This window comes from Flavisphingopyxis soli (genome assembly GCF_007995095.1).
GTDB lineage: Bacteria > Pseudomonadota > Alphaproteobacteria > Sphingomonadales > Sphingomonadaceae > Flavisphingopyxis > Flavisphingopyxis soli.
The window spans coordinates 359535-471635 of the sequence record NZ_VOPY01000001.1 but is presented as its reverse complement, the minus strand read 5'-3'; the positions used below and the strand labels follow the sequence as shown (position 1 = coordinate 471635).

106 protein-coding genes and 1 tRNA gene (2 of these 107 running past the window's edge) are annotated in these 112101 nt (G+C 65.4%); 53 read left to right on the top strand and 54 right to left on the bottom strand.

Annotated features, from left to right (window positions below):
* The 7 genes in view from FSZ31_RS02340 to FSZ31_RS02310 are tightly spaced (at most 60 nt apart) and all read right to left on the bottom strand, a layout consistent with a single transcriptional unit that may run on beyond the window.
* Nucleotides 1-288, bottom strand: the 5' portion of a protein-coding gene (locus FSZ31_RS02340) for an aminotransferase class V-fold PLP-dependent enzyme (RefSeq protein WP_147121441.1). 1050 nt of this gene lie to the left of the window's left edge; only the first 288 of its 1338 coding nucleotides appear in the window; the start codon lies at nt 286-288; the stop codon falls past the left edge of the window.
* Nucleotides 285-1034 (bottom strand): SufD family Fe-S cluster assembly protein, encoded by a 750-nt coding sequence (locus FSZ31_RS02335; protein ID WP_147121440.1) that lies wholly within the window; start codon nt 1032-1034, stop codon nt 285-287. Before FSZ31_RS02335 ends, FSZ31_RS02340 begins: the two co-directional genes overlap by 4 nt.
* The gene (gene sufC, locus FSZ31_RS02330) at nt 1031-1774 is read right to left on the bottom strand and encodes a Fe-S cluster assembly ATPase SufC (RefSeq protein ID WP_147121439.1); all 744 of its coding nucleotides are present in this window, start codon (nt 1772-1774) and stop codon (nt 1031-1033) included. Before sufC ends, FSZ31_RS02335 begins: the two co-directional genes overlap by 4 nt.
* 6 nt (nt 1775-1780) lie before the next feature.
* Entirely contained in the window at nt 1781-2068 is a 288-nt protein-coding gene (locus FSZ31_RS02325) for a hypothetical protein (protein ID WP_147121438.1), read from the bottom strand.
* Complete coding sequence (sufB, locus tag FSZ31_RS02320) at nt 2065-3549, bottom strand: Fe-S cluster assembly protein SufB (protein ID WP_147121437.1); 1485 nt, start codon at nt 3547-3549, stop codon at nt 2065-2067. The genes FSZ31_RS02325 and sufB overlap by 4 nt, the downstream gene beginning before the upstream one ends.
* Nucleotides 3546-3974: an SUF system Fe-S cluster assembly regulator gene (locus FSZ31_RS02315; protein ID WP_147121436.1), complete on the bottom strand. Its 429-nt coding sequence runs from the start codon at nt 3972-3974 to the stop codon at nt 3546-3548. The genes sufB and FSZ31_RS02315 overlap by 4 nt, the downstream gene beginning before the upstream one ends.
* 60 nt (nt 3975-4034) lie before the next feature.
* Nucleotides 4035-5861: a DUF885 domain-containing protein gene (locus FSZ31_RS02310; RefSeq protein ID WP_147121435.1), complete on the bottom strand. Its 1827-nt coding sequence runs from the start codon at nt 5859-5861 to the stop codon at nt 4035-4037.
* A 69-nt stretch (nt 5862-5930) separates the two neighbouring features.
* Between FSZ31_RS02310 and FSZ31_RS02305 the strand changes: the two genes are divergently transcribed.
* From FSZ31_RS02305 to FSZ31_RS02295, 3 genes are all read left to right on the top strand, one after another.
* Nucleotides 5931-6998 (top strand): quinone-dependent dihydroorotate dehydrogenase, encoded by a 1068-nt coding sequence (locus FSZ31_RS02305; protein WP_147121434.1) that lies wholly within the window; start codon nt 5931-5933, stop codon nt 6996-6998.
* A gap of 48 nt (nt 6999-7046) precedes the next feature.
* Nucleotides 7047-8753: a gamma-glutamyltransferase gene (gene ggt, locus FSZ31_RS02300; RefSeq protein WP_147121433.1), complete on the top strand. Its 1707-nt coding sequence runs from the start codon at nt 7047-7049 to the stop codon at nt 8751-8753.
* Nucleotides 8754-8821: 68 nt separating this feature from the next.
* On the top strand, nt 8822-10603 hold the full coding sequence (locus tag FSZ31_RS02295; protein WP_147121432.1) for an AMP-dependent synthetase/ligase: 1782 nt from the start codon (nt 8822-8824) through the stop codon (nt 10601-10603).
* A 24-nt stretch (nt 10604-10627) separates the two neighbouring features.
* Here the strand turns inward: FSZ31_RS02295 and FSZ31_RS02290 are convergent, their stop codons facing one another.
* The 3 genes from FSZ31_RS02290 to FSZ31_RS02280 form a co-directional block, all read right to left on the bottom strand.
* Nucleotides 10628-11065 carry a hypothetical protein gene (locus FSZ31_RS02290; RefSeq protein WP_147121431.1) on the bottom strand — a complete coding sequence of 146 codons (438 nt, stop codon included), beginning with the start codon at nt 11063-11065 and terminating at the stop codon, nt 10628-10630.
* A 67-nt stretch (nt 11066-11132) separates the two neighbouring features.
* A complete protein-coding gene (gene gloB, locus FSZ31_RS02285; RefSeq protein ID WP_236643623.1) occupies nt 11133-11885 on the bottom strand; it encodes a hydroxyacylglutathione hydrolase in 753 nt (250 codons plus the stop codon).
* On the bottom strand, nt 11879-12313 hold the full coding sequence (locus tag FSZ31_RS02280) for a VOC family protein (protein WP_147121430.1): 435 nt from the start codon (nt 12311-12313) through the stop codon (nt 11879-11881). The genes gloB and FSZ31_RS02280 overlap by 7 nt, the downstream gene beginning before the upstream one ends.
* Nucleotides 12314-12418: 105 nt before the next feature.
* On the opposite strand from FSZ31_RS02280, the gene FSZ31_RS02275 reads away from it, so the two are divergent.
* The gene (locus FSZ31_RS02275; RefSeq protein ID WP_147121429.1) at nt 12419-13168 is read left to right on the top strand and encodes an SIMPL domain-containing protein; all 750 of its coding nucleotides are present in this window, start codon (nt 12419-12421) and stop codon (nt 13166-13168) included.
* Here FSZ31_RS02275 and FSZ31_RS02270 read toward each other — a convergent pair.
* The 5 genes from FSZ31_RS02270 to FSZ31_RS02250 form a co-directional block, all read right to left on the bottom strand.
* Nucleotides 13156-14022, bottom strand: a complete 867-nt coding sequence (locus FSZ31_RS02270; protein ID WP_147121428.1) for a tetratricopeptide repeat protein — start codon at nt 14020-14022, stop codon at nt 13156-13158. The genes FSZ31_RS02275 and FSZ31_RS02270 overlap by 13 nt on opposite strands.
* Nucleotides 14019-14774, bottom strand: a complete 756-nt coding sequence (locus FSZ31_RS02265) for an alpha/beta fold hydrolase (protein ID WP_236643622.1) — start codon at nt 14772-14774, stop codon at nt 14019-14021. The genes FSZ31_RS02270 and FSZ31_RS02265 overlap by 4 nt, the downstream gene beginning before the upstream one ends.
* A 249-nt stretch (nt 14775-15023) precedes the next feature.
* Nucleotides 15024-15215, bottom strand: coding sequence for a helix-turn-helix transcriptional regulator (locus FSZ31_RS02260; RefSeq protein WP_147121426.1), 192 nt, complete (start codon nt 15213-15215; stop codon nt 15024-15026).
* Nucleotides 15212-15808 carry a hypothetical protein gene (locus FSZ31_RS02255; protein ID WP_147121425.1) on the bottom strand — a complete coding sequence of 199 codons (597 nt, stop codon included), beginning with the start codon at nt 15806-15808 and terminating at the stop codon, nt 15212-15214. Before FSZ31_RS02255 ends, FSZ31_RS02260 begins: the two co-directional genes overlap by 4 nt.
* A gap of 3 nt (nt 15809-15811) precedes the next feature.
* Nucleotides 15812-15991 carry a hypothetical protein gene (locus FSZ31_RS02250; protein WP_147121424.1) on the bottom strand — a complete coding sequence of 60 codons (180 nt, stop codon included), beginning with the start codon at nt 15989-15991 and terminating at the stop codon, nt 15812-15814.
* Between the two features lie 146 nt (nt 15992-16137).
* On the opposite strand from FSZ31_RS02250, the gene thrS reads away from it, so the two are divergent.
* Both thrS and infC read left to right on the top strand, forming a co-directional pair.
* Nucleotides 16138-18171: a threonine--tRNA ligase gene (gene thrS, locus FSZ31_RS02245; RefSeq protein ID WP_147121423.1), complete on the top strand. Its 2034-nt coding sequence runs from the start codon at nt 16138-16140 to the stop codon at nt 18169-18171.
* Between the two features lie 117 nt (nt 18172-18288).
* Nucleotides 18289-18798 carry a translation initiation factor IF-3 gene (infC, locus tag FSZ31_RS02240; RefSeq protein ID WP_201739105.1) on the top strand — a complete coding sequence of 170 codons (510 nt, stop codon included), beginning with the start codon at nt 18289-18291 and terminating at the stop codon, nt 18796-18798.
* 45 nt (nt 18799-18843) lie between these two features.
* On the opposite strand, the gene msrA (FSZ31_RS02235) is transcribed toward infC, so the two are convergent.
* The 4 genes from msrA (FSZ31_RS02235) to FSZ31_RS02220 form a co-directional block, all read right to left on the bottom strand.
* On the bottom strand, nt 18844-19545 hold the full coding sequence (gene msrA, locus FSZ31_RS02235) for a peptide-methionine (S)-S-oxide reductase MsrA (protein WP_147121421.1): 702 nt from the start codon (nt 19543-19545) through the stop codon (nt 18844-18846).
* A 129-nt stretch (nt 19546-19674) separates the two neighbouring features.
* A complete protein-coding gene (locus tag FSZ31_RS02230) occupies nt 19675-20883 on the bottom strand; it encodes a pyridoxal phosphate-dependent aminotransferase (RefSeq protein ID WP_147121420.1) in 1209 nt (402 codons plus the stop codon).
* On the bottom strand, nt 20876-22729 hold the full coding sequence (gene pabB, locus FSZ31_RS02225) for an aminodeoxychorismate synthase component I (protein WP_147121419.1): 1854 nt from the start codon (nt 22727-22729) through the stop codon (nt 20876-20878). Before pabB ends, FSZ31_RS02230 begins: the two co-directional genes overlap by 8 nt.
* Nucleotides 22730-22763: 34 nt before the next feature.
* Entirely contained in the window at nt 22764-23300 is a 537-nt protein-coding gene (locus FSZ31_RS02220) for a hypothetical protein (protein WP_147121418.1), read from the bottom strand.
* Between the two features lie 117 nt (nt 23301-23417).
* Here FSZ31_RS02220 and FSZ31_RS02215 point away from each other — a divergent pair, with 117 nt between their 5' ends.
* From FSZ31_RS02215 to FSZ31_RS02195, 5 genes are all read left to right on the top strand, one after another.
* Entirely contained in the window at nt 23418-25118 is a 1701-nt protein-coding gene (locus FSZ31_RS02215; protein ID WP_147121417.1) for a long-chain-fatty-acid--CoA ligase, read from the top strand.
* A 43-nt stretch (nt 25119-25161) separates the two neighbouring features.
* A complete protein-coding gene (locus FSZ31_RS02210) occupies nt 25162-26169 on the top strand; it encodes a M48 family metallopeptidase (RefSeq protein ID WP_161595924.1) in 1008 nt (335 codons plus the stop codon).
* A 62-nt stretch (nt 26170-26231) separates the two neighbouring features.
* Nucleotides 26232-26771, top strand: coding sequence for a peptide-methionine (S)-S-oxide reductase MsrA (msrA, locus tag FSZ31_RS02205; protein ID WP_147121415.1), 540 nt, complete (start codon nt 26232-26234; stop codon nt 26769-26771).
* Between the two features lie 33 nt (nt 26772-26804).
* Nucleotides 26805-27668: a UTP--glucose-1-phosphate uridylyltransferase GalU gene (galU, locus tag FSZ31_RS02200; RefSeq protein WP_147121414.1), complete on the top strand. Its 864-nt coding sequence runs from the start codon at nt 26805-26807 to the stop codon at nt 27666-27668.
* Nucleotides 27669-27703: 35 nt separating this feature from the next.
* Nucleotides 27704-28021, top strand: coding sequence for a hypothetical protein (locus FSZ31_RS02195; RefSeq protein WP_147121413.1), 318 nt, complete (start codon nt 27704-27706; stop codon nt 28019-28021).
* On the opposite strand, the gene FSZ31_RS02190 is transcribed toward FSZ31_RS02195, so the two are convergent.
* A complete protein-coding gene (locus FSZ31_RS02190) occupies nt 28018-28980 on the bottom strand; it encodes an L-threonylcarbamoyladenylate synthase (RefSeq protein WP_147121412.1) in 963 nt (320 codons plus the stop codon). The genes FSZ31_RS02195 and FSZ31_RS02190 overlap by 4 nt on opposite strands.
* A 70-nt stretch (nt 28981-29050) precedes the next feature.
* Here FSZ31_RS02190 and FSZ31_RS02185 point away from each other — a divergent pair, with 70 nt between their 5' ends.
* Together FSZ31_RS02185 and FSZ31_RS02180 are read left to right on the top strand one after the other, a co-directional pair.
* Nucleotides 29051-30826, top strand: coding sequence for an acyl-CoA dehydrogenase (locus FSZ31_RS02185; protein ID WP_147121411.1), 1776 nt, complete (start codon nt 29051-29053; stop codon nt 30824-30826).
* 190 nt (nt 30827-31016) lie between these two features.
* A complete protein-coding gene (locus FSZ31_RS02180) occupies nt 31017-33320 on the top strand; it encodes an EAL domain-containing protein (protein ID WP_147121410.1) in 2304 nt (767 codons plus the stop codon).
* Between the two features lie 373 nt (nt 33321-33693).
* Here FSZ31_RS02180 and FSZ31_RS02175 read toward each other — a convergent pair.
* Nucleotides 33694-33768, bottom strand: a tRNA-Gly gene (locus tag FSZ31_RS02175).
* Nucleotides 33769-33976: 208 nt separating this feature from the next.
* Here FSZ31_RS02175 and FSZ31_RS02170 point away from each other — a divergent pair.
* The 3 genes from FSZ31_RS02170 to FSZ31_RS12770 are packed head-to-tail and all read left to right on the top strand — an operon-like array spanning nt 33977 to nt 35694.
* A complete protein-coding gene (locus tag FSZ31_RS02170) occupies nt 33977-34888 on the top strand; it encodes a tetratricopeptide repeat protein (RefSeq protein ID WP_147121409.1) in 912 nt (303 codons plus the stop codon).
* Complete coding sequence (locus tag FSZ31_RS02165; RefSeq protein ID WP_147121408.1) at nt 34885-35532, top strand: LON peptidase substrate-binding domain-containing protein; 648 nt, start codon at nt 34885-34887, stop codon at nt 35530-35532. Before FSZ31_RS02170 ends, FSZ31_RS02165 begins: the two co-directional genes overlap by 4 nt.
* A gap of 12 nt (nt 35533-35544) precedes the next feature.
* A complete protein-coding gene (locus FSZ31_RS12770) occupies nt 35545-35694 on the top strand; it encodes a hypothetical protein (protein WP_161595923.1) in 150 nt (49 codons plus the stop codon).
* Between the two features lie 18 nt (nt 35695-35712).
* Here the strand turns inward: FSZ31_RS12770 and FSZ31_RS02160 are convergent, their stop codons facing one another.
* Complete coding sequence (locus tag FSZ31_RS02160; protein ID WP_147121407.1) at nt 35713-36942, bottom strand: UbiH/UbiF/VisC/COQ6 family ubiquinone biosynthesis hydroxylase; 1230 nt, start codon at nt 36940-36942, stop codon at nt 35713-35715.
* Nucleotides 36943-37167: 225 nt separating this feature from the next.
* Here FSZ31_RS02160 and FSZ31_RS02155 point away from each other — a divergent pair, with 225 nt between their 5' ends.
* The 5 genes from FSZ31_RS02155 to FSZ31_RS02135 all read left to right on the top strand — a co-directional run bounded on the left by FSZ31_RS02155 (nt 37168) and on the right by FSZ31_RS02135 (nt 43175).
* Nucleotides 37168-39480, top strand: coding sequence for an FtsK/SpoIIIE family DNA translocase (locus FSZ31_RS02155; RefSeq protein WP_147122501.1), 2313 nt, complete (start codon nt 37168-37170; stop codon nt 39478-39480).
* A 110-nt stretch (nt 39481-39590) separates the two neighbouring features.
* Nucleotides 39591-40232, top strand: a complete 642-nt coding sequence (locus tag FSZ31_RS02150) for a LolA family protein (protein ID WP_147121406.1) — start codon at nt 39591-39593, stop codon at nt 40230-40232.
* A gap of 333 nt (nt 40233-40565) precedes the next feature.
* On the top strand, nt 40566-41348 hold the full coding sequence (gene xth, locus FSZ31_RS02145) for an exodeoxyribonuclease III (RefSeq protein WP_147122500.1): 783 nt from the start codon (nt 40566-40568) through the stop codon (nt 41346-41348).
* Nucleotides 41349-41376: 28 nt separating this feature from the next.
* Nucleotides 41377-42444, top strand: coding sequence for a GTP cyclohydrolase II (gene ribA, locus FSZ31_RS02140; RefSeq protein WP_147121405.1), 1068 nt, complete (start codon nt 41377-41379; stop codon nt 42442-42444).
* Between the two features lie 44 nt (nt 42445-42488).
* On the top strand, nt 42489-43175 hold the full coding sequence (locus tag FSZ31_RS02135) for an alpha/beta fold hydrolase (protein WP_236643621.1): 687 nt from the start codon (nt 42489-42491) through the stop codon (nt 43173-43175).
* On the opposite strand, the gene FSZ31_RS02130 is transcribed toward FSZ31_RS02135, so the two are convergent.
* Nucleotides 43172-43570: an acyl-CoA thioesterase gene (locus FSZ31_RS02130; RefSeq protein WP_147121404.1), complete on the bottom strand. Its 399-nt coding sequence runs from the start codon at nt 43568-43570 to the stop codon at nt 43172-43174. The two genes, FSZ31_RS02135 and FSZ31_RS02130, sit on opposite strands and share 4 nt — an antisense overlap.
* A complete protein-coding gene (gene pyk / locus FSZ31_RS02125; protein ID WP_147121403.1) occupies nt 43557-45038 on the bottom strand; it encodes a pyruvate kinase in 1482 nt (493 codons plus the stop codon). Before pyk ends, FSZ31_RS02130 begins: the two co-directional genes overlap by 14 nt.
* A 156-nt stretch (nt 45039-45194) precedes the next feature.
* Here pyk and FSZ31_RS02120 point away from each other — a divergent pair, with 156 nt between their 5' ends.
* The 13 genes from FSZ31_RS02120 (at nt 45195) to pal (ending at nt 54420) form a co-directional block, all read left to right on the top strand.
* Nucleotides 45195-45452 carry a DUF2312 domain-containing protein gene (locus FSZ31_RS02120; RefSeq protein WP_147121402.1) on the top strand — a complete coding sequence of 86 codons (258 nt, stop codon included), beginning with the start codon at nt 45195-45197 and terminating at the stop codon, nt 45450-45452.
* Between the two features lie 258 nt (nt 45453-45710).
* The gene (locus FSZ31_RS02115; RefSeq protein ID WP_147121401.1) at nt 45711-46031 is read left to right on the top strand and encodes a heavy metal-binding domain-containing protein; all 321 of its coding nucleotides are present in this window, start codon (nt 45711-45713) and stop codon (nt 46029-46031) included.
* 66 nt (nt 46032-46097) lie between these two features.
* Complete coding sequence (locus FSZ31_RS02110) at nt 46098-46847, top strand: YebC/PmpR family DNA-binding transcriptional regulator (protein WP_147121400.1); 750 nt, start codon at nt 46098-46100, stop codon at nt 46845-46847.
* Nucleotides 46848-47318 carry a crossover junction endodeoxyribonuclease RuvC gene (ruvC, locus tag FSZ31_RS02105; protein WP_147121399.1) on the top strand — a complete coding sequence of 157 codons (471 nt, stop codon included), beginning with the start codon at nt 46848-46850 and terminating at the stop codon, nt 47316-47318.
* A 252-nt stretch (nt 47319-47570) separates the two neighbouring features.
* Nucleotides 47571-48170 carry a Holliday junction branch migration protein RuvA gene (gene ruvA / locus FSZ31_RS02100; protein ID WP_147121398.1) on the top strand — a complete coding sequence of 200 codons (600 nt, stop codon included), beginning with the start codon at nt 47571-47573 and terminating at the stop codon, nt 48168-48170.
* Complete coding sequence (locus FSZ31_RS02095) at nt 48167-48646, top strand: hypothetical protein (RefSeq protein WP_147121397.1); 480 nt, start codon at nt 48167-48169, stop codon at nt 48644-48646. Before ruvA ends, FSZ31_RS02095 begins: the two co-directional genes overlap by 4 nt.
* Nucleotides 48643-49680, top strand: coding sequence for a Holliday junction branch migration DNA helicase RuvB (gene ruvB, locus FSZ31_RS02090; protein ID WP_147121396.1), 1038 nt, complete (start codon nt 48643-48645; stop codon nt 49678-49680). The genes FSZ31_RS02095 and ruvB overlap by 4 nt, the downstream gene beginning before the upstream one ends.
* A gap of 150 nt (nt 49681-49830) precedes the next feature.
* Complete coding sequence (gene ybgC, locus FSZ31_RS02085; protein WP_147121395.1) at nt 49831-50298, top strand: tol-pal system-associated acyl-CoA thioesterase; 468 nt, start codon at nt 49831-49833, stop codon at nt 50296-50298.
* A 2-nt stretch (nt 50299-50300) separates the two neighbouring features.
* Nucleotides 50301-50996, top strand: a complete 696-nt coding sequence (tolQ, locus tag FSZ31_RS02080) for a protein TolQ (RefSeq protein ID WP_147122498.1) — start codon at nt 50301-50303, stop codon at nt 50994-50996.
* 149 nt (nt 50997-51145) lie between these two features.
* On the top strand, nt 51146-51598 hold the full coding sequence (tolR, locus tag FSZ31_RS02075; protein ID WP_147121394.1) for a protein TolR: 453 nt from the start codon (nt 51146-51148) through the stop codon (nt 51596-51598).
* An 11-nt stretch (nt 51599-51609) separates the two neighbouring features.
* Nucleotides 51610-52416, top strand: a complete 807-nt coding sequence (locus FSZ31_RS02070; protein WP_147121393.1) for a hypothetical protein — start codon at nt 51610-51612, stop codon at nt 52414-52416.
* Nucleotides 52417-52421: 5 nt separating this feature from the next.
* Entirely contained in the window at nt 52422-53798 is a 1377-nt protein-coding gene (gene tolB, locus FSZ31_RS02065) for a Tol-Pal system beta propeller repeat protein TolB (RefSeq protein WP_147121392.1), read from the top strand.
* A gap of 109 nt (nt 53799-53907) precedes the next feature.
* Nucleotides 53908-54420, top strand: coding sequence for a peptidoglycan-associated lipoprotein Pal (gene pal / locus FSZ31_RS02060; protein ID WP_408021635.1), 513 nt, complete (start codon nt 53908-53910; stop codon nt 54418-54420).
* A gap of 90 nt (nt 54421-54510) precedes the next feature.
* Here the strand turns inward: pal and FSZ31_RS02055 are convergent, their stop codons facing one another.
* Nucleotides 54511-54810: a hypothetical protein gene (locus FSZ31_RS02055; protein ID WP_147121391.1), complete on the bottom strand. Its 300-nt coding sequence runs from the start codon at nt 54808-54810 to the stop codon at nt 54511-54513.
* 29 nt (nt 54811-54839) lie between these two features.
* Nucleotides 54840-57776 carry a M16 family metallopeptidase gene (locus FSZ31_RS02050; protein ID WP_147121390.1) on the bottom strand — a complete coding sequence of 979 codons (2937 nt, stop codon included), beginning with the start codon at nt 57774-57776 and terminating at the stop codon, nt 54840-54842.
* Between the two features lie 154 nt (nt 57777-57930).
* Between FSZ31_RS02050 and clpB the strand changes: the two genes are divergently transcribed.
* The 3 genes from clpB (at nt 57931) to FSZ31_RS02035 (ending at nt 61369) form a co-directional block, all read left to right on the top strand.
* Entirely contained in the window at nt 57931-60510 is a 2580-nt protein-coding gene (gene clpB, locus FSZ31_RS02045; RefSeq protein WP_147121389.1) for an ATP-dependent chaperone ClpB, read from the top strand.
* A 95-nt stretch (nt 60511-60605) separates the two neighbouring features.
* A complete protein-coding gene (locus tag FSZ31_RS02040) occupies nt 60606-60965 on the top strand; it encodes a hypothetical protein (protein ID WP_147121388.1) in 360 nt (119 codons plus the stop codon).
* Nucleotides 60966-61045: 80 nt separating this feature from the next.
* Entirely contained in the window at nt 61046-61369 is a 324-nt protein-coding gene (locus tag FSZ31_RS02035; RefSeq protein WP_147121387.1) for a hypothetical protein, read from the top strand.
* A 56-nt stretch (nt 61370-61425) separates the two neighbouring features.
* On the opposite strand, the gene FSZ31_RS02030 is transcribed toward FSZ31_RS02035, so the two are convergent.
* The 6 genes from FSZ31_RS02030 to xseA form a co-directional block, all read right to left on the bottom strand.
* The gene (locus FSZ31_RS02030) at nt 61426-63231 is read right to left on the bottom strand and encodes a tetratricopeptide repeat-containing sulfotransferase family protein (RefSeq protein ID WP_161595922.1); all 1806 of its coding nucleotides are present in this window, start codon (nt 63229-63231) and stop codon (nt 61426-61428) included.
* A gap of 82 nt (nt 63232-63313) precedes the next feature.
* Complete coding sequence (locus tag FSZ31_RS02025) at nt 63314-64834, bottom strand: 2OG-Fe(II) oxygenase family protein (RefSeq protein WP_147121385.1); 1521 nt, start codon at nt 64832-64834, stop codon at nt 63314-63316.
* Between the two features lie 103 nt (nt 64835-64937).
* Entirely contained in the window at nt 64938-68090 is a 3153-nt protein-coding gene (locus FSZ31_RS02020; RefSeq protein ID WP_147121384.1) for a TonB-dependent receptor domain-containing protein, read from the bottom strand.
* Between the two features lie 282 nt (nt 68091-68372).
* Nucleotides 68373-69299, bottom strand: a complete 927-nt coding sequence (locus FSZ31_RS02015; RefSeq protein WP_236643620.1) for a M23 family metallopeptidase — start codon at nt 69297-69299, stop codon at nt 68373-68375.
* On the bottom strand, nt 69296-69505 hold the full coding sequence (locus FSZ31_RS02010) for a DUF2093 domain-containing protein (RefSeq protein WP_147121383.1): 210 nt from the start codon (nt 69503-69505) through the stop codon (nt 69296-69298). Before FSZ31_RS02010 ends, FSZ31_RS02015 begins: the two co-directional genes overlap by 4 nt.
* An 88-nt stretch (nt 69506-69593) precedes the next feature.
* A complete protein-coding gene (gene xseA / locus FSZ31_RS02005; protein ID WP_147121382.1) occupies nt 69594-71027 on the bottom strand; it encodes an exodeoxyribonuclease VII large subunit in 1434 nt (477 codons plus the stop codon).
* On the opposite strand from xseA, the gene purD reads away from it, so the two are divergent.
* On the top strand, nt 71026-72300 hold the full coding sequence (gene purD / locus FSZ31_RS02000; RefSeq protein ID WP_147121381.1) for a phosphoribosylamine--glycine ligase: 1275 nt from the start codon (nt 71026-71028) through the stop codon (nt 72298-72300). The two genes, xseA and purD, sit on opposite strands and share 2 nt — an antisense overlap.
* Nucleotides 72301-72386: 86 nt before the next feature.
* Entirely contained in the window at nt 72387-72935 is a 549-nt protein-coding gene (locus FSZ31_RS01995) for a hypothetical protein (protein WP_147121380.1), read from the top strand.
* Between the two features lie 117 nt (nt 72936-73052).
* Here the strand turns inward: FSZ31_RS01995 and FSZ31_RS01990 are convergent, their stop codons facing one another.
* Nucleotides 73053-74387, bottom strand: coding sequence for a hemolysin family protein (locus FSZ31_RS01990; RefSeq protein ID WP_236643619.1), 1335 nt, complete (start codon nt 74385-74387; stop codon nt 73053-73055).
* Nucleotides 74388-74597: 210 nt separating this feature from the next.
* Between FSZ31_RS01990 and FSZ31_RS01985 the strand changes: the two genes are divergently transcribed.
* Nucleotides 74598-75284, top strand: a complete 687-nt coding sequence (locus tag FSZ31_RS01985; RefSeq protein ID WP_147121379.1) for an OmpA family protein — start codon at nt 74598-74600, stop codon at nt 75282-75284.
* Between the two features lie 71 nt (nt 75285-75355).
* Here the strand turns inward: FSZ31_RS01985 and FSZ31_RS01980 are convergent, their stop codons facing one another.
* The 5 genes from FSZ31_RS01980 to FSZ31_RS01960 all read right to left on the bottom strand — a co-directional run bounded on the left by FSZ31_RS01980 (nt 75356) and on the right by FSZ31_RS01960 (nt 78670).
* The gene (locus tag FSZ31_RS01980; protein ID WP_147121378.1) at nt 75356-75976 is read right to left on the bottom strand and encodes a MarC family protein; all 621 of its coding nucleotides are present in this window, start codon (nt 75974-75976) and stop codon (nt 75356-75358) included.
* 30 nt (nt 75977-76006) lie between these two features.
* Complete coding sequence (locus FSZ31_RS01975; protein WP_147121377.1) at nt 76007-76684, bottom strand: Cif family virulence factor; 678 nt, start codon at nt 76682-76684, stop codon at nt 76007-76009.
* Nucleotides 76681-77574, bottom strand: coding sequence for a bifunctional methylenetetrahydrofolate dehydrogenase/methenyltetrahydrofolate cyclohydrolase FolD (gene folD / locus FSZ31_RS01970; protein ID WP_147121376.1), 894 nt, complete (start codon nt 77572-77574; stop codon nt 76681-76683). Before folD ends, FSZ31_RS01975 begins: the two co-directional genes overlap by 4 nt.
* A gap of 7 nt (nt 77575-77581) precedes the next feature.
* The gene (locus tag FSZ31_RS01965; RefSeq protein WP_147121375.1) at nt 77582-77872 is read right to left on the bottom strand and encodes a YggT family protein; all 291 of its coding nucleotides are present in this window, start codon (nt 77870-77872) and stop codon (nt 77582-77584) included.
* 84 nt (nt 77873-77956) lie between these two features.
* Nucleotides 77957-78670 (bottom strand): queuosine precursor transporter, encoded by a 714-nt coding sequence (locus FSZ31_RS01960; protein ID WP_147121374.1) that lies wholly within the window; start codon nt 78668-78670, stop codon nt 77957-77959.
* Nucleotides 78671-78809: 139 nt separating this feature from the next.
* On the opposite strand from FSZ31_RS01960, the gene FSZ31_RS01955 reads away from it, so the two are divergent.
* On the top strand, nt 78810-80069 hold the full coding sequence (locus tag FSZ31_RS01955) for a NupC/NupG family nucleoside CNT transporter (protein ID WP_147121373.1): 1260 nt from the start codon (nt 78810-78812) through the stop codon (nt 80067-80069).
* Here the strand turns inward: FSZ31_RS01955 and FSZ31_RS01950 are convergent.
* The 7 genes from FSZ31_RS01950 to FSZ31_RS01920 all read right to left on the bottom strand — a co-directional run bounded on the left by FSZ31_RS01950 (nt 80053) and on the right by FSZ31_RS01920 (nt 89332).
* Nucleotides 80053-81009, bottom strand: coding sequence for an ATP-grasp fold amidoligase family protein (locus FSZ31_RS01950; protein WP_236643618.1), 957 nt, complete (start codon nt 81007-81009; stop codon nt 80053-80055). The two genes, FSZ31_RS01955 and FSZ31_RS01950, sit on opposite strands and share 17 nt — an antisense overlap.
* The gene (locus FSZ31_RS01945) at nt 81006-81596 is read right to left on the bottom strand and encodes a DUF1989 domain-containing protein (RefSeq protein WP_147121372.1); all 591 of its coding nucleotides are present in this window, start codon (nt 81594-81596) and stop codon (nt 81006-81008) included. Before FSZ31_RS01945 ends, FSZ31_RS01950 begins: the two co-directional genes overlap by 4 nt.
* Before the next feature lie 13 nt (nt 81597-81609).
* The gene (gene gntA, locus FSZ31_RS01940; RefSeq protein WP_147121371.1) at nt 81610-82290 is read right to left on the bottom strand and encodes a guanitoxin biosynthesis heme-dependent pre-guanitoxin N-hydroxylase GntA; all 681 of its coding nucleotides are present in this window, start codon (nt 82288-82290) and stop codon (nt 81610-81612) included.
* A 117-nt stretch (nt 82291-82407) separates the two neighbouring features.
* Entirely contained in the window at nt 82408-83403 is a 996-nt protein-coding gene (egtD, locus tag FSZ31_RS01935; protein WP_147121370.1) for an L-histidine N(alpha)-methyltransferase, read from the bottom strand.
* Between the two features lie 17 nt (nt 83404-83420).
* The gene (egtB, locus tag FSZ31_RS01930; RefSeq protein WP_147121369.1) at nt 83421-84722 is read right to left on the bottom strand and encodes an ergothioneine biosynthesis protein EgtB; all 1302 of its coding nucleotides are present in this window, start codon (nt 84720-84722) and stop codon (nt 83421-83423) included.
* 151 nt (nt 84723-84873) lie between these two features.
* Entirely contained in the window at nt 84874-86616 is a 1743-nt protein-coding gene (locus tag FSZ31_RS01925) for a serine hydrolase (protein WP_147121368.1), read from the bottom strand.
* A 166-nt stretch (nt 86617-86782) separates the two neighbouring features.
* A complete protein-coding gene (locus FSZ31_RS01920; RefSeq protein WP_236643617.1) occupies nt 86783-89332 on the bottom strand; it encodes a hybrid sensor histidine kinase/response regulator in 2550 nt (849 codons plus the stop codon).
* Nucleotides 89333-89553: 221 nt separating this feature from the next.
* Between FSZ31_RS01920 and FSZ31_RS01915 the strand changes: the two genes are divergently transcribed.
* Nucleotides 89554-90540: an HWE histidine kinase domain-containing protein gene (locus tag FSZ31_RS01915; RefSeq protein ID WP_147121367.1), complete on the top strand. Its 987-nt coding sequence runs from the start codon at nt 89554-89556 to the stop codon at nt 90538-90540.
* Between the two features lie 54 nt (nt 90541-90594).
* A complete protein-coding gene (locus FSZ31_RS01910) occupies nt 90595-92253 on the top strand; it encodes a M20/M25/M40 family metallo-hydrolase (RefSeq protein ID WP_147121366.1) in 1659 nt (552 codons plus the stop codon).
* Nucleotides 92254-92277: 24 nt separating this feature from the next.
* Here FSZ31_RS01910 and FSZ31_RS01905 read toward each other — a convergent pair whose 3' ends face one another.
* The 3 genes from FSZ31_RS01905 to gluQRS are packed head-to-tail and all read right to left on the bottom strand — an operon-like array spanning nt 92278 to nt 94052.
* Nucleotides 92278-92871: a cob(I)yrinic acid a,c-diamide adenosyltransferase gene (locus FSZ31_RS01905; RefSeq protein WP_147121365.1), complete on the bottom strand. Its 594-nt coding sequence runs from the start codon at nt 92869-92871 to the stop codon at nt 92278-92280.
* Between the two features lie 41 nt (nt 92872-92912).
* Nucleotides 92913-93140 carry an HIG1 domain-containing protein gene (locus FSZ31_RS01900; protein ID WP_147121364.1) on the bottom strand — a complete coding sequence of 76 codons (228 nt, stop codon included), beginning with the start codon at nt 93138-93140 and terminating at the stop codon, nt 92913-92915.
* 9 nt (nt 93141-93149) lie between these two features.
* On the bottom strand, nt 93150-94052 hold the full coding sequence (gluQRS, locus tag FSZ31_RS01895) for a tRNA glutamyl-Q(34) synthetase GluQRS (protein ID WP_236643616.1): 903 nt from the start codon (nt 94050-94052) through the stop codon (nt 93150-93152).
* Nucleotides 94053-94214: 162 nt separating this feature from the next.
* Here gluQRS and FSZ31_RS01890 point away from each other — a divergent pair, with 162 nt between their 5' ends.
* Complete coding sequence (locus FSZ31_RS01890) at nt 94215-94781, top strand: HNH endonuclease (protein WP_147121363.1); 567 nt, start codon at nt 94215-94217, stop codon at nt 94779-94781.
* Between the two features lie 121 nt (nt 94782-94902).
* Here the strand turns inward: FSZ31_RS01890 and FSZ31_RS01885 are convergent, their stop codons facing one another.
* From FSZ31_RS01885 to FSZ31_RS01865, 5 genes are all read right to left on the bottom strand, one after another.
* Entirely contained in the window at nt 94903-95460 is a 558-nt protein-coding gene (locus FSZ31_RS01885; RefSeq protein WP_147121362.1) for a hypothetical protein, read from the bottom strand.
* Between the two features lie 67 nt (nt 95461-95527).
* A complete protein-coding gene (locus FSZ31_RS01880) occupies nt 95528-96316 on the bottom strand; it encodes an SDR family oxidoreductase (RefSeq protein ID WP_147121361.1) in 789 nt (262 codons plus the stop codon).
* Nucleotides 96317-96440: 124 nt separating this feature from the next.
* On the bottom strand, nt 96441-97592 hold the full coding sequence (locus tag FSZ31_RS01875) for an acyl-CoA dehydrogenase family protein (protein WP_147121360.1): 1152 nt from the start codon (nt 97590-97592) through the stop codon (nt 96441-96443).
* An 85-nt stretch (nt 97593-97677) separates the two neighbouring features.
* Complete coding sequence (locus FSZ31_RS01870) at nt 97678-98817, bottom strand: acyl-CoA dehydrogenase family protein (RefSeq protein ID WP_147121359.1); 1140 nt, start codon at nt 98815-98817, stop codon at nt 97678-97680.
* A 97-nt stretch (nt 98818-98914) separates the two neighbouring features.
* Nucleotides 98915-100099 carry an acyl-CoA dehydrogenase family protein gene (locus FSZ31_RS01865; RefSeq protein ID WP_147121358.1) on the bottom strand — a complete coding sequence of 395 codons (1185 nt, stop codon included), beginning with the start codon at nt 100097-100099 and terminating at the stop codon, nt 98915-98917.
* Between the two features lie 182 nt (nt 100100-100281).
* Here FSZ31_RS01865 and FSZ31_RS01860 point away from each other — a divergent pair, with 182 nt between their 5' ends.
* The 9 genes from FSZ31_RS01860 (at nt 100282) to gyrB (ending at nt 111564) form a co-directional block, all read left to right on the top strand.
* Nucleotides 100282-101520: an acyl-CoA dehydrogenase family protein gene (locus FSZ31_RS01860; RefSeq protein ID WP_147121357.1), complete on the top strand. Its 1239-nt coding sequence runs from the start codon at nt 100282-100284 to the stop codon at nt 101518-101520.
* A gap of 102 nt (nt 101521-101622) precedes the next feature.
* Nucleotides 101623-102699, top strand: a complete 1077-nt coding sequence (locus FSZ31_RS01855; RefSeq protein WP_147122490.1) for a Zn-dependent alcohol dehydrogenase — start codon at nt 101623-101625, stop codon at nt 102697-102699.
* Nucleotides 102700-102719: 20 nt separating this feature from the next.
* Nucleotides 102720-103763: a phosphotransferase family protein gene (locus FSZ31_RS01850; RefSeq protein ID WP_147122491.1), complete on the top strand. Its 1044-nt coding sequence runs from the start codon at nt 102720-102722 to the stop codon at nt 103761-103763.
* Entirely contained in the window at nt 103760-104581 is an 822-nt protein-coding gene (locus FSZ31_RS01845) for an SDR family NAD(P)-dependent oxidoreductase (protein ID WP_147121356.1), read from the top strand. Before FSZ31_RS01850 ends, FSZ31_RS01845 begins: the two co-directional genes overlap by 4 nt.
* A 26-nt stretch (nt 104582-104607) precedes the next feature.
* Nucleotides 104608-105561, top strand: coding sequence for an aldo/keto reductase family protein (locus FSZ31_RS01840; protein ID WP_147121355.1), 954 nt, complete (start codon nt 104608-104610; stop codon nt 105559-105561).
* 16 nt (nt 105562-105577) lie between these two features.
* Nucleotides 105578-107608 carry a 3-hydroxyacyl-CoA dehydrogenase NAD-binding domain-containing protein gene (locus tag FSZ31_RS01835; protein WP_147121354.1) on the top strand — a complete coding sequence of 677 codons (2031 nt, stop codon included), beginning with the start codon at nt 105578-105580 and terminating at the stop codon, nt 107606-107608.
* Nucleotides 107609-107686: 78 nt separating this feature from the next.
* Nucleotides 107687-108091 carry an endonuclease domain-containing protein gene (locus FSZ31_RS01830; protein WP_147121353.1) on the top strand — a complete coding sequence of 135 codons (405 nt, stop codon included), beginning with the start codon at nt 107687-107689 and terminating at the stop codon, nt 108089-108091.
* A gap of 13 nt (nt 108092-108104) precedes the next feature.
* A complete protein-coding gene (locus FSZ31_RS01825; RefSeq protein ID WP_147121352.1) occupies nt 108105-108767 on the top strand; it encodes an SDR family oxidoreductase in 663 nt (220 codons plus the stop codon).
* Nucleotides 108768-109014: 247 nt separating this feature from the next.
* Nucleotides 109015-111564, top strand: a complete 2550-nt coding sequence (gene gyrB, locus FSZ31_RS01820) for a DNA topoisomerase (ATP-hydrolyzing) subunit B (RefSeq protein WP_147121351.1) — start codon at nt 109015-109017, stop codon at nt 111562-111564.
* 15 nt (nt 111565-111579) lie between these two features.
* On the opposite strand, the gene FSZ31_RS01815 is transcribed toward gyrB, so the two are convergent.
* Nucleotides 111580-112101 carry the 3' portion of a VV20781 family protein gene (locus FSZ31_RS01815; protein ID WP_456236445.1) on the bottom strand. It continues 171 nt past the right edge of the window, so 522 of the gene's 693 nt are visible here — the last part of the coding sequence; its start codon lies off the right edge, out of view; it ends in the stop codon at nt 111580-111582.

Genomic DNA, 112101 nt, shown 5'->3' with positions numbered 1-112101 from the left:
GCGATGGACGGTGGCGTATTCCTCGCCAAAGCCGCGCGTCATCGTGTCGATCACCGATTGCGGCTTCTGCGCGGTCGCCGCGGTGTCGAGATAGTGCCAGGCGCCGCCGTCTTCGGTCCTGAGGCCGGGGAAATCGCTGCGCACGCTGTCGAGAGCGCCATCTCCACCCCTCCCCTTCAGGGGAGGGGCCGGGGGTGGGGGCGTGCCTTCATCGCCGCGATTGGGAGACTGCCCCACCCCAACCCCTCCCCTGAAGGGGAGGGGCTTTTCGGATCGCTCAACGGTCATGCCAGTCCTTCCAATATGCCGAGCGCCTTCGCCTCGATCGCTTCGCGCGCCGCATCGTCGCCCATGCCGACAAAGGCATCGGCGATGAACGCCTGCAGCATCAGCCGCTGCGCGACCTCGGGCGGGAGGCCGCGCGAGGCCATGTAGAACAATGCCGCCTTGTCGAGTTCGCCAACGGTTGCGCCGTGCGCACATTTGACATCGTCGGCGTAGATTTCGAGCTCGGGCTTGGCGTTGGCGGTGGCCCCCGGCGCGAGCAGCATCGCCTTGACCGATTGCGCGGCGTCGGTTTTCTGCGCGTCGCGCGCGACCGCGACCTTGCCCATGTACGTCCCCGTCGCCTTGCCGGCGAGAACCTGGCGGACAACCTGGTTCGACGTGCCGTTCGGCGCGGCGTGGATCGTCTCGGTGACGATCTCGAGCGTCTGGTCGCCGTTGCCGAGGATCGCGCCGCCGAGTTCGAAATGCGCGCCGCGGCCGAGCGTGGCGCGGATCTCGACGCGGCCGTAATCGGCATTGGCAACGAGCGCGTGGAGCGCGAAGGTCGCACTGTCGCCGACGGTCACGTCGAACCGGACGATCCCGCTCGGTGGCAGCGTGTCGATGATCATCGCGCGGCTTTCGCCCGCTGGCACCGCGATCTCTTCGGGCGCGGCAAGGTCGTCCCACACACGCGTCAGCGCGGCGATGTCGGCATAGCGCCACGCCTCCGATTTGCGCGTCGGCAGGGGAGCGAGCGCGGTCATGCCGCCACCGCCTCGTAACCCTCTTCCTCGAGCTGGTGCGCCAGTTCGGGGCCGCCGGTCTTGACGATGCGGCCGTCGGCGAGGACGTGGACGAAATCGGGTTTCACATAATCGAGCAGGCGCTGGTAATGGGTGATCAGCAGCACGGCCTTGTCGGGGCTGCGCATGATCGCGTTGATCCCCGCGCCGACGGTGCGCAGCGCGTCGATGTCGAGGCCGCTGTCGGTCTCGTCGAGGATCGCGAGCTTTGGATCGAGAATGCCCATCTGGACCATCTCGTTGCGCTTTTTCTCGCCGCCCGAAAAGCCGACGTTCACCGGCCGCTTGAGCATGTCCATGTCCATCTTGAGCAGCGCCGCCTTCTCCTTGGCGAGCCGGAGGAAGTCGCCGCCCGACAGCGGCGCCTCTCCGCGCGATCCGCGCTGCGCGTTGAGGCTCTCGCGCAGGAACTGGACGTTCGACACGCCGGGAATCTCGACCGGATACTGGAAGCCCAGAAACAGCCCCGCGGCGGCGCGCGCATGCGGATCGAGATCGAGCAGATCCTGACCGTCGAAGATCGCGCTACCGTCGGTGACCTCGTATCCGGGACGGCCGCCCAGCACGTTGGCGAGCGTCGACTTGCCCGCGCCGTTGGGTCCCATGATCGCATGGATTTCGCCCGCATTGATGGCGAGGTCGAGCCCCTTGAGGATCGGCTTGTCAGCGACCGTGGCGTGAAGGTTGGTGATTTTAAGCATGTAATCTCACAAGTCTGCAGGTTGGCGAAGGCGACGGACGGCTAGGCCCACAAAAAGCGCGACTGGCACGCTCACGACAAATTCAATAATTCCGTCGAACATTCCTAGTCCGCCAATCTCAGTGATCGTCAGCAGGAATGCGGCGGTAACGAACAGGAAGGAGCTTCCAATCACAGCCAGCACCCAAGTTGCCAAAAAGGCTCGTCCGCGTGGCTCATTTCGGAAGAGCATAAGCGACACGATGATCGGCAGACCCAATACAAGTGAGAGGAAGATCAAATCGGAAAGCGTCACCCCACACTCCCCTCGAGACTGATCGCCAGTAGTTTCTGCGCTTCGACCGCGAATTCCATCGGTAGCTGGCGCATCACGTCCTTGGCGAACCCGTTGACGATCAGCGCGACCGCGCTTTCGGGGTCGAGGCCGCGTTGCTGCGCATAGAACATCTGGTCGTCGGAGATCTTGCTCGTCGTCGCTTCGTGCTCGACCTGCGCGGTCGGATTGCGAACCTCGATATAGGGCACGGTGTGTGCGCCGCATGTGTCGCCGAGCAGCAGCGAATCGCACTGGGTGAAATTGCGCACGCCGTCTGCGCCGGGCATGACGCGGACCATGCCGCGATAGGTGTTGTTCGACTTGCCCGCGCTGATCCCCTTCGAGATGATCGTCGATCGCGTGTTCTTGCCGATGTGGAGCATCTTGGTGCCGGTATCGGCCTGCTGGTGGTTGTTGGTCACCGCGACCGAATAGAATTCGCCGACGCTGCCCTCGCCCTGCAGGATGCACGACGGATATTTCCACGTGATCGCGCTGCCGGTTTCGACCTGCGTCCAGCTGATCTTGCTGCGCGCGCCGCGGCAGGCGCCGCGCTTGGTGACGAAATTGTAGATCCCGCCCTTGCCGTCGGCATCGCCGGGATACCAGTTCTGCACGGTCGAGTACTTGATCTCGGCATCGTCCATCGCGACGAGCTCGACAACCGCGGCGTGGAGCTGGTTCTCGTCGCGCATCGGCGCGGTGCAGCCTTCGAGATAGCTGACATAGCTGCCCGCCTCGGCGACGATCAGCGTGCGCTCGAACTGGCCCGTATTCTCGGCATTGATGCGGAAATAGGTGCTCAGCTCCATCGGGCAGCGGACGCCCTTTGGAATGTAGACGAAGGTGCCGTCGGAAAAGACCGCGCTGTTGAGGCAGGCGAAGTAATTGTCGCGCTGCGGCACGACCGAGCCGAGGTACTTTTTGACGAGGTCAGGATATTCGCGGATTGCCTCGCTGATCGAACGGAAGATGACGCCCGCGTCCTCGAGCTCCTTGCGGAACGTCGTCGCGACGCTGACGCTGTCGAACACCGCGTCGACCGCGATCTTGCGCGCGCCCTCGACGCCAGCGAGGACCTTCTGCTCCTCGATCGGAATGCCGAGCTTGGCATAGACGCGCAGGATTTCGGGATCGACCTCGTCGAGGCTGCCGAGCTTGGGCTTGGCCTTGGGCTCGGCGTAATAATAGGCGTCCTGGTAATCGATCTTGGGGATGTCGAGCTTGGCCCAGTCGACCTCTTCCATGTCGAGCCAGGCGCGATACGCCTTCAGCCGCCAGTCGAGCATCCATTGCGGCTCGTTCTTCTTGGCCGAGATGAATCGGACGGTGTCCTCGTTCAAACCCTTGGGCGCGAAATCCTGTTCGATGTCGCTCGACCAGCCATGCTCGTAATCGGCGACCTTGTCGGCGGCGGCGTGGGCTTCCTCGTTGCGGAACTTGGTCGTGTCGTCGGTCATGCCGGCGCTCCCGTCGTAATATGATCGTGGCTGAGGCTGGCGAGGCTGACCTGGCCGAGCGCGGACTTGATCGCGCCGTTGACCGCGCCCCAGTGCGGCTGGACCTTGCACGATCCTTCGAGCGCGCAATCGTGGCGACCCGCATCGACGCACGCGGCCATCGCGATCGGCCCCTCGATCGCCTCGACAATGTCGGCAAGGCTGATCGCGGCAGCTGGGCGGGCGAGCTGGATGCCGCCGCCGGTGCCGCGCGACGAGCGCAGCAGTCCGGCACGCGTCAGCAGGCTGACGATCTTTTGCGCGGTCGGTACCGGCACACCGGTTTCGGCCGCGAGCATTGCCGCCGAAACGCGCACACCGCCGCAATGGCGCGCGGCGGCGCCCATCAACACGACGGCATAATCGGCCAGGCTGGAAAGCTTCACTGCGACTCCAATCAGACCAGATCGGTCTGATTGCCCATGTGGCCGCTCGGCCGCGCTAAATCAACCCTTTTGCGCCGCAATCCATGCATCGACATTCTCTTCGAGGATATCGAGCGGGACCGGACCCGATTTCAGAACGACATCGTGGAAGGCACGGATGTCGAAGCGATCGCCGAGCGCGGCCTGTGCGCGGTCGCGCAGTTCCATGATCTTCAGCTTGCCGATCATGTACGCGGTCGCCTGCCCCGGATAGACGATATAGCGTTCGATCGCCTTTTCGATATCGCCGTCGGGATTGGGCGTGTTGGTCTTGAGCCAGTCGATCGCCTGCTGCCGGCTCCAGCGTTTCGAATGGATGCCGGTATCGACGACGAGCCGCCCGGCGCGCCACAATTCCATGCCGAGTCGACCGAAGTCCGAATAGGGGTCCTGGTAGAAGCCCATGTCCTTGCCGAGCGCCTCGGCATAAAGCCCCCAACCCTCGGAATAGGCGGTCACCCCGCCGAAGCGGCGGAAGGCGGGCAGGTCGCCAAGTCCGGTCTGGATCGACAGCTGGAGATGATGCCCGGGCAGGCCTTCGTGGTAGAACAATGCCTCGAGCTCGTTCTTCGACATGTCCTTGAGGTTATAGAGGTTGACGTAATAGGTCCCGGGGCGCGATCCGTCGGGCGCGGGGCGCGAATAGAACGCCTTGCCCGCAGATTTTTCGCGGAACGCCTCGACCGGTTTGACGACCAGCGGGTCCTTGGGCAGCGTCAAGAAAAAGCGCGGCAGCGCGGCGGCCATCGCGGTGTTTTTCGTCTGCACGTCGGCCAGATACGCCTCACGCGTCGTGTAATAGAATTTGGGGTCGGTCCGCGTGTAGGCAAAGAACGCCTGGAGATCGCCCTTGAAGCCGACCTTTTTCATGATCGTGCGCATCTCGTTGTGGATGCGGTCGACCTCGCGCAGGCCGATATTATGGATCTGGTCGGCGGTCAGGTTGGTCGTCGTGTAATTGGCGAGCAGCGCATTGTAATAGGCCTCGCCACCGGGAAAGCGCCAGACGCCGTCGTCGGTCCCGGCGATGCCCTGCTGGCGCTTCATCTCGGCGAGCAGGCGGCGATAGGCGGGTTGGGCCGAGCCGACCCAGGCGGATTTGGCAGCGACCGCGAGACGCTGTTTTTCGGCGTCGGCAATGTCGAGCTTGGCGACCTTGCCCGCGAAATCCTCGAGCACGGGGTTGGCATTGGCGCCGCTCGCGGCATCCGATTTCAGCATATTCTCGATATCGTCGATGACATAGGCATAGACCCATTTGGGCGGCATCACGCCCGCCTTCGCCCGGTCGGCCGATTCGTCGCGCAACGTGTCGAGCACCGCGCCGAGGCCCGCGATGCGCGAGACATAGGCATCGGCCTGGCCGACATCAGCGATCGAATGAATGTTGATCAGGAAAGCCGGCAGGTCGCTCTGCGCGCCATTCATCTGATCGAAGATGTAGCCGTATTTCTGATAGGGAAAGAGCGAGGCCGAACGCTTCGCCACGCGGTCGAACAGGCGATACGACAGCGCCTGTTGCGACGTCAGATTGGCGGGATCATAGGCCATCCGCATCGCATCGGCGCTCGCCTGGAGCAATTGCTGCTCGGCGGCATCGCCCGCGTCGCTGAGATCGCCCCATCGGCCGTAATCCTCGTCGCGGATGCCGCGATAGGCCTTGCCGAGCGGTGAAAGCGACAGCTGGGCGGCGTCGTATTTGTCGAAAAAGGCGTCGAACTGGGCACCCGCGACCTGTTGCGTCGGTTCGGCTGCAGTCGTCGGCTTAGCATCCTCGATCGTCGCACAGCCGCCGAGCGTCAGCGCCGCCAGTGCAACCCCCGTCGTCAACATGATCCGCTTCGTCATACGCTCTCTCCCTGTTCGCCATCCGGCTTTGGGTTGCATCTAAGCCCAAGCAGCGGCAGTTGACCAGCCATGCTCTTTTCTCCTTCGCTCTATCGACTGGCGCGCCCGCTGATCTTCCGCGCCGATGCCGAGCGCGCCCACCACGCGACGATCGGCCTGCTCGCGCGGATGCCCGACGCCCGTTCGGCGCTGACCGGCGCGCAGCTCGCAACGCGCGTCGCGGGCGTCAATTTTCCCAATCCGGTCGGGCTGGCGGCGGGTTTCGACAAGGATGCACGCGCAGCGCACGCGATGGCACGGCTCGGATTCGGCTTCGCCGAGGTCGGCACGCTGACGCCGCAGCCGCAGCCGGGCAATCCGCGCCCGCGGCTGTTCCGCCTGGCCGAGGATCGCGCGGTGATCAACCGGCTGGGGTTCAACAATAATGGGCAGGCGGCGGCGGCGATACGGCTACGATCGCTGCGCGCGGCGGGCTGCGTCATCCCGGTCGGGATCAACATCGGCGCCAACAAGGCGAATGCGTCGGGCGACGCGGCGATCGCCGATTACGTCGCCGGGGTCGAGGCGATGGCGGGCCTCGCCGACTATCTGACGGTCAACATTTCCTCGCCCAATACGCCCGGCTTGCGCGCACTGCAGGACAAGGGTGCGCTCGACGCGCTGCTCGGCGCGGTGATGGCGGCGCGCGGCGATGCAGGCCCGCCCGTCTTCCTGAAGGTCGCGCCCGACCTGGAGCCCGCCGATATCGACGACATTGTCGGCCTTGCCCATGGCCACCGGCTCGGCGCGTTGATCGTGTCGAACACGACGATATCGCGGCCGCCGCTCGATTCGCAGCTGGCAAGCGAAGCGGGCGGCCTGTCGGGGGCGCCGCTGCGCGACCTCGCCTTGCAGCGCCTCAGGGATTTCCGCAGCGCGGGATCGGGCGACATCGCGTTGATCGGCGTCGGCGGGATCGCCAGCGCCGCCGATGCCTATGCCCGGATCGGCGCGGGGGCGAACCTGGTCCAGCTTTACAGCGCGATGGTTTATGAAGGGCCGGGCCTCGCCGCTCGGATCGCCCGCGGTCTCGCCGCGCTGCTCGATCGCGACGGATTTGGCAGCATCGCCGACGCGGTCGGCAGCGACACGCGCTAGGCGCAGACCCCATTGCCGCACACGCCGCAAAGGTTTAGCCAATCGCCCATGCGATCGATTGTCCTTATTGCCGCCGCACTCCTGTCGCTGACCGGATGCGCCACCCCGACCAGCCAGCCAGCAACCGCCAGCGCCAACCATGCGGGCGTTCCCGGCATGGTCAGCGCCGCCGACCCGCGCGCTGCAGAGGCAGGCGCGGCGATGCTGCGCAAAGGCGGCAGCGCCGCCGACGCCGCGATCGCGACGCTGGTTGCGCTCAATGTCGTCGAACCGCAAAGTTCGGGCATCGGCGGCGGCGGCTTCCTCGTCTATCGCGACGGCAGCGGCACGATCGGCAGCTATGATGGGCGTGAGACCGCACCCGCCGCGGCAACCGGCACATGGTTCTATCGCGACGGCAAGCCGCTACCTTTTTCCGAAATGCAGCCCGGCGGGCGCAGCGTCGGCGTGCCCGGCAACGTCCGGATGATGGCGCTGGCGCATGCCGAACACGGTCGTTTGCCGTGGAAAGACCTGTTCGCGCCCGCGATCGCGCTCGCCCGTGATGGCTTTGTCATGACTGCACGGATGAACAACGCGCTCGATTACGGGCGTGCGACCGGCGCGCTCGATGCCGCCGGCCGGGCGCTCTATTACGGCGCGAACGGCGAGCCGCTGCCCGTCGGAACGCGGATCAAGAACCCCGCGATGGCGGCGTTCCTGACGCGCCTTGCCGAACAGGGGCCCGACAGTTTCTATGTCGGCCCCAATGGCCAGGCGATCGCCGCCAAGGTCAGCGGATCGCCGGTCAGTCCCGCGCCGATGACGCCGGGCGACCTGGCGAGCTATGATGCCAAGGCGCGCGATGCCGTCTGCGGCACGTATCGCGGCTACAAGATCTGCGGCATGGGGCCGCCCTCTTCGGGTGCGACGACGGTGTTCGCGATCCTGAAGCAGCTCGAACGCTTCGACATGAAAAAGCTCGGCCCCGATTCGCCCAAATCATGGCACCTGATCGCCGAATCGATGCGCCTCGCCTATGCCGATCGCGGACGCTACCTCGCCGACAGCGACTATTTGCCGGTCCCCGTTGCGGGGCTGACCGACCCCGCCTATCTCGCCAAGCGCTCGTTGCTGATCGATCCCGACCACGCCATGGCGACCGCACCCGTCGGCACGCCGCCGGGCGCGCAGCCGATGGCCGCGGGGCACGAAGCGGTCGAGCACGGCACTTCGCATTTCGTCGCGGTCGACCGCTGGGGCGAGGTCGCCTCGCTGACCTCGACGATCGAAAGCGCCTTCGGTTCGGGGCTGGTCGTCAATGGCTACTACCTCAACAACGAACTCACCGATTTCAGCAGCGTCCCGCAAGAAAACGGCCTTGCGGTCGCCAACCGCGTCGAGGGCGGGAAGCGGCCGCGCAGTTCGATGTCACCGTCGATCGTGCTCGCGCCCGATGGCAGCGTCCGCCTTGCGGTCGGCGCAGCGGGCGGCGCGACGATCATCGCGCAGGTCGCCAAGGCGATCATCGGCGTGATCGACTGGGATCTGAGCGCGCAGGACGCGATCGCGCTGCCGGTGCTCTATGCCCCGGGCGATACCGTCTATCTCGAACAGGGCAGCACGCAGGTGGCGATGGCCCCCGCGCTGCGCGCGATGGGCCATGTCGTCGACATCCGGTCGCCGGGCTTCAAGGCCAATGCAATCGAATGGCGCGGCGGCGCATGGGTCGGCGCCGCCGATCCACGCAGCGAGGGCGGCTGGGTCAAGGAATAAGCGAGCGTTCCAGGGCGGCACAGACCGTCCGGAACACGAGAGGAGCGACAATGGCGAAACAGCGCGTAATGGAATCATTCCCCAACCTCGTGACGATGTTCTTCACGCGGGCGCAGGAAAATGGCGACACGCCGTTCCTGTGGCACAAGGACGGGCGCGACTGGGCCTCGATCAGCTGGCGCCAGGCCGCGGCGCAGGTCGCCGCCCTTGCCGATGCGCTCACCGAGGCGGGCCTGCTGCCCGGCGAAACGGTCATGCTGGTCAGCGAGAACCGGCCCGAATGGTGTATCGCCGATCTTGCCATCATGGCGGCGGGCTGCGTTACCGTGCCGACCTATACGACCAACACCGAGCGCGATCACCAGCACATCCTCGACAATAGCGGGTCCAAGGCGGTGATCGTCTCGTCCGCCAAGCTGGCGCGCACGCTGATGCCAGCGGTCGTCCAGTCCGAAGCACACACCGTGATATCGATGGAGCCGCTCAAGTCGGGGCAGCGCAGCGCGGTCGCGTTGCTCGACTGGGATGACCTCGTCCATGGCGGCGAAACGCGCGTCGATCGCTATGCCGAACGCGCCGCGAGCGTGCAGCGCAGCGACCTTGCCTGCATCATCTATACCAGCGGCACCGGCGGCGCGCCGCGCGGCGTGATGCAATCGCACGGCGCGATCCTGCACAATGTCGAGGCGTGCGTCGAAGTCATCCAGAGTGATTTCGGCTGGGACGACGAGGTGTTCCTGTCGTTCCTGCCGCTGAGCCACGCCTATGAACATTCGGGCGGGCAGTTTTTCCCGATCGGGCTCGGCGGGCAGATCTATTATTCAGGCGGCCTCGACAAGCTGATGAGCGACATCGAGGAGGTCCGCCCGACGATCATGGTCGTGGTCCCGAGATTGTTCGAGGTGATCCGCCAGCGGATGCTCAAGGCGCTCGAGAAACAGGGCGGCCTCGCCAATTTCCTGCTGTCGCGCGCGCTGGCGATCGGCGGCAAACGCTATCGCGGGCACGTTCCCTTGTGGGACAAGCCGATGGACGCGATCCTCCACCGCACGCTGCTGCCCAAGATATCGGCAAAATTCGGCGGCCGGGTGAAGGCGATGGTGTCGGGCGGTGCGCCGCTCAACCCCGAGATCGGCATCTTCTTCCATTCGCTCGGCATCACGATGCTGCAGGGCTATGGCCAGACCGAAGCGGGACCGGTGATCAGTTGCAACCGGCCGAGCGCGGGCCTGAAAATGGACACCGTCGGTCCGCCGCTGATGAACACCCAAGTGCGCATCGCCGGCGACGGTGAAATCTTGGTGCGCGGTGAGAACGTGATGCTGGGCTATTGGCGCAACGAGGCCGAAACGCGCCGCGTGCTGCGCGACGGCTGGCTCCACACCGGCGACATCGGCCATATCGACGAGAGCGGCCGGATCGTCATTACCGACCGCAAGAAGGACCTGATCGTCAACGACAAGGGCGACAATGTCAGCCCGCAAAAGGTCGAGGGGATGCTGACGCTGCAGCCCGAGATCCTGCAAGCGATGGTCCATGGCGACAAACGCCCCAATATCGTCGGGCTGGTCGTCCCCGATCCCGACTGGGCACGCGAATGGGCCGAAGAGCACGGACTGCCCCACGAATGCGAACTGCTGAAAGAACATGACGCCTTTCGCAGCGCGATCCGCGCCGCGATCGACCGCGTCAATTGCGACCTGTCGGTGACCGAAAAGGTTCGCAAGTTCGCATTTGCCGACGAGGCCTTTACCATCGAGAACGAAGAGATGACGCCGTCGATGAAGATCCGCCGCCACGTCATCACGCAGCGTTACGCCGACCGGCTTGCGGGGCTTTACGTCAAATAACGATGGTGCCAGCGACCCGCGTGGTCAGCGGGCCGGCGTACGATAGGGGACAAACTGGCCGAGCGAGCAGGCGCCCTTGTTGAAGCCGCTATGGCGGTCGACGAGCTGGATGATGTCGCCGTCGCACAACTGCGAGCCATAGGTTTTGACGACGATAATGTCGTCGTCGCGTCCCAGGCCGAAGCAGCTGTTGGGGAGGTCGTTGCGATAGACGAGCCGTTTCGACACCCGATAGAGGATGATGTCGTCGCTTACCCGGATGGTGTTGTCCGCGCTTCGTAGCGGGATGCAGTTGACCGGTTCGCCCGCCACCTTTCCCGCCAATTGCTTTTCGAGCTTTTCGAGCTGGTTCGGCTTGAGCGGTGCGGCCTCGCGGTCGACCCCGGCCATGCTGCAGGCGGCAAGGCCCAGCGCGGCGAAAGTCGCACACGAGAGGCGCAATAGGTTCGATCGAAGGGTCATGGCGATCTCTCTGTCTAGCAAGGCCGTGGCTGGCCCCTGCTGCCATGATACCATGAAATCGCCGGCATCAGAAAGAATCCTTGGCCGCGCGCATTTCTGCGAGGTGCCCGGCGTCGGTTGCACGCATGAAAGGGTTGGTCGCGCGCTCTTCGCCGATCGTCGTCGGCACCGTTGCCTCGCCCGCCGCGCGCGCGGCCTCGACTGCGACCATGCGCGCCGCGATCGCCGCGTTGTCGGGTTCGGCATGACGGGCAAAGCGTCCGTTGGCGAGCGTGTATTCGTGCGCGCAATAGGCGCGTGTCTCAGGTGGCAGCGCGGCAAGGCGCTGCATCGCGGCGAACATTTGCGTCGCGGTGCCTTCGAACAGGCGGCCGCAGCCCATCGCGAACAGCGTGTCGCCGATGAAGATCGCGGGCTCGTCGGACAGGTGATAGGCGATGTGCCCGGCGGTGTGCGCCGGCACTTCCCAGACGGTCGCGACATGGTCGCCGAGCGTGACTGTATCGCCTTCGGCAACGAGCCGGTCGGCGGTCGGGATGCGCGCCGCCTCGGCAGCGGGTGCGGTAATCGTGCAGGCTCGCCCCGCTTGTTCCACCGCGGCCTTGATCGCGGCGTTGCCGCCGGTGTGGTCGGGGTGCCAGTGGGTGTTCCAGATCTGCCCGATCATCCAGCCGCGCGCCGCCGCCTCGGCCAGGACAGGATCGGCAACCGCCGGGTCGATCACCGTCGTGTCGCCCGATGCGGGATCGTGAACCAGCCAGATGTAGTTGTCGCTGAGCGCGGCGATGCGGACGATGTCGAGCGGCATGGTTTCTACCATTCCCCCGTATTTTCCATCGACGCCCAGGGCTCGGCCGGGTCGAGCGCCCCGTCCTGGAGAAGTTCGACCGAGATCCCGTCGGGCGAGCGGACGAACGCCATATGACCGTCGCGCGGCGGGCGGTTGATCGTCACTCCGGCCGCGGCAAGCCGCGCGCAGGTGTCGTAGATATTGTCGACGCGATAGGCGAGATGGCCGAAATTGCGCCCGCCGTCATAGGTCTCGTGCCCGCCGTCTTCACCCGGCCAATTGTAGGTCAGCTCGACCTCGGCGACGCCCTCCTCACCCGGACAGGCGAGGAAGATCAGCGTGAAGCGTCCCTTTTCGCTGTCGACGCGGCGAACCTCTTCGAGCCCGATCAGATTGAAGAAGGCGACCGTCGCCTCGGGGTCGGTGACACGGATCATGGTGTGGAGATAATTGGCCATTTGCTCGCTTCGTCTATGGAAATGCACGGTTCATCGCACGTTCAATCGGTCTAACCCAGATTAGCGCAGCGACGATAACCGCGCTGACGAGGAAAGGACAGACCGATGGACCACGACGAAACCGCTCTACCTCCGCACCGAGGACGTTTTCTCGCGAGCTGGCCGGGCATCGTGCTCGGCTCGGTCGCGATTTTCTCGCTCGGTATCGTCACCAGCGGCTACCTGCTCGGCGATGGCCTGCGCCGTGCCAAGGCGGCCGAACGCGCGGTCACCGTTCGCGGCGTTTCGGAGCGCGACGTCATCGCCAATACCGCGACCTGGTCGATCGGTTTCTCGCAACAGGGGCCGACGCTCGCCGCGACCCAGCCGCAGGTCGCGCGACAGGCGCAGGCGGTCCGCAAATTCTTCCTCGAGGCCGGATTCAAGCCGACCGAGATCAGCGATACGGGAATCAGCGTATCGCGCGAACGCGACTATAATTCGAGTGTCGAACATATCATCATCAACCGCCGGATAGGGGTGAAGAGCAACGATATCGGGCGGATGAAGGCAGCGTTTGCCAAGCAGGCCGAGCTGGTCGCGGCAGGGGTCCCGCTGACCGACAGCAATATCAGCTACACCTTTACCCAGCTCGACAAGGTCAAGCCCGCGATGGTCGCCGAGGCGACGCGCGACGCGCGCGAATCGGCCCAGCAATTCGCCAAGGATTCGGGCGCCAAAGTTGGCGGGATCAAGTCGGCGACGCAGGGCTATTTCTCGATCGAGGCGCGCGACGGCGAAGGCGATTACGGATCGGGCGACACGCCCAACAAGAAGGTCCGCGTCGTCACGACGGTCGAATTCTACCTCGACTGAGGTGTCGGCGGGCTCTCGGACGCGGGCGCTGGTGTCGATCCATCGGCGGCGGTGAGCTGCGACAGGTTGGCGCGCGCACTGTCGGCTTCGGGACTCTGCGGCGCGGCGGCGACGACCGATTGCCAGTTCGCCCGCGCAGCCGATTCCTGGCCCGACAGGACCGCGACATTGCCCGCTTCGAGCATGACCGCCGGATCGGTCGGGGCGAGGCGCGCAGCCTCTGCGATATACGTTGCCGCGGCAGACAGGTCCGCCTGGCGCCGCGCGAGCGTCGCCGACAGCAGCCAGGTCAGCGGGTCGGCGGCGGCATCGGTGCGTGCGCGCTCAAGATCGCTGGCCGCACCGGCAAGATCGCCCGTCGCAACGCGCGCGCGGGCGCGGTCGAGGTGGACCTCGCCGAGCGCGAGACCGATCAGCGTCGCGCGCGCGAGCGCGGCATCGAAATACTGGGTCGCAGTGCGTGCTTCATCGTTCGCCAGCGCAGCATTGCCGGCGAGCGCCCAGACGCTGGCCGCGCCTGGATCGCGGGCAACGTCGGCCTCGCTCGCGGCGCGGGCGAAGACGCCCGTAGCGGCGGCAAAATCGCCCCCTTGCGCATAAGCAAAACCGAGGCACTGGCGCGCGCTCCAGTCGCCGCCGCGACCGATCCAGTCGAGCGCAGTTTTGGTCGCCGCTGCGGGATCGTCATTGGCCTGTTTCAGGCAGGCGTCGAGCACGGCGCTTTTCGTGGGCCCCACCCCCGATGCCTTTTCGGGCACGTCGTCGCGGCCGGGGATCATGATCGGCGCGGGTTCGTAAATGCCCGGCGACGCGCTCTGCATCGCGGTCGCCAGCAACAGGCTTGCGAAGATCATAGTGTCGGTCCTTCGATTGGTGCGACGAGGCGCGCCAGCGTCGCGAGCAGCAGCGCGACATCGCGCTCGCGCGACAGGCGGTGATCGCCGTCCTTGACGAGGACGACCTGCACATCGTCTGAACGCAGCCGGTCGGCGAGCTGGAGCGAGACGTCCCACGGCACGTCGGCGTCGCGCTGGCCATGCAGCAGGCGGACGGGGCAGTCGATCGCAATGGTATCACCGAGGACACGGTTGGCCTCGCCCGAATCGAAGAAGCCGCGCGTCGTTACATAAGGATCGTCCGAATAGGGCGTCGATTCCTCGAGCCGACCGGCCGTGCGGATCGTCGCCTTATCGGCGTCGCTGAAGCCCCAGTCGGTGAAGTCGGGCGCAGCGGCGATGCCGACGAGACCGACGACGCGCGCGCCGAGCCGGAATGCAACGAGCAGCATCAGCCAGCCGCCCATCGACGATCCGACAAGGATCACCGGCCCGTCGACCAATTGCTCGATCAGGAAGGCGACATCGTCGCGCCAGTCGTCGAGCGTCTGGTCGGCGAACTGTCCGCCACTCGACCCGCAACCGGCATAATCGAGCAGCAGGCAGGCGCGGCCCTCGCGCTGCGCCCAGGCGAACACCGCGCCGGCCTTGCCGCCGTCCATGTCGGACATATAGCCGGGCAGGAAGACGAGCGTCGGCGCGGTGCCGTCGAGATGGCGAAAGGCGAGACGCGCGCCGCCGGGACGGTCGAGGAAACTCAGCTCGGTCACGGGCGCGCTCTCACGGTGCCGCACACGGGCGAGACCTTTGCATGCCGAGACACGAAAAGTGTGACCGTAACCCATCGCGCTTCACGCGGGTCACGACAAAAGTGTGACCGTAATTCGACCGCTGCGCATTGCGCGGGAGCGGCACGTCCGGGAAGCTGACAAAAGCGCATTCCCGCACCCTATCAGAGGGCGGTAATTGTAGGAAAGGCGCAAATCCTCCCGGCCGATTGGCGAGCCGCGGCGCACCGATCAATCGCGCAGGAAAATCTCTTCGATCGCCATGTCGAAAACATCGGCGATCCTGAACGCGAGCGGCAGCGAGGGATCGTATCTGCCCGTCTCGATCGCGTTGACGCTCTGGCGGGAAACCTCGAGCCGCTCGGCAAGATCGGCCTGGCTCCAGCTACGCTCGGCGCGCAGCACCTTGAGCCTGTTGTTCATGCGCCGTCTCGGGCGCGGTCGCGATAACTCATCCAGCCTTGCGATAGGCCCATGCCCACCGCCCAGATCGGCACCGCCCACCAGCCTTCGGCATGCGGGACGATGCCGAAGGTTTCAAGAAAGCCCCAGAACGAGGCGACGCCAAGGAGCAACCCGAGCCCGGCGAGCGACGCCATCGCGGCGCGATGACGCAGATACTCGTCCCTTTCCTCGACGAGATAGCGTCCCATCGACCAGATCATCCCGAAGATGGGCAGCACCGGGAGCATGGCGATGGCAAAGGCCAAAGCGGTCGAAAGACCCCTGTTGCGGTCGAGCGTGATCGCGATGCCAAGGCCGAGAACGTACAGCGCAGAGCTGATCCCGATCCGCTTGGTATAGCGGATCGCGGCGGCGCTGTTGCTGCTGCCGGTCGGCCCTGCGGCCTTCATCGACCGGATCATAGGGACGAGCAGCAGCATCGAGATCGCGAACCACAGGAAGGCGGTCGTCGGGTTGATCGCTTCCGTCAGCTTCAGCGCGGCGATCACGCCCGCCGATGCGAGGAAAAGGCCGATCCACAGGCCCGGGCGACTGTATTGAACGGTTGCCATAACTCAGCCCCCCGCCACGCCGCAGGACCCGCGATCGCCCCGGCTGATCGACAGCCATGCGAGGGGCGGCAGAACGATGAGCAACGTCGTGGCGAGATCGCGTTCGATCGCTCCGAACCGTGCCGCGATCGCCATGGCGAGAATTGCGGTTGCCCATAACAGGGCTTGCTGGATCCTGGTCATAGTAAACCTCCCTTTTCAAACTGCATGGCGTCCTTTACATCACGATTCGCCCTCATGTCAAGCGTCATAGACATAATGTCGCGCGCCCTTGCCCTGAAGTACGGTGCCGATTGACCCGAAGCGCGGATGCTCTAGGGAATTCGCGCATGACCAAGATGATAACGATCACCCTTCCCGACGGCTCGGCACGCGAGGTCGAGAGCGGAACGACGCCCGCCGACATCGCCGCGGCGATCGGCCCCGGCCTGGCCAAGGCGGCGCTCGCCGCGCGCGTCGATGGCGAGCTCGTCGATATCGGCCGGCCGATCGAGGCCGACGCCGCGTTCGCGCTGGTGACCAGCCGTGACGAGAAGGACGCGCTCGAGCTCGCCCGCCACGATTACGCACATGTTCTTGCCGAGGCGGTCCAGGCGCTGTGGCCCGATACGCAGATCACCTTCGGTCCCGCGACCGACGACGGATTCTATTACGATTTCGCGCCGAGCGCGCAGCGCGGCCCGTTCACCGAGGACGACCTGCCGGTGATCGAGGACAAGATGCGCGAGATCATCGCCGCCGACCAGCCGCTGGTCCGCGAAGTGTGGAGCCGCGCCGACCTGATCGCGCGCTGGCAGGCCAAGGGCGAGAGCTTCAAGGCCGAATGGGCCGCCGAACTGCCCGACAACGAGACGCTGACGGTCTATCGATCGGGAACCGGCGAAGACGCGTGGCTCGACATGTGCCGCGGGCCGCACCTTGCCTCGACCGGTCGGCTCGACCCCAAGGCATTCAAGCTGACCAAGGTCGCGGGCGCGTACTGGCGCGGCGACCAGAACAACCCGCAACTCAGCCGGATCTACGGCACCGGCTGGCTCGACAAGAAACAGCTCGCGGCGCACCTGATGCGGCTCGAGGAAGCGGCCAAGCGCGACCATCGCAAGATCGGCCAGGAGATGGACCTGTTCCACCTCCAGCACGAGGCGCAAGGCAGCGTCTTCTGGCATCCCAAGGGCTATCTGATCTGGCGCGAGCTCGAGGCCTATATGCGCCGCAAGCTCGACGCGGCGGGCTATGACGAGGTCAAGACGCCGCAACTGATGGATGCCAAGCAGTGGGAGCAATCGGGCCACTGGGGCAAATATCGCGAGAACATGTTCGTCGTCCCCGACGAGATCCCCCATGTTCCCGAAGAGGGCGCCGACGACGATACCCCGGTGATCACCGGCGATGCCGACATGATGGCGTTGAAGCCGATGAACTGCCCCGCGCATATCCTGATCTTCAAACAGGGGATCAAGTCGTATCGCGACCTGCCGGTCCGCATGGCCGAGTTCGGTTGCTGCCACCGCAACGAGCCGCACGGCGCGCTCCACGGCATCCTGCGCGTGCGCCAATTCACCCAGGACGATGCGCATATCTTCGTCACCGAAGACCAGCTGATCGAGGAGGTGCGCGATTTCTGCGACCTGCTCGACGAGGTCTATCACGAGCTTGGTTTCGACAGCTATGCGATCAAATTGGCGCTGCGCCCCGACGCGCGCTACGGTTCCGACGCCGAATGGGACCGGGCCGAACAGCAATTGCGCGACGCGGTCAAACTCGCCGGGCGCGATACCGACGAATATGGCTGGGAAGAGCTGCCCGGCGAAGGCGCCTTCTATGCGCCCAAGCTCGAGTTTCACCTGTCCGATGCGATCGGCCGGACGTGGCAGGTCGGCACGATCCAGGCCGATACCGTGCTGCCCGAGCGGCTCGACGCGAGCTATGTCGGCGAGGATGGCGAGCGCCATCGCCCGGTGATGCTCCACCGCGCGATCCTCGGCACCTTCGAACGTTTCATCGGCATCCTGATCGAGCACCATGCGGGCAGGTTCCCGCTGTGGCTGGCGCCGGTCCAGGCAGTCGTCGCGACGATCGTGTCCGACGCCGACGATTATGCCGACGAGGTCGTCGCGAAACTCAAGGCAGCGGGGATCCGCGCCGAGGCCGACACGCGCAACGAGAAGATCAACTACAAGGTGCGCGAGCACAGCCTTGCCAAGGTCCCCAATTTGCTCGTCGTCGGCAAGCGCGAGGCCGAGCAGGGCACGATCGCGTTGCGCCGCCTGGGCAGCGACGAGCACCAGAAGGTGATGACCCTCGACGAGATGATCGCGACCTTGCGCGACGAGGCAACGCCACCCGATCGCAAGGGCGGCTGAACGCTCTGCTCTTCCTATGCCCCGTCAAATCGGCTAAAGCCCGCCCGCTGCACCGTCGCAGCCGCTAAAGGAGACTCCGCTATACCCCCGCCAGTTCGCCGCCCGATGGGCCAGCAAATGCCCAAGCACGGCCCCCGATTCAATGAATTCATCCAGTCGCCCAAGGTTCGCGTCATCGACGAGAACGGCGAGAATCTGGGTGTCATGCTGACCGAAGAAGCGATGGAGCAGGCGGCTGCGGTCGGCCTCGACCTGGTCGAGGTCTCGCCCAACGCCGATCCGCCGGTCGCCAAATATCTCGACGTCGGCAAGTTCAAATACGAGGCGCAGAAAAAGGCGAACCTCCAGCGCAAGACGCAGAAGACGCAAGAGATCAAAGAGATCAAGATGCGTCCGAACATCGACGATCACGATTACGATACCAAGATGAAGAAGGTCGTCTCGTTCATCGAGGACGGCGACAAGGTGAAGGTCACGCTGCGCTTTCGCGGTCGCGAAATGTCGCACCAGGAACTCGGCATGGCGCTGCTCCAGCGCGTCGCCGAACAGACCAACCCGATCGCCAAGGTCGAAGCCTATCCGCGGCTCGAAGGCCGCCAGATGCTGATGGTGCTGTCGCCTAAATAACCGCTCGCGAGAGTGTCACGCTGCCAAGACCGCGCCCGGTGAAAATCAGGGCGCGGTTTTTGCCGTGTAGAGCGCGGGGAACATCGATTTGAGGTTGGCGAGCTTGGGCGCGTCCCAGCGCACGATATAGCCGTGGCGCGGATTGGCCGCCATGAAGTCCTGGTGATAGGCCTCGGCGCGATAGAAGCCCTTGTTGGATTCGATCCGCGTGACGATCGGGCGCGGATAATAGCCGCCCTTGCCGAGCTGGGCGATATAGCGTTGCGCGACCTTGGCCTGCGCCGCGTTGGTCGGGACGATCGCGCTGCGATATTGCGTTCCGCGATCGGGACCCTGGCGATTGAGCTGGGTGGGATCGGTGACGACCGAGAAATAGACGCGCAGCAAATCGCCATAGCTGACGACGCGCGGGTCGTAGACGATCCGCACCGCCTCAGCCGCGCCGGTGTCGCCGCCGCTGACCGCGTCGTAATTGGCGGTCGCCTTGCTGCCGCCGGCATAGCCCGAGACGACGCTCGTGACGCCCTTCACATGGCTGAACACGCCCTCGACACCCCAGAAGCAGCCGCCCGCCAGGATCGCGGTGGCCGAACTGCGCGTATCGGCGGGGTCGTAGGCGGCGGCGGGAATCCGCACCGCCTGCTCGGCTGCCTCGGCTTTATTCGTCGCTCCGATACCCAGTGCGGCGAGACCGCCGGCAGCGGTTACCAGCAGCGCGGTCGCCCAAATAGCCGACGTTGGTTTCATCTCTCATTCCTTTGCGGTTCAATCGAAACTGGTCGTCGCGGCCCTAGCGGGAGGGCGCTGAGCCGCGACTGAACGAAGCTTCGTGCGAACCGACCGAATGGATGCAGCCGGACCGAAATTGTTCGCACTTTAGCCGAGCTTGGCGCACGCCCGGGCAATGCGCTCGCACGCGGTTTCGAGAATTTCGCGCGACGTCGCGTACGACACGCGAAATGCTGGCGACAGGCCGAAGGCGGCGCCGGGGACGACCGCGACGCGCGCTTCGGCGAGAAGATATTCGGCGAGATCGGCGTCGTTCGACAGCATAACGCCTTCGGGGGTCGCCCGCCCGATCAGGCCGCTCGCATCGGGATAGACGTAGAACGCACCTTCGGGGCTGGGACAGGCGAGGCCGTCGATCGCGTCGAGTCGTTCGACGACGAGATCGCGGCGTGCGCGAAATGCCGCGTTGCGTTCGGCGAGGAAATCCTTGGGGCCGTCGAGCGCGGCGAGCGCGGCCGCCTGCGCGATCGAACAGGCGTTCGAGGTCGATTGCGACTGCAGCTTGGTCATCGCCGCGATCAACCAGCGCGGCCCCCCGGCAAAGCCGATCCGCCAGCCGGTCATCGCATAGGCCTTCGAGCAGCCATTGACCGTCAAAATCCGGTCCTTGAGGTCGGGACAGACCTCGGCAAGCGTGGCGAACGGCGTGTCGGCATACCAGATATGTTCGTACATATCGTCGGTGATCGCCATGACGTGCGGATGGTCGCGCAGCACCGCGCCGAGCGCCGCAAGCTCTTCGCCGCTATAGGCAGCGCCGGTCGGGTTCGACGGCGAATTGAAGATCACCCAGCGCGTCGCCGGGGTGATCGCCGCGGCGATCTGCTCCGGGGTCACCTTGTAGCCCTGCTCGCGTCCGGCGGGCACGGCAACGACGCTGCCGCCGGCAAAGCGGACGATGTCGGGATAGCTGACCCAATAGGGCGCGGGCACGATAACCTCGTCGCCCGGTCCGACGGTGGCGAGGATCGCGTTGAAAAGGACCTGCTTGCCGCCGACCCCGACGATCACCTCGGGCGGGGAATAATCGATCCGGTTTTCGCGCGCGAACTTGGCGACGACCGCCGCCTTGAGCGCCGGCGTACCGCCGACCGCGGTGTATTTGGTCTGCCCCGCCTCGATCGCCGCGATCGCCGCTTGCTTGACGAAATCGGGCGTATCGAAATCGGGTTCGCCGGCCGACAGCGAGATGACGTCGATGCCGTCGGCCTTCATCGCCGCGGCGCGCGCGGTGATCGCCAGCGTCGGCGATGGTTCGATCCGCCCGATGGCGGCCGACAGGCGATGATCATCCATCGAGCGTTCCTTGTTCAACGAGGCGCGCGGGGATGAGGCCGCGCAGCGAATTGCCGAGATAAAAGCCGTCGCCGAGGTCGGCGACGCGCAGCCGCGATTCGACCGCGCGATGCTGTTCGATCAGCTCTTCGCGCAGGACACCGGGCAGCAGGCCGAGTTCGGCCGGCGGGGTCAGCAGCGTGCCGTCGCGATCGACGAAGATGTTGGTGAAGCTGCCTTCGGTGACGAAGCCGGCATCGTCGACCAGAACTGCCTCCCAGCCCGAAGTCGCGGCGCGCGCATCATCGTAGAAACCGCGGTCGGTCGTCTTGTGGCGCAGGCGGACATCGTCGCGCGAGACGCTTCGCGCGACGAGGCCGACCGATACCGGCACGTCGGGCAGCCGCGGCATGTCGCGAATCTCGATCGCCAGCGCGCCGCCGGGCGACGCGAGCAAGCGGACCTTGCTGGCATGGCGCAGGCGGAAGGTCGCAGCCTGCAGCTCGTTGCGCGCGCGGTGACGATCGAACGCGAAGCCGAACGCCGCCGCGCTCGCCTTCATCCGCGCCAGATGCCGGTCGAGCCTGAGCAGTCCCTCAAGCGGATCGAACGCCATCGTCTCGACGAGATCGAAGCCTGCCCCAGTCTCTCCCACGAACGCTCCCTTGGCCAAACATTCGCGCCACTCCGCGTGCGGATCGGAATCCGCCACGATCCCAGCGCCGAGGCCAAGCGTGGCGGTTTTGCGAGTCGGGTGCAAGGGGTTCGCTTCACCGATTTCACCTTGGCCATGGCGAGCGACATGGAGCGTGCGAATCGCGACGTTGAACGCCGCTTCGCCATCGGGCGCGATGAAGCCGATCGAACCGGTATAGACGCCGCGCGGCGCGTCCTCGATCGCGGCGATGATCTCCATCGCGCGGATCTTCGGCGCACCGGTGATCGATCCGCACGGATAGGCGACACGCAGGAGGTCGAGCGCATCCTTGCCCTGCTCCAGCCGCGCGGTGATCGTCGAGACGAGCTGGTGGACGGTCGGATAGGTTTCGACCGCGAACAGGCTCGGCACCTTGACGCTGCCGGGCCGCGCAACGCGCGACAGGTCGTTGCGCATCAGATCGACGATCATCAGGTTCTCGGCGCGCTGCTTGGCATCGCTGGCGAGCGTCGTGCGCTGGTCAAGGTCGGTCGCGGGATCGGCGCCGCGCGTCGCGGTACCCTTCATCGGCCGCGCAGTTACCCGATCGCCGTCGAGCGCGAAGAACAGCTCGGGCGACAGGCTGAGCAGCCAGTCGTCGCCGGTGTGGACGATCCCGCCATAGCCGGCGCGCGCGCGCTGGCGCAGGCGGGCGTAAGCGGCGAGCGGATCGCCGTCGATCGCGACGTCGCAGGTGAAGGTCAGGTTGGCCTGGTAGATGTCGCCGGCGCGAATGTGATCGAGGATTGCCTCGACGCGCGCGACATAGGTGGCAGCGTCGATGCGCGGCTGTGGTGCCCCGATCCATGCGCCTGCCGGATCGCCGAGCAAGGCGGGAACGGCGTCGGGAGCGATCCGTTCGACCTGCTCGAACGCCCCGAACCAGGCGATCGGCGATTGCGGTCTAAGGCGTGCCAGCGGGGCGAGCCGCGCTTCGAGGCCGAGCCCCGCCTCGTAATCGAGATATCCCGCCAGGTAGAGGCCATTGGCGCGCGCGCGCTCCATCTGGGCAAAAAGCGTCTCGAGCTGGTCAATTCCATCGGCGGTGAAGATGGCGACCGGATCGCGATACAGGCGCGCATCGGCGGCACCGTGGGCTCGCGCATCGTCGAGCAGCACGAACGGCGCGTCCGATCCAATCGGGCTGGCCTGGGCCGGCGGCCGGGACATGACGCCAAGTTCCGCCGCAGCGTGCTGCGCGCTATCAGTCGGCGCGCTTCACCCGGATTGCCCGCATGCCGTTGATGTTGGCGAAATAGCTTCCCAATGCGGCGCGCCGGATCTTGATCTCCATCCCAGCCTTGGCGTCGAGCGGCAGGGTGCGGTCATCGGTCTGCACCCAGCGGGCACCGTCATCGAGCAGGATCGACATGTTGCGGCCGATGTAGCGTACCGCTGCAATCTTGGCGGTAATTTCCTCGATCTGTTCATCGTCGCCGTCGCCGCCGCCGCCGAATATCTTGATGCCTGAAAAACCGAACAGGCCTCTGCGAGTCTCTTTGACCTGCTCGCGATCGGCGAACATGATATCGCGACGTTGGTCCGCCGCGGCCATTTCGCCGACACGCGCGTCGAAGCAGGCGAGCCGCGCCTGGTTGTCGACGATATCACGACACTGATAGATTGCATCGACCACAGCGGGGCGGGGCGGAGGGACATCGGTCGCGATCGCCGCCGACGCGCCCAATGCAATGACGGCGGCGCCGCCGACCAGTTTCGCAATCGTCTTGCGTGCGGACATGATCTTAATCCCCTTACTCGATTGATTCGCCAACGGACGTCAGGTGCCTACCAATAAACTGCCGCAGCGCGCGCGGCAATGATTGCCGCCGCTGCGGCCTTCGGATAGGCAGAAGGAATGACGAGCGTAGCGCCCCCGCATCCCGCCTGGATTTCAGCATATCAGCATCCGGGCCAATGGGAACTCGACCTGCCGCCGTTGACGCTGCCCGACATGTTCGTCGCGATGGCCAAGGAGCGCGGCGACGCACCGATGCTCGATTTCCTTGGCCGCAAATACAGCTATTCGGAGACGCTGAGCGGTGTCCGGCGGGTCGCCAAAGGCTTGCAGGACATGGGGCTGAAACGCGGCGATCGCGTCGGCCTGTTCCTGCCCAACGTGCCGCATTACGTCGCCGCCTATTACGGCGCGATGCTCGCCGGGGCCACGGTGGTCAATTTCTCGCCGCTCTATACGGTCGACGAATTGCGCCACCAGGTCGAGGATTCGGGTACGCGCTTCCTGTTCACCTTGTCGGCCAGGGCGCTGCTTCCCAATGCGCTCGCGGTGCTCGAACGCTCGTCGCTCGAGGCGCTGATCGTCGGATCGGTGGCAGGCGCGCTGCCGCGCGCGAAATCGGTGCTCTATCGCCTGTTCAAGCGCGGCGAGGTCAGCGAGAGGCCCGACGATCCGCGCATTTCCGCATTTTCAAAACTGATCGCCAATGACGGGAGATTCGCGGCCGCCGACCCGAGTGCCGACGACGTTGCGCTGATCCAGTATACCGGTGGCACGACCGGCGTGCCCAAGGGCGCGATGCTGACGCACCAGAACCTCAGTGCCAATGCCCGCCAGGTCAACGCGATCGATCCGCGCATCGACGAGGTCGACCGGATCATGGGGGTGCTGCCCTTCTTCCACGTCTTCGCCAATACCTGCGTCTTGAACCGCACTGTCGCCAATGGCGGCGAGATCGTCATGCTGCCGCGTTTCGACGCAGCGCAGTGCCTCGCCGCGATCACGCGCACCCAGCCGCGATCAATGCCCGGCGTGCCGACGATGTACCAGGCGCTGCTCGACCATCCCGCGCTCGCCAAGACCGATTTCTCTTCGCTGCGCGTCTGCATATCGGGCGGCGCGCCGATGCCCGCCGAGCTGCAGCGCAAGTTCGAGGCGGCGACCGGCGCGCGGCTGGTCGAAGGCTATGGCCTGACCGAAAGTTCGGGGGTGGTTTCGACCAACCCCTATGAAGGGCTCAACAAGCCCGGCACGATCGGCCAGCCGCTCCCTGCGACCAACGTCCGCCTCGTCGACAAGGAACATCCCGGCCAGCCGGCACCCGAAGGCGAGCCCGGCGAGATGGTCGTTTCCGGGCCGCAGGTCATGAAGGGCTATTGGCAGCGCCCCGATGCTGACGGCGAAACCTTCATCACCATCGACGGGGAGCGCTATCTGCGCACCGGCGATGTCGGCGAAATCGACGTCGACGGCTATATCAGCGTCGTCGACCGGCTGAAGGACATGATCGCGGTCGGTGGATTCAAGGTCTTCCCGAGCCAGGTCGAGGATATCCTCTATACCAACACGGCCGTCCGCGAAGCGCTCGTGATCGGCGTGCCCGACGCCTATCTGGGCGAACGTCCGCGCGCTTATGTCACGCTCGAACCCGACGCCGATATCGCCGCAGGGCAGCTCATGGCGTGGCTCAACCCGCAGCTCGGCAAGCACGAACGCGTTGAAAGCGTCGTCATCCGCGACACGCTGCCCAAGACGATGATCGGCAAGCTCGACCGCAAGGCGCTGAGAGCGGAAATCGGCGATGCCGGCACCGCGGCCTGATCGGCCAGCGCCGGTTCAGCCGCGCGATGCGACACGATCAACAATGACACGGTCGCTCTCCCTCGCGCTCGCCGCATTCGCGCTGCTCTGCGCGCCCGCCGCACGCGCCGACGAGGCGCACGATCTCGCCGTCTATGGCGCGTTCCGCGCAATGGACGCGCGCGTTGCGACGATCGGCTATCGGCTTGCGACAACCAATGTCGGCCTGTGCGACCAGCGCCAGCCGGCGACCGGGCTCGTGCTGAGCGATGTCGCACTTTATCCTGCAAAACAGCGCGCGGCGGCAGCGCGTGCCTATTCGCTCGGTGACGCCGCGCCACCGGTGTTCGTCGCCGCGGTCGCCGAGGCGAGCCCGGCCTATGCCGCGGGCCTGCGCACCGGCCATGCGATCGCCGCGATCGATGGCGAACCGCTGGCGACGATCGCGCGCCACGGCGACGGCGACTATGCGCGCATGGCGGCGATCGATGGCGCGATGGGGCGCTGGCTCGCCGACGGCGAACTGGTCGTCTCGGTCGCATCGCCGACGAAGACGGTTGCGGTCACGCTCGATGGCACGCCCGCATGCGCGACGATCTTCCAGGTCAAGGCGTCGGCCAGTCTCGGCGCCGCGGCCGACGGGCGCTATGTCCAGGTTACCGCGCCGCTGGTCGATTTCGCGCGCGAGGACGAAGAGCTTGCCGCCGTCCTGGCGCACGAACTGGCGCACAATATCCTGCGCCATCGCGAACGGCTCGACGCCGCCGATATAGATCGGGGCCTGTTGCAGGAATTCGGTCGCAGCGCCCGGCTGACCCGCGCCACCGAAACCGAAGCCGACCGGCTTTCGGTCTGGCTCCTCGCCGGGGCCGGATACGACCCGATGGCGGCGGTGCGTTTCTGGACGCGCTGGGACAAGGAACGCGGCAAGCCGCTGATCGCCAGCGCGACCCATGGCCGCAGTTCGACGCGTATCGCCGCAATCGAGGACGAGATCGCGACGATGACCGCTGCCAAGGCCGCCGATCCCGCCGCCCGCCCTGCCCTCATCGCCGGGCTGCCGCGCAACTGACGCCCTTGTCGGCGTTGGCTGCGACCCTATCTGCTAGACACGTGATTTTGGAGAGTGCGATTATGACAAGTGAAACCGCAACGCTGGCCGGCGGATGTTTCTGGTGCACCGAGGCGGTGTTCCTCCAGATCGACGGCGTCGAATCGGTCGAGAGTGGCTATATCGGCGGCACGACCGAAAACCCCAGCTATCGCGACGTGTGCAGCGGCGACACCGGCCATGCCGAGGCGATCCGCATCACCTACGATCCCGATGCGATCAGCTATGCGACGATGCTCGACATCTTCTTCGCGACGCACGACCCGACGACGCTCAACCGCCAGGGCAACGATATCGGCACCCAGTATCGCAGCGCCATCTTCCCCCACGACGAAGCGCAGGAGCAGGCGGCACGCGCCGCCATCGCGCGCGCGCAGGCCGAACAGTCGGACGAGGTCGTCACCGCGATCGAGCCGCTCGGTCCGTGGTACAAGGCCGAGGTCGAGCACCAGGATTACTGGGCGCGCCAGGGCACGCGCAATCCGTATTGCGTGTCGGTCATCCCGCCCAAACTGCAGAAATTGCGCAAGGGCTTTGCTGACAGGCTGAAAGCTGCCAGCTAGGCTGGCATCGTTTCGCTGGGGGAGCTCGTAGACATGAAACCGATCCGCAAAGCGGTCTTTCCCGTTGCCGGGCTCGGCACGCGCTTCCTGCCCGCGACCAAGGCGATCCCCAAGGAGATGCTGCCCGTCGTCGACCGGCCGCTGATCCAGTATGCGGTCGACGAGGCGCGCGAGGCGGGGATCGAGCAGATGATCTTCGTCACCGGTCGCGGCAAGAGCGCGATCGAGGACCATTTCGACATCGCCTTCGAGCTCGAAAAGACGATGGCCGAGCGCGGCAAGGACATGAGCGTGCTGGAGGCGACGCGGCTCGGCCCGGGCAATTGCGCCTATGTCCGCCAGCAGGAGCCAATGGGCCTCGGCCACGCGATCTGGTGCGCGCGCGGGCTGGTCGGCGACGAGCCATTTGCGATCTTCCTGCCCGACGAGTTCATGGTCGGCTCGCCCGGCTGCATGAAGCAGATGGTCGACGCCTATGATCGCGTCGGCGGCAATCTGATCAGCGTCCTCGAAGTGCCGCACGAGCAGGTGTCGAGTTATGGCGTGATCGATCCGGGCAAGAGCGACGGCGCGATTACCGAGGTGCGCGGCCTGGTCGAGAAACCAAGCATCGATGCGGCACCGTCGAACCTGATCATCTCGGGCCGCTACATCCTCCAGCCCGAAGTCATGCGTGTGCTCGAGGACCAGGAAAAGGGCGCCGGCGGCGAGATCCAGCTGACCGACGCGATGGCGCGGATGATCGGCGATCAGCCGTTCCACGCGGTCACCTTCGACGGACGGCGGTTCGACTGCGGATCAAAGATCGGCTTTGCCCAGGCGAATTTTGCGCTCGCGATGGAACGCGCCGACATGGCCCAGGAGCTGCGCGCCTTTGCGCTCGACCTGCTCGGTTAACTGCCGGTCCAGAATTGCGCGCTATGAATGCGGCGATGTCGAACCGAGATTTCATTATCGTATCGCTGGCGGCGGTCACGCTGTCGCTTGGCGGTTGTGTCAGCACGATCGGATCGGTCGTTACCGCGCCGGTCAAGGCGGTCGGCAAGGTGGCCGACTGGACGACGACGAGCCAGGACGAAGCCGACCGCAATCGCGGGCGCAAACTGCGCGAACGCGAACAACGGCTCGGCAAGCTGGCGCGCCAACGCGACAAATACGAGACGCGGTGCGACCGCGGTGATGCCGATGCCTGCGCAAAGGTCGAGGCGATTGATGCCGAGATTTCCGAAGAGCAGGCGCGGCCGATCTAAACAGCCGCGCGGCGCAACCGGTCGTTGATCGCGCGCCCGACCCCCTTGTCGGGAATCGGCGCGACTGCAATGCGCAGCCTATCGCTCGCATCGGCGGCATGGAGCGCATCGAACAATCGCGCCGCCGCCTCAACAAGATCGCCGCTCGCGCTGAGATTGAAATCGCCCTCGGCAGCGCCGAATCCGATGACATAGGCGTCGGCAGGAGGATCGACTTCGTCGAACGTCAACGGCTTTCGCGGAGCGTAGTGGCTGGCGAGCTGGCCCGGTGCGCTGATCGCCGCAGCCGGACTCTCGTATGCCAGGGCGACATCAAGGCCCGTCGCCTGCGCCAACATTTCGCGCGTGACCGGACCCGGCCGCAGGATCGCGATACCTCGATCGCCCGAGCGCACGATGGTCGATTCGAGACCGGCCTTGCACGCGCCGCCATCGATCACGAGCGCGATGCGCCCGCCGAGGCTGGCGAAGACATGCGCCGCGGTGGTCGGGCTGATCGATCCGCTGGCATTGGCCGACGGCGCGGCGAGCGGACGATTGCAGGCCGCGAGCAGCGCGCGCATTACCGGATGGGCCGGCACCCGGATCGCGATCGTGTCGAGCCCCGCGGTCGCGATACCGGCAACCGGGGCATCGGCGCGCTTTGGCACAACGAGCGTCAGCGGGCCGGGCCAGAATCGCTCGGCGAGGAGCAGCGCGGTCTTGTCGAAATGCGCCAGCCGCTCGGCCGCCGCGAGATCGGCGACATGGACGATCAGCGGATTGAACGCGGGACGGTCCTTGGCCGCATAGATCCGCGCGACGGCTTCGGGGTTGGTGGCATCGGCCGCGAGGCCGTAAACCGTCTCGGTCGGCACCGCGACCGGCTGGCCCTGGGCAATCAGCTCAGCCGCCGCAATCAGCGCAGCGTCCCCTGCGGCGAGGACTTTGGTGGCGGTCGTGTTTGTCGCGTTCGGCATGGCGCGCTATAGGCGCGTTCGCGCGTCGTTTTCTAGCCCATCCCCACGCTTTGCCGAAAGACCCAGACCGATGACCTATGCCCCGCCCGTTGCCGAGCAGCTGTTCGTCCTCAAGCATGTCGCATTGATCGACGAACTGGCGGCGCACGAGCGCTTCACCGAGGCGACCCCCGACATGGTCGAGGCGATCGTCAGCGGCGTCGGCGACTTTGCCAGCGGCGAATATGCCCCGCTCAACCGCGTCGGCGACCAGGTCGGCGCGCGCTGGGACGCGGGCCAGGTGACGATGCCGCCGGGCTTTCGCGAAGCCTATGCCGCGTTCGTCGCGAGCGGCTGGGGAAGCCTCGACGGGCCCGTCGCCTATGGCGGCCAGGGCCTGCCCTTTTCGCTGTTCAGCGTGATGATGGAGGATCTCGGCACCGCGAACATGGGCTTCAGCCTCGTCAACATGCTGACCCCCGCCGCGATCGAGGCGCTCCATGCGCACGGCAGCGAGGCGCAGAAGACGACCTATCTGCCAAAGCTGATCAGCGGCGAATGGACCGGCACGATGAACCTGACCGAGCCGCAGGCGGGATCCGACGTCGGCGCCCTGAAAACGATGGCGACCCCGGTCGAGAGCGGCGACCATGCCGGCCAGTGGCGGGTCAAGGGCACCAAGATCTTCATCACCTTCGGCGAGCACGATCTGACCGACAACATCGTCCACCTGGTCCTCGCCCGGACACCCGATGCGCCGCCGGGAACGCGCGGCATTTCGCTGTTCCTCGTACCCAAATACCGGCTCGACGCCGACGGCGCGATCGACGAGGCCAACGACGTCGCGTGCGTTTCGATCGAGCACAAGCTGGGCATCCACGCCTCGCCGACCTGTGTGATGAGCTTTGGCGACCACGACGCCTGCTATGGCGAGCTGGTCGGCGACCTGCATGGCGGGATGCGCGCGATGTTCACGATGATGAACAATGCGCGGCTCAACGTCGGCAACCAGGGCATGCAGATCGCCGAACGCGCGACCCAAAGCGCGCTCGCTTATGCTGCCGAACGCATCCAGGGGTCGCGCACGCGGCTGGGGCCGATCGCCGACACGCCGAGGGCCGATGTCGGGCCGGTCGCGATCATCGAACATCCCGACGTCCGCCGCATGCTGATCCGGATGAAGGCGCTGACGCAGGCGGCGCGCGCGCTAACCTATTATGCCGCCGGACAGGCCGATCGCGCGTCGCTCGGCCTCGACGGGGCGCAGGCACGCGTCGATATCCTGACACCGCTGGTCAAGGCCTATGGCACCGATATCGGCTGCGAAGTCGCCAGCCTGGGGGTCCAGGTCCACGGCGGCATGGGCTATGTCGAGGAAACCGGCGCCGCACAGCATTATCGCGATGCGCGCATCGCGCCGATCTACGAAGGCACCAACGGCATCCAGGCCGCCGACCTTGTCGGGCGCAAGATGACGATCGACGGCGGCGCGGCGATCAAGCAGTTGATCGACGATATCCGCAGCGGCGCGAAAGGCGCGGCACCGCTCGCCCTGCTGGCCGACGATTGCGCCGAAGTCGCGGCGTGGATGCAGGCCAATGCGAGCAGCGACGACCGGCTCGCGGGCAGCACGCCGTTCCTCACGATGCTCTCGGTCGCGACGTGCGGCTGGTTGATGACGATCGAGGTCGCAGCGCTCGACGGCGACAGCACGGTATCGCCCGATTTCGTCGCCGCGAAACGTCAGGCGGCAAGCTTCTATATCGACCAGATCGTGCCGCAGGCAGCGGGATTGAAGGCCGCGGCGATGGCGGGAGCAGCGCCGCTTTACGCGGTCGATGCAGCGACGCTGATCGGACGCGATTGAGCCGCTGGGGGGGGGGGCTGGTAACCTCTGACATTTGGAGGAATCTGACCGCCGCCCGGAATTGCCAAAGCGGAATTGCCGCCTCGGACAGCAGCTTAGCCGATTAATGGGGCTGCGAGCCCGTGTATTAACACCTCTCTAACCATCGCACGCCTAGGGTGAAGCCTGATCGGACGATGTGGCGAGGCTCATGGCTGAACGTTTGCAACACCCCTATAGCTGGCGCGCATGGCTGATTGCCGTGCTGGCGGGGCTGTTGTGCGGCATCACAGCGCTCAGCCTGCCGATCGACTTTATTGTTCGCGGGGTCGAGTTCAAATTGCATTCGCGGCCCGTATCGGGCGATATCGTCGTGGTTGGCGTCGATGACGCGACGCTCGCGCAATCAGGCGCCGACGGCTTTACGCGGGCCGATGCCGCTCGAACGATCAACGCCATACGCAAAGCAGGTGCCAAGCGGCTTTTCGTCGATTTCGTCTATGATCAGCCTGCACCCGCAAGCATGACCGAAACGCTCGAGAAGGCGATCGCCGGCTGGGGCGATCGCATCACCATGGCGGTTATGTTTTCGAGCGATAATGCTGCGGATAATTCGGAAGTGCGCGCTTCGAAACTCACCGGCATCGAACGAGCCGGGCGGGCGAGCATTGGCATAAATTATCAGCTCTGGGGTGTGTGGCAGATACCCTATGCAGACAGTATCGCGGACGAAATTCTCCCTACGTTTTCGAGCCGTCTCGCCGATCTCGAGCCAACCAAGGCGCAAAAGTTCTGGCCTGATTACGCATTTGATTACAGCACCATACCCACTTATGGCGCGAGCGATTTGACGTCCGGAAAAATTCCCTCCAGCGCCTTGGCGGGAAAGGACGTTGTCTTTGCACCCTTGTCACCATCCTTGCTCGACATGCATTTCATGCCCGGTCACAATCCATTGAAAGTTCCCGGAGTCTTTTTCCATGTCATTGGGGGCGAAACGCTAAGAGCCGGGACGCCATTGGATTTCGGCTGGATTCCCGCCTGGGCCTTGATAACCGTCGCCCTGCTGGTCGGCAGGCAATGGCCGCGCAAAGCCGTCAGCAGCATCTTGATAATGGGAAGCCCGATAGCGGCTATCCTGACGGTGCTGGCGGTGCCAACATATATCGCCGTGATAGCGATCGGCCCAGCGCTCGTGACATCGGTCATCGTCGGCATCGCCGCGGCGCGTCGTCGCCGACAACGGCGGGTGCAGAGCCGTCACCATGCGTCGGGCTTGCCCAACTTCGAGGCGCTACGTGATTCGCGCTTGCCGGCGGACGCCGTGATCGTCGCTGCCAAGCTGGTCGGATTCGATGCCCTGTCGATCTACCTCACGCCTGACCAGGCCGACCAGTTGAGCCGAGAGGTGATCCGCCGCTTGCGCGTCGCCGCGGGCGACATGCCACTCTATCATGACGAGAACGGCTTTTTCGCATGGGTAACACAAGCCAAGCAATCGGTGACGATCGATAGCCAGCTCGCCGGACTGTCGGCGCTGTTCATCAACCCGATCGCAATCGGCAGCGAGCAGATCGATGTCGAACTCGCCTTTGGCGTCGAGCCGAATTCGCAGGGCACAGCGAGCCAACAGCTCGCCGCCGCGATGGTCGCCGCTGAAGATTCGCAGCGCAAGCGCAAGACCTGGAGCGCCTATGAAGCGCCGCAGGTTCAGGAGGCGCGCTGGCAGCACAGTTTCCAGTCGCAACTGAGCGACGCCTTGCTCAACGGCGAAATCTGGGTCGCCTACCAGCCGCAGCTCGATCTCAAGACCAACCGGATCGTCGGCGCCGAAGCTTTGGCGCGCTGGTCGCATCCCAAGCTCGGCAACATCTCTCCCACCGAGTTCATTAGCCAGGCCGAAAAGCATCAGCGCATTGAACGGCTGACCCTCTATGTCCTGAACGAAGCGATTGGCCGGGCAGCCGAGATGCTAAACCACATTCCCGGCTTTACGATGTCGGTCAACATGTCGGCGCTGTTGCTCCATCGGCACGATCTTGCCGGACAAATCCGCGCCCTGCTGACGGCCCACGGTGTCGCCGCGCAGCACCTGACGATCGAGATCACCGAAACCGCCGAAATCGAGGATAGCGACGCGGTCCGCTATACCCTGGCGATGCTGCGCGAGATGGGCTGCCGCCTGTCGATCGACGATTACGGCACGGGCCAGTCCAATCTCGATTACCTCACGCGATTCGAGGCCGACGAGATCAAGATCGACAAGCGCTTTGTCGACAATATCCTCGATTCGAAACGCAACCGCGAAGTGGTGACTTCGACGATCGAAATGGCCCATCGCCTTGGCGCGACGACCGTTGCCGAAGGCGTCGAGGACGAGCGTACTTTGACCATTTTGAGCGATCTGGGCTGCGACGTAATCCAGGGATATCTAATTGGAAAACCAATGCGATTCGACAATTTCATGATCGCCGTAACAAGCGCCCAACCATCGTCCGGCAGGGCCACTGGTTAGCAAATAAGGTTACCCCTTTATTAACCAGTTCGATTAAGCTATAACTGTCTCCAAGACCGCTGTTTTGTCAACGGCATAAAAGGGAGACCGAATATGGCTAAATCAACTAAGCTGGCTGAAACGTCGATCGATTTCTGGTCGTGGCTGCTCGGCGGCTCAGGCAAGGACAATGCTGGCGGCCAAGGCTAACCCAGCTTCCAAACAAACAAAAAAGGCCCCGGAATTCCGGGGCCTTTTTTGTTGTCCTGAGCATATGGTCCGACAATCGCGGCGGCGCGACGCGCCGATGCAAGGCAGCGCACCAATCGCCCCCGAGGGGTCGTGCTCCCATTCACCGGGTTACGGAAATCGTGTTGAAAGCCCGAATGGCAACTGGAGCGGGCGAGGCGATTCGAACGCCCGACCCCAACCTTGGCAAGGTTGTGCTCTACCCCTGAGCTACGCCCGCTCTGGCGCCGTCCCGGACACAAGCGAAAGCCGCGGTCCGGGTGGGTGGAGCGGGCAGCTAGCATCGATTCGTCAGGCCGACAAGCCCCTTCGCCATAGTTCTAGGGCTTGGCATAGTATGGTCTTCACCCCCATATGGCTTTCAAGCAGGCGCCGTCGCGGAAAACACCCGGCGGGCCTTGGATTTTTATCATGAATTGGAGACACGCGTGGCGACGCAGGGACTGAATCTGGAAGAACAAAAGGCCGTCGACGCATTTCGTCGTCAGGTCGTCGAGCCATCGATGACGGGGCTCGTCATCGTCGATTTCTGGGCCGAGTGGTGCGGGCCGTGCAAGGCGCTGACTCCGGTGCTCGAAAAGGTCGCGGCCGATTATGCCGACAAGGGCGTCGTCCTCGCCAAGATCAACGTTGATGAAGACAAGTTCATCGCGGCGCAGTTCCAGGTGCGGTCGATCCCGACGGTCTATGCGATCTTCCAGGGCCAGCCGGTTGCCGATCTCACCCAGGCGCGCAGCGAGAGCCAGCTCAAGGCCATGCTCGACGAAATCCTCGCCAAGCTGCCGATCGAGGCAGGCGATAGTGCGCCGACGCAGGATGTCGCACCCTTGCTCGCGATGGGCGAAGAGGTGCTCACCGGCGGCGACGCCGCGCGCGCGATCGGCATATTCAGCCAGATCATCGAACTCGCCCCCGACACGGTCGCGGCGCAGGCGGGACTGGCGCGGGCGCTGGCGGCCGACGGACAGGTAGATGCCGCCGACGAGGTTCTCGCCGCGTTGGACGAGGAAGCGGCCAAGGATCCCGCGGTCGAGCGCGCACGCGCCGCGATCGCCCTGGTCCGCGATCGGCCCGACGAGGGCGCGCTGGCAGCGCTCAACGCCGCATTCGAGGCCAATCGCGACGACATGCAGGCGCGATTCGACCTCGCCGCAGCGCAGATCGCGGCGGGCGAGCGCGACGCGCCGTCCGAGCATTTGCTCGCGATGATCGAGGCCGACCGCGACTGGAACGACGGTGCGGCCAAGGCCAGGCTGCTCGACCTGTTCCAGGCGATCGGGCTCGAGGATCCGTGGGTTGCGGCGACGCGGCGACGGCTGTCGGCGATCCTGTTCGGATGAGCACGCCCGTCGACAAGACCAAGCGAATCGCGATCTTCCCGCTCGGCGGGGCGATCCTGTTCCCCGGGCTGCAGCTGCCCTTGCACATCTTCGAGCCACGCTATCGCGCGATGGTGTCGAAGGCGCTGGCGAGCGACCGGCTGATCGGGCTGGTCCAGCCGCGCACCGGCGCGACCAACCGCGACCCCGACCGCCCGGCCCTGTTCGACATGGGCTGCATCGGCAAGATCACCGATGTCGAGGCGCTCGACGACGGCTGTTTCAATATCGTCCTTTCGGGCGAGGCGCGCTTTCGCGTCGAACGCGAGGTGACGCGCGACACGCCGTACCGCGTCGTCGAGGCGGCGATCGAGGCAGAGGCGCAAGGCGAAGCGGCGCTGGCATCGAGCGAGCGGGCTGCGCTCGAACACGCCGCGCGGACCTTTGCGATGGCGCAGGGCTATGTCGTCGACTGGGACTCGGTCGCCAATCTCGACGATCGCACTTTGGTCAACGGCATCTCGCAGGTCGCTCCGTTCGACGCGGCGGCGAAACAGGCGCTGCTCGAGGCCGAGACGCTGCGCGATCGCAGCGAGCTGGCGATCCAGCTGATGCAGTTCTTTGGCCGCCACGACGGCGACGATAAGCTGGTGACGCTGCAATAGGGGGAGAGGCCGATGGAGTTTGTGTTTTACGAGGTCCTGGAAGCCGCAATCACATGGGTCGACAGCCGCTTTGGCCGCTTCACAGCTTGGGTGGCAGCCGTGAGCATCATATTCCTCGGAACTGCGATCATGGTCGGCCTGATCTATTGGTTAATTCGATGATTGTCAGAATCGACCCGCCTAGACCGTCATCCCGGTCAGCAATTTGGGCAGGTCGCCCGATTCGCCCCGCGCTTCGGACATGAACAGCGATTTCAATGGCGGCGTCGCCTGGACCGCGCCGAGGCCGAAGCGGCGGACCGCCGAGGCGGCCTTGCCGCGAATCCCGAACAGGCGCGTCAGGACGTCGGTGGCGACCGAGACCGACAGCGAATCGAGCCCGCGCCAGCGTTCGTAGCGGTCCATCAGCTGCGCATCGCCGAGGTCGAGGCCGAGCCGCGCACCGTCGACGAGCACTTCGGTCAAAGCCGCGACATCGCGCAGCCCGAGATTGAGCCCCTGCCCGGCGATCGGGTGGATGCCGTGCGCGGCGTCGCCGACCAGCGCGAGGCGTTCGCCGGTAATCTTCGCGCTGTGATGGAAGCCGAGCGGATAGGCCATGCGCGGCGCGATCATCGTCACATTGCCGAGCAACCCACCCATGCGCTTTTCAAGTTCGCGGGTGAAACCGCGTGTCCCGAGCTTGAGCAGGCCGGCGGCATCGGCGCGCGCGACCGACCAGACGAACGCCGAACGATGGCGGCCATCCGCAAGATCAGGCAGCGGCAGCAGCGCAAACGGGCCGGCCGGATAGAAAATCTCGTAGGCGACCGAATCGTGCGGCAATTCGTGCGCGATGCCGCCGATGATCGCGCTGTGATCGTACGACCAGTTCGCCATGTGAAAGCCCGCCGCGTCGCGCGTCGGCGAACGGCGCCCCTCGGCGGCGATCAGCAGCGGCGCCGCGATCCGCGCGCCGTCGTCGAGCGTGACTTCGACGCCGTGCGGTCCGCGCGTCGTCGTGACGGCACGCGCAGGCATGTGGAGCGCTATTCGATCGCTTTCGGCAACCGCATCGCGCAGCGCGATCCTGAGATCGCGGTTTTCGTACATCGTGCCGAGCGGGCCGTCGTCGTCGGCCGCGGTGAAATCGAGCTCGCCGGGTTTCAGCCCATCGCTGACCCAGATCTTGCGGATGTCGCAGCCCTTGCCCGCCAGCCGCTCGGCCACGCCGATCGCGTCGAGCATCTTGTAACTGGCGCTGGCGATCGCCGAGGCGCGTCCGTCAAAATCGGGCGCAATGACCTTGGCCGGATCGGCCGGATCGATGATGCAGCTCGAAAGGCCGTGCGCGGCGAGCGCGAGCGCGAGCGTCTGCCCGACGAGCCCGCCGCCCGAGATGATCACGTCGCTGGTGTGGATGTCGGTCATGGCAAGGGGTTTAGCGGGTGGCGGCAGCCTATGCCAGTGGCGGCGTGACATGGAGCGCGCGATTGAGCCTGGTCCCATCCGACCCATGATCGCTGACGTCACAAGCAGCCTCGACCCTGCGCCGCCCGCGCGCATCGCTTGACCCCGCGCGCGTGCGGATTCATGGTGAATCGCGAGAGTGTAATCGCGGGCAAGACGCCTGCGCCGGGGAAACAGGACAGCATCATGGCGAGCCGCGTTGGCGCCCGTAAAGACAGCGAATGGCGAGCGATCTTTCGCGAGAGCGTCGCGCGGTCGGGGACGTTGCTCGGCGGGCTGGTGCTCGCCAGCATCACCATCTTCCTCGCCATCGCGCTGGCGACTCATCGCGGCAGCGACCGGTCGCTGTCGACCGCGGCGGGCGACCATGCCAGCAACTGGGCGGGCAGCTGGGGTGCCTATGCGTCGGACGCTGCCTATCTGTTGCTCGGTGCCGGGGCAGGATTGCTCGTGCCCTTGCTCGGCGTGTTCGCGTGGCGGCTGTGGCGCGGCGCGGCGCAACCGCACTGGAAACGCCAGACAATCGTCGCACTGGTCGGGATCGTGCTGGCCGGGACCGCGCTGGCGCTGAGCCAGGGCGCGGGGTCGGGCTGGGACCTGCCCGCCGGGCGCGGCGGCGTCGCGGGCTATGCGCTGGCGAGCGGCATCGAGCGGCTCGCCGCACTTTCAGGCGACGTCGGCAAGTGGGTCGTCGCTGGCGCGATCATCGTCCTGCTGACCGGGGGAATCGTTATCTGGTACCGCAGCCTGCGGCTCGAGCGATTGCCCTTCGCCGGACTGTCGCTGCGCAGCGGACGCGACGAAACCACTGGCAGCGAGCGGATCGTCGTCCCGGCCAGGGACGATGCCGACAACGAGGCACAGCGCACGATCCTGCCGCGCAAGGCGGCGCGACCCGACGGCCGGAAGCCGCCGGCGATTTCCGATCCCGCCGCATCGCCCGCGCGGTCGAAACAGCCCAGGGCGCTGCAATCGGAAATGTTTTCCAATTACACGCTGCCGTCGGTCGACCTGCTGACCCCGGCGGCGGACAGTTCGCACCAGGTGATCGACAAGGCCGCGCTCGAACGCAATGCGCGGCTGCTCGAGGCGGTGCTCGAGGATTTCTCGGTCAAGGGCGAGATCGTCTCGGTCCGGCCCGGCCCGGTCGTGACGATGTACGAGCTCGAACCCGCGCCGGGGACCAAGGCGAGCCGCGTCGCCAACCTCGCCGAGGACATTGCGCGCAACATGTCGGCACTGTCGGCCCGTATCGCGCCGATTCCGGGGCGGACGGTGATCGGCATCGAGCTGCCCAACGCCCACCGCGACCCTGTCGTGCTGCACGAGATGATCGCCTCGGACGCCTATTCGGGTCACGACGGGTCGCTACCGATCGTGCTCGGCAAGAATATCGCGGGCGACGCGGTGATCGCCGATCTCGCGCCGATGCCGCACCTGCTCGTCGCGGGTACGACCGGGTCGGGCAAGTCGGTCGGATTGAACGCGATGCTCGTCTCGCTACTCTATCGCCTGACCCCCGACGATTGCCGGATGATCCTGATCGATCCCAAGATGCTCGAGCTGTCGGCCTACGAGAACATCCCGCACCTCCTCGCCCCCGTCGTCACCGAGCCGCAAAAGGCGGTCCGCGCGCTCAAATGGGCGGTCGAGCAGATGGAAGACCGCTATCGCATGATGTCGGGGATTTCGGTCCGCAACCTCGCCAGTTTCAACGAAAAGGTGCGCGGCGCACTGGCCAAGGGCAAGCCGCTCGGGCGGCGCGTCCAGACGGGCTATGATGCCGATACCGGCCAGCCGGTGTACGAGGAAGAGCAGCTCGATTTCCGCCCGCTGCCCCAGATCGTCGTCATCGTCGACGAGCTCGCCGATTTGATGATGACTGCAGGGAAAGAGGTCGAGTTCCTGATCCAGCGGCTGGCGCAAAAGGCGCGCGCGGCGGGCATCCACCTGATCATGGCGACGCAGCGCCCGTCGGTCGACGTCATCACCGGCGTGATCAAGGCCAACCTGCCGACGCGGATCAGCTTTCACGTTACCTCGAAAATCGATTCGCGCACGATCCTGGGCGAAGGCGGCGCCGAACAGCTGCTCGGCAAGGGCGACATGCTCTACATGCCCGGCGGCAAGAGCGTCGTGCGCGTCCACGGCCCCTTCGTCAGCGACGACGAGGTCCGCGCGGTCGCCGACCACTGGCGCGGCCAGGGGCGGCCCGAATATGTCATGGAGGTCACCGAGGAGCCCGAGGATGGCGGCTTCGCGCTCGACGGGGCGCCCGCCGGCGACGACACGCCCGAGGGACGCCTGTACCGCAAGGCGTGCCAGACCGTGTTCGACAGCCAGAAGGCATCGACCAGCTGGCTGCAGCGCCAATTGCGCGTCGGCTATAACAGCGCGGCACGCCTGATCGAACGGATGGAGGAAGAAGGGTTGGTCAGCGCGCCCAACCATGTCGGTCGGCGCGAGGTGCTGGTCGACCAGAACGGCCAGCCGCTTTAGGCCCCGCTTCGTCGTGCTATACTGAACGGCAGGGAACTTGCGGGTTCACGGGGCATTCAAACCCGGACCGCCATAACGGCGCATAGATTTTACGCACAGGAAGACCAAATATGAACAAGACCCTGGCTCTCGCCCTCCTCACCGCGCCGCTGGTCGGCGCAGGCTTCCTCCCCGCCGCGCCCGCCGTGGCGCAAGGCAATACGTCGGCCGCGCAGCTGGCCATGGTCCAGGCGCATCTCAAGGCGGTCAGCTCGATGACCGCCGACTTCACCCAGACCGACCGCAAGGGCCAGACGGTAAGCGGCAACCTGCTGCTCAAGAAGCCCGGCAAGATCCGCTTTGCCTACGGCAAGGACGTGCCGATGCTGATCGTCGCCGACGGCAAGTCGCTGACGATGATCGATTACGACGTCAAGCAGGTCCAGCGCTGGCCGATCAAGAATTCGCCGTTGTCGGTCCTGCTCGACCCCAATCACGACATGTCGCGCTATGGCAAGATCGTCGAGACGGGTGATCCCAACGTCGTCAGCGTCGAGGTCAAGGATCCCAAGAAACCCGAATATGGCGTGATCAACATGGTCTTCGTCAAGCAGGCCTCGGCGCCCGGCGGGCTGATGCTGCGCGGCTGGGTCGCGCTCGACGCGCAGAACAACCGCACGAGCATCCGGCTGAGCAACCAGCGCTTCAACGTCGCGGTCGCCGATTCGAGCTTCCGCTGGACCGACCCGCGCGCAAAATCGCGTGGCCGCTAAGAAACCACGGTCTGACCGCTAATCGGGCTGTCTGTTCATCTTCGCGACAGGCACGTGGTCGTAAAAGCGAGTCCGAAGCCGCAGAACGGGTCGGTCGCCGGATTTTCCCCCCTGTTACTCCGCGTCGAACCCGCGGTTTCGAATAAAGCGTGACGAACGCTGATACGGACCCCCGCTCCATGCCCCCGGAGCGGGGGTTTTTCGTTGTCGCGCCGCCTGATCCGAACGCGCCGTCATCCGCATGCGCATTTGCGTTGCGCCGAGCGTCTGGTTAGGGCCGGGGCATATCATCCGGCAGAGAAAGTCAGTTCCATTTCCGATACTCCCAAAACGATCAAGGTCGCCTCGTGGAACATCAATTCGGTGCGTTTCCGGATCGAGATCGTCGAACGATTCCTCCGCGAACACCAGCCCGACGTGCTGTGCCTGCAGGAGACCAAGGTCACCGACGACCTGTTCCCGGCGGGCCCGTTTCGCCAGCTCGGCTATAACCACCAGCTGCTCCACGGCCAGCCGATGCACCACGGCGTCGCGATCATCAGCCGCATCCCGATTCGCGAGGACAACCGGCTCGACTGGCAAGCCAACAAGGAGGCGCGCCATATCGGCGTCGCGCTCGACAACGGCGTGCGGATCGAGAACGTCTACGTCCCCGCCGGCGGCGAGGTTGCCGACCGCGTCGCCAATCCCAAGTTCGGGCAGAAGCTCGACTTCCTCGAGCGCATGATCGACTGGTCGAGTGATCTGAAATGCCCGACGATCCTGACCGGCGATTTCAACGTCGCGCCGCTCGATAGCGACGTCTGGAGCCACAAGCAGCTGCGCACGACGGTGAGCCATACCGAGGTCGAGATCGAAACGCTCGACCGGCTGAAGGCGGCGGCCGACTGGGTCGATGTCGGGCGCGAGTTCGTCCCCGCCCCCGACCGCCTGTTCACCTGGTGGAGCTATCGCGCGCGCGACTGGTCCGATTCCGACCGCGGCCGCCGGCTCGACCATATGTGGGTGACCCCCGACCTTGCCGGCAAGGCGGTCAGCCATGTCGTCCACGAGCCGTGCCGCGGCTGGGGCAAGCCATCGGACCATGTCCCGATCGTCACCGAGTTCGCGTTCTGATGGCGGGCTGGCTGATGGACCCGCGGGGATGACCTCGCCGGGCAGGAGCGCGGCGCAGGCGATCGACGCGCTGCGGCGCGGCTGGCCGGTGCGCATCGCGGGCGCGACGAGCGCGATCGACGTGCTTGCGGTCGAGACCGCGAGCGACGCGAGCCTGACGCAGTTCGCGCGCGGCGGCGGCTGCGACCTGATGATCTCGTTCGAACGCGCGATCACGCTCAAGCTGGTCAGCCAGCTCGCCGCAGCCCAACCGGGCCCGGTGGTGATTGCGCTCGGCGAGGCGCCCGACTTATCGAAGGCAATCGCGGTGGCCGACCCGGCGCGCGACCTTGCCACCCCGTTCAAGGGCCCGTTCGACACGCTGGTCGTCAGGGTACCCGACGCCGCCACGGCCGCCGTCGCGCTGGCGCGCCATGCCGGATTGCTGCCGGCGCTGTTCGTGCGGGCGAGCCGCGACGACGACGAGCTGGTCCACACCGATCACGATGCGGTCGCGGCGTTTGCCGATCCGGCGGCGCTGGTCATCGCAGCGCGCGCGCGCCTGCCGGTGTCCGCCAGTGTCGACAGCGAGATCGTTGCGTTTCGCAGCATCGACGATCCGCACGAGCATGTCGCGCTGATCGTCGGCACGCCTGACACCTCGCCGCCGCTCGTCCGGTTGCACAGCGAGTGCCTGACCGGCGATGTATTGGGCAGCCTCAAATGCGATTGCGGACCGCAGCTTCACGGCGCGCTCGACCGGATCGCCGATGCCGGCTGGGGGGTGTTGCTCTATTTGCGCCAGGAAGGACGCGGGATCGGCCTCATAAACAAGCTGCGCGCATACGAGTTGCAGGACCAGGGGTTCGACACGGTCGACGCCAATATCCGCCTCGGCTTTCCCGTCGAGGCGCGCGATTTCGCGATTGCCGCGCGGATGCTCGACCTGCTCGAAATACCGTCGGTGCGGCTGCTGACCAACAATCCCGACAAGGTCGCGCGGCTCGAAGCCGCGGGGATCGCGGTGGTCGAACGGCTGCCGCTGGCGCTGGCGGGCAATGCGCACAACGAACGCTATCTCGCAACCAAGCGCGACCGCACGGGGCACCAGCTCTGACCGCGCGCGACCGCGCAACGATTGAGCGCGGTCCGGCGCTGCCGTTGCTGCTGCGCGAGGTCGGTGTCCTCGCCGACTGGATCCGCGGCGCGCTGCACCTCAAGCGCGGTCCGCGCCACAAGGTCGGCGGCGGCATGCACGTGATGATCGTCCCCGGCTTCATGGTTGCCGACAATCGCCTGCGCCTGCTGCGCATGGCGCTCAACGCCGCCGGGTTTCGCGCGCACCGCTGGAAGCACGGGCGCAACATGGGCGCGACCGCCGACGTCATCGAGCGGATCGATGCGCGGATCGACCATCTGATCGCCAAGTCGGGCGGGCCGATCGCGCTGGTCGGCTGGAGCCTCGGCGGCATCTACGCGCGCGAATATGCCAAGCGCTTTCCTGCCAAGGTCAGTCGCGTGGTAACGATGGGATCGCCCTTTTCGGGCAATCCCCGGGCGAACAACGTTTGGCGCATCTACGAACTGATCGCCCGCCACCCGGTCGATGCGCCGCCGATCGAAATGCATCCCGCGGCCAAGCCGCCGGTGCCGACGATTGCCCTGTGGTCGCCACGGGACGGGCTGATCTCGCCCGAAAGCGCCCGCGGTACCCCCGACGAACGCGACCGCGAAATCGAACTCTCGTGCCCGCACATGGGCTTCATCTGCGCCCCCGAAGCGATCGAGGCGATCAAGCGGGCGCTGGTCGAGAATGTTCCGTTACGCGACGAGTCGCCCTCGCCCTAAGCGCTGAATGCCGCGACGATTTCGGGCGGGACGCGCTGCGGGCGGCCGGTGGTCTTGTCGAGCATCGCCCATTGCGTCTTGGCGCGGACGCGGACTTTGCCGTCGTCGCCGGTCAGTTCCATGTGGCGGTCGAAGCGCGCGCCCTTGGGCGCATCGCCGACCCATGTCCGCGCGGTGACGCTCTCGCCGGGTCCTAGGCTGCGCAGGTAATCGATCTCGTGGCGGATCACGACCCAGACATAGCTATCGACGAGGTCGGGCGGCGCGGCGGCACGCCAGTGCGCGACCGCGACCTGCTGAATCCATTCGACCCAGACGGCGTTGTTGACGTGGCCGAGCTCGTCAATGTGTTCGGGGCCGGCGGTCAATCGGGCGCTGTATTCAGGAAGTCCCATCGGCCTTTCCCTCTTCGCCGAAGCCCTTGAGCTCGTCGCCGGTCAGCGTCGCGACGTGGAGGACGTTGGTCGAACCCGGCGTGCCGAACGGGACCCCCGCCATCATGATCAGTTTCGAGCCCGCGCTGGCGACGCCGTGGCGCAGCGCCATGCGCTTGCCCTTGGCGATCATCTCTTCGAAGCTGCCGATATCGCGCGTCGAGACGGCGTGCGCGCCCCACAACAGGCCCGAGCGGCGCGCGGTCTTGAGCTTTGGAGTCAGAACGAGCAGCGGTACGGATGGCCGTTCGCGTGAAATGCGCCGCGCGGTCGAACCCGACGAGGTGAAGCAGATGATCGCGTCGGCCGAGATCGTCCCGATGATCCCCCCGGCCGCGGCCGACAGGGCGTCGGCGGTGGTCGCATCGGGCAAGGTCTCGGTAAAATGGAGGCGCGCACTATAGCCGGTGTCGGCTTCGACCGCGGTCGCGATCTTGTCCATCATCGCGACCGCCTCGACCGGCCAGTCTCCGGCAGCCGTCTCGGCCGAGAGCATGATCGCGTCGGCACCGTCATAGACCGCGGTGGCAACGTCGCTGACTTCGGCGCGCGTCGGGCTGGGCGAAGTGATCATCGATTCGAGCATCTGCGTCGCGACGACGACGGGGCGACCAAGGCGGCGCGCGGTGGCGACGATCTGTTTCTGGATCGGCGGCACGTTCTGCGGCGGCAGTTCGACGCCGAGATCGCCGCGCGCGACCATGACTCCGTCGGACAGCTCGATGATTTCCTCGAGCCGGCGGATCGCGGCGGGTTTTTCGATCTTGGCGAGCAGCGAGGCGCGGCCGCCGATCAGGCGGCGGCCCTCGGCGACGTCCTCGGGCCGCTGGACGAACGACATCGCGATCCAGTCGACCCCCTGGTCGAGCGCGAAGGCGAGATCCTTGCGGTCCTTTTCGGTCAGCGCGGCGACCGGAATGACGACATCGGGGACGTTGAGGCCCTTGCGGTCGGACAGCTTGCCGCCGACCTCGACGCGCGTTTCGATGCGGTCGGCGGTCAGCGCGACGACGCTGAGGACGAGCTTGCCGTCATCGAGCAGCAGCCGCGAGCCGACTTCGAGCGCTTCGTAGATTTCGCGGTGCGGCAGCTCGACGCGCGTGACGTCGCCCGGCGCGGAATCGCGGTCGAGGACGAAGGTCGCACCCTCTTCGAGCATCACCGGGCCATCGGCGAACTTGCCGACGCGCAATTTGGGTCCCTGGAGATCGACAAGGATCGTCGTCGGGCGGCCGAACTGTTTTTCCAGGCTGCGGATCGCGGCGATGACCTCGGCATGGCGGGCGTGTTCGCCGTGGCTCATGTTGACGCGAAAGGCGTCGGCGCCGGCGCGGTAGAGCGCGGCGATCCTTTCGGGCGTGTCGCTGGCGGGGCCGAGCGTCGCGAGGATGCGGACCTTGCGATTGCGGGGGGAAAATTTCTCTGTCACCGGCGGTTTTCCTCAGTCTGAACGCGGCCAGCCATGACGCAGCCCCAGCGCGATGGCAAGGCCGTTGGCTTGTCGGCGCTGCCCCGCTAGAGCGGCCGCCGACCGATTCTTTCGCGCGCCGCCGGCGCGCGTCCCCACATCATGGAGATTACGATTATGTCCGAAGGCCCGGGTTCATCAGGCAATGTCGCCGCCGACCAGCTGCGCCTGTTCATCGAGCGCGTCGAGCGGCTCGAAGAGGAAAAGAAGGGCATCGCCGACGATATCCGCGATGTCTATGCCGAGGCCAAGGGACAGGGATACGATCCCAAGATCATGCGCCAGATCGTCCGCTTGCGTAAAATGCAGCCGCACGACCGGGCGGAAATGGAAGCGATCCTCGACACGTACAAGTCGGCGCTCGGGCTGGAATAGACCCGAGACGTTGCGCATCGACCCTTCGATACGGCCCTTGGGCCTACTCAGGGCAAACGGGGCTTGGACTAATCAGCGAAACCCTCCTCCGTTTGTCCTGAGTAGCGCCGAAGGCGCGTATCGAAGGGCGGGTGCGGGGCGATAGCGCAGCCCCTTCGATACGGCCCTGCGGGCCTACTCAGGGCGAACGGGTCTGGGGGAGCTTGGTTCGACAAGGGCCGCGCGAGCCGTTAGCCTGACGGGCAAAGGAGAAAGCGTATGATCGTTACCACCACGCCTTCAATCGATGGTCGGACCGTCGCCGATTACCTGGGCATCGTGACCGGCGAAGTGATCGTCGGGGCGAACCTGTTTCGCGACATCTTCGCGTCGATCACCGATCTCGTCGGCGGCCGCGCGGGCAGTTACGAGCGCGTCCTCGAGCGTGCGCGCAAGGAAGCGATCACCGAGATGGTCGACAAGTGCAAGCAGCTCGGCGGCGACGCGCTGGTCGGTTGCGACCTCGATTACGAGGTGCTCGGCAAGACGGGATCGATGCTGATGGTGTCGATCAGCGGGACCGCGGTAAAGCTGGCTTGAGCGAGACGGGGTCTCGCGCTAAGCCGCGCGCCTGTCCCATCCACTCAATGCAGGGGTTCCGCCCGTATGGCCGGCCATAGCAAGTTCAAGAATATCATGCACCGCAAGGGCGCGCAGGACAAAAAGCGCTCGGCGATGTTTTCCAAGCTCAGCCGCGAAATCACCGTCGCGGCGAAAATGGGCATGCCCGACGTCGACATGAACCCGCGGCTGCGGCTCGCGGTCAATGCGGCCAAGGGCCAGTCGATGCCCAAGGACAATATCCAGCGCGCGATCGACAAGGCAACCGCCAACGAAGGCGATGAATATGAAGAGCTGCGCTACGAGGGCTATGGCCCCGCCGGCGTCGCGCTGATCGTCGAGGCGCTGACCGACAACCGCAACCGCACCGCGACCAACGTCCGCACGGCATTCAGCAAGAACGGCGGCAATCTGGGCGCATCGGGATCGGTCGCGCACGGTTTCGACCGATTGGGCCTGATCGTCTATCCGGCCAGCGTCGGCGACGAGGAAAAGGTGCTCGACGCGGCGATGGAAGCCGGCGCCGACGACATCCAGTCGGACGACGACAACCACGAGATCTGGACCGCTCCCGACGATTTGCACGAAGTCGCAGGCGCGCTCGAAAAGGCGCTTGGCGAGGCCGAGACGGTCAAGCTGGCGTGGAAGCCGCAGGTCACCGTCGAAGTCGACGAGGCGCAGGCGGGGACATTGTTCAAGCTGCTCGACGCGCTCGACGACGACGACGATGTCCAGACCGTCTGGGGCAATTACGACGTGTCGGACGAAATTGCCGAGAAGCTTGGCCAGGACTGAATGATCGTCCTCGGCCTCGATCCCGGACTCGGGACGACCGGCTGGGGCGTGATCCGCGTCGAGGGCAGCCGGCTGACGCATGTCGCCAACGGCCAGATCAGGACCGATGCCAAGGCGCCGCTGGCGAGCCGGCTGGTGACGCTCGACAGTGCGCTGGCGGCAGTGATCGCCGAGCATCGCCCCGACGGCGCGGCGGTCGAGGAGGTGTTCGTCAACGCCAACGCGCAATCGACATTGAAGCTGGGCCAGGCACGCGGCGTCGTCCTGCTGTGCGCGGCGCGCAGCGGGGCGGTGGTCGGCGAATATGCCGCGCGGCTGGTCAAGAAGGCGATCGTCGGCACCGGCGCGGCCGACAAGAAACAGGTCCAGGCGATGCTCGGCATACTGTTGCCCGGCGTGAAGCTCGCCGGGCCCGACGCCGCCGATGCGCTCGCGGTCGCGATCTGCCATGCGCACCATGCGCGGAGGTAACCTATCCGTCATTGCGAGCGGCGCAGCCGCGCGGCAATCTACCGCAAGAGTGACTTGTCGTATGCAACGATGGGCTGAGGATCATTCGACCTGATCGCGCATGAGGCGAGCAACCAGCTGACGCCCAGATTGCCGCGTCGCTTCGCTCCTCGCAATGACGAAATTGGGACGGCCGTCGACCTCCGCCGCTCCCCGCGCTTGTCGAAGCGCGGAGCTTGCTTTAGGCAGGAACAAAAGGGGAAGAGCTGAGCCATGATCGCGAAACTGACCGGGACGATCGACGAGGCGGCGGCCGACACATTGGTGATCGACGTCGGCGGGGTCGGCTATCTGGTCTTCGCGTCGAGCCGGACGATCGGCGCCATCGGCGCGGTCGGGCAGGTCGCGACGATCTTCACGCAGATGCAGGTCAGCGAGAACGACCAGCGGCTGGTCGGTTTCGCCAGCGCCGAAGAGCGCGACTGGTACCGCGCGCTGACGCAGGTGCAGGGGGTGGGATCGAAGGTCGCGCTGGCGATCCTCTCGGCGCTCGAACCCGACGATTTGACCATCGCGGTGGCGCATGGCGACGCGGCGATGGTCGCGCGCGCCAACGGGGTCGGGCCCAAGCTCGCGACGCGGATCGTCAATGAGTTGAAGGACAAGGTCGGCGGAGTCGCGCTCGGCGCACTCGGCGGCGGCAGCGCCCCGCCCGCCGGATCACTCCAGGCCGACGCGGTCGCCGCACTGACCGGGTTGGGCTTCAAGCCCAATGAGGCGAGCGGCGCGGTCAAGGCCGCAAACGACGAACTCGGCGCGGGCGCAGGGCTCGATGCGCTCGTGCGGTTGGCGCTGAAGAAGGTGGCAAAATGAGTGGCGCACACCGACGAATAGCGGCCAGTGACTGGTTCGGCGACGAAGTTGGCCGACGTCGTGACGAGGCAAACACCCATCTTCGCTTCTCACACGAGTTTGCGCAATCGGGACTGAAAGGACTATTTCTGGCAAATGGCGGGGCTATGGTTTCGCTGCTGACTTTTATTGGCAACACTAATGTTTCGAACAACCCTCGCGCGCTCTTCTGGGCATTTGTATGGTTTAGCACCGGTCTGGCTTTGGCTTTAGCGTCATACGTCGCGGGATTTTTAGCCCAGTCATTTCATATGAATGCTGCTTTTAATCAGTCGAAACAGGCTGAGAGCGATCTCGCTGGAGTTAGCCAGTCTTTCGATTCGAGTAGCTACGAGCGCAAGGGTGAGAGGGCAGCTATCCTCGGTCTAGTTTTGGCAGTCGTGTCCCTCGTTCTGTTCGTTGTCGGGTCGTTTGTCGCACTGATCGGCATTACATGACCGACACCGACCGCCTCGCCGCGCCGATGCGCAAGGCCGATGATATCGATGCCGCGCTGCGGCCAAAGAGCCTCGACGAGTTCGTCGGGCAGAAGGCGGCGCGCGAGAATCTGCGCGTGTTCATCGAGGCGGCCAAGCGCCGCGAGGAGGCGATGGACCATGTCCTGTTCTTCGGCCCGCCGGGGCTGGGCAAGACGACGCTGGCGCAGATCGTTGCGCGCGAGCTCGGCGTCGGGTTTCGCGCGACATCTGGGCCGGTGATCGCCAAGTCGGGCGACCTTGCCGCACTGCTGACCAATCTCGAGGACGGCGACGTATTGTTCATCGACGAGATCCACCGGCTCGCGCCCGCGGTCGAGGAGATCCTCTATCCGGCGATGGAGGACCGCGCGCTCGACATCATGATCGGCGAGGGGCCGTCGGCGCGCAGCGTGCGGATCGACCTGCCGCAGTTCACCCTGGTCGGTGCGACGACGCGGCAGGGCCTGCTGACGACGCCGCTGCGCGACCGCTTCGGCATCCCGCTGCGATTGAATTTCTACACCGTCGAGGAGCTCGAACAGGTCGTCCGGCGCGCCGCCGGGCTGCTCGGCCTCGACCTAACCGACGATGGCGGGCACGAGGTCGCCAAGCGGTCACGCGGCACGCCCCGCATCGCCGGCCGGCTGCTGCGCCGGGTGCGCGATTTTGCCCATGTCGCGGGCGACGGAACGGTCGATGCGAAGATCGCCGATGCCGCACTGAACCGGCTCGAGGTCGACTCGATGGGTCTCGACGCGATGGACCGGCGCTATCTCGGCATGATCGCCAACCTCTATGGCGGCGGGCCGGTCGGGGTCGAGACGCTCGCCGCGGGGCTGAGCGAGCCGCGCGACACGATCGAAGAGGTGATCGAACCGTACCTGATCCAGCTCGGCCTCGTCGCCCGGACTGCACGCGGGCGGTGTTTGAATGCGCTGGCGTGGAAGCACCTCGGGCTGGTGCCCCCGAACGAAGGGCGCGCCGCGCAGGACGGACTATTCGACGCGAAATAGGCGCATGGTTGAGTGCTTCACATCGTTGTGGGCGTAGCGAAGCCATCTCTCCTGCCTTGCGATCGATTGCCGCGTCGCCTTCCGCTCCTCGCAAGGATAACCGATAAATCACGCTTCCCCTCGATTCGTCGCGCCGTTAAGGATCGCGATATGGCCGATCATGCTCCCCTTGCCCCGATTTCGGGCCGTTTCGTCGGTGCCGAGCACCACTTCGCGGTGCGCATCTACTACGAAGACACCGATTTGAGCGGGATCGTCTATCATGCCAATTATCTGCGCTACATGGAGCGCGCGCGATCGGACATGCTGCGGCTCGTCGGGATCGACCAGCGCGCAGGCGTCGAGCAGGGCCTCGGCGCCTATGCCGTGACCGACCTCCACATCCGATACCGCGCGCCCGCGCGGCTCGACGACGAGCTGATCATCACCAGCACGGTCGAAACGGTGCGCGGCGCGTCGTGCGTCATTCATCAGACGATCAGGCGCGGCGATACAGTGCTGACCGATGCGGTCGTCACCGCCGCATTGCTCGACCCCGCCGGCCGTCCGCGCCGCCAGCCGAAACCATGGATCGCCGCGTTCGAGGCGATCAGAACAGGAAACGCCGCCCACTCATGACCATGCCCGATATCTCGCTCGCCACCGATGCCGCCACGCTGTCGCCGATCGCGCTGTTCATCCAGGCCGACATCGTCGTCAGGATCGTCATGGTCGGGCTGATCGCCGCCAGCATCTGGACCTGGCTGATCATCGTCTCGTTCTTCCTCCGCCTGCGCGGCGTGAACCGCAAATCGGAGGCGTTCGAGCAGGATTTCTGGCGCACCCCCGACATCGATTCGTTTCACCGCGAACACGCCAAGTCGGCGCTGCCGACCGCGCGCGTGATGACCGCCGGGGTGAGCGAATGGCGCCGCTCGACCAAGGCCAAGGTGGTCGATCGCGCGGCAGTGCGCGAACGGCTGGCAAGCGCGATGCAAAGCGCGACGTCGGGTGAGATCGATACCTTGTCCGACCGACTCAACATCCTCGCGACGATCGGGTCGGTCGCGCCGTTCGTCGGCCTGTTCGGGACAGTCTGGGGCATCATGCGCAGCTTCACCGCGATCGCCGCCGAGCAGAACAGCTCGCTCGCGGTCGTCGCGCCGGGCATTGCCGAGGCGCTGTTCGCGACCGCACTGGGCCTGTTCGCCGCCATCCCCGCGGTGATCGCCTATAACCGGTTTTCGCACCGCATCGGGCGCTTCGAAGCGCGGCTCTATCGCTTTGCCGACGGCTTCCACGCGACGCTGAGCCGCGAGCTCGAGAGCGAAGCGTGAGGGTGGCGCCACCCGTCTCCTCCCCATTTCATGGGGAGGTGGCAGCCCGCAGGGCTGACGGAGGGGGCCGGCGCACCAGCGTCGGCTGCGCCGCCGCACCCTCCACCGGCTACGCCGGTCCCCCTCGCCGGTTCGGGGAGGAATTTTAGATGGCGATGGGTATCCATCGGCCGGGCGGGCGCGGACGCGGCGCGGGACGGCGCGCGCCGATGGCCGAGATCAACGTCACGCCGCTGGTCGACGTCATGCTCGTCCTGCTGATCATCTTCATGATCACCGCGCCGCTCTTGGTCGCGGGCGTGCCGGTCGACCTGCCCGACAGCCGGGCAAAACCGATTGGCCAGGAAGACCGTGAGCCGGTGCAGATTTCGGTCGTCGAAGACGGGTCGATCTATATCGGCGAAGACAGAATCGCGCGCGGCGAGATGACGACGAAGATCGAGGCGCTGGCCCGCGAGCTGGGCGATAGCCCGCCGCAGATCCTGCTGCGCGCCGACCGCAGCCTCGATTATGGGGCGGTGATGCGGGTGATGGGCGAGCTCAACCGCGTCGGCCTCAACCGCGTATCACTGGTCACGACAGGTTCAGCGGGGGCGCCATAGCCCATGGTCCGATGGCTTTAGACCGCACCGATACGATCAGCCTGACCGTCGTGGTCGCGGCGCATCTCGCGCTGTTCGCGGCGCTGTCGGTCAACCTGTTCGCCAAGCCGCCGATGCGGTTCGACAATCCGCCGATGGAGGTCGACCTGATCGCCGAGAGCGCGATTACCAGCGCGGCGCCCGAACTCAGTGCATCGCCGCCCGCGGCCCGCCTCGCCGCCGAGGACGGCCCGGTCGAGGACGCGATGATCGCCGAACCTGACCCGGTGCCGCTGCCGCGCGTCGATCCCGTTCCCGTGCCGCGCGTCGAACGCCCGACGCCCGCGCCGCGACCGACCCCCAAGGCGGCGCCCAAGCCTGCCCCGCCCGCACGATCGAAACCCTCGCCAACGCCCGCCCCGAGCGCGGCCAAGGCCAAGCGCCCGACGGGCAATTTGAAGGGCCTGCTCGACGGCATCGGCAAGGATCCGAGCCCGTCGAAATCGAACGCCGCTCCTGCGCAAAGCGTCGGCGAGATCAAGCGATCGATCTCGGTCAGTATCAACGCCGAGGTGCGCGGCCCTTGGAACCGCTGTTCGGTCAGTGGTATCGACGTCGACGAGCTCAAGACGACGATCGTCTTTCGCCTGAGCAAGTCGGGCGCGCTCGCCGGCTTCGATCGCGTTTCGACCAGCGGCGAAACGCCGAGCAACGCGACGCAGATCGCCCGCTTCGAGGAATGCGCCAAGCGCGCGATCCAGCTTGCCGCGCCGTTCGACCTGCCGGCCGAGAATTACGATTACTGGAAGACCTACACACTCGATTTCGAAAAAAGGTAGCTGCCATGTCCCTACGTTCCCTCCTGCTTCTCGCCGCCGCGCTCGGCGCGATGCCCGCCGCCGCCATGGCGCAGCAGCTGCCGCCCGCGCCGTCGACGCTGCCGCAGCAGACGACGCCGCGCGAAACCGTCACTGGCAGCATCGGCAACGAGCGATCGGTGATTGCGGTCCCCGCGCTCGCCACGCCGCAATCGCTGCCGACCGCGGCAGGCAATACCGCCACGCTGGGTCGCCAGATCGGCGAAGTCATCTCGAGCGATCTCGAGCGCAGCGGGCTTTATCGCCCGCTCGGGCCCGGGAGCGTCCGCGCGATCAGCTTTGGCGAGGTCACCGCACCGCAATTGCCCTATTGGCGCGGCAGCAGCGCCGAAATGCTCGTCCAGGGCTTTGTCCGCGCCGACAATGCCGGCAACCTGACCGTCGGCTGCTATCTCTATGACGTCGCCTTGGGCAGCGAGCTGGTCCGCCAGGGCTATGTCGTCCAGCCCGCCGACTGGCGCCGCGCCGCGCACAAATGCGCCGATGCGATCTATTCGCGCCTGTCGGGCGAAGCACCGTTCTTCGACAGCCGCGTCGCCTATATCGCCGAGACCGGACCCAAGGGAAATCGCCGCAAGCAGCTCGCGATCATGGATTCGGATGGCGCCAACCACCGATTCATCACCAACGGCCAGTCGCTCGCGCTGACGCCGCGCTATTCGCCCGATTACAAGTCGATCGTCTATGTCAGCTACGTCGGCAGCCGCGCGCGCGTCTATATTTACGACGTCGGCAGCGGCAAGCAGACGCTGGTGACCGAAAACAGCGCACCGACCTTTGCCCCGCGCTGGTCGCCCGACGGCCGTTTCATCCTGTTCTCGATGGCGATCGCGGGCAACACCGACATCTATCGGATCCCGCGCGAGGGCGGCAGCCCGCGCAAGCTGACGACGAGCCCCGGGATCGACGTTGGCGGAAGCTATTCGCCCGACGGCAGCAAGATCGTCTTCGAAAGCGACCGTTCGGGAACGCAGCAGCTCTATATCATGAACGCCGACGGATCGGACCAGCGGCGGATCAGCTTCGGCGGTGGACGATATGCCACGCCCGAATGGAGCCCGCGCGGCGATCTGATCGCCTTCACCAGGATCGCGGGCAATTTCCGCATCGGCGTGATGACCCCCGAAGGGCGCGGCGAGAAACTGCTTACCGACAGCTGGCAGGACGAGGCACCGAGCTGGTCGCCCAACGGCCGCGTGCTGCAGTTTTTCCGCACGACACAGGGCGCGAAGGGCACTTCGACGCTGTGGCAGGTCGACCTGACCGGGGTCAACGAACGGCGCCTGCCGACGCCGGGCGGCGTCGACGGGTCGGACCCCAGCTGGGGCCCGGTACTGCCGTGAGCAAGCCGGCGCGCAACCAGATGGCCCTGTTCAGCGTTGAGACAGCAGTCGAGAGCTTTAAGCATCCGTTGCGAGAGCGTAACGAGAGTCATCCAACAAGGAGCCGATCATGATCCGTAATAGCCTATTCCTCAGCGTCGCGACCGCCAGCCTGGCGCTCGCGGGCTGCGCCAAGAAGGCGCCCGAAGTCCTTCCCCCAACGCCGGTCGATACCAGCGCGGACAATAGCGGTTATGACAACATGTCAGGTGCAGTCGTTCCCGGCAGCCAGGCCGACTTCCTCGCCCGCGTGAGCAGCGACACCGTCTATTTCGACACCGATCGCTATGACATCGACGGCGAAGACCGCGCGGTGCTGATGAGCCAGGCCGAGTGGCTGCGCCAGTATCCCAACGTTCGCGTCACGCTCGAAGGCCATACCGACGAGCGCGGCACGCGCGATTACAATATCGCGCTCGGCGAACGGCGCGCCAATTCGGCCAAGAACTACCTCGCCTCGCTCGGCGTCGACCCGTCGCGTATCTCGACCGTGTCGTACGGCAAGGAACGCCCCGTCGCGCTGGGATCGAACGAGAGCGCCTGGGCGCAGAACCGCCGTGCGGTGACCGTCACGGTCAACTAACGGCCTCATCGCCAGACACGAAAAAGGGCCGCCCCGCGAGGGACGGCCCTTTTTGTTTGCCTGGGCCCTGTGTTCGAGCTTGCCTGGGGCTCAGCCCTGGCGCGTGCCCGTCATCGGCATCTGACCGAAGGCGCCGGCGTTGATCGTGCCGGTCAGCGTGTCGCCGTCGATCGTCGCGGTGCAATCGAGCGTCATCGGCATCGGCACGACCATGTTCATTTTCCAGGTCAGCGTGTTGCCGTCGACCTTGCCGTCGACAACGTCGAGCGAACCCATCGCGCCGACATTGCTGCCGGTGAACGAATCGCCGTCGGTCTTCACGGTGAAGACCGATTTCTGATCGCCCATCGGCGTCTTGGTCAGGCAGTCGTAGCTTCCATCGAGCGACATGATGATATTCTCCTTAACAGCGGTGTCAGTTATTTCGCGGTCGCTTCTTCCACCGTCAGGCCGAGGCCGTCAAGCTGTGGCCGCACGACCTTGGCATCGCCGACGACGACGAAGACGAGCTCGTTGTCGAGGAATTCCTTGCGCGCGACCGCGTCGAGGCCCGCCGCAGTCATCGTGCGATAGCGGGCGGCGAGCGTTTCGTAGAAATTGTCGGGCCGGCCGTATTTGACGATGTTGACCATCCCGCCGAGCACCGCGCCCGAGGTTTCGAACTGGCCCGGGAGCTCGCGGACATTGCCGTTGATCGTGCGTTCAAGCTCGTCGGCGGTGATCCCCTTGTCGCTCGTATAGCCGGTCAGCTCCTTGCGCAGCTCGCGGATCGAATCGCCGGTGCGATCGGCCTGGACCGGGGCCGAAATGGTGAAGGCGGTGCGGTCGACGACGCCCTGGACACCGCTGCGCACGCCGTATGACCAGCCCTTTGTCTCGCGCAGGTTCATGTTGATCCGCGACAGGAAGGATCCGCCGAACACCTCGTTCGCGGCCATCAGCGGGACGAGATCGTCAGCCCCCTTGAGATCGAGCACGCGACCCGCCGTAATGATCGACTGCGGCGAATTGGGCCGGTCGATGAGGACGATACGCGGTTGCGGCTCGGGCGTGGCGACCGCGAAGTTCTTGACCGGATGTGCCGCGCCGGTCGCCGTCCAGTTGCCGAAGCTGCGATTGAGCAAGGCGGTAACTTCGGCGAGCGTGGTGTCGCCGACGACGAAGATCCTGGCATCGTCGGGACGCAGCCAGGCATCGTGGAAGGCGGCAAGATCGGCGGGGGTGAGCGCGGCGACCGCGCTTGCATTGCCAAGACCCGAGGGCGGGATGCCATAGGGATGGTCGGGACCGTAGAGCAGTGGCGCGAGCGCGCGCGCGGCGATCCCCTGCGGATTCTTCAGTTCGGCATTGAGCCGGTTGAGCTGCTGCGCGCGAACGCGCTCCATCACCTTGGCGTCGAACGCCGGGTTGCGGACGTAATCGGCCAGCAAGGCGAGCGAGGGGGCAAGGTTGGGCGCGAGGGCCGACAGCTGGAACGAGGTCCAGTCGGCATCGGCGAACCCGTTGATGTTCGCGCCAAGCCGTTCCTGCGCCTCGGCGAGCGCGATCGAATCGAGGTTCCTGGTGCCCTCGTCCATCATCCCGAGCATCAGCGACTGGGTGCCGAGCGCCGACTTTGGATCGGCGGCATAGCCCGCATCGAAGGCGACGCGAACGGTAACCTTGGGCACCGTCGTGCGGCGCGCGAAATAGATCTCCATGCCGTTGGCGAGCCTGGCGCGCTCGATATCGGGGAAGTCGAGTTCCTGCAGCTGGCCGACCGAGGGAAGTTTCGAGCGATCACCATCATACGACAGCGTCAGCGCGGCAGCATCGCAGGTCTTGGGATCGCAATAATAATCGAGCGGTGCGGGCGCGACCTCGGCCTGGTCGAGATAGTTGCCGATTGCCGCCCCGCCGCGATTTTCGCCGCCCTCGGTCCGTTCGCCGGGTTTCATGACAAGCGTGAAGCGCGGCTTGGTCAGCCATTTGCGCATCGTTTCGGTCACCTGTTCGGGTGTCGCGGCGGCCATCTGGTCGAGCTGGACCTTGTAGTAATCGGGATTGTCCGAATAGAGTTCGCCTTCGGCCAGCGCGACCGCCTTGCCGCCGAAGCCGCCGACCGATTCGAGCCCGCCGATGATGCCCGACACCATCGAGGTCTTGGCACGCTGGAGTTCATCGGCCGAGGGGCCGGTGGCGAGATAGTCGGCGATCTGCGCATCGAGCTTCTGTGCGACGACCGCGGCATCCTCGCCCGGCTTGACGTCGGCCTGGACGATGAACGCGCCGCCTTCCATGAAATCCCAGGTCGAGGTCGAAACCGACACCGCGACCGGGTCCTTGCGCACGAGCGCGTTGTCGAGCCGCGAACTCGACAGGCCACCGAGAACCGACGCGGCGAGCTGCAGCGGAATCGATTCGGTCGAGGTGAAGCCGGGGATCGGCCACATGCGATAGAGCCGCGTCGTCGCGATCTGGTCGGTGACCGTCTTGTCGATCGGCGCGGCGAGCGGCGTTACCGGCGCGTCGGGATGGGTGACCGTGGGTCCGCGCGGAATGTCGCCGAACCACTTGGTGACGAGGGTGCGCGCGGTCGCGGTATCGATATCGCCGGCAAGGACGAGGACCGAATTGTTGGGACCGTAGTTCGCGCGGAACCAGTTCTTGACGTCGTCGAGGCTGGCGGCGTTGAGGTCGGCCATCGAGCCGATCGTCGAGTGATGATAGGGGTGGCCCGCAGGAAAGAGGTTTTCCTGCACTTCGTAGCGCAACAGCCCGTAGGGCTGGTTGTCGCCCTGGCGCTTTTCGTTCTGGACGACGCCGCGCTGGTTATCGAGCTTCTCCTGCGTCACCGCGCCGAGCAGATGGCCCATGCGATCGCTTTCGAGCATCAGCGCGCGTTCGAGCGCGCCGGTCGGGACGGTTTCGAAATAGTTCGTCCGGTCGACGTTGGTCGTGCCGTTGAAATCGGTCGCGCCGACCTGCTGCAGCGGTTCGAAGAAATCGCCCGGCGAATTCTCGCTGCCGTTGAACATCAGATGCTCGAACAGATGGGCAAAGCCCGTCTTGCCCTTGGGTTCGTCCTTCGAGCCGACATTGTACCACACCGACACCGCGACGACGGGCGCCTTGCGATCCTCGTGGACGAGGACGGTGAGACCGTTGGACAGGGTGAACTTCTCGTATGGAATATTGACCGCATCGACGAGCGTGCTGACCGGGGCGGGTTCGAACGCGGCCGGCGCAGCGGGCGCGGCGGGCGTTGCCGCCATGTCGGCGGCGGGCATCGTGGCGCAGCCGGCGATCAGCGCGGCGGGCGATGCGGCCAGCAGGATACGGGCAAGACGGGACGAACGGGTCAGCATGGCATTCATTCTCCTGAAGATAAACATCGTGCGGAACTCGGACGGTTCCGTGTCTTGCCAGCGACCATATCGTCACGCGGCTGTATTGCAATGCTATGACAGGTCTTGCGCGCGGTTTTTGCCGCATTATCTTCAAGTGGATCAAGATCTCCGGGGACAATCCATGAATCTCGAAAAATTTACCGACCGCGCCAAGGGTTTTCTGCAATCAGCCCAGACGGTTGCGATCCGCATGAACCACCAGCGGATTTCGCCCGAGCACCTGTTGAAGGCGCTGCTCGAGGACAATGAGGGCATGGCCGCCGGGCTGATCGCGCGTGCCGGCGGTGATCCGAAGGTCGCGGTGACCGCGGTCGACGCGGCGCTCGCCAAGGTGCCCGCAGTATCGGGATCGGGCGCGCAGCAGACGCCGGGGCTCGACAACGACACGGTGCGCGTCCTCGACCAGGCCGAACAGGTCGCCGACAAGGCGGGCGACAGCTATGTCACGGTCGAACGGCTGCTGCTCGCGCTGACACTCGCCAAGACGACGACCGCGGGCAAGGCGCTGGCCGACGCCAGGCTGACCCCCGAGGCACTCAACAGCGCAATCAACGAGCTGCGCGGCGGCCGCACCGCCGACACCGCGAGCGCCGAGGACCGGTACGATGCGCTCAAGAAATTCGCCCGCGACCTGACGCAGGCGGCGCGCGACGGTGAGCTCGACCCCGTCATCGGGCGCGACGAGGAAATCCGCCGGACGATCCAGATCCTGGCCCGGCGGACCAAGAACAACCCCGTGCTGATCGGCGAACCCGGTGTCGGCAAGACCGCGATCGCCGAAGGCCTCGCGCTGCGCATCGTCAACGGTGACGTGCCCGATACGCTCAAAGACCGCACGCTGATGGCGCTCGACATGGGCTCGCTGATTGCGGGGGCCAAATATCGCGGCGAGTTCGAGGAGCGGTTGAAAGGCGTGCTCGACGAGGTCAAGGGCGCCGACGGCCAGATCGTCCTGTTCATCGACGAGATGCACACGCTGATCGGGGCGGGCAAGTCCGAAGGGTCGATGGACGCGTCGAACCTCTTGAAGCCGGCGCTCGCGCGCGGCGACCTGCACTGCATCGGCGCGACCACGCTCGACGAATATCGCAAGCATGTCGAGAAGGACCCTGCCCTCCAGCGGCGTTTCCAGCCCGTCTTCATCGGCGAACCGACGGTCGAGGACACGATCAGCATCCTGCGCGGGCTCAAGGAAAAATACGAGCTGCACCACGGCATCCGCATCACCGACGGCGCGCTGGTCAGCGCGGCGACGCTGTCGCACCGGTACATTTCCGACCGCTTCCTGCCCGACAAGGCAATCGACCTGATGGACGAGGCGGCCAGCCGCATCCGCATGGAGGTCGAATCGAAGCCCGAAGAGATTGAGGCGCTCGACCGGCGGATCATCCAATTGAAGATCGAGCGCGAGGCACTGAAGAAGGAAACCGACAAGCCGTCGCAGGACCGGCTCGCCAGCCTCGAGGACGAGCTCGCCAATCTCGAGCAGCAGTCGAGCGAACTGACGGCGCGCTGGAAGGGCGAAAAGGACAAGATCCACGCCGAATCGCGACTGAAGGAACAGCTCGACGCTGCGCGCATCGAGCTCGATCAGGCGCAGCGCGGCGGCGACCTCGCCAAGGCCGGCGAGCTGTCCTACGGCACGATCCCCGAGCTCGAGCGCAAGCTCGCCGATGCGGGCGTTGCTTCCGAAGGCGCGATGCTGCGCGAAGAGGTCACCGCCGACGACATCGCCGGCGTCGTGTCGCGCTGGACCGGTATCCCGGTCGACCGGATGATGGAGGGCGAGCGCGAGAAGCTGCTCGGCATGGAAGCCGCGATCGGCAAGCGCGTGATCGGCCAGGCCGAGGCGGTCAAGGCAGTCGCGACCGCAGTGCGGCGGTCACGCGCCGGATTGCAGGATCCCAACCGGCCCTTGGGCAGCTTCCTGATGCTCGGCCCCACCGGCGTCGGCAAGACCGAGCTGACCAAGGCGCTCGCGGGATTCCTGTTCGACGACGACAGCGCGATGGTCCGCATCGACATGAGCGAGTTCATGGAAAAGCACGCGGTCGCGCGCCTGATCGGCGCGCCTCCGGGCTATGTCGGCTATGAAGAAGGCGGCGTGCTGACCGAGGCGGTACGGCGCCGCCCGTACCAGGTCGTATTGTTCGACGAGGTCGAAAAAGCGCACGGCGACGTCTTCAACATCCTGCTCCAGGTGCTCGATGACGGCCGGCTGACCGACGGCCAGGGCCGCACGGTCGATTTCTCGAACACGCTGATCATCCTCACCAGCAACCTCGGCAGCCAGTATCTCACCGGCCTCAAGGACGGCGAGGACGTCGAAAGCGTCGAACCGCAGGTGATGGAGGTCGTGCGCGCACATTTCCGGCCCGAATTCCTCAACCGGCTCGACGAGATCATCCTGTTCCACCGCCTCGCGCAGGAGCACATGGCGGGGATCGTCGATATCCAGGTCGGACGGGTGCAGAAACTGCTCGCCGATCGCAAGGTGACGCTCGACCTGACCGAGGCGGCACGCGCCTGGCTCGGTCGCGTCGGCTACGATCCCGTTTACGGTGCAAGGCCGCTCAAGCGCGCAGTGCAGAAATACGTCCAGGACCCGCTCGCCGACATGATCCTGCGCGGCGAAGTTCCCGACGGATCGACGATCAAGGTCGACGAGGGCGACGGGGCGCTTGAGCTTAAGGTCAGCTGAGCGGGTCCGTGCTTATGGTCCTGGCGGTCCGGCAAATTGACTTTTTGCGCTTCTGGTGACACTGTGTTCAGGCCAATTAGGCAAGGAAAACAGCCATGAAAGCTTTTTTGATAGCGGCCGTCGCGGTTACTCTGGCAAATCCGGCTTGGGCGGTGGAACAGGCCGCCCCTGTCCAAACGCAAGCCGACGCCGCTCAGGCACAGCAGGATAGCGGTGTACAGGGCGATGCCCAGGCAGGCGACGATGACCTCGCCAGCGCCAGCGCCAACCCCAATGCTGCAGGCGACACCAAGGATCCCAATCGCAAGATCTGCCGCAAGCAGGAAGTGCTTGGAACGCGACTGCACCAGAAGCGGGTTTGCGCGACAGCAGCCGAATGGGCCCGGATGCGCGCAGAACACCAACAATCGACCGAGCAGGTGCAGAACGGCAAGTTCACCTTCGACGGAGAGTAGGCATAGCACGCTGCGACCAATTGACCATTGGCGTGCGAAGTGCCAGTTCTGGCTTGGCCAATTAGACAAGGAATACAGTCATGAAAGCATTATTGATGGCCGCGGTGGCGATAACTCTCACACAACCAGCCTTGGCAAATGAACAAGTTTCCCCGGCTCAGGCGTCCACGCAACCGAACCCGGGCGACGCTCCACGTGACAACGACGACAGCAGCCGCGCCAGCCCCGATGCCACTCAACAGGGCGATAATCCCGATCGGGTGATCTGTCGCCGGCAGGAAGTGGTCGGCACCCGATTGGCCAAGAAGCGCGTGTGCGCGACCGCAGCCGAATGGGAGCGGATCCACGCCGATGAGCGACAGGCAACCGAGCGCATCCAAAACCAGAGGTCGAAGTCGAACTAGAGCCGCCAGGACTTTCGACTACCCCGGGGGGTTATTCACCGTTACCCCCCGGGCTGTTACTCGGTCTCATATCCCATACGCTCGGCCCAGGGGCGCAGGATCGGCATCACCGGCGCCAGATGGTCACTGTAGCGACGCCAGCGATCGCTCGCATGGGTGTAGAGCTTTTCACCGATCTGAGAGTAACTGGCGGTTCGTACGCGGCCGCGCGCGCTGGCGGTCTGCTGATGATCGAGCAGATCGTCATGCCATTCTTCGCCAAGCCATTCGACCAGCGGAGTGAGCTCGGCGGCCGAGTCGACGACGAGGCGTTCATAGCGAACCGCGTGCGATTGGAAGGGTAAAAGCGTCTGAGCGCGATGCCACGCAGAGAACACTGCATCGTACGTCTTTGCGGCCTCATCGAGCGAGGTGAAGCTGCGCATCGCCACGTTGAGCTGGAAGTTCGCCATGAAGCAGCTCAATACGACGTCATAGGGATGCCGCTCGGCAAGGATGAAGCGCGCCTTGGGAAACAGTCGCTGGATGAACGGGACGCGCGCCATGTTGAGCGGATGTTTGTCGACCAGCCAACGATCATCCGCCCAGCCATATTCGCGGGCATATTCGAAATAGGCCGCGCGCAATTCGCCGATCCGATCGGGCGTCAGCGTCGGCAATGCGTCGTCGCCAAGGAGCGCGAGTGTGCGCGCGACCATCGGCCGTTCTTCGAGCACCGACAGGGTCGGCAGGCCCATCAACATGGTATCGAGCAATGTCGTGCCCGAACGCGGGAAACCGACGAGGAAGATCGGATCACGAAACTCGTCGGCGGATTCGACATTGACCCAGCCGCCCGCCCATTCATTGGTCCAGACCGCCAAATCGGCCTCGACCTTGCTACGAAAACTGGGCCCCGCAAGCGGCGGCGATAGCGCCACGGCCTCTCGATTCATCTGCTCGAAGGCGGGGAAGGCGGTCGCCGCATCGCCGCGCCGGTCGGCGATGCCACCGATCAGGTGATAACGGCGCAACGGCAGGATCGTTTCGGGAATCGCCTCCGCGAGCGCCGCGGCATCGTCGAAGCGCCCCTCGCGGCGCGCCTGCCATGCGAGGAGGAACGACAGCTCGGGAGGGGCATCCTTTGTATTGCTCTGCTCAACCAGCGCGGCGAGGTCGTCGACACGATTGAGCGTTTCGAAGATGAGGCCCAGTTCGAGCTGAGCGGCACCAAAATCGGGCGACCGGTCAATCGCCTCGCGAAGCGTCGCGATAGCGTTCTCGAGATCGTCATTTGCCGCATAGGCGAGCCCGAGTTCGGTCAGGACCTGTGGGTTTTCGGGAGCAACGCTTTGAGCGTCCTTGAGCGTCCTGAGACGCGCCTCCTGCAGATCCGACCGCATCAACAAGTCGGCGAGATTCAGGTAAATCGGAATATCTGCGGGTGCCAAAGTGATCGCGCGCTCGAAGGCGCGAATTGCGTCATCGACTTCGCCGAGCTGGGCCAACACGTTGCCGAGGTTGTTCCAGCTCGCGAGGTCATTCGCATCGGCGGCAATCGCACGCCGATAGGCCGGAACAGCTTCATCGAGCCGATCCTGATGCTGATGGATATAGGCTTCGATACGCGCGAGCGACGCTTCGGGAGCGCCCGCGACAATTTCGAGCGCCCTGGCAAAATCCCCGACACCGAGCAGGGCATTCGCCAGGTTGGCTTTGGTCGCGCGATCGTCAGGATGCAAAGCGAGCAAGTCGACAAGATAACCGATGGCCCGGTCGGCCCGATTGAGGCGCAAGGCGGCCTGTCCGGCAAGTGCCAGGTACGGCGCGCGATCGGCCGCGTCGGGCAGAGCCGAATCGACGATGTCGAGGACAGATTCCATGTCACCCGCACGCATCGTATGCAGCGCTTTGAGTAGTGCCGGAGGCGGAACCTTCGGAGAAACGGGACGTGAAGCCATGAATTCAACCTTGCTGGGGACGGGCGATATCGAACGCGACGGTCAGCCGCTCGCCCGCAGGAAATGGGCGCGTACCATGCCACATGATCGATGGAAATAGCACCAACCGACCGGGTTTGGGCTCGACCAGGCGAACCGGGGCAAGTTCGGGCACGAGGTCCCGCGCTTCACCAAGACTGAGCCAACCCTCTTCACTGCCCTGGCATTGCGCCGAATCATGCCCGCCAGGCAGCGAGACATAAAAGGCCGAACTGATCCAGCCCTGGCTGTGGATGTGATCTGCGTGAAACCCGTCATCGACCAGCCGAACAGACCACGATCCGGCGATGCGCACCGGCGAACGCGTCGCGATCAGGAAGGGATGGCCGCTCTCGGGTGGCGGCAGTTGCGCGATATAATCCGCGACCGCTTCGAGGATCCTTGAACGCAGACCCGTGATCGGGGCCTCGTCGCGCAGGAGGAGATTTCCGTCGGTCTGCGTCCCACCACGGACCGACTGATCAAGTGGAGCGCCCTTGGCGTTATGCAGCCCGCGGAGGTGATCCGCCAACACAGCTAGATCGCCCACCTGATCGCCCAGGTCGTAAACGCCGATCAGTCGCTCATCGCCGGCAAGCCAGGTCCAGCGATGGTCGCCTGTCATCCGCCAGGCCAGCGCCAGATAGGGCCAAAGCAGCCGGTCGTCGTCGTTTTCAATCCATGGTTCGATCAATTCGATTGCGCGTTCGGGCCGATTGGCCCGGATCAGATGACGCGCGCGCTGCGCCACCAGACCAAGAGAACGGCCCGGGCCCAATGCCATAAAAAGCTTGTCGGCCTGGTCGAATGCGCCGCGTTCGGAAGCAATGTGCGCACACAATTCGGCGAGCCAAGGCTGGTCCCCAAACTGATCGAATGCGATGCTTGCTGCGTTGTCGGCCCCGTCGAGGTCGCGCGCCTCAAGCCGGATTGCGATGAGTTCGCGGTGCAAATCTATTTGGTCCGGATGCTGCGATAGCGCTTGGATGACGCTTTCAGCAGGATCGAGGCCTTGTTGACCCTTCAGCCGAGCCAGCGTGCGATGACCCTCGAACCACAGCGCATTCTTCCCGACGATCGGGGCCAGCACATCGATCGCTGCATCGACCGAATGGGCGGCCGCGATGGCGGCAATACGCCCCAGAACAACCGACGCGTCCTGCGGCGATAACCGTGCCGCACGATCGAACAAGGCCGTTGCCGGCTCCCCCGCTTCGAGCGCTGCGCGGGCATGGCTGTGGGCAATCAGCGGATCGGCCGGCGCAAGTCGTGCCGCGCGATCAAAGGCATCGAGCGCCAGCCTGCTGTTCCCGGTGGCACGCGCGGCGAGGCCAAGCAGTTGTTGAAGCCTGGGGTTGTCGCGGTGGCGCAATGCGGCCGCTCTCGCGGTCTCAAGCAGTTCCTCAGGACGATCGGCGTTGAGCAAACCGATACCGACCCGAAACAATGTCGCCGGATCGTCGAGCGATAAACCACTTAGGGCAGCCTGGGCTTCCTCGTGGGTCACGGTATGACAACGCTATCAGGGAATTCCGACGGCTGGTTGGTCGGCACAAATGAAAATGGCGGGCCGAAACGGCCCGCCATTCTCAAGTTCATCATGTCGACGCTTAGAATTCGAGCGTGACACCGGCGTAGATGTAACGGCCGAGCGCGTCATAGACCTGCGCGAAGACGTTGCCGTTACAGAAGCCGGCGGGGCAAGCCTGACCGCCAGTGACCGGCGGCGACTTGTCGAGCAGGTTGTTCGCGCCGAGACGGAACTTGTAGTGATCGCCAACCGCCATCGTCAAAGCCAGATCGAAGTAGCTGACCGCGTCGAAGTGCGAAGCGCCCGGACGGCCACCGTCGAGATCGACGGGGTCGAAATAACGCCAGCGCAGCGACGTACCGAAGCCGTTGGGCATGTCGAAGCTGACACGGGCCTGGTGGCGCCATTTCGGGTTCGGCGTGCCACAGACGTTGCCGGCCTTACCAACGCACTCGATGTCCGGACCAACACCCGGGTTGGTCACCAACTTGTCGAGGTAGGTCCCGACGAAGCTGAGGCCCAGACGACCCGCGCCACCAATCTGACGGCTGTAAGCCGCATTGATGTCGATACCGGCCGTTTCAAGGCGACCGATGTTCTGCGACAGATCGTTCACGTAGCCGTTCGAAGTCCGCCACAGCGAACCCGAACCGTCACGCGTAATCAGGCCGCAGAAGAACGGATCAGCCGTCGTACGGTTGCAATTCTGCAGGATCGTGTCGGCACCAATGCCCTGGATCGCGCCCTTAACCTTGATGTTGAAATAATCAACACTCGCCGAGAAGCCGGGCAGGAAGGTCGGGGTGAGCACCACGCCTGCCGTGTAAGTGTCGGCAACTTCGGGCACCAGGTTGGGGTTACCACCGATCAGCCCGTTATACTGAGCAGCCGGGTTAGGTGCGACCACCTGACCAACGGTCAGGCCCTGCGCCAAGCAGCCAACGTCCGAAGCCGCGATGGCAGCGCCCGAGCAGGGATCGGTCGAACCGTCAAGCGCGACGCGCTGCGGTGCGAACAGATCCTGGACGGTCGGTGCACGAACGGCCCGGTTGTAACCACCGCGGAAACGAATGTCGCGGATCGGAGCGAACTCGCCTTCGATCTTGTACGTATCGGTCTTCGCACCCGTGCTGTAATCCGAATAACGATAACCGCCGGTCAGCGAGAGATCGTAAACCCAGCTGTCATGTGCGATCGGAATGCTGATTTCGGTGAAGAATTCCTTCACGTTGAACGAACCGGCAACAGGAAGCGTCGGCGCGCCCTGACCGGCGAGATCGCCCGTCTGGAACGCGGTATCGGCATAGAACTCAAGACGTTCGTTGCGATATTCGCCGCCGAGAACGATGCTGACACCTTCGTCGGCCCAAGGCGACTGGATGCCATATTCGCCGAGCGAACCGGCAACATAAGCCGATGCGACCTGCTCACTCACGATACCGCGCTGAAGACCAGGGGTCTGCAGGTAGGCAATCGAGGCCTGCGAAGGCTGCACCGTGCCGGGCGAGAAGATATCCCAAGGCACGCAGTTCGGGTCAGTACCGTCGAGCGTCGAACGGCAAACGGGCGCACCGCCGGGTCCGGTGACAACGTCGAGCGCGCGGTTGAGACGCGTGACCGAGAAGTCATTGCTGTAGGTTTCAGCGAAGTTGGTACGACCATACTGATAATAGGCGTCGTACGACCATGCCGAGCCCAGCTCACCCTTGGTACCAAGCACCGCACGATAGCTCGTGTGCTGCAAATCGTCGCGACGCGAGCCGCCTTCGACGTTGCGGCGCAGGATCTGAGCGAAGCCACGGTTGTAGGTGGTGCCCGTCGACGGATCGATGAAGTTGAACGCCGTCGTTGGGAGAAGCGGCTCACCCTGGCCACGTGCGATGCGCGCAGCATTTTCGGCGGCCACATTGCCGACGACGGTGAAGGCATCACCCGGCGCAGGGCTGACGAGAAGGTTCTCGTTATCGCAGATCGTTGCAAGCTGGCTCGCGCCAAGCAGCGGGTTGTCGCAGTTCAGCGAAAGCGTGTTGCCGAAGTCCCCCGATGGAGCGATCTGGGCGACCGTGCGGTCGTCCATGAACATGAACTCCATATAGGGATGGAGCGCAGGCGAGATTTCGTAGTCGGCGAAGACGCCGGCCGTGTAACGCTCGTCAGGACGCTGGAAATAGTTCGTCGGCGCGTAGTTGAACGGAGTGAAGCCTGGCGCCAGCGTGCGGTTGGGGCCGAACTGATAGGTCAGCGAAGTGAAGGTCGCCGTGCGTGGATCGTTGCTGTCGTAAGCGAACAGCGTGCCCTGGGGCGACGTTGCCGAGCCACCGCAGGTGTAAAGCTGACCGTTCGCGGTAACCTGGGCCGCAGTGCGAGCCGAGAGCGCGCAAGACGAATAGTCACGAGTGGCCTGGTTGACCGGATTGATCTTACGATAGCCGACATAGGCGGTGGCATGGCCACGACCGTCATCGAAACCAGCGCCGAATGCGAGCGTGGCGTCGAAGGTGCCGCCATTGGTCGACAGACCACGCGGATAGCCAAAGCCGCGCTGGTCGAGCGGATCGGTGATCTGCTTGGTGTTGCGGTTGTTGTGGCTGTAGACCGAATACTGCGTGTCGAGCTTGAAGCCTTCAAAGGTCGTGTCCATCACGAAGTTGACGACGCCGGCAACGGCATCGGCACCGTAAACCGACGATGCGCCGCCAGTCAGAACGTCGACGCGCTTGATCAGCGCGGCGGGAATGACGTTGATGTCGGCAGCCGACGTGCTCGGGTCACCCGGGACGAGACGACGGCCGTTGACGAGCACCAGAGTGCGCTCCGAACCGAGGCCGCGAAGGTTGAGCGTCGCGGTACCGCTGGCGCCGTTCGAGATATTCGAACCCTGGCCGGCGAAAACCTGAGGCAGCGAGTTGACGAGATCCTCAACGCGCGTCGTGCCCGTCTGAGCGAACTCTTCGCTGCTGATCACCGTGATCGGGCTGGCCGATTCGAGATTGGGCTGGCGGATGCGCGAACCGGTAACAACGATACCCTGGCCCGTCGAAGCGGAACCCGATGCGTCCGTCGTGGAAGCGTCCTGGCTTTCGATCGGTCCGACGCTGGCGTCCTGCGTATCCTGCGCCATGGCGGGGGCGGCAAATGCGGTTGCGGCGAAGATGCCGGCACCGAGGAGCGAGAGCGCCTGGAGCGCCGAGCCCGCCTTAAAGGCCGCCTTGCGTTGCGTAATGGTATTCATGTTCATCCCCTTGCTAGAATTCAATTGGGTAAATGCGGATCACACCAAGCCATGTGAATTACCGCGCTATCTGCCAATTTATCCCAGTGGCGTAAATGGAGCCGGGGGCCGGAAACCTATTTCTTTCGGTACTGTCTCAAAATTGTCACGCTTCGCCTAGGGTGCAGGCATCTGCCGTTTCCATTGAATCCATTAGGCAAATTGGTTCGGCGAGGGTGGGGCAGCCCAAATCGCCTTGCCGCGTGAGCCGCGCGAACGGAGCCTTACGGTACGGCAAGCCGCCTATCGCGCGGGGCGGGCAAGCTTGCGCGGGTCGATTCGGGCGCCGGCGAGCTTCATGCTCCAGTGGAGGTGCGGACCGGTGGCGCGGCCGGTCGAGCCGATTTCACCTAGCGGCTGCCCCTGGCGGACCTGTTGCCCCTCGGTCACGTAGAGCTTCGAGCAATGGAGGAAGGCGCTGTTGAGGCCGTGGCCGTGGTCGATCATCAGCAGGCGGCCTTCGAGCGTGAAGGGTTCGTCGGCGGCGAGGATGACGACGCCGTCGGCGGGCGCGCGAAACACCGTGCCGGTGGCGCCCGCCATATCGACGCCGCTGTGATAGCTGGCCGGGGTGCCGCGATAGATCCGTTGTGAACCGAACACGCCGGTGATGCGGCCGTCGGTTGGCCAGATGAAGGCCTGCCGCCAGCCGTCGACGGCGTTGGCCTGCGCGCGCGCGGCATTGATCCGCGCAAGCTCGGGTGCGCGGCGGCGCTGGAACTCGGCGCTCGATACGCCGCCGGTCAGCGACGCGTCGATATTCTGGATATCCCAGCGGCCCGGCGCAATCGCGATCGTGCGGCTGTCGCTATGACCGTCGGCGAAGGTCGCAGTGAGCGTTTCGGAGGACGGAGCGTCACGATCGAACGCGATGATGAACGCGCCGTCGTCGGCGATCGGCACTGCGTTGCCTTCAAGGCTGAGCGCGACGGTGCCCGACGGCGCGACGCCGCGCAGCACCGCGCCCTGCTCACTCGCCGAGGCAATGGTCCACGGGCGGGCGGGCGGCTGGATGATGGGGATGGCGGGTGTCGGTCGGGAAACCGCCACCGGCGGCGGCGCTTCGGCTGCCGGCCTGGGCACGACGGTGCAGGTCGTCGTCAGCAGCAGCGTCGCGAACCCGGCAACGATGCGCGCCGTGACAGTGGCAGATCTTGGCAGGGCGTTCACGCGCGCTGCGCGGCGAGCTCGGCCTCGACCGATGCGCGCGCGGTGGCATAGGGTTCCTGCCGCGCGACCGACCAGTATTTGAGTTCGTCGAGCGGGATCGGCTCGCCCGTTGCGGCGCACAGGACGTGGTCGCCCGCGGTCAGGACGCGATAGTGGCTGCCCATATAATGAAGCCGCGCAACGCGGCCCCGGTTGCTCATCAACATCGGTGTCTGTCCAGTTTCAGGGTCGTTCTGCAGCGTTTATCGCAGATGCGCGCGCGCCATGCAAACGCTGCCGCGCCTCCTCGTCGCCCTAATCGAACAGGTCGACCTGCCCCTTGGGCGCAGGCTTGGCGGCGCGCGGCGCGCGGGCGGGTGCGGCGCGAGGCGGATCGCCCTCGCCGGTGTGCGCAGCGACCGATCCGTCGTCGAACTGGAGCGTCAGTGCGCCAGCGGCGCGGGCGCGCGCCGCGCTGGCGACAACCTTGCCCGCTGCATCGGTGACCATTGCATAGCCGCGCGAGAGGATCGCGCGCGGATTGAGCGAGGCGAGGACGCGCGCACCGCTCGCGAGACGGTCGCGGTCGCGGCGCAGCAGGCGGTCGAGCAGGACGGGCGCGAGACGATCACCCGAGCGCGCATAAACCTGGCGTGCGAGCAGCAGCCGCTGGCCGAGCGCGCGGGCGAGGCGTTCGCCCTGGTCGTCGAGCCGCTGGCGCTGCGGCGCGACGAGGCGATCGAGGCTGGGGATGACGCGGGCGAGCGCACGCAGTCGTTCGCCCGCGCGTTCAAGCTGGCGGACGAGGCCACGCTGCGCGCGCAGGCCGAGCTCGCGCACGGTGCCGAGCCATTCGGCGCGAACCGGCACCGCCATTTCGGCCGCAGCCGTCGGGGTCGGCGCGCGCGCGTCGGCGGCATAGTCGGCAAGGCTGGTGTCGGTTTCGTGCCCGACCGCAGAGATTGTCGGAATGCGGCAGTCGGCGATGGCGCGCACGACGACCTCTTCGTTGAATGCCCACAGGTCCTCGATCGAGCCGCCGCCCCGCGCGACGATGACGAGATCGGGCCGCGCGATCGCGCCGCCGGGTTCGATGGCATCGAAGCCACGCACCGCCGCGGCGATCTCGGCTGCCGCGCCGTCGCCCTGGACGCGGACCGGCCAGACGAGGACGTGCGTCGGGCAGCGATCGGCGAGCCGGTGGAGGATATCGCGGATGACCGCGCCGGTCGGCGAGGTGACGACGCCGATCGTGCGCGGGAGGAAGGGCAGTCGCTGCTTGCGGTCGGGCGCGAACAGGCCTTCGCCGGCGAGCCTGGCCTTGAGCTTCTCGAACAGCGCCATCAACGCGCCCTCGCCCGCCAGTTCGAGCGAATCGATCACGATCTGGTATTTCGATCGGCCCGGATAGGTCGTCAGCCGCCCCGTCGCGATCACCTCGACACCGTCCTGCGGCGCGAAGGCGAGGCGGCCGGCCGAGCCCTTCCACATGACCGCGTCGATCACAGCACTGTCGTCCTTGAGGCTCATATAGACATGGCCCGAGCCGGCGCGCTTGAAGCCCGATATCTCGCCACGGACGCGGACATGGCCAAAGCGTTCCTCGACCGCGCGCTTCAAGGCGCCAGAGATTTCGCTGACGCTGAGCGGCGGCGCATTGTCCCCCGCGCGGTCCTGCGCTACCAGCCGACCAGACGCCGAAAACGGCGCGTTGCCGTTATTGTCATCCTGATCGGGGGCCTGATCCATGAACGTCCTTCTGCTCGGTTCCGGTGGGCGCGAACATGCGCTGGCGTGGAAGCTGGTGCAATCTTCCGCTCTCGATACCCTCTATGCCGCGCCAGGCAACCCCGGGATTGCCGCCATCGCGACGATCGCGCCGCTCAAGCTCGAGGACCATCGCGGGATCGTCGATTTCTGTTTTCGCAACTCGATCGAGCTCGTCGTCGTCGGGCCCGAGGCGCCGCTGGTCGACGGCCTCGCCGACAACCTGCGCGCGGTCGGGATCGCGGTCTTCGGCCCCGACAAGAAGGCCGCGCGCCTCGAAGGCTCGAAGGCGTTTACGAAAAAACTGTGCGAGCGCGTCGGCATCCCGACCGCGAAATTCCGCCATGCCCGTGCGCTGGGCAGCGCATTGCGCGCATTGAAGGCGTTCGACCTGCCGGTGGTGATCAAGGCCGACGGACTCGCCGCGGGCAAGGGCGTGACAATCGCCGAGACCGAGGCAGAGGCGACAGCCGCGATCGAGGACATCTTCAGCGGCCGCTTCGGTAAAAAGGGCGCGGCGGTTGTCATCGAGGAATTCATGACCGGCGAGGAGGTCAGCCTGTTTGCGCTGACCGACGGCAAGCATTTCGTCGCGTTCGGCAGCGCGCAGGACCACAAGCGCGCGTTCGACGGCGACACCGGCCCCAACACCGGCGGGATGGGCGCGTACAGCCCGGCCAGCGTGCTGACCCCCGAACTCGAGGCGCAGGCGATCGACACGATCGTCCGCCCGACGGTCCAGGCGCTGGCGCAGGACGGCACGCCTTACATAGGCGTGCTCTATGCCGGGCTGATGCTGACCGACGAGGGTCCCAAGCTGGTCGAATACAATGTCCGCTTCGGCGACCCCGAATGCCAGGTGCTGATGGCGCGGTTCGACGACGACCTGCTCGCGCTGATGCTCGCGGTGGCCAACGGCGAACTCGGCACGATGGCGCCGCCGAGCTTTGCCAACCGTACCGCACTGGCGGTCGTGATCGCGGCCAAGGGCTATCCCGACGAGCCCAGGAAAGGTGGCGCGATCGGCGGCATCGACGCCGCCGAAGCAACCGGCGCGACGGTCTTCCACGCCGGCACCGCGCTCATCGACGAGCAGCTCGTGGCGAGCGGCGGGCGCGTTCTCAACGTCGTCGCAACGGGGCGCGGGGTCAAGTCGGCGCGCGAGGCGGCCTATAAAGGTGTCGATGCAATCGACTATCCCGAAGGCTTCAACCGCAGCGATATCGGCTGGCGCGAACTGGAGCGCAAACGCTGACCGACGGGGCTGGACGCGCGCACGATCGCGGCGTTAGTCTCCCGCCGGCGGACAGCCACTGACGCTAACTGCGAAGGAGCCACCAGATGGCCGATATTCTCAATCAATACTGGATCGTCCTCGTCATCGCGCTGCTGCTGGTGCTGGCAGCGGTGGTGTTTTTCGTGCCGCGCCGCGACCCGCGTGCCGGGCGGGTCGCCAGCGACGAACCGCGCGCGCCGCTCGAACCGCGCAAGCCCGATATCGTCGCGGCCAAGCGCAATGCCTTTGCCGATCCGCCTGCCCCTTCCCCCGCTGAGCGGATTCAGCCGACGACCGCGCCGCCGCCGACGATCGACCCGCTGCCTGCCGCGCCCGATCCGGTCCCTGCCGCCGCCCCGACCGCAGAAGTTGGCGGCGACGACCTGTCGGTGATGAAGGGGGTCGGGCCCAAGCTGGTGGCAAGGCTCGCCGCGCTCGGCGTGACCCGCTTCGACCAAATCGCCGCGTGGAGCGAGGCCGATATCGACCGGATCGACGGCGAGATCGGCAATTTCGCCGGCCGCATCCGGCGCGACGACTGGACCCAGCAGGCGCGCCTGCTCGCCGCGGGCGACCGTGCCGGCTTCGAAGCGAAGTTCGGCGCGCTCGGCTGAGCGGCAAGCTCCCCGTTTGCCCTGTGTAGGACCGCAGGTCCGTATCGAAGCGTTATGGGGTCCCGAGCCTGGTCAAAGGTCTCGGGCCAACGGGACAAGCGAACGTATCGCTGGCGCCTAGACCTCGCCGTCATCCTCGCGCGGCGGCGGCTTGCGCTCGATCGCGCTGACGAGCAGCTTGTCGATCCGGCGGCCGTCCATGTCGACAACCTCGAACCGCCAGCCCTGGTCGGTGAAATGCTCGCCGGTTTGAGGAAGTCGCTTGAGCACCCACAAGGCATGGCCCGCGACGGTCGCGTAATCGCGATCCTCGGGCAGCGTGATACCGAGCCGTTCGACCAGGATCTCGGCCGAGGTCCCGCCCGAGATCAGCACCGAACCGTCTTCGCGCTCGACCAGGGCGGGGTCGGTGCCGATGTCCTTGTCCGAGACGAATTCGCCCGCGATCGCCGCGAGGATGTCCGACGGCGTCACGATCCCTTCGAAATGGCCGTATTCGTCGTGGACCAGCGCCATCGGCACCTCGACCGTACGCAGCCGCCCGAGCGCATCCATCGCGTCGAGCTGGTCGGGCAGGATTTCGGCCGGGCGCATCAGCGCGGCAAGATCGGGCTCGCCGCCTTCGAGCAGGACGCGGACGATATCGCGCAAGCCGACGACACCGACGATGTCGTCGACCGAGCCGCGCGCGACGGGCAGTCGCGTGTGCGGCGAGGCGAGGATCTGCGCGCGCGTCGTGGCGGGATCGGCGTCGATGTCGAGCCAGTCGATTTCGGGCCGCGGGGTCATCACTTCGCGGACCGGGCGATCGCCGAGACGGACGACGCCCGAAATGATCGCGCGCTCGCTTTCCTCGATCACCCCGGCGCGCGCGGCCTCGATCATCACCAGGTGGATTTCCTCGGCGGTGACGTGTTCCTTCGATTCGCGGTTAAGGCGCAGCAGGCGGAAGATCAGCGCGCTGCTGCCGTCGAGCAGCCAGACGATCGGCGCAGAGATGACCGACAGCCACAGCATCGGCCGCGCCATCGCCGCGGCGATCGGTTCGGGATTGCGCAGCGCGAACTGCTTGGGGACAAGCTCGCCGACGATCAGCGAGGCGTAAGTGGTCAGCCCGATGACGAGCGCGAAGCCGAGCGTCGCGGCGGTGTCCGGCGCAAGTCCGAACCAGGCGACGAACCGTTCGCCGACCGGACCGCCGAGGCTGGCGCCCGAATAGGCGCCGGCAATGATTCCGATCAGCGTGATGCCGACCTGGACGATTGAGAGGAACTTGCCCGGATCGGCGGCCAGCGCGAGTGCGACGCGTGCACCGCGATGGCCCGCTTTTTCCATCGCCTGGAGCCGCGGACGGCGGGCCGAAACGATCGCCAGTTCGGACATCGCGAAGATGCCGTTGAGCGCGACGAGCGCCAGGATGACGAGCGCATCGGTCCACGGAAAGGGCGTCACCGCGTCACCGCTGCGGGCGTCCCGGCGGCGCTGTCAGATCGTACGAGGAGCGAGAAATTGGCCACGCTATGGCCTATAAGCGGCTAGCGGCTCGCCAGACAACTGCGCAATCGTCGCGATATGATGCGCAGGCGGAACAATCGCGCGCGTGCACCGTTGGATCAGCCAGTTGTGGGAAGCGAACAAGCACCCAGACGAAAGGGATATATCATGAAGAATACCACCAAATTCCTGACCGGCGTCGGCATGGCCATCGCCATGGTTACCACCGGCTGCGTCACCGATCCGGTGACCGGCAACAAGAAAATCTCGAAGGCTGCCATCGGCGGCGTCCTCGGCACCGGCGCAGGCTATCTGCTCGGCGACCTGATCGGCGGCCGCAACAGCCGCACCGCCGAAATCGTCGGCGCGGGCATCGGCGCAGTCGCCGGTGCGGGCGTTGGCTATTACATGGACCAGCAGGAAAAGAAGCTGCGCGAACAGACCGCGGGCACCGACGTCAACGTCGTGCGCGACGGCGACCAGCTCGTCCTCGACATGCCGGGCGACGTGACCTTCGCACTCAACAGCGCAACGGTCAGCCCGAGCGCGGCGTCGGTCCTGTCGCAGGTCGCGCAGACTCTGGTCCAGTATCCGAGCACCTATATCGACGTTTACGGCCACACCGATTCGTCGGGCAGCGCCCAGTACAACCAGACGCTGTCCGAACAGCGCGCGCGCTCGGTCGCAAACTACCTCGCCAGCCGCGGCGTCCAGCAGGCGCGTATGGCGACGCAGGGTTTCGGCGAAACGCAGCTGAAGTGCGACGAAAGCACCGAAGCCGGCAAGCGTTGCAACCGCCGCGTCGAGATCCGCATCTCGCCGGTCACGCAGAACGACGTCAACGCCGTTCGCTAAACGCGACGACAGCCAGAACGACGAAGGGGCCGAGCGATCGGCCCCTTTTTCGTGGGATAAATGCTGGCGCCTCAGGCGAAGCTGGCGCGCAGCCCGTCGATGACGAATTGTGCCGCCAGCGCAGCGAGCAGGACGCCGAGCACGCGGGTGATGACGATTTCCATCCGCTCGCCGAGCAGCTTCATCAGCGGCCCTGCCGCGAGCAGCGCCGCGAGCGTGATGAGCAGGACGAGGCCGAGCGCGCCGAGGATGACGCCGCGCGTCGCCCAGTCGGTCGAGGTTCCCATCAACAGCATCACCGAGGCGATCGAGCCCGGACCGGCGATCATCGGCATCGCCATCGGAAAGATCGAGACGTCTTCGATCTCGGGATCGTCAATGATTTCCTGTGCGCGCTCCTCGCGCCGCTGGGTGCGCTTTTCGAACACCATCTCGAGCGCAATGAGGAACAGCATGATGCCGCCGGCGATGCGGAAGCTTTCGAGATCGATCCCGAGCGCGCCGAGCAGCGCGTGGCCGAACAATGCGAAGACGAGCAATATGCCCGCCGACACGACGATCGCGCGGATCGCCATCGCGTTGCGCTGCGCCGGCGTCGCGCCGGTCGTCAGGCTGGCATAAATCGGCGTGCAGCCCGGCGGATCGACGATCACCAGGAAGGTTATGAAGGCAGAGATGAAAAGTTCGATCATGGAATGCCTCGTTGCGCGCTTCGCCGCGCCTTATTCGGCGGCGACCGTGTCTTCAAGCACCGTCTCGAACGCGGCTCCGTTCCACAGCTGCGCGGTGACCGTGCGCGCGCCGTCGGGCGCGACTGCCGAGGACCAGACGAGGCTACGGTCGCGCGACGCGCCCTGTTTCACATCACCCGTTGCCGTTGCGGCGGGGAGCGCGGCGGGCAGCGCCTTGCACGAGGCAACGCGCGAAGAGATCGCGTCGGACGAACCGCGCGGTGCGGCAAGCGTATCGCCATGGTCGAGCACCCATTTCCAGCGGCCGTCGCCCTGGCGCAGCCAGACGGTCGTGAAATAGCCCTGGCTGCCGTCGGGACGTTGCCAAGCGCCGGTCGATACCGCGGCATTGCCGTCGCACGACATGACGACGCCTTGCGGCTGCCAGCGCACCGCCTGCGCCGGATCGGCGCGACCCTTGAGCCAGCTTTGCGCGACGACGCGTTCAGGCACGAACATGTTGGCATCGTCGGTGGCAAAGCGCCGGAACGCGGTCCATTGCCCGTCGTCCTGCGCGGCGCGGGCAAAGGCGATCTCGGTTGCGATGACTGCGCTCGGATTGGCCAGCAGCGGACGGTTGCCGAGCGCATCGGGCACACGGTTGGTTGCGCAGCCGGCGAGCAGAGCGCTCGCGGCGAGGAGACTGGCGAGAGGGGCAGATCGGGTCATATCGCGTCCCTGGCAAGAGCGACGCCGGCGCGCCGATGCGCCGCGACGAGAGTGTTGCGGAGCAGGACCGCGATCGTCATCGGGCCGACGCCGCCGGGCACGGGCGTGATCGCGCCGGCATGCGCCATCGCACCCGCAAAATCGACATCGCCGACGAGCCGCGTCGTGCCGGGTTCGTCGCCCGCGATGCGGTTGATGCCGACGTCGATCACCGTCGCGCCGGGCTTGAGCCAGTCGCCCTTGATCATGCCGGGGCGGCCGACCGCGGCGACGACGATATCGGCGGCGCGGACCTTGGCGGGCAGATCGCGCGTCTTCGAATGCGCGATCGTCACGGTGCAGCTGGCGCCGAGCAGCAATGCCGCCATCGGCTTGCCGACGATGTTCGAGCGACCGATAACGATCGCGTCGAGCCCGGCGAGATCGCCGATCCGGTCCTTGAGCAGCATCAGGCAGCCCAATGGCGTGCACGGTACGAAGCCGTCGAGGCCCGAAGCGAGCCGACCGACATTTTCCGGCGTGAAGCCGTCGACGTCCTTACCCGCGTCGATCGCGGTGATGACCGCATGTTCGTCGATATGATCGGGCAGCGGCAGCTGGACGAGGATGCCGTCGACGGCAGCGTCGGCGTTGAGCTGTTCAACGAGCGCGCGGACCTCGTCCTCGCTCGCGCTGGCCGGCAGCCGGTGTTCGAAGCTGAGCATGCCCGCGGCGAGCGTCGCCTTGCCCTTGGCGCGGACATAGACCTGGCTCGCCGGATCGTCGCCGACAAGGACGACGGCAAGGCCCGGCTGGCGACCCGCCTTCGCGGCGAAATCGGCCGACAGCGCAGCGACTCGCTCGCGCAAGTCGAGCGCGAAGGCTTTTCCGTCGATGATTTCTGCGGTCATGCGCGGCTTATCCCGCCGCCCGCAGCATGGCGGGCAGGATGACGCTCTGGAGAATCAGGATCAGGATCAGGACAACCATCGGCGACAGGTCAAGCGCGCCGAAATCGGGCATGATCTTGCGGATCGGCCGGTAGATCGGCTGCGTCATCTTGTCGAGCGCGGTCCAGATATTGGCGACGAAGTCGTTGTAGGTGTTGATGACGTTGAACGCGATCAGCCAGCTCATCACCGCCTGGATGATGATGATCCACCAGGCGACGGTCAGCAGGATCGAAAGAATTTGGACGATAACGAGCATAAAGGCTTCCACATGAGGCATCGGAGGGCGAACGCCGCCTTAGCCGACTAGCACAGCCCTGAACAGCCCGCCACTTCGAGATCGTCAGGCGTCGGCGGGCCGATCGAGCCATTTGCCGAAGGCGACGCACGCCTGAATCAAAACCGGCACGAGGACGATCGACAGCGTCACCTTGGCGAGCAGCTGCCCGGCGAGCAGCCCGGTGATCGGGAAGATGCCGTAAAAGGCGACGGTGATGAAGAGCAGCGTATCGACGATCTGGCTGAGTACGCCGGCGACCGCGCCGCGGATCCACAGGAAGCTGCCGCCGGGACGGCGCAGCGCGCTGAAGATCGAGACGTTGAGCGTCTGCGACACGCCATAGGCGATGATTCCCGCGACCCAGATCCGCGGCGTCGCGCGCATCATCATGTCGAACGCGCCGAGCCGCTCGGGCTCCATCCCCGGCGATGCGGGCAGGAAGAGAACGAGCAGCGCGAGCAGGATCGACGTGATCAGCGGGATGAAGCCATAGCGGACCAGCCGGTTGGCGACGCTGCGGCCATGCAGTTCGGCAACCGCGCTCGATACGACGACGAGCAGGAGAAAGGCGAAAATGCCCGCCTCGACCGCGAGCGGGCCCAGCGCGACCTGCTTGTTGCCGAGAACGCCGGCAATGCAGACCATGCCGCCGTAGAACACCGACAGGACGAACAGCGATCGCGGAATCTGCGCGGCGACCGGCTGCGACAGCGATGCGTCGGCAGTATCGGATACGGGGATGGCGGTCGCGCCGGGCGCGTCGGGGGTCGATGTCATGCGCCTTCGCATAACGGGCTTTGCGCCGCTGTGAAAGCCGTTGCTGCCAAGTTGCGCAGCGGCCGATGGTTTTGATGCTTCCGCACCGTCGTCTCTGCCGCTATGCCAGCGCGAAATGCCCGGGGAGGGGCGGTAAAATATGTATAATTTCCTGATCGGACTGGGCGGCATCGTCGTCATCCTGGCAATCGCCTTTGCGCTGTCGACCAACCGCCGTGCGATCCGCCCGCGCGTCGTCGGCGCCGCGTTTGCGTTGCAGGCAGGCTTCGCCTTTCTCGTGCTCGGCACGTCGGGCGGGCGCGCGGTGATCCGGACGCTGTCGATGGGTGTCGCCAGCCTGCTCGGCTATGCCAGCAAGGGCACCGAATTCCTGTTCGGGCCGAGCGCGACCAACCCGCTCGCCAACACCTTTGCATTGGGCGCGCTGCCGGTGATCGTGTTCTTCGCCTCGCTGATCTCCATTCTCTATTATCTCGGCGTGATGCAGCTGATCATCAAATGGGTCGGCGGCGCGATCCAGTGGGTCACCGGCATCACCAAGGTCGAAAGCCTCGGCGCGGCGGCCAACATCTTCGTCGGCCAGTCGGAAAGTCCGCTGGTCATCAAGCCCTATCTCGCCGGCCTGACGCGCGCCCAGCTGTTCACGATCATGACCGTCGGTATGGCGGGCGTCGCGGGCACGATCCTCGCCGCTTATGCCAGCGTCATCGGCGAGCAGTTGCTCCCCTACCTCCTCGCCGCAAGCTTCATGTCGGCCCCGGGCGGCATCCTGATGGCCAAGATGATCGTCCCCGACAACCCCGAAGACATCGGCATCGAACCCGTCGAGCTGGCCGATGCGAGCCATGCCGACGAACGCCCCGCCAACGTCATCATGGCCGCCGCGCAGGGCGCTCAGACCGGCGTCAAGCTGGCGGTCGCGGTCGGCGCGATGGTGCTCGCCTTCGTCGCGCTCGTCGCGCTCGCCAACGGCCTGCTCGGCGCGGTCGGCGGTCTGTTCGGCGAGCCCGATCTCAGTTTCCAGCAGCTCGTCGGCTATGTCTTCCAGCCGGTCATGATGATGCTCAACGTGCCCGCCGCCGAAGCGGGGCAAGCGGGCGGCCTGTTCGGCACCAAGCTGGTGCTCAACGAGTTCGTCGCCTTCATCGAACTCGGCACGATCCAGGGGACGCTGTCGCCCTACACGATCGCGGTCGTCACCTTCTCGCTGTGCGGTTTCGCCAATTTCAGCTCGATCGCGATCCAGATGGCAGTGACCGGCGGGCTCGCCCCCAATCAGCGCCCGATGATCGCGCGGCTCGGCATCCGCGCGCTGATCGCGGGCAGCCTCGCCAACCTGATGTCGGCGGCACTCGCCGGAATCATCATCTCGACGACGGGGATCACACCGATCGGGTAACCGCCTGATCGCCGGTTAGGCCCTCGAGCAATCCGTGCCAGATCGCCGATGGCGATGGCGCGGGTGCTGGCGGCGCGAAATCGCGCGCCGCGCGCCACAGCGCGCCGAGTTCGAGATCGAGATCGTCGGGATCGAACGGGTCGAGCCCCGAGCCGGGATAAAAGGTCATTTCGCCGAACAACGGGCGCCCGCCGACTTCGTAGAAATCGGTGCGGACGAAATCGAACCCCTGGCCCAAAGTCTCGGCCGCCGCGATCATCGCGTCGAGCGATCGCGGACGCGGCGGGTCGGTATCGGCGCTGGGCGCCGACCGTCGCCGCCAGTCGGGCGTGAACAGCATCCAGCGATGATCGTGCTCGCGGTCGAGATGGACCTGGATGTGCGTGACGCGTCCACCGAAGACGTAAAGCTTGTAATCGACCGGCAGCGCCCCGCCATCGCCGATGAACGGCTCGACGAGGATGCCGCGCGGGATTTCGCGATAGAGCCATTCATCGAGCCAATAGCCGTAGCGCGTCGTTATCCAGCCGGCGGCGGCGCGGCGGATGTCATCCCAATCCTCGGCCCCGCCGCGCACGAAGCGCGTCTGGTTGCACCCGTGGCGCGACTTGACGACGAACGGTCCGGTCCATTCGGGTCGTTCGGGCAGGACATCGCCGTGCCACAGCGTCGGCGTGATCCATCCCTCGCCGAGCAGGCGGCGGGCATAGGCCTTGGCAGCGACCTTGTCGGCGAGGCGCGGCTGGCGCGGATCATGGTCAAACAGCTTGCGCCACTGGACAAGGTCGGTGAAGCGGACCGGATCGGCGAGTTGCGGCAGCCGGCGATGCCGCCAGCCATAGGTCAGGTAAATACGCGCGAGTGCGGTCAGCGGCGCAGCCGGCGGCGCGCCTTCAAAGGCGCCGAGGTCTGCGGCGAGTGCCGCGCTGTAGGCGTTCACGAAGCGATTTCGTAGTGGATCGGCTTGAAACTGCCGTTGTTCGATTGCAGCGCCGAGCAAGCGGTTAGGCCGATGACGAGATCGGCCTGCGCTTCGAACACGATCCGGTCGCCCGCCTTGCTGAGCGGCGGTTCGACCGTCAGCTCGCCGGTTTCGCCATTGACCGGCACGTTCATGAAACAGTTGAACGCGACGGGGATCATGTCTTCGGCGACCCCATAGGGCGCGAGCGCGGCGGCGAGGTTGCCGAAACATCCGCGGTGCGGATCGGTGTCGCCATAGATGATGCGAAACGTGTCCTTCGAGCACGGCGTCAAAAGGAAATCGTGGCGACCGACCGTGTCATCGACGATGTCGAGCATGACATTGCTGCGGTTCGAATAGAGTCTGTCGCCTGTCGTCAGGTAGATCCGGCTGGCATAATCGAGCGTCCGGCCCGAGCTGATCACCTCGGCGACATCGTCGCGCGCGAAGGCGAGCAGGTCGGCGACCTGTTCGCCTTTGGGATCGATCACGGTCAGCCGCTGCCCCTTGTCGAGCGTGAAGGCGACGCCCGAGCGGGGCGGGATTTCATGGGGCATCGTCATGTCCTTGGCTTGCTTAGGCGGCGCGGCCGCTGAACGGGCAGCGCCAGTCGGAACCGACCGCGCGACCGCTATACTGGCGCGCGGCCGAGACGGTGCCGTGCGGCGCGAGCATGGGGTTGGCCGAACCGGCGAGCGCGACGTCGCGATCGATAATCTTGGTGCTGAGGCGATCATAGACGCCCGAGGCGCGCAGGCGTTCGAACTGGTCGTGCAGGTTGAACACGATGACCGGGTGGGTGAAACGCCGCGCCGGGCGGCTCGCGCCGGGGTGAAGGCCAACGACGAAAAACGCCTCGCCGCCAAAGCTCATCGCGAAATGCGGGTCCTGCGGATCGTGGCTGACGCGCGGGTCGGGTTGCTGGCCGAGCCACTCGTCCTTGTCGCTGAGCGATTGCAGGCGCTGCCAGAGCAGTTTTTCGAACTCGGCCTCGTCGACACCTTCATCGGTATCGAAGACGACGGCGAGCGACTGGAACGGTTCGGGATCGGCGCGGTAGGCGGCGGCAAGCTCCATCAGCGAGGGCAGGATCCGTAAGTCGTCCCAGCCCGAGCGCATGCTGCGCGCGACGATGATCCGTAGATTATCGCGGCCCAGCGCCGATTTCGCGCCGACACAGGGGAAGGACGGTTCACGGATGAAGCTACGGAATGTGTCGGCGAGCGGATGCGCGCTATCGTCGGCAGGCTGGATCATAGGGACTCAAACGCCGACCGGCCGTTTCGGTTGCGAAGCAAGACCGAAATGCCGAAAATTCCTGATTCAATTCGATTATGTCGCGTTCGAGGCGATGTAACTGCTGCCCCAAGGCGATCAGGGCGCGGTGCGGTACTCGGTCGCATGCGCCAGGATCAGCGCGAAGCGGTCGTCTGGATCGGTCCATGTCTCGACCGGCGTCCATTCGCCGGTGCGGAGCAGCAAATTGGCGTCGCGCGGGCCGTATTTGTGGCTGTTCTCGGTATGGATCGTCTCGCCCTTGGCCATCGCGAACGCCTGTCCGGCAACCTCGAAGGACACGTCGCGCTGCGCCTCGAGGTGCATTTCGATCCGCGCGAAGCGATCGTTCCAGCGCGCGACATGGGCGAAGGCGTCCTCGGGAATCGTGCCGCCGAGTTCGCGGTTGATCCGGGCGAGCAGGTTCAGGTTGAACGCGGCGGTGACGCCGGCGGCATCGTCATAGGCCGCCTCGAGCACGTCGATGTCCTTGATCCGGTCGATGCCGATGAGCAGCATCGCGCCGCTGTCGGGCCCACCGAGCGTGTCGCGCATCGAGCGCAGCAGGTCGACCGCGGTGCGCGCGACCATGTTGCCGATCGTCGAGCCGGGAAAGAAGCCGAGCCGCGGCTGGTCGGCAACCTCTGCAGGAAGCTCGACCGGTTTCATGAAATTGGCCTCGACCGGGATCACCGGCAGATCGGGGAAGCGCGCCGATAGGTCGTCCGACGAGCTGCGCAAAAAGTCCCCGCTGATATCGATCGGGACGTACGAGGCGGGATCGATCGCAGCGAGCAGGTGCGGCGTCTTGACCGAGCTGCCCGAACCGAATTCGACGACGCAGCGCCCGGCCCCGACACGCTCTGCAACCTCGCCGCAGACGTGTTTGAGTAGCTCGGTCTCGACGCGGGTGGGGTAATATTCGGGCTGGGCGGTGATATCCTCGAACAGCTCGGACCCGCGCGTGTCGTAGAACCAGCGCGCGGGGATCGCCTTTTGCCGCTGGCCGAGGCCGGCGAGGACGTCATCGCGAAAATCGCTGTCGAACCCGGCGGGATCGGCATCGACAAGGCTCATGGTGCGGACGATGGCCATGCGGCTCCCTTTGCGGGTTAGAGGTCTTTGGCGAGCCGCAGGCCGGTGAACTGCCAGCGCTGGTGCGGGTAGAAGAAATTGCGATAGCTGGCGCGGACATGGCCGCGCGGAGTGGCGCAGCTGCCGCCGCGCAGGACGAACTGGCCGCTCATGAACTTGCCGTTATATTCGCCGACCGCGCCGTCGCAGGGCCTGAAGCCGGGATAGGGGCGATAGGCGCTGCCGGTCCATTCCCAGCAGTCGCCGAACATCTGTTTGAGGCGCGGGAGATCGCCGCCTGGGGCGGGTTGCGGGGCGACCGGGCCAGCGCTGTCGAGAAGGTTGCCGGACAGCGGTTCGGATGACGAGGCGACCGATTCCCATTCCGCCTCGGTCGGCAGGCGCGCGCCGGCCCAGCTGGCATAGGCATCTGATTCGTATAGAGAAATATGCGTGACAGGCGCGGCGGGATCGATCGGTTGCCAGCCCGACAGGGTGAACTGCTCCCAATCGCCGCCGTCGCCTTGCCGCCAGTAGAGCGGCGCAGCGATGCGCTCATTATTCACCCAGGCCCAACCGTCGGCGAGCCAGTGGGCGGGATCGGCATAGCCGCCATCGGCAATGAAATCGATCCATTCGCCGTTGGTGACGAGCCGGTCGGCGAGCGCATGCGGGGTCAGCAGCACGTCGTGGCGCGGGCCTTCGCAATCGAACGCGAAGCCGTCGCCAGCATCATGGCCGATCGTGACGCGGCCCGTTGCCCCCTCGACCCAGCCCAGCGGTGCGGGCGCGCTCGCGACGGACGCAGCAGGTGCTTCGAACATCGCGGGCCCGAGCGGGTTGCGCGAGAAGAGGTGGAGCATGTCGGTGAGGAGCAGCTCCTGGTGCTGCTGCTCGTGATGGAGGCCGAGCGTGACAAGATCGCCCGCGGTCTCGGCAAGGCGCGGCATCGCGTCCGCCATCGCGGCATCGACATGGTCGCGCCAGGCGAGGATGTCGGCGAGCGCGGGGCGCGTCAGCAGGCCGCGCGCGGTGCGCTCGTGCCGCTCGCCCTCGGCCTCGTAATAACTGTTGAACAGATAGGGATAGCGATCGTCGTACAGGCGATAGCCGGGGACGTGGTCGCGCAGGAGGAAGGTTTCGAAGAACCACGTCGCGTGCGCGAGATGCCATTTGGCGGGCGAAGCGTCGGCCATCGATTGCGCGGTCGCGTCGGCGTCCGACAGCGGCGCGGCGAGCGCGCGCGTCAGGTCGCGCACCGACCGATAGGCGGCGGCGAACTGCGCCGGGCCCGTCCTTGGACTGGGCCGGGCGTCGATACTGGCGGGCTTGGTGGCCATGGCCTCCCCCTGTCGTTACGCGCTTCCAACGAAAGCGTACGCGATTTGTTTCAGCGCGTCAGGGGGGTGCGGAATTTTTGTCGGATGCGATCTGCCGCCCGGTGCCTGAATGACGGCGATCCGGGAACCAGCGGTCCTATGCTCGGAGCATCTATTGCGACGGCCCCCGGACTGCGTGCTGACCCGACTCGAACGTTATTCCACCGTCGCCATCGACCGTTGCGGTCACATCAGGCCCGGCGTGTGCGAAGCCGTCGATCCACAGCCCCCCTTCGGCAGTCGCCCATGCGCGCACCCGCGTTGGTGGCATTTCGGTTTCCTGTCCGACAGGCTGCAGCCCGTTGATCCGGCCCTGCGGATCATAGACGATGCCGATGTCCATCGATCCGCGCTCAAAATCGATCCGAACCTCGGCAAAATCGTCGGTGGTGGAATAGACGTGATGGTGACGGTAGGCACCGAACTGTTCAAGGAATTGAGCCCAGGTTTCATCGAGCGCGCCAGCGGGCACATTGGCGAGCATATCCGGGCTGAAATGCGATGCGATCCCGGCCTGGCCGTGCGCCGCCCAACCGGCGACGGCCTGATCGGCATCGTTGGCCAGCGGACCCGTGGCGTGGACGAGTTTCGGGAGTTGCAAGACCGACCAGCCCCCGTCGGTTTCAAGCCAGAGCTGCCCTTTCGTGTCGACGTTCAACGCGAACGACCGGTCTTCCGGTAGGCGGTAGGCGCCTTCGAGCGCGCGACCGGCAAGCGGCGGCGCAAGGGAAGGAACGGTTGCAGGCGTCCGGCCCGCGACGATCGATGAAACGACGGTGCGCAAATAGCTTTCGCTTTCGTCGATATGCCCAAGGTCGAGCGTGCGATTGAGGTCGCCGAACACGGCTTTATGCTCTGCGGGAACCAAGACCAGGTTGCTGACAACGCCAGGGATGGTGCCGTCGTGCGCGACCTGCTGCACGCCGTCGATATCACGGACCAGCCAGCCAAGCGCGAATGATTCCCCGGGATTGCGCGTCGGAACCACCGGCGCCCACATCAGCGCGAGGGTTGCCGGCTTGACGATCCGGCCGGACATCAGCGCTTCGCTCCATTTCAGGAGGCCGTTTGGCGTGGCGCGAACACCAGCAGCACTGAACGTCTGCGATGGATCGAGGACGGGGGCGGCAACGAAGCTGTCGCCGTGCCTCTCGAATGCGGTGGCATTGGGGTGGCCGGGCAGGTTGCGGCACAAGCAGAATTCGCGCGAAACTCCCGCCGGGGCCAGCACCAGCGCGTCGAGCGCGGCATAATATGGCTTTGCGGTCACGACCTCGAGGATGCGTCCCAGCAGGATATAGCCCGAGTTCGAATAGCCGTAGCGAGTGCCGGGTTCGAACAGCAGGGGCGCGGCCGAAAACTGATCGATCAACGCGCTGGTCGAGATCGGTAATGCCAAAACATCGAAGTCCAGCGGACCGTCGCCCAGGCCCTGATCGTCCTTGAGAATGCTGGGCACGCCGCCGGTGTGGCTGAGCAGCTGGGCAATCGTGACCCTGGCAAAGGGCCGCCCGGCATATTCGGGCAGGTAGGATGCCACCGCGGCCTTCAGATCGACACGCCCCTGTTCGACTAGGCGCATGACCGCGGTGGCTGTCAGAACCTTTGTCACCGATGCTAGCGGATAGGCAATCCCTGCCCCATTGGCGATTTTGCCATCGGCGTCCGCGCGGCCTTGTGCGTCCACGACGCTGACGATTCCGCGTTCGCCGGTCGCTACAACGCCGGAGAATCGACCCACCCGCGCATCATCTGCCAAGGCTGTGCTGGGTTCCGCAAGGGCCGGGCCCGAGATCCCGGAAGCGATTAAAATAGCGGTGCCGAGGAGAAGGACAGTCCGGCGGAGAGGGCTCATGTTCGACTTCCCTGGAAAGTTGATGCGGATATTCAAAGCATCAGTTCAGCCCCGACCGCACGTCGTACAGTCGAATGCCAAGGTGTATTATATGACTAATACGGCCTTGTCCAGTTCTGTCGCTAGCCGGCCCTCGCCGATAGCGCGACGCCGTCGCTAGCCGTCGCTAGCCGTCGCTAGCCGTCGCGCCGGCGATCTCGCCCAAACAGCTGTCGAGTGCCTGTTTGAGCGATTGTTCGTTAAAGGGCTTGTCGAGAATGACCAGCCTTTGCGGAGCGCCATAATCGGCGATATCGAGGCCAGCGCTGCCACCCGAAGCCACGATCACGGCGATTTCGGGATACTGATCAAGAGCGTGTCGTATCAGGTCCTGACCCGAACCGTCGGGGAGCCCAAGATCGGCAATCAGGATATCGTGCGATTCGTTCGCGAGCCTGTCTTGCGCAGCGGCCACGGTTCCGGCTTCCACGACGATATAGCCAAGATCGCCGAGCATTTCGGCAGTCGTCATCCTGATGAGTGGCTCGTCTTCGACCAACAATATGCGGCGCTGTTCTGCTCCCGCTGCCGCGCTGTCGGTTCGCACGGCGTCGATGCCGGCGGAAGACCGCGCTGCGGCAGGAACCGGTCGCAAGTCTCGCGCATCGAGGACCTGACGGATTTTTCGCGCGAGCCGCTCGCGGGTGAAAGGCTTGCTGATCAGTTCGACGCCGTCATCGAGACGGCCGGCGTGCACGATGGCGTTCTGCGTATAGCCCGAGGTGAACAGGACCGCGAGATCCGGAAGCCGCGCCTTCGCTTGTCGGGCAAGGTCCGGGCTGGCGAGCGTTCCCGGCATCACGACATCGGTAAACAGCAGGTCGATCTTCATACCGCTATCGACAATCGCCATGCCGTTGTCGGCGTTGCTGGCCTCTAGCACCGAATATCCCAGGTTACCGAGCAATTCGACGGTCGTTTGCCGGACCGCCCCATCGTCCTCGACGACCAGGACCACCTCGTCTCCGCCCGGCGTATCTCCGCTTGCATCACGCGCGGCAACCACTTCTTCCTCACGCGTGCGTGGCAGGTAAACCCGGATCGTCGTCCCTTGCCCAAGCTCGCTATAGAATTTGATATGGCCGCCCGATTGCTTGACGAACCCGTAGACCATGCTCAATCCCAAGCCGGTCCCTTCACCGGGGGGCTTGGTCGTAAAGAACGGTTCGAACACTTTTTCAAGATCGTCGGGCGCGATGCCCTTTCCGGTGTCGGTCACCGCCAGCATCACATATTGACCGGCCGAAACATCGTGATGCTCACCGGCATAGTCGTCGTCGAGCGATGCGTTGCCCGCTTCGATGGTCAACTTGCCACGGCTTTCCATGGCGTCCCGCGAGTTGATCGCCAGGTTGAGAATGACGTTTTCCAACTGGGCCTGATCGGCCAGGCAGTTCCACAGGCCACCCGATATAACGGTTTCGATATCGATCGCCTCGCCCAGAGTGCGACGCAACATGTCGTCCATTTCGCGGATCATCCGGCCGGCGTCGATCGGCCTGGGTTCAAGCGGTTGCTTGCGACCAAAGGCGAGCAGCTGCGCGGCCAGCTTGGCACCCCGCGCAACGCCCGAAAGAGCATTGGTTACGCGCGCCTGCTGTTTGAGATCGTCCTCGGGAAGCTCTCGCTGCAGCAGCTGGAGGTTCCCGCCGATGACTTGCAGAAGATTGTTGAAATCGTGCGCCACGCCCCCGGTCAGCTGCCCCACGGCTTCCATCTTCTGCGATTGGACGAGTTGCCCCTGCAACAGTTCGCGTTTCTCGATTTCTTCTTCGACACGAAGTTTGAGCCGCTCGTTGAAGTCTTCCAGCGCAGCTCGAACCTTCAGTTCTTCCGAAATTTCGCGCGCTTCGATGACCGTCCCGACAGTCTGCCCCGTCCCGTCTTTCATCGGCGACGCAGTGAAAGCGACCGGATAGAAGGATCCGTCCTTGTGAACGAAAACCTCTTCGCCTTGCGTCTGGTTATTTTCCGGAAATGCCCGGTCGATCGCGCATTCTGCGATCGGAAATGGCCGCCCGTCCGGATAGGTGTGATGGAGGACATCGTGCAGGGGTCGTCCGCGTGTTTCGGCAAGCGAATAGCCGCTAAGCTGTTCAGCCGCCTTGTTCATGAACGCGCAATGCTGCTGATCGTCCAACATAAAGACGGCCATCGTCGTATTGCCCAGAATCGCGTCCAGGCGAACGGTGACCTCACGCAGAGACCTTTCAATCGCCTTGCGTTCGGAGGTGTCTTCGATCGCAGCAAAGAACACCGCCTCGCCATCGGACCGGATCAGCTGCAATCGCACCACGACATCGTAAAGCGAGCCATCCTTGCGCTCGTGCACGGTCTCGAAATCGAGCCGGTTTTTTGCGCCGGTGACGAGCGGCTGGATAAATTCCAGGAATTCGTCTTGGCTAAACTCGGGCTTGATGTCCCAAGGCGTTCGTTCGCGCAGTTCGTCCATCGAAAAACCAAGGTTTTCGCGGGCACCGCGATTGACCAGCGAGAAGGTGAAATCTTCCGCCGAAAACACGTAAATCTCGCTTGCCGAATCTTCGACAATTCGTCCCAGGCGCTCGCTCGTTATGGATTTTGCGTCGGGCATGTTGGGTTCCGTCGATGGCCGGACTCGCATGAAGGTCGCGTCCGATGGGGCAATATCTCTAATGGAACGGCTGGGCTTCGCCAACACCGATCATAATGCTGGCGGTCGAGGGGGATTCTCACGAGAATTAGAGGACACCGGCCCTGAAATCAGTGCTGCCCGTCGCGTGATCTCGGGCCAGCTTATCGCAGGGCCGATGGACCATATGAAATTCATGCGTAGATCGGCCGTCGGCGTGCTAGCGCATGCTTGCAAAGGCCTGATCAAGCCATGTTGGCTCGGCGAACCACGCAGGAGACCTGGCCATGAGCGCACTGCCCCTGGACGCCGATGACAAATTCATCGGTCCGTCGATCGAGGAGATATTGTCGTGCATCGGCGATGCGGTGATCAGCACCGACGTCGCGGGCAAGATCGTGCTGTTCAATCCGGCGGCGGAGACAATATTCGGCCATCGCGCGCGCGATATCCTGGGATCGAACATCGAACGGCTGATCCCGGCGCGCTTTGGCGGTGCCCATGCAGGCCATATCGCTTCGTTCGGATCGGCGCCGAGCGACGTCGCGCGCGCAATGGCCAGCGAGCGCGAGGTCGTCGGGCTTCGCCGCGACGGCAGCGAATTCGCCGCCGAGGCGATGCTGAGCTGTCGCCACCTCGACCACATGACGCTGCTGACCGTCGTCATTCGCGATGTCAGCCCGCGCAAGGCGCTCGAGGAAGAGCGCGACATCATCGTCGCCGAAATGGCGCACCGGTTCAGCAACATCTTCGCAATGGTCAATTCGGTGATCGGGATGACCGCGCGATCGGTGGCCAGCGTCGACGAATTTCGCGACGTTCTCGAAGGGCGGCTGCACGCGATCCTGCACAACCAGGCGGCGCTGGTCGAGCCGGGCCGCGCGGTCCGGTTCGGCGACCTGATCGCGTTCGAGCTCGCCCCGTTTCGCAGCGAGGCGGGCGATGCGATCGTCCTCGAGGGAGACGAGTTGACGGTGCCCGCAAAACAGGCGGTCAGGATATCGTTGCTGCTCCACGAACTGACGACCAACGCGGTAAAATACGGCGCGCTGAGTGCCGCCGGGGGATCGCTCCGGCTCGCCTGGACGACCGAGCGCGAGGGCGATGTCGACTATCTCGTCCTCGACTGGATCGAGCGTGGCGGGCCGCCGGTTTCGCCGCCGACCCGGCGCGGATCGGGCAGCGCGATGATCGAACGATCGTTCGGCGTGGCGAACAGCACCGTCACCTACGCGCCGGAAGGGCTGTCCGCCAGATTTCGCATCCGCCTCTGAGCGGTCCGCGCGAGTTGCTTGTGCGGTCCATGGCGGCGGTTTAAGGCCTGCGCCATGAAAGCCCTCCTCCTCGCTCCGCTCGTCCTGCTCGCCGCCTGTGCGACCGCCCCCCTCACCGACAGCGCGACGCCGGCGCCGGCCGCTGCGGCGATCTCGCCCGAGCGCCTGTCTGCCGACGTGAAAACGCTGGCGTCCGAAGATTTCGGCGGGCGCGCGCCGGGGACGCCGGGCGAGACACGCACGATCGACTGGCTGGTATCGCAGTTGAAGGCGATCGGCCTCGAGCCCGGCGGACCCGACGGGTCATGGACTCAGCCGGTGCCGCTCGTTCGCACGATGCTCGGCGACGGGACGATGTCGGCGAGCGTCAAGGGCAAGGCGATGCCGCTGGTCCAGGCGCGCGACATCTATGTCAGCACCGTGCGACCGGTCGACACCGTTGCGATCGCCGACGCGCCAATGGTCTTCGTCGGCTATGGCGTCGCTGCGCCCGAGCGCGGCTGGGACGATTTCAAGGGCGTCGACCTCACCGGCAAGATCGCGGTGATGCTGGTCAACGATCCCGATTTCGAGGCCGCCGCGGGCGAGCCGGCAGCGGGCAAGTTCGGCGGGCGCAAGATGACCTATTACGGCCGCTGGACCTACAAGTTCGATGAAGCCGCCAAGCGCGGCGCGGCGGGCGTGCTGATCGTCCACGACACGCCCGGCGCGGGCTATGGCTGGGCAACGGTGACCGCGCCCGCGGGCGAGAATTACGACATCGCCGATGCGCCGCGCCGGCTTGCGCTGCAGGGCTGGCTGCACGGCGTTGCCGCGGCGCGGCTGTTCGCGGCATCGGGGCTCGACCTGGCCAAGCAGCGCGTCGCGGCGCGGTCGCCCGATTTCCGTCCCGTGGCGCTCCCCGCAACCTTCTCGGCCAGCCTGCCGGTGACGCACGAGACGCTGATGAGCCGCAACGTGCTCGCGCGGCTGCCCGGTACGACGCACCCCGACGAGGTCGTCATGTACGGCGCGCACTGGGATGCCTATGGCCGCGGCGCGCCCGATGCCGAGGGCCGGACGATCCGCCCCGGCGCCAATGACGATGCGCTCGGCGTCGCCGGACTGCTCGAGATGGCGCGCGCCTTCAAAAAGGCACCCGCTCCGGCGCGCAGCATCGTGTTCGGATTCTGGTCGGCCGAGGAACGCGGCCTGCTGGGCTCCGAAACCTATGCCGTCCACCCGGTCTATCCGTTCGCCAAGACCGTCGCCAACATCACGCTCGACATCCTCCAGACCGGCGGGCCGTCGAACGACGTGATGCTCGTCGGCAAGGGGCAGAACAGCCTCGAGAACGACCTTGCCAGCGCGGTGGCGACGCAGGGCCGCGTCGTGACCAACGAGGCGCTGCCCGAACGCGGACTGTTCTATCGCGCCGACCATTTCTCGCTCGCCAAGCACGGCGTGCCGACCTTGCTGTTCATGGCGATCAGCGGCGCGCCCGACCTCAAGGTCGGCGGGCGTGCGGCGGGCGAAGCGTGGCTCGACGCGTACATGAAATGCTATCACCAGACCTGCGATGCGTGGAGCGCCGACATGGACTTTGCCGCCGCGGCGCAGGATGTCGGCCTCGCTTATGCGGTCGGCCGCGGGATCGCGACGTCGGACCGCTGGCCCGAATGGAGCGCACAATCGGAATTTCGCCAGCTGCGGCTCGACAGCCTCGGCAAATAGCGCCGCGCCCTGGCGCGCGCCTGGCTAGCGCGAGGCTCCCGGGACCCACAGGACGTCACCGTCGGCGCGCGCGTTGACGAGCCGGGTCATGACGAAGAGATGGTCCGACAGGCGGTTGAGATAGGCCAGAGCGGCGGGGTTGAGCGCGCGCGCCTCGCCCGCCGCGACGGCGCTGCGTTCGGCGCGCCGGGTGATCGCGCGGGCAAGATGGAGCGCGGCGGCGGCGGGGGTGCCGCCGGGCAGGATGAAGCTCCTGAGCGGTGCCAGGTCCTCGTTCATCGCGTCGATCTCTCGCTCGAGCCGGGCAACCTGGGCAGCGGTGACGCGCAGGACCATTTCGGACGGGGTGAAGTCGGTCCCGTCGGCGTCGCTCGCCGGCGTGGCGAGGTCGGCGCCGAGGTCGAACAGGTCGTTCTGGATGACGGTGAGTTGCGCACCGAGCGCGGCGTTGGGACCATCGCCAAGCGCGACTATTGCCACGCCGATCGCGCTGTTGGCTTCGTCGACATCGCCGACTGCAGCGATCAACGGATCGGATTTCGATGTGCGCGATCCGTCGACGAGGCCGGTGGTGCCAGCATCGCCGGTGCGGGTGTAGATCTTGTTGAGCTTGACCATCGCGTGCCCCCTTGCCGCGCCGCGCCGCTTCGCGCCGCGCGTTATTTGGCGGCGGCGAACATGCCGAGGATGACGAGCAGGATGACGGCGATCGCCTGATATTTGACGCGCGCGAACATCATCTTGTTCTGCATCAGGTGCATTTCGCTGGTCCCTTCGCCCTTGAGATCGGCTTCGATCGTACGCAGGAAGGCGACGATACCGCGGATCAGGGCGTAGAGAACCGCACCCATGGCGAGGACGATGGCGATGATGACGATGATGTTCATGGACCCAATCTAGGCGTTCGCGAGCGAATATCCAGTAGGAAAGCGGTGCGCGCGCAGATCGGTGGCGAGCCTGGCACCGTCGATCCCGCCTTGCCGTAACGTCGCGAGGCCGGCGGCATGGTCGCGCTTGGCGAGGCGTTTGCCGTCCGATCCGACGACAAGCGCGTGATGGCGATAATCGGGGGTCGGCAGTCCGAGCAGCGCCTGGAGCAGCCGCTGGACATGCGTCGCGTCGGCCAGGTCGCTGCCACGCACGACGCAGGTGACGCCGAGCGCGGCGTCGTCGACGACATTGGCAAGGTGATAGCTCGCCGGGGCATCCTTGCGCGCGAGGACGATGTCGCCGGCGGCGAGCGGATCGGCGGCGATCGTGCCGACGCCGTCTTCGTGCCAATCGAGCGGCCCGACCGAATCTGCAGCGCGCGCGGTGTCGAGACGCCAGCAATGCGGCTCGGCTGCGCAGCGTGCCATCGCCTCTGCCGCCGGGATCGCGCGGCAGGTGCCGGGATAGCGCGAGGCGGCGGGACCGTGCGGCGCGACATCGCTTGCGGCGATCTCGGCAGCGATGTCGGCGCGCGTGCAAAAACACGGATAGGCAAAGCCGCCGCTGCGCAACGTGTCGAGCGCGGCGGCATAGCTGTCGAGCCGGTCCGACTGGAACACCGGATCGCCGTCCCAGGCGAGCCCGAGCCAGGCAAGATCGGCGAGGATGGCATCGACATGTTCGGGGCGCGAACGGCCGGGATCGATGTCGTCAATCCGCAGGATGAAACGCCCCCCGGGCCGCGCGCGGGCGGTGTCGTGCGCGACGATCGCCGCATAGGCATGGCCGAGATGGAGTTCTCCCGAGGGGCTGGGAGCGAAACGCGTGACGATGCTGCCGGGCGGCGTCATGCCGTCAGATCTGGGCATATTTTGAGTGCCCGATGTGTCCGACCCGCAACATATTGAGACATTTCCTGCTTGACGCCATCGCCGGCGCGGCTTGTAATGGCCCTGTCATGCTTCGGCGCGACATGCGGCGTCAAGCACAAGCCCGCACCCTTGCGGGCGAGCCAAGGGGGGCGACGTCCGGTGTTCCATCCCGACCTCAACCGGCATCCCGACCAGTGCCCGTCGCTGGTGCTCAATGCCGACTACACGCCGCTGAGCTATTATCCGCTGAGCCTGTGGCCGTGGCAGACCGCGATCAAGTCGGTCTTCCTCGATCGCGTCCAGGTCGTCGAAAGCTATGAGCGCGAGGTCCACAGCCCCAATTGGGCGATGAATATCCCGTCGGTCATCGCGCTCAGGCAATATGTCAAACCGTCCGAATATCCCGCCTTCACGCGCTTCAACCTGTTCCTGCGCGACAAGTTCTGCTGCCAGTATTGCGGCAGCACGCGCGACCTGACCTTCGATCACGTCATCCCGCGCCGCCAGGGCGGCCGGACGACGTGGGAGAATGTCGCGACCGCGTGCAGCCCGTGCAATTTCAGGAAGGGCGGCCGCACCCCGCGCGAGGCGCGCATGCCGCTCCACGTCGAACCGACGCGCCCGACCAACTGGCAGTTGCAGGACCAGGGCCGCGCCTTCCCGCCCAACTACCTGCACCAGAGCTGGCAGGACTGGCTCTACTGGGACATCGAACTCGAGGCGTAATCGCCGCCATCGTTTATGACGGGCGTATTCCCCGCGAAGGCGAGGATCCAACTCAGACCGATCGTAACGATTGAGCGCTCGGGCTGGATTCCCGCCTACGCGCGAATGACACAGAAACGTATTATTTCGCTTCGCGGATCGTCAGGTCGCCGGTGCTCGTTTTTCCGGCATCGGCGATGGCGAGGGTAAAGCTGTCGCCGTCATCGGTGGTCCCCGAGAAATTGCCACCCTTGCGCGTATAGGTGACGTCCTTTTGCTTCATCGCGCCTTCGTAATAATCGGCGACGCTGGCGGCGGTCGCGGGAAATGTCATGCCGACGCGGACGATCGCCTTTTCGGTGCCAGAGCTCTTGCCGGCATCGATATTGAAGCTCTTGAGCTTGGTGCCGGGATACATGTCGACGCCACCGATATCGACGTCGCCCGCCTTGATGTCGATATTGGGCACCTTGACGTTGATGTCGATCCCCGGGAGCTTCAGATTGACGCGGTTCTTGTCGCTGCCGTCGGACTTGATCGCGATCTTGCCATCCTCGTCGCCGAGGTTGATCGCGATGTCGGTCGATTCTTCCGATTTCGCGCCCTTGGCCGCGGCATCGTCGGCGTCGTCGCTGGTCAGGCTGCAGCCCGAAGCGAGCGTGGCAAAGGCAAGCGCGGAAGCGAGGATATGGGCACGCATGGCAGGCTCCTTGATGGGTGAGCTATCAATATAACACACCCTTTGTGAACGTCAAGAGTTCGGCAGCCTAGGCGCCGATGCTCGTCCTGACATCGGCCCCGACGAGGCCGCCGTCGACGGTCAGCGTTTCGCCGATGACGTAATCGCCCGCGCGCGATGCGAGGTAGATCGCCGCGCCCGCCATGTCCTCGGCCTCGCCGATGCGCCTGGCCGGGATCGCCTGAGCCACGGCATCGCCGTGATCGCGCGCCGCCTTGTTCATGTCGCTGGCAAAGGCGCCCGGCGCGATCGCGGTGACGTTGATGTGGTCCTTGACCATGCGCGCGGCCATCCGTTTGGTCAGCCACAGGATCGCCGCCTTCGAAGCGTGATAGCTGTAGGTTTCCCAGGGGTTGAGCCGCTGGCCGTCGATCGAGCCGATGTTGATCACCTTGGCCGGTGCGCCCTCTTTCCCCGCCGCCTTGAGCTGGGGAAACAGCGCCTGCGTCAGGAAGAAGGGCGACTTGACGTTGAGGTCCATGACCTTGTCCCAGCCGCTTTCGGGAAATTCCCCGAATTCGGCGGCCCAGGCGGCGCCGGCATTGTTGACCAATATGTCGAGCCTGTCCTCGCGGGCGGCGAAGTCTGCGGCAAGCGCATCGCAACCGGCGACGGTCGAGATGTCGTGCGGCAGCGAGATGCAGTTGGGGCCGAGTTCTTCGGCGACGGCATCGCAGACCTCGGCCTTGCGGCTCGAAATATACACCTTGGCGCCGCTGTCGATATAGCCGCGCGCGATCATCAGGCCGATGCCGCGCGACCCGCCGGTGACGAGCGCGACCTTGCCGTCGAGGCGGAAGAGCGTTGAAATGTCCATCTGTGTTCTCCTTGATTTCTAAGCCCCTCCTCTTCGGGGGAGGGGTTGGGGTGGGGCAGTCGGGACGCAGGGCCTAGCCGCCCCCACCCCCTAACCCCCTCCCCTGAAGAGGAGGGGGAATAGGCTATCCGCCCGCCTTGATTGTCTCGCGCGCAATGATCAATCGCTGGATCTCGCTGGTACCTTCGTAGATGCGGAACAGGCGCACGTCGCGGTAGAGGCGTTCGACGCCATAGTCGGCGATATAGCCTGCGCCGCCCAGTATCTGCACGGCGCGATCGGCGACACGGCCGACCATCTCGCTGGCGATGAGTTTCGCGGCGGCGCAGTCGAGCGTGATGCGCGCGCCAGCGTCCTTCTTTCGCGCGGTCTCTCGCACCAGCGCCTTGGCCGCCATGCATTCGGCCTTCGAATCGGCGATCATCGCCTGGATCATCTGGAAGTCGGAGATCGGCTGGCCGAACTGCTTGCGCTGCGTCGCATAGGCGACCGCGTCGGCGATCAGCCGTTCGGCAACGCCGACGCAGACCGCCGAGATGTGAAGGCGGCCGCGATCGAGCACGCGCATTGCGACCTTGAAGCCTTCGCCCTCGGGACCGACGCGGTTCTCTGCGGGCACGAAGACGTCGTCGAAATTGACGTCGCAGACGTGCGCGCCCTGCTGGCCCATTTTCGCTTCGGGCGCGCCGACGCTGAGCCCCGCACTGTCGCGCGGCACGAGGAACGCCGAGACGCCGCTCGCGCCCTCGCCGCCGGTCCGCGCCATGACGGTGAACAGGTCGGCCTTGTCGGCATTGGTAATGTAACGTTTCGATCCCGACAGGCGGTAGCCGTCGGCGCCGTCATCGCTCTTGGCCTTGGTCGCGCGTGTCTTCACCGCGCCCGAATCGGATCCGACATCGGGTTCGGTCAGCGCGAAGCTGGTGATGATCTCGCCCGAAGCAATGCGCGGGAGCCATGCGGCCTTCTGCGCATCGTTGCCGTCCTGGACGATCGCCTGGCTGCCGATGCCGACATTGGTGCCGAACGCCGATCGCATCGCCGGCGTCGTCCCGCCGAGGACGAAGGCGACCTCGATCTCCTCGACCATCGACAGGCCGAGCCCGCCGAATTCCTCTGGGATCGACAGGCCGAACAGGCCCATCTCGCGCATTTCGGCGATCAGGCTGTCGGGGATCGCGTCGGTATCGGCAACCTGCGCCTCGAGCGGGCGCAGCCGCTCGGCGACAAAGCGGCGCAGCGTGTCGAGCAGGAGATCGAAACTTTCAGTGTCCATTATTGCCCTTTCCAGCCGGTCGAAGCTACGGCACGCGCTGACCCTTCGACAAGCTCGGGGTGAGCGGGATGAGTTGGCTGTTGCATCAATAGCCCAGCAGTTCGGCAACGCGATTGGCATGGTAGCGCCCATCGCCGAAATATTCGGCCAGCGCGCGGTCGCGTTTCATGTAGAGGCCGATGTCGTATTCGTCGGTCATGCCGACGCCGCCGTGCATCTGGACGCCTTCGCGGACCGCGAGGTTGGCAGCGTCGCCGGCCTTGGCCTTGGCGACCGAGACCATCAGCTCGGCATTGTCGGCATTCTCGTCAATCAGCTGGCAGGCCTTCAACACCGCGGCGCGGGCGATCTCGATTTCGGAATAGAGATGCGCGGCGCGGTGCTGGAGCGCCTGGAAGCTGCCGATATGACGCCCGAACTGCTTGCGGCCCTTCAAATATTCGAAGGTGATGTCCATCGCGCCGCCGCCGACGCCGACCGCTTCGGACGCCGCGCCCGCGCGGCCAGCGGCGAGCATTTTCGACACCACCGCCCAGCCATTGTCGACATCGCCAATGACGCTGCCGCCATCGACCTCGACGCCGTCGAAATCGCAATGCGCCGCCATCGAACTGTCGACCAGCCGGACGGCATCGCGCGATAACCCAGCCGCATCGGTCGGCACCGCGAAGACGGTGAGACCCTGCGTGTCGCCCGCCGCGCCCGAAGTGCGTGCGACGACGATCAGCGCGTCGGCCGAAGCGCCCTGCAGGACGGCGCGCTTGCGCCCGTCGAGCTTGAAGCCGTTGCCCGATTTGGTCGCGGTCATCGCGATGTTGGATGGATCGTGCCTGGCGCCTTCGTCGATCGCGATGCCGAGGATGGTGCGTCCCTCGACGATGCCCGGAAGCCAACGGGCACGCGCATCGTCATCGGCGGCGGCGAGCGCGGTGACGCCGACAATGGCGGTCGACAGGAAAGGCGACGGAGTCAGGTTGCGGCCGATTTCCTCCATCACCACGCCCGCCTCGACCGCGCCCATGCCGAGGCCGCCATCGGCCTCGCTGGCGAGCATCCCGGCAAAGCCCATTTCGCCGAACTGGCGCCACAGATCGTGGCCGAAGCCGTCCTTGCATTGCATGTCGCGCCAGTGGCGCAATTGCTTGGCGATCGAGCCTTCGCCCATCATGAATTCGTGCGCGGTATCGCGCAGCATCGTCTGGTCGTCGTCGAGAATGAGGGGCATGATTGGTCCTTAATCTACTAAGTCATCCCCCGCGAAGGCGGGGATCCAGTGCAAGTGCCGGACTGGATTCCCGCCTGCGCGGGAATGACATTGAACGTTATGCGTCGGGCAGTTCGAGGATGCGCTTGGCGATGACGTTGAGCATCACCTCGCTGGTCCCGCCCTCGATGCTGTTGGCCTTGGTCCTGAGCCAGCCGCGCGGGCGCTTGCCCTCGTCGCTCGCCGCACTGTCCCATTCGAGCGCGTCGCTGCCGCCGGCGGTCATGACGAGTTCGTGGCGGCGCTTGTTGAGCTCGGTTCCGGCATATTTCATCATGTTGGGCTGGGCGGGATGGCCCTGGCCCGACTTCATCTGGTCGACGAAGCGTTCGGCCATCGCGCGGAACGCCAGCGTGTCGACGTCGAAGCGCGCAAAATCGGTGCGCAGGATCGGGTCGGCTTTCGCCTCCGCCTTGAACGCCGCGCCGATCGAGACCATCGCACCGCCGAGGCCGCCGCCCGAGATCATCTCGCGTTCGTGGCCAAGGAGGTATTTGGCGACGTCCCAGCCGCGGTTGAGCTCGCCGACGATCTGGTCCTTGGGGACCTTCACATCGTCGAAGAACGTCTCGCAGAAGGGCGAATTGCCGCTGATCAGCTTGATCGGCTTGGTCGAAACGCCTTCGCTCGCCATGTCGAACAAGAGGAAGCTGATCCCGCGATACTTGTCGTCCTTGTCGGTGCGCACGAGGCAGAATATCCAGTCGGCCTTGTCGGCATAGCTGGTCCACACCTTCTGTCCGTTGACGACCCAGTGGTCGCCCTCGTCGCGGCCAAAGGTCTGCAGGCTGACGAGGTCGGATCCCGCGCCGGGTTCGCTATAGCCCTGGCACCAGCGGATCTCGCCGCGCGCGATCTCGCCGAGGTAATGGACCTTCTGCTCCTCGGTGCCGAAATGGAGCAAAGCGGGGCCGAGCATCCAGATGCCGAAGCTCGACAGCGGCGGGCGCGCATGGATCCGCGCCATTTCCTGCTTGAGGATCTTGGTCCGGGCTGCATCGAGGCCCGCGCCGCCGTACGCCTTGGGCCAGTCGGGGACGGTATAGCCCTTGGCGACGCAGGCATCGAACCAGGACTTTTGCGCCGGCGACTTGAAGCTCCAGTCGCGCCCGCCCCAGCAGACGTCGTCCTCGTCCTGGACGGGCAGGCGCATTTCGGGCGGGCAGTTCGCGTCGAGCCATTCGCGCGTTTCGGCGCGAAAGGCATCGAGATCGCCAGCGGGATTGGGGGCAGCTTCGGCCATGGTCATCCTCTCTTGTCGTTTTGCCCATGCTATGCCCCGGATTCGCGGGCGGCAAGCGCGTTGAGCGCGTGCACCGATGCCGTAGCGGCAAGCGCGCGGGGCTGGAAATGCCCGTATTAAGCTGGCACTCAGGGTGGTGAAGGGGCCGATGTTCGAGTCCCGCCGATGGAGAGTAAAGCGCCATGGATTTCGAACCGACCGAACGACAGGTCCATTGGCGCGACCGGGTGCGCGACTTCATCGAAGCGAATGTCCGGCCGCGGATCAAGGATTACAAATCGCAGCAGGCCGAGGGCGAGCGCTGGAAGGTGCTGCCCGTTGTCGAGGAAGAAAAGGCGCGCGCCAAGGCAGCCGGAATCTGGAACCTGTTCATGCCGCCGTCGAGCGGCCGCACGCCAGTTGACGATAGTTTCGAATTCGAAGGCCCCGGCCTGACCAACCTCGAATATGCGTTGTGCGCCGAGGAGATGGGCCGGATCGAGTGGGCGAGCGAGGTGTTCAACTGCTCGGCGCCCGATACCGGCAACATGGAGGTGATCCACCGCTATGGCACGCGCGGCCAGAAGGACCGCTGGCTCAAACCGCTGATGGAAGGCGACGTCCGTTCGGCGTTCCTGATGACCGAACCGCAGGTGGCGAGTTCGGACGCGACCAACATCGAATGCAGCATCACGCGCGACGGCGACGATTACGTCATCAACGGGCGCAAATGGTGGTCGAGCGGCGCGGGCGATCCGCGCTGCAAGGTCGCGATCGTCATGGGCAAGACCGATTTCGAGGCCAACCGCCACGAACAACAGTCGATGGTGCTGATGCCGATGGATGCAGAAGGGATCACGATCGAGCGGCATCTGCCGGTGTTCGGCTATGACGACGCGCCGCACGGCCATATGGAAATCAAGCTCGACAACGTCCGGGTCAATGCCGAGGACGCGATGCTGCTCGGCGAAGGGCGCGGCTTCGAGATCGCGCAGGGGCGGCTCGGGCCGGGCCGCATCCACCATTGCATGCGCACCGTCGGGACGGCGGAAGAGGCGCTCGCCAAGATGGCGCACCGGCTCCAGCACCGCGTCGCCTTCGGCAAGCGCATTTCCGAGCAGAGCGTGTGGGAACAGCGCATCGCCGAAGCGCGCATCCAGATCGAGATGACGCGGCTGCTGTGCCTCAAGGCCGCCGACATGATGGACCGCGTCGGCAACAAGGCCGCCCAGGCCGAGATCGCGATGATCAAGGTCGCGGCCCCGCGCATGGCGCTGCAGATCATCGACGACGCGATCCAGGCGCATGGTGGCGGCGGCGTGAGCGACGACTTCGGTCTCGCCAAGGCCTATGCCGGCATCCGCACGCTGCGGCTCGCCGACGGTCCCGACGAAGTGCACAATCGCAGCATCGCGCGAATCGAATTCGGCAAGCACGCGTGAGAATTATGCCTTTACTTGCGCTCAGGCTGAGCCTGTCGAAGCCTTTGGCACGCAGCCCCCTTCGACAGGCGCAGGGTGAGCGCCGTGGGTGAGCGCCAGCCGATCAAGGCCGCCGTGCTGCGAGAGCCCGGCACGCCGCTCGCGATCGAGACGATCGATATCGACGCGCCGGGACCGCACGAGGTGTTGATCAGGACCGCGGCGTGCGGCGTCTGCCGGTCGGACCTGCACTTCGTCGATGGCGCCTTCCCCCACCCGCTGCCGACGGTGCCGGGGCACGAGGCGTCGGGCGTCGTCGAGGCGGTCGGCAGCGAGGTGCGCGCGCTGGCGCCGGGCGACCATGTCGTCACCTTCTTCACGGTGTTCTGCGGCACGTGCGAACTGTGCCTCAGGGGCAAATACACTTTGTGCGTCGATCCCTCGACGCGCCGCGCCAAGGATCAGCCACCGCGGCTGAGCCAGGACGGCGCGCCGATCGCGACCTTCCTCAACCTGTCGGGCTATGCGGAAAAGATGCTGGTGCATGAAAATGCCTGCGTGAAGATCAGGAAAGACATGCCGCTCGACAAGGCAGCCTTGCTCGGCTGCGCGGTGGTGACCGGCGCGGGCGCGGTGTTCAACGACTGCAAGCTGACCCCGGGTGAGAGCGTCGCGGTGATCGGCTGCGGCGGCATCGGCCTTGCCGCGATCAACGCCGCAAAGATCGCCGGCGCGGGCACGATCTATGCGATCGATCCGGTCGCGTCGAAGCGCGCGCTCGCGCTCGAAATGGGCGCGACCGATGCGTTCGATCCGTCAGCCGAGGATGCGGCGAAGACGCTGCTCAAGGCAACCGGCGGCTTCGATTACGCAATCGAGTGCGTCGGCCAGCCGGCAACCGCCGAACTCGCCTGGACGATCCTGAAACGCGGCGGCACCGCGACGATCCTCGGCATGATCGCGCCGGGCAAATCGGTCTCGATTGCCGGGCCGAGCTTTCTCACCGGCAAGAAGCTGCAAGGCTCGCTGCTGGGATCAACCGTCGCGCCGATCGACCTGCCGCGACTGGTCGATCTCTATCTGGCCGGCGACCTCCAGCTCGACAAGATGGTCGCCGAGGAGATCGCGCTCGACGAGATCAACGAAGCGCTCGACAAATTGCGTGCAGGCGACAGCGTCCGATCGGTGATCGTGTTTTGAGCATCGACGCAGAGACCGCGATGACCGGGACGATGCCGGTCGCGGGCAAGGACCGGCTCGACGAGGCCGCGCTCGAGGCGTGGCTGCGCGAGAATATCACCGGCTTCGCAGGACCGCTGAGCCTGAGCCGCTTCAAGGGCGGCCAGTCGAACCCGACCTATCGGCTCGACACGCCGGGCAAGTCTTATGTCCTCAGGCGCAAGCCGTTCGGCGACCTGCTCCCCAGCGCGCACGCGGTCGACCGCGAATACCGGCTGATTTCCGGGCTGCACCCGACCGGCTTTCCCGTCGCCGCGCCCTATGGCCTGTGCGAGGATACCAGCGTCATCGGCGCGGCCTTCTATGTCATGGAGCTGGTCGAGGGGCGGACGATCTGGGACGGCAAGATGCCGCACGCGACCCCGCAAGAACGTCGCGCGGTCTATCTCGAGCTCGCCGACGTGCTCGCCCAGCTCCATGCGATCGATCCCGCCTCGGTCGGGCTTGGCGACTACGGCAGACCGGGCAATTATTTCGAACGCCAGGTCGCGCGCTGGACGCGGCAATATCGCGCGTCGGAAACCGACAACATTCCGGCGATGGAAAGCCTGATCGCCTTCCTGCCGACGAGCCTTCCCGAACAGAAGCGCAGCGGCTTCGTCCACGGCGACTATAGAATCGACAACCTGATCTTCGAGGCCGACGGCACCAGGGTACTCGCAGTGCTCGACTGGGAGCTGTCGACATTGGGCGATCCGATGGCCGATCTTGCCTATCTGCTGATGAACTGGGCGCTGCCCTATGAAGGGCGCGCGGCGCTCGGCGGGCTCGATCTCGGCGAACTCGGCATTCCGAGCATCGACGAGATGGCGGCGCGCTATTGCGAGCGATCGGAGATGACCGACGTGCCGCCGCTCGACTGGTATTTCGCCTTCAACCTGTTCCGCCTCGCGGGCATCGTCCAGGGCATCCGCAAACGCGTCATCACGGGTAACGCGGCCAGCGCGCAGGCCGCCGAAATGGCCAAACAGGTCGAACCGCTGGCTGAGGCGGCGTGGAATTTTGCAAGGAAGGCCGGAGCATGAACGAGCGAGCTGGCAAGGAACTGGCAGGCAAGGTTGCGATTGTGACCGGCGCGGGCAGCGGGATCGGGCGCGCGACGGCGCTGCTGTTCGCCGCAAACGGCGCAAGGGTGATCGCGGTCGACGTCGGCAACAGCGCCAACGAGACCGCCACGCTGGGCGAGAATATCAGCGCGGTGCAGGCCGATGCCGGCGACGAGGTGGCGATGGCTGCGTTGATCGATGGCGTCGTCAAGGCGCACGGGCGGCTCGACATCGTATATGCCAATGCCGGCATCTCGGGCGGCTTTGCCGGGATATTCGACCAGACCGCCGACGACTGGCACGAGATCTTGCGCGTCAATCTGATCGGGCCGTTCCTCGCCATCAAATATGCCGGCAAGGCGATGGCCGGACTGATCGAAAGCGGCGTGCAGGACGCCGGGTCGATCATCGCCACCGCAAGCGTCGCCGGGCTGCGATCGGGTGCGGGCGGGCCGGCCTATTCGGCATCGAAGGCCGGCGTCATCAACCTCGTGCGGATCGGCGCGCAACAGCTGGCGGGAAGCAACATCCGCGTCAACGCGATCTGCCCCGGCTTGATCGAGACGGGCATGACACAGCCGATCTACGACCATGTCCGCGCCGCGGGCAAGGAGCAGCGGATCGGGCAGCTCAATCCGCTCAGGCGCGGCGGCGTGCCCAGTGAAATCGCCGAGGCGGCACTTTTCCTTGCCTCGAAACGTTCAAGCTATGTCAACGGCCACGCACTGGTCGTCGATGGCGGGCTATCGAGCTCGCATCCCTTTTCACGCCAGGAGTTCGGCAAGACCGCAAGCTAGCGGCACGCCGACGATAAGGAGCGACCATGCAATTCAGAGAACTCGGCGACAGCGGCATCACCGTCAGCGACATCTGCCTCGGCAGCTGGCTGACCTATGGCGTCGGCGTCGATACGGCGAATGCCAAGGCGTGCATCGACCGCGCCTTCGACGAAGGCATCAACTTCATCGACACCGCCAACATCTATGGCAAGGGCGCCGCCGAGAGCTTTCTTGGCGAGGCATTGAAGGACCGCAAGCGCGATTCATACGTCCTTGCGACCAAGCTGTTCTTCCCGATGACCGATACCGACAAGGGCCTGTCGGCGAAGCAGATCGCCAAGCAGATCGACGCGTCGCTCGAGCGATTGCAGACCGATTACGTCGATCTCTACCAGTGCCACCGCTATGACGACGACACGCCGATCGCCGAAACGATGGAGGCGCTGAGCGAGGTCGTGCGATCGGGCAAGGCGCGCGCGATCGGCTTTTCCGAATGGAGCCCGCAGAATATCCGCGACGCGCTCGCCGTGCCGGGCACCGTCAAGTTCGTGTCGAGCCAGCCACAATATTCACTGCTCTGGCGCGAGCCCGAGGAAGAAGTGATTCCGCTGAGCGAAGCCAACGGCATCGGCCAGATCGTCTGGTCTCCTTTGGCTCAGGGCGTGCTCAGCGGCAAATACCTCCCCGGCGAGCAGCCCCCCGCCGACAGCCGCGCCGCGTCGGACGAAATGGGCGGATTCATCTCGTGGCTGATGCAGGACACGACGCTCGAGGCGGTGCAGAAATTGAAGCCGCTCGCCGACGAAGCGGGCTGCAGCCTCGCCCAGTTCGCCATCGCCTGGGTCCTGCGCCTGCCCAATATCACCGCCGCGATCGTCGGCGCGAGCCGCCCTGAACAGGTCAGCGAAAACGCCGCCGCGTCCGATCTTACAATCGATCCGGCCTTGTTCGCAAAGGCCGAAGCCATCATCTCGAGCGTCAAAGCCGATTACCGCTAAATCCAAGGAAGCTAACATGACCGACACCAGCCCCATTTCGACCCAACGCGACGGCGATATCCTGATCGTCACCAGCGACAATCCGCCGGTCAACGCATTGAGCGCCGCAGTCCGCACCGGCATCTGGCAAGCGCTCGACGAGGCCGAGGGCGACGATGGCATCAAGGCCGTGCTGCTGATCTGCGCGGGGAAAACCTGGTTTGCCGGGGCCGACATCACCGAGTTCACCAAGCCGCCGGTCGAGCCGCTGCTGCCCGCCATGGTCGAGCGGATGGAAGGCTTCGCCAAGCCGATTATCGCCGCGGTCCACGGCACTGCATTGGGCGGCGGCTGCGAGACCGCGCTCGGTTCGCATTACCGCATCGCGGTGCCGTCGGCGAAGTTCGGCACGCCCGAAGTCAAACTCGGCCTGCTCCCCGGTGCAGGCGGGACGCAGCGCCTGCCACGTTTGGTAGGCGTGCCGCTGGCGCTCGAAATGACCGCCAAGGGCGACCCGATTTCGGCCAAACAGGCACACGAAGCCGGGCTGGTTGATCGGCTCGCGGGCGAGGACAGCCTCAAGGCCGACGCGCTCGCCTTCGCCAATGAGGTCGCCGCCGCACGCCCGATCCCGCGCGTCGGTGAAAAGGACGCGACCGCCGATGCCAAGGCAATCGAGGATTTCAAGGCGAAGAACGCCAAGCGTTTCCGCGGCCAGCTGGCGCCTGCCGCCAATATCGACTGCGTCGAGGCGGCGACGCGCCTGCCGCTCGCCGAGGGCCTGCAGTTCGAGCGTGACGCGTTCATGAAGCTGATGTTCTCGCCGCAATCGGCGGCGCTGCGCCACATCTTCTTTGCCGAGCGCAAGGCGTCAAAGATCGACGGCATCGCCCCCGATATCAAGCTGCGCAAGATCAAGCGCGTCGGCGTCATCGGCGCGGGCACGATGGGCGGCGGCATTTCGATGAACTTCCTCAGTGCAGGAATTCCCGTGACGATCGTCGAGATGAAGCAGGAAGCGCTCGACCACGGCACCGGCCTCATTCGCAAGAATTACGAGGCGACCGCGAAAAAGGGCCGGATGACCGAAGCGCAGGTCGAGGCGGCGATGGGCGCGCTGACCCCCACGCTCAAAATGGAAGACCTTTCCGACTGCGACCTCATCATCGAGGCGGTGTTCGAGAACATGGACGTCAAGAAAGAGGTGTTCGGCAAGCTCGATAAAATCGCCAAGCCCGGCGCGATCCTGGCGAGCAACACCAGCTATCTCGACATCAACGAGATCGCCGCGAGCACCAGCCGCCCGCAGGACGTATTGGGGCTGCACTTCTTCTCGCCCGCCAACATCATGAAGCTGCTCGAGGTCGTGCGCGGTGACAAAACCGCCAACGACGTGCTGGCCACCGCGATGGCGCTGGCCAAGACAATCCGCAAGGTCGCGGTCGTCGCGGGCGTTTGCTATGGCTTTATCGGCAACCGCATGCTGATCCCGCGCCAGATGGAGGCGATGAAGCTCCTCATGGAAGGCGCGACGCCGGCGCGGGTCGACAAGGTCCATGTCGATTTCGGCATGCCGATGGGGCCGTTCCAGATGAGCGATCTCGCCGGCGTCGATATCGGCTGGCACCGCGATCCCAACCGCATCGAAAGCATCCGCGACGCGCTCGCCGCCGAGGGACGCTGGGGCCAGAAAAAGGGCGCCGGCTTCTACGATTACGACGCCAACCGCCAGCCGAGCGAGAGCCCGCGCGTTGCCGAGATTATCGAGGACTTCCGCAAGAAGAGCGGCGCCGAACAGCATGAGATCACCGACCAGGAGATCATCGAGCGCACGCTCTATACGATGGTCAACGAGGGCGCGAAGATCCTCGCCGAGGGCAAGGCGCAGCGCGCGAGCGATATCGATGTCGTCTGGGTCTACGGCTATGGCTGGCCGCCGTACAAGGGCGGACCGATGTTCTGGGCGGGCCAGGAAGGCCTCAAGAAGATCGTCGAGGGATTGGAGAAAAACGGCTTCGACGTCGCGCCGTTGCTGAGGGAGAAGGCCGACAAGGGCGAGACGTTCTGATGCATCCATTCCTCCCCGTCCCGGGGAGGGGGACCGCCGAAGGCGGTGGAGGGGCAGCTATCGTATGAACGCCACGCGATGATCAACGGCCCCGGCGAAACCGTTCGCAAGGCGCGCACTTTACGCAAGGCGCTGACCCTGCCCGAAGGCCTGCTCTGGCGAGAGTTACGCCAGCGCCCCGGCGAATTGAAGTTTCGCCGCCAGCATCCGGCAGGCGTCTATATACTCGATTTCTTCTGCGCGCAGGCGCGGCTGGCAATAGAGGTCGACGGGATAGCGCATGACGGCCTCAACGCGACGGAACGTGATGAAGCGCGGGCGCGTTATCTAAGTTCGCAAGGCGTGACCGTGTTGCGCATTCCGGCGAGCGATGTGCTGGACGATATCGAAAGCGTGGTGCGGCATATCGTCGACCACGCCGGACGCGCCCTGCCCCTCCACCAGCCAGAGGCTGGTCCCCCTCCCCGGTCCGGGGAGGAATGATAAAGGAATAGCCATGCCCAATATCCTGATCACCGGCGCCAATCGCGGCATCGGGCTCGAATTCGCCAGGCACTACACGCACGAGGGCTGGGACGTCATCGCCACGGCGCGCGAGCCCGGTGAGGCGGGCGACCTCGCCGCGACCGGCGCGCGCGTGCTGGCGCTCGACCTTGCCGATCCGGCGAGCGTCGATGCGTTCGTCGCCGAGCTGGGCGACACGCCGATCGACGTGCTGCTGTCGAATGCGGGCGTGATGGGGCCGATGGTACCCGATCGCGACGGCTGGATGGACACCTTCGCGGTCAACACCGTCGCGCCGACGCTGCTCGCGCTCAGGCTCAAGCCCAACCTCAAGGCGGGACGCCTCAAAAAGGCGATCGCGACGACGAGCCGGATGGGCAGCATCGCCGACAACGATAGCGGCGGCTTCTATGCCTATCGCTCATCCAAGGCGGCGCTCAACGCGGCGTGGAAGAGCCTGGCAATCGAGTTCAAGGCTGACGACATCGCCGTCGCCGTCGTCCACCCCGGCTGGGTCCAGACCGACATGGGCGGCCCCAATGCGATGATCGACACCAAGACGAGCATCGCCGGCCTGGCCAAGATCGTCAACGAGCTCGATCTGGCGACGACGGGACGCTTCTGGGATTATTCGGGCGATGAGATTGCTTGGTGAGCTAACAAATTCCTCCCCGAACCGGGGAGGTGGCGGTCCGCAGGACTGACGGAGGGGCAGGTCGCGGATTTAAGCTTCGCCTCGGTCGGGGTTCCAAGGCCTTTTGACCGACGCCGCGCGGCACATCGTCCGCTACTCGGAACGTACCGCGCCCCTCCACCAGCCTGCGGCTGGTCCCCCTCCCCGTGGCGGGGAGGAATGATCCTTTTCCCTTGGGTTTTGCCCCCCTTTGGCCTATAGAATCGGCATGACAGACCCGATTGAAAACACGCCCGAAAGCGGCGCTGAAAACGCCCCCGCAACGCCCGCCGTCAAGGAATCGAACCAGAACCTCTATGAGGCGGATTCGATCAAGGTTCTCAAGGGCCTGGACGCTGTCCGGAAACGCCCGGGCATGTATATCGGCGATACCGATGACGGCTCTGGCCTGCACCACATGGTGTTCGAAGTTTCGGACAATGCGATCGACGAGGCGCTGGCGGGGCATTGCGACCGCGTGCTGATCACGCTGAACGCGGACGGGTCGGTTTCGGTCGAGGATAACGGCCGCGGCATCCCCGTTGACATGCACAAGGGCGAAGGCGTCTCGGCGGCCGAGGTCATCATGACCCAGCTCCACGCCGGCGGGAAGTTCGACAACACCAACGACGAGAACGCCTACAAGGTCTCGGGCGGTCTCCACGGCGTCGGCGTGTCTGTCGTGAACGCATTGAGCGAATGGCTCGAGCTGACGATCTGGCGCGACGGCAAGGAATACTGGATGCGCTTTGCCCATGGCGATGCGGTCGGCCCGCTGGTCGAGCGCGGCGATGCGCCGCCGTCGAGCGACGGCCGCCCGCGCAAGGGGACCAAGGTCACGTTCCTGCCGAGCCCCGACACCTTCAAGATCACCGAGTACGATTTCGACCGGCTCGAGCATCGCTATCGCGAGCTCGCCTTCCTGAACTCGGGCGTGCGCGTCATCCTGCGCGACGAACGCCACGAGGAGGCCAAGGAGCACGATCTCTATTACGAGGGCGGGATTGCCGCGTTCGTCCAGTATCTCGATCGCAACAAGATTGCGCTGATGCCAGATCCGGTCGCGATCACGGGCACGCGCGACGACATCACGATCGACGTCGCGCTCGAATGGAACGACAGCTATTACGAGAATGTCCTCGCCTTCACCAACAACATCCCTCAGCGCGACGGCGGCACGCATATCGCCGCGTTCCGCTCTGCACTGACGCGCACGCTCAACAACTATGCCGAGAAATCGGGCATGATGAAGCGCGAGAAGGTTACGCTCAACGGCGAGGACATGCGCGAAGGCCTGACCGCGATCGTTTCGGTGAAATTGCCCGATCCCAAGTTCAGTTCGCAGACCAAGGACAAGCTGGTCAGTTCCGAAGTGCGCCAGCCGCTCGAAAGCCTGATGGCCGACAAGATGGCCGAATGGCTCGAGGAAAACCCCGCGCACGCCAAATCGATCATCCAGAAGGTGATCGATGCCGCCGCCGCGCGCGAGGCCGCCAAGAAGGCGCGCGAACTGACGCGGCGCAAGGGCGCGATGGATATCGCCAGCCTGCCCGGCAAGCTCGCCGACTGTCAGGAGCGCGACCCTGCCAAATCCGAACTGTTCCTCGTCGAGGGCGATTCGGCCGGCGGCTCGGCCAAACAGGGCCGCGATCGCCATTACCAGGCGATCTTGCCGCTGAAGGGCAAGATCCTCAACGTCGAGCGCGCACGCTTCGACCGGATCATCTCGTCGAAGGAGGTCGGCACGCTGATCCAGGCGATGGGCACCGGCATCCGCGACGATTTCAACATCGAGAAGCTGCGCTATCACAAGGTCGTGATCATGACCGACGCCGATGTCGACGGCGCGCATATCCGCACGCTGCTGCTGACCTTCTTCTATCGCCAGATGCCGCAGATCGTCGAAGGCGGCTATCTCTACATCGCCCAGCCGCCGCTCTACAAAGTCGCCAAGGGCCGCTCGGAGGTGTACCTCAAGGACGACAATGCGCTCGACCAGTATCTCGTCGATGCCGGGATCGGTGGGCTGCAGCTCGAAACCAGCGGCGGCGCCCGCGCCGGCGAGGATCTGCGCGCGCTGATCGCGCATGCGCGGCGGATGCGCAGCCTGATGGCCTATGTGCCGCGGCGCTATGATTACGGCCTGATTGAGGCGCTCGCGATCCGCGGCGCGCTGAAGCCCGACGCGACACGCGCCGAACAGGAGGCCGCGGTCACCGAGACCGCCCGCTGGCTCGACGGCCAGGATGCCGAGGCACGCTGGACCGGCAGCGTCGGCGAGGACGGCGGCTATCTCCTCCAGCGCGCGTGGCGCGGCGTGACCGATCACCATGCGATCGACGCAAAGTTCGTCGGATCGGCCGAAGCGCGCAAGCTGCACAAGCTCGCCGCCGAAGATGCCGAGAGCTATCTGACGGTCAGCCAGCTGGTCAAGATCGGCAGCGGCGACGAGGCCGAGGCCGAAGGCGACGAAACGCCCGCGACCGCGAGCGCCACCACCGGCACGCAGATCACGCGGCCGAGCGAGCTGATGGAGGCGATCCTCGCCTTCGGCCGCAAGGGCCTGTCGGTCCAGCGCTACAAGGGTCTCGGCGAGATGAATGCCGAGCAATTGTGGGAAACCACGCTCGACCCCGAAAACCGCTCGCTGCTGCGCGTCGCGGTCGAACAGGCCGACATCGCCGGCGACATCTTCGAACGACTGATGGGCGACGAGGTCGAACCGCGCCGCGAGTTCATCCAGGAAAACGCGCTCAACGTCGCCAATCTCGACGTCTGATCGCGGTTCCAGCGACTAGTCGGTGTTGTTCGCGGGATCCCATAGCAAGGCGAGCGCCAGCGCGCCGACATAGACCGCGCGCCGCACCGCCGGATCGTCGGTCGGGAAGATGCGGACTTCGGGCGTGCCGTTGATTTCGACCGAGCCGACCGCCATCCCGTCACGCTCGAACAGATAGCCGATCGGCGCGGCTACCGGCAGTGGCGAGCGCTCTATGCGATGGATCGATCGGATTTGCAGGATAACGCGGTCGAGCGCAATTTCGCCGCGGCGGTCGCGCTTGAGTGTCGCGCTCGGCCCCTCCTGCAATTCGAAACGCGCCGGAATTGGACGCCCGTCCGACAGGAACGAGCAGCGATAGGCAAACCGTTCGGGCGTCGAGGTGAAAATGCCGATCTCGAGCACGCGTTCGGCAAAATCGCACCGCGCCGAGAGCGGTGCCGAAAGATGGGGGCCCGCAAGCGTGAAATCGGTCGTACCGCGATGGTCCTTGATCGTGTCGAAATAACTCAGCCTGTCAGCCGACCGGACGAAGCG

What these genes read in the sequence shown, in the direction of transcription:
- FSZ31_RS02335 (WP_147121440.1), bottom strand. Translation starts at nt 1,034, where the DNA reads ATGACCGCGCTCGCTCCCCTGCCGACGCGCAAATCGGAGGCGTGGCGC.
- sufC (WP_147121439.1), bottom strand. Translation starts at nt 1,774, where the DNA reads ATGCTTAAAATCACCAACCTTCACGCCACGGTCGCTGACAAGCCGATC.
- sufB (WP_147121437.1), bottom strand. Translation starts at nt 3,549, where the DNA reads ATGACCGACGACACGACCAAGTTCCGCAACGAGGAAGCCCACGCCGCC.
- FSZ31_RS02310 (WP_147121435.1), bottom strand. Translation starts at nt 5,861, where the DNA reads ATGACGAAGCGGATCATGTTGACGACGGGGGTTGCACTGGCGGCGCTG.
- FSZ31_RS02305 (WP_147121434.1), top strand. Translation starts at nt 5,931, where the DNA reads ATGCTCTTTTCTCCTTCGCTCTATCGACTGGCGCGCCCGCTGATCTTC.
- ggt (WP_147121433.1), top strand. Translation starts at nt 7,047, where the DNA reads ATGCGATCGATTGTCCTTATTGCCGCCGCACTCCTGTCGCTGACCGGA.
- FSZ31_RS02295 (WP_147121432.1), top strand. Translation starts at nt 8,822, where the DNA reads ATGGAATCATTCCCCAACCTCGTGACGATGTTCTTCACGCGGGCGCAG.
- FSZ31_RS02290 (WP_147121431.1), bottom strand. Translation starts at nt 11,065, where the DNA reads ATGACCCTTCGATCGAACCTATTGCGCCTCTCGTGTGCGACTTTCGCC.
- gloB (WP_236643623.1), bottom strand. Translation starts at nt 11,885, where the DNA reads ATGGTAGAAACCATGCCGCTCGACATCGTCCGCATCGCCGCGCTCAGC.
- FSZ31_RS02280 (WP_147121430.1), bottom strand. Translation starts at nt 12,313, where the DNA reads ATGGCCAATTATCTCCACACCATGATCCGTGTCACCGACCCCGAGGCG.
- FSZ31_RS02275 (WP_147121429.1), top strand. Translation starts at nt 12,419, where the DNA reads ATGGACCACGACGAAACCGCTCTACCTCCGCACCGAGGACGTTTTCTC.
- FSZ31_RS02270 (WP_147121428.1), bottom strand. Translation starts at nt 14,022, where the DNA reads ATGATCTTCGCAAGCCTGTTGCTGGCGACCGCGATGCAGAGCGCGTCG.
- FSZ31_RS02260 (WP_147121426.1), bottom strand. Translation starts at nt 15,215, where the DNA reads ATGAACAACAGGCTCAAGGTGCTGCGCGCCGAGCGTAGCTGGAGCCAG.
- FSZ31_RS02255 (WP_147121425.1), bottom strand. Translation starts at nt 15,808, where the DNA reads ATGGCAACCGTTCAATACAGTCGCCCGGGCCTGTGGATCGGCCTTTTC.
- FSZ31_RS02250 (WP_147121424.1), bottom strand. Translation starts at nt 15,991, where the DNA reads ATGACCAGGATCCAGCAAGCCCTGTTATGGGCAACCGCAATTCTCGCC.
- thrS (WP_147121423.1), top strand. Translation starts at nt 16,138, where the DNA reads ATGACCAAGATGATAACGATCACCCTTCCCGACGGCTCGGCACGCGAG.
- infC (WP_201739105.1), top strand. Translation starts at nt 18,289, where the DNA reads ATGCCCAAGCACGGCCCCCGATTCAATGAATTCATCCAGTCGCCCAAG.
- msrA (WP_147121421.1), bottom strand. Translation starts at nt 19,545, where the DNA reads ATGAAACCAACGTCGGCTATTTGGGCGACCGCGCTGCTGGTAACCGCT.
- FSZ31_RS02230 (WP_147121420.1), bottom strand. Translation starts at nt 20,883, where the DNA reads ATGGATGATCATCGCCTGTCGGCCGCCATCGGGCGGATCGAACCATCG.
- pabB (WP_147121419.1), bottom strand. Translation starts at nt 22,729, where the DNA reads ATGTCCCGGCCGCCGGCCCAGGCCAGCCCGATTGGATCGGACGCGCCG.
- FSZ31_RS02220 (WP_147121418.1), bottom strand. Translation starts at nt 23,300, where the DNA reads ATGTCCGCACGCAAGACGATTGCGAAACTGGTCGGCGGCGCCGCCGTC.
- FSZ31_RS02215 (WP_147121417.1), top strand. Translation starts at nt 23,418, where the DNA reads ATGACGAGCGTAGCGCCCCCGCATCCCGCCTGGATTTCAGCATATCAG.
- FSZ31_RS02210 (WP_161595924.1), top strand. Translation starts at nt 25,162, where the DNA reads ATGACACGGTCGCTCTCCCTCGCGCTCGCCGCATTCGCGCTGCTCTGC.
- msrA (WP_147121415.1), top strand. Translation starts at nt 26,232, where the DNA reads ATGACAAGTGAAACCGCAACGCTGGCCGGCGGATGTTTCTGGTGCACC.
- galU (WP_147121414.1), top strand. Translation starts at nt 26,805, where the DNA reads ATGAAACCGATCCGCAAAGCGGTCTTTCCCGTTGCCGGGCTCGGCACG.
- FSZ31_RS02195 (WP_147121413.1), top strand. Translation starts at nt 27,704, where the DNA reads ATGTCGAACCGAGATTTCATTATCGTATCGCTGGCGGCGGTCACGCTG.
- FSZ31_RS02190 (WP_147121412.1), bottom strand. Translation starts at nt 28,980, where the DNA reads ATGCCGAACGCGACAAACACGACCGCCACCAAAGTCCTCGCCGCAGGG.
- FSZ31_RS02185 (WP_147121411.1), top strand. Translation starts at nt 29,051, where the DNA reads ATGACCTATGCCCCGCCCGTTGCCGAGCAGCTGTTCGTCCTCAAGCAT.
- FSZ31_RS02180 (WP_147121410.1), top strand. Translation starts at nt 31,017, where the DNA reads ATGGCTGAACGTTTGCAACACCCCTATAGCTGGCGCGCATGGCTGATT.
- FSZ31_RS02165 (WP_147121408.1), top strand. Translation starts at nt 34,885, where the DNA reads ATGAGCACGCCCGTCGACAAGACCAAGCGAATCGCGATCTTCCCGCTC.
- FSZ31_RS12770 (WP_161595923.1), top strand. Translation starts at nt 35,545, where the DNA reads ATGGAGTTTGTGTTTTACGAGGTCCTGGAAGCCGCAATCACATGGGTC.
- FSZ31_RS02160 (WP_147121407.1), bottom strand. Translation starts at nt 36,942, where the DNA reads ATGACCGACATCCACACCAGCGACGTGATCATCTCGGGCGGCGGGCTC.
- FSZ31_RS02155 (WP_147122501.1), top strand. Translation starts at nt 37,168, where the DNA reads ATGGCGAGCCGCGTTGGCGCCCGTAAAGACAGCGAATGGCGAGCGATC.
- FSZ31_RS02150 (WP_147121406.1), top strand. Translation starts at nt 39,591, where the DNA reads ATGAACAAGACCCTGGCTCTCGCCCTCCTCACCGCGCCGCTGGTCGGC.
- ribA (WP_147121405.1), top strand. Translation starts at nt 41,377, where the DNA reads ATGACCTCGCCGGGCAGGAGCGCGGCGCAGGCGATCGACGCGCTGCGG.
- FSZ31_RS02130 (WP_147121404.1), bottom strand. Translation starts at nt 43,570, where the DNA reads ATGGGACTTCCTGAATACAGCGCCCGATTGACCGCCGGCCCCGAACAC.
- FSZ31_RS02120 (WP_147121402.1), top strand. Translation starts at nt 45,195, where the DNA reads ATGTCCGAAGGCCCGGGTTCATCAGGCAATGTCGCCGCCGACCAGCTG.
- FSZ31_RS02115 (WP_147121401.1), top strand. Translation starts at nt 45,711, where the DNA reads ATGATCGTTACCACCACGCCTTCAATCGATGGTCGGACCGTCGCCGAT.
- FSZ31_RS02110 (WP_147121400.1), top strand. Translation starts at nt 46,098, where the DNA reads ATGGCCGGCCATAGCAAGTTCAAGAATATCATGCACCGCAAGGGCGCG.
- ruvC (WP_147121399.1), top strand. Translation starts at nt 46,848, where the DNA reads ATGATCGTCCTCGGCCTCGATCCCGGACTCGGGACGACCGGCTGGGGC.
- ruvA (WP_147121398.1), top strand. Translation starts at nt 47,571, where the DNA reads ATGATCGCGAAACTGACCGGGACGATCGACGAGGCGGCGGCCGACACA.
- FSZ31_RS02095 (WP_147121397.1), top strand. Translation starts at nt 48,167, where the DNA reads ATGAGTGGCGCACACCGACGAATAGCGGCCAGTGACTGGTTCGGCGAC.
- ruvB (WP_147121396.1), top strand. Translation starts at nt 48,643, where the DNA reads ATGACCGACACCGACCGCCTCGCCGCGCCGATGCGCAAGGCCGATGAT.
- ybgC (WP_147121395.1), top strand. Translation starts at nt 49,831, where the DNA reads ATGGCCGATCATGCTCCCCTTGCCCCGATTTCGGGCCGTTTCGTCGGT.
- tolQ (WP_147122498.1), top strand. Translation starts at nt 50,301, where the DNA reads ATGCCCGATATCTCGCTCGCCACCGATGCCGCCACGCTGTCGCCGATC.
- tolR (WP_147121394.1), top strand. Translation starts at nt 51,146, where the DNA reads ATGGCGATGGGTATCCATCGGCCGGGCGGGCGCGGACGCGGCGCGGGA.
- FSZ31_RS02070 (WP_147121393.1), top strand. Translation starts at nt 51,610, where the DNA reads ATGGCTTTAGACCGCACCGATACGATCAGCCTGACCGTCGTGGTCGCG.
- tolB (WP_147121392.1), top strand. Translation starts at nt 52,422, where the DNA reads ATGTCCCTACGTTCCCTCCTGCTTCTCGCCGCCGCGCTCGGCGCGATG.
- pal (WP_408021635.1), top strand. Translation starts at nt 53,908, where the DNA reads ATGATCCGTAATAGCCTATTCCTCAGCGTCGCGACCGCCAGCCTGGCG.
- FSZ31_RS02055 (WP_147121391.1), bottom strand. Translation starts at nt 54,810, where the DNA reads ATGTCGCTCGATGGAAGCTACGACTGCCTGACCAAGACGCCGATGGGC.
- FSZ31_RS02050 (WP_147121390.1), bottom strand. Translation starts at nt 57,776, where the DNA reads ATGAATGCCATGCTGACCCGTTCGTCCCGTCTTGCCCGTATCCTGCTG.
- clpB (WP_147121389.1), top strand. Translation starts at nt 57,931, where the DNA reads ATGAATCTCGAAAAATTTACCGACCGCGCCAAGGGTTTTCTGCAATCA.
- FSZ31_RS02040 (WP_147121388.1), top strand. Translation starts at nt 60,606, where the DNA reads ATGAAAGCTTTTTTGATAGCGGCCGTCGCGGTTACTCTGGCAAATCCG.
- FSZ31_RS02035 (WP_147121387.1), top strand. Translation starts at nt 61,046, where the DNA reads ATGAAAGCATTATTGATGGCCGCGGTGGCGATAACTCTCACACAACCA.
- FSZ31_RS02030 (WP_161595922.1), bottom strand. Translation starts at nt 63,231, where the DNA reads ATGGAATCTGTCCTCGACATCGTCGATTCGGCTCTGCCCGACGCGGCC.
- FSZ31_RS02020 (WP_147121384.1), bottom strand. Translation starts at nt 68,090, where the DNA reads ATGAATACCATTACGCAACGCAAGGCGGCCTTTAAGGCGGGCTCGGCG.
- FSZ31_RS02010 (WP_147121383.1), bottom strand. Translation starts at nt 69,505, where the DNA reads ATGTTGATGAGCAACCGGGGCCGCGTTGCGCGGCTTCATTATATGGGC.
- purD (WP_147121381.1), top strand. Translation starts at nt 71,026, where the DNA reads ATGAACGTCCTTCTGCTCGGTTCCGGTGGGCGCGAACATGCGCTGGCG.
- xseA (WP_147121382.1), bottom strand. Translation starts at nt 71,027, where the DNA reads ATGGATCAGGCCCCCGATCAGGATGACAATAACGGCAACGCGCCGTTT.
- FSZ31_RS01995 (WP_147121380.1), top strand. Translation starts at nt 72,387, where the DNA reads ATGGCCGATATTCTCAATCAATACTGGATCGTCCTCGTCATCGCGCTG.
- FSZ31_RS01985 (WP_147121379.1), top strand. Translation starts at nt 74,598, where the DNA reads ATGAAGAATACCACCAAATTCCTGACCGGCGTCGGCATGGCCATCGCC.
- FSZ31_RS01980 (WP_147121378.1), bottom strand. Translation starts at nt 75,976, where the DNA reads ATGATCGAACTTTTCATCTCTGCCTTCATAACCTTCCTGGTGATCGTC.
- FSZ31_RS01975 (WP_147121377.1), bottom strand. Translation starts at nt 76,684, where the DNA reads ATGACCCGATCTGCCCCTCTCGCCAGTCTCCTCGCCGCGAGCGCTCTG.
- folD (WP_147121376.1), bottom strand. Translation starts at nt 77,574, where the DNA reads ATGACCGCAGAAATCATCGACGGAAAAGCCTTCGCGCTCGACTTGCGC.
- FSZ31_RS01965 (WP_147121375.1), bottom strand. Translation starts at nt 77,872, where the DNA reads ATGCTCGTTATCGTCCAAATTCTTTCGATCCTGCTGACCGTCGCCTGG.
- FSZ31_RS01960 (WP_147121374.1), bottom strand. Translation starts at nt 78,670, where the DNA reads ATGACATCGACCCCCGACGCGCCCGGCGCGACCGCCATCCCCGTATCC.
- FSZ31_RS01955 (WP_147121373.1), top strand. Translation starts at nt 78,810, where the DNA reads ATGTATAATTTCCTGATCGGACTGGGCGGCATCGTCGTCATCCTGGCA.
- FSZ31_RS01945 (WP_147121372.1), bottom strand. Translation starts at nt 81,596, where the DNA reads ATGACGATGCCCCATGAAATCCCGCCCCGCTCGGGCGTCGCCTTCACG.
- gntA (WP_147121371.1), bottom strand. Translation starts at nt 82,290, where the DNA reads ATGATCCAGCCTGCCGACGATAGCGCGCATCCGCTCGCCGACACATTC.
- egtD (WP_147121370.1), bottom strand. Translation starts at nt 83,403, where the DNA reads ATGGCCATCGTCCGCACCATGAGCCTTGTCGATGCCGATCCCGCCGGG.
- egtB (WP_147121369.1), bottom strand. Translation starts at nt 84,722, where the DNA reads ATGGCCACCAAGCCCGCCAGTATCGACGCCCGGCCCAGTCCAAGGACG.
- FSZ31_RS01925 (WP_147121368.1), bottom strand. Translation starts at nt 86,616, where the DNA reads ATGAGCCCTCTCCGCCGGACTGTCCTTCTCCTCGGCACCGCTATTTTA.
- FSZ31_RS01915 (WP_147121367.1), top strand. Translation starts at nt 89,554, where the DNA reads ATGAGCGCACTGCCCCTGGACGCCGATGACAAATTCATCGGTCCGTCG.
- FSZ31_RS01910 (WP_147121366.1), top strand. Translation starts at nt 90,595, where the DNA reads ATGAAAGCCCTCCTCCTCGCTCCGCTCGTCCTGCTCGCCGCCTGTGCG.
- FSZ31_RS01905 (WP_147121365.1), bottom strand. Translation starts at nt 92,871, where the DNA reads ATGGTCAAGCTCAACAAGATCTACACCCGCACCGGCGATGCTGGCACC.
- FSZ31_RS01900 (WP_147121364.1), bottom strand. Translation starts at nt 93,140, where the DNA reads ATGAACATCATCGTCATCATCGCCATCGTCCTCGCCATGGGTGCGGTT.
- gluQRS (WP_236643616.1), bottom strand. Translation starts at nt 94,052, where the DNA reads ATGCCCAGATCTGACGGCATGACGCCGCCCGGCAGCATCGTCACGCGT.
- FSZ31_RS01885 (WP_147121362.1), bottom strand. Translation starts at nt 95,460, where the DNA reads ATGCGTGCCCATATCCTCGCTTCCGCGCTTGCCTTTGCCACGCTCGCT.
- FSZ31_RS01880 (WP_147121361.1), bottom strand. Translation starts at nt 96,316, where the DNA reads ATGGACATTTCAACGCTCTTCCGCCTCGACGGCAAGGTCGCGCTCGTC.
- FSZ31_RS01875 (WP_147121360.1), bottom strand. Translation starts at nt 97,592, where the DNA reads ATGGACACTGAAAGTTTCGATCTCCTGCTCGACACGCTGCGCCGCTTT.
- FSZ31_RS01870 (WP_147121359.1), bottom strand. Translation starts at nt 98,817, where the DNA reads ATGCCCCTCATTCTCGACGACGACCAGACGATGCTGCGCGATACCGCG.
- FSZ31_RS01865 (WP_147121358.1), bottom strand. Translation starts at nt 100,099, where the DNA reads ATGGCCGAAGCTGCCCCCAATCCCGCTGGCGATCTCGATGCCTTTCGC.
- FSZ31_RS01860 (WP_147121357.1), top strand. Translation starts at nt 100,282, where the DNA reads ATGGATTTCGAACCGACCGAACGACAGGTCCATTGGCGCGACCGGGTG.
- FSZ31_RS01850 (WP_147122491.1), top strand. Translation starts at nt 102,720, where the DNA reads ATGACCGGGACGATGCCGGTCGCGGGCAAGGACCGGCTCGACGAGGCC.
- FSZ31_RS01845 (WP_147121356.1), top strand. Translation starts at nt 103,760, where the DNA reads ATGAACGAGCGAGCTGGCAAGGAACTGGCAGGCAAGGTTGCGATTGTG.
- FSZ31_RS01840 (WP_147121355.1), top strand. Translation starts at nt 104,608, where the DNA reads ATGCAATTCAGAGAACTCGGCGACAGCGGCATCACCGTCAGCGACATC.
- FSZ31_RS01835 (WP_147121354.1), top strand. Translation starts at nt 105,578, where the DNA reads ATGACCGACACCAGCCCCATTTCGACCCAACGCGACGGCGATATCCTG.
- FSZ31_RS01830 (WP_147121353.1), top strand. Translation starts at nt 107,687, where the DNA reads ATGATCAACGGCCCCGGCGAAACCGTTCGCAAGGCGCGCACTTTACGC.
- FSZ31_RS01825 (WP_147121352.1), top strand. Translation starts at nt 108,105, where the DNA reads ATGCCCAATATCCTGATCACCGGCGCCAATCGCGGCATCGGGCTCGAA.
- gyrB (WP_147121351.1), top strand. Translation starts at nt 109,015, where the DNA reads ATGACAGACCCGATTGAAAACACGCCCGAAAGCGGCGCTGAAAACGCC.